This is a genomic window from Variovorax paradoxus (assembly GCF_009755665.1).
Taxonomy (GTDB): domain Bacteria; phylum Pseudomonadota; class Gammaproteobacteria; order Burkholderiales; family Burkholderiaceae_C; genus Variovorax; species Variovorax paradoxus_G.
In genome coordinates this window covers 4,886,631-4,996,752 of sequence record NZ_CP046622.1, presented here as the reverse complement: position 1 = coordinate 4,996,752, position 110,122 = coordinate 4,886,631, and the positions used below count along the sequence as shown (strand labels likewise).

Annotated in this window: 106 protein-coding genes, 1 tRNA gene and 2 riboswitches (2 of these 109 only partly in view); of the genes, 64 read left to right on the top strand and 43 right to left on the bottom strand. The window is 66.5% G+C overall.

The window, feature by feature from the left end; translation table 11 throughout:
- On the bottom strand, positions 1–1,039 hold the 5' portion of the coding sequence (locus GOQ09_RS23345; RefSeq protein ID WP_157616086.1) for an MFS transporter. Its footprint begins 185 nt before the window's first position; 1,039 of the gene's 1,224 nt are visible here — the first part of the coding sequence; its start codon is at positions 1,037–1,039; the stop codon falls past the left edge of the window.
- A gap of 110 nt (positions 1,040–1,149) precedes the next feature.
- On the opposite strand from GOQ09_RS23345, the gene GOQ09_RS23340 reads away from it, so the two are divergent.
- Positions 1,150–2,091 (top strand): LysR family transcriptional regulator, encoded by a 942-nt coding sequence (locus tag GOQ09_RS23340; protein WP_157616085.1) that lies wholly within the window; start codon positions 1,150–1,152, stop codon positions 2,089–2,091.
- A gap of 8 nt (positions 2,092–2,099) precedes the next feature.
- On the opposite strand, the gene GOQ09_RS23335 is transcribed toward GOQ09_RS23340, so the two are convergent.
- On the bottom strand, positions 2,100–2,747 hold the full coding sequence (locus tag GOQ09_RS23335; protein WP_157616084.1) for a TetR/AcrR family transcriptional regulator: 648 nt from the start codon (positions 2,745–2,747) through the stop codon (positions 2,100–2,102).
- 193 nt (positions 2,748–2,940) lie between these two features.
- On the opposite strand from GOQ09_RS23335, the gene GOQ09_RS23330 reads away from it, so the two are divergent.
- Entirely contained in the window at positions 2,941–4,011 is a 1,071-nt protein-coding gene (locus GOQ09_RS23330) for an asparaginase (protein WP_157616083.1), read from the top strand.
- A 6-nt stretch (positions 4,012–4,017) separates the two neighbouring features.
- Here GOQ09_RS23330 and GOQ09_RS23325 read toward each other — a convergent pair whose 3' ends face one another.
- Genes GOQ09_RS23325 through GOQ09_RS23315 form a run of 3 tightly spaced genes read right to left on the bottom strand, consistent with a single transcriptional unit; the run spans position 4,018 to position 6,633 of the window.
- Complete coding sequence (locus GOQ09_RS23325) at positions 4,018–4,836, bottom strand: phosphatase PAP2 family protein (protein WP_157616082.1); 819 nt, start codon at positions 4,834–4,836, stop codon at positions 4,018–4,020.
- Positions 4,837–4,846: 10 nt separating this feature from the next.
- Complete coding sequence (locus tag GOQ09_RS23320; protein WP_157616081.1) at positions 4,847–5,671, bottom strand: metallophosphoesterase family protein; 825 nt, start codon at positions 5,669–5,671, stop codon at positions 4,847–4,849.
- A complete protein-coding gene (locus GOQ09_RS23315; protein ID WP_157616080.1) occupies positions 5,668–6,633 on the bottom strand; it encodes a diacylglycerol/lipid kinase family protein in 966 nt (321 codons plus the stop codon). Before GOQ09_RS23315 ends, GOQ09_RS23320 begins: the two co-directional genes overlap by 4 nt.
- 222 nt (positions 6,634–6,855) lie before the next feature.
- Here GOQ09_RS23315 and glyQ point away from each other — a divergent pair, with 222 nt between their 5' ends.
- Genes glyQ through GOQ09_RS23290 form a run of 5 tightly spaced genes read left to right on the top strand, consistent with a single transcriptional unit; the run spans position 6,856 to position 12,303 of the window.
- Positions 6,856–7,761: a glycine--tRNA ligase subunit alpha gene (gene glyQ, locus GOQ09_RS23310; protein WP_055808465.1), complete on the top strand. Its 906-nt coding sequence runs from the start codon at positions 6,856–6,858 to the stop codon at positions 7,759–7,761.
- Between the two features lie 3 nt (positions 7,762–7,764).
- Complete coding sequence (glyS, locus tag GOQ09_RS23305) at positions 7,765–9,921, top strand: glycine--tRNA ligase subunit beta (RefSeq protein WP_157616079.1); 2,157 nt, start codon at positions 7,765–7,767, stop codon at positions 9,919–9,921.
- A 32-nt stretch (positions 9,922–9,953) separates the two neighbouring features.
- Positions 9,954–10,532: a D-glycero-beta-D-manno-heptose 1,7-bisphosphate 7-phosphatase gene (gene gmhB / locus GOQ09_RS23300; RefSeq protein ID WP_157616078.1), complete on the top strand. Its 579-nt coding sequence runs from the start codon at positions 9,954–9,956 to the stop codon at positions 10,530–10,532.
- A complete protein-coding gene (locus GOQ09_RS23295; RefSeq protein WP_157616077.1) occupies positions 10,532–11,302 on the top strand; it encodes a lysophospholipid acyltransferase family protein in 771 nt (256 codons plus the stop codon). Before gmhB ends, GOQ09_RS23295 begins: the two co-directional genes overlap by 1 nt.
- A 17-nt stretch (positions 11,303–11,319) precedes the next feature.
- Positions 11,320–12,303: a M48 family metallopeptidase gene (locus GOQ09_RS23290; RefSeq protein WP_242630924.1), complete on the top strand. Its 984-nt coding sequence runs from the start codon at positions 11,320–11,322 to the stop codon at positions 12,301–12,303.
- A gap of 616 nt (positions 12,304–12,919) precedes the next feature.
- Here the strand turns inward: GOQ09_RS23290 and GOQ09_RS23285 are convergent.
- From GOQ09_RS23285 to GOQ09_RS23270, 4 genes are all read right to left on the bottom strand, one after another.
- Entirely contained in the window at positions 12,920–13,690 is a 771-nt protein-coding gene (locus GOQ09_RS23285) for an SDR family oxidoreductase (protein ID WP_157616076.1), read from the bottom strand.
- A 67-nt stretch (positions 13,691–13,757) separates the two neighbouring features.
- Complete coding sequence (locus GOQ09_RS23280) at positions 13,758–14,669, bottom strand: pseudouridine synthase (protein WP_157616075.1); 912 nt, start codon at positions 14,667–14,669, stop codon at positions 13,758–13,760.
- The gene (locus GOQ09_RS23275) at positions 14,666–15,976 is read right to left on the bottom strand and encodes a leucine-rich repeat-containing protein kinase family protein (protein WP_157616074.1); all 1,311 of its coding nucleotides are present in this window, start codon (positions 15,974–15,976) and stop codon (positions 14,666–14,668) included. The genes GOQ09_RS23280 and GOQ09_RS23275 overlap by 4 nt, the downstream gene beginning before the upstream one ends.
- A gap of 17 nt (positions 15,977–15,993) precedes the next feature.
- Positions 15,994–17,064 carry an MBL fold metallo-hydrolase gene (locus GOQ09_RS23270; protein ID WP_157616073.1) on the bottom strand — a complete coding sequence of 357 codons (1,071 nt, stop codon included), beginning with the start codon at positions 17,062–17,064 and terminating at the stop codon, positions 15,994–15,996.
- Positions 17,065–17,186: 122 nt separating this feature from the next.
- Here GOQ09_RS23270 and GOQ09_RS23265 point away from each other — a divergent pair, with 122 nt between their 5' ends.
- From GOQ09_RS23265 to iaaH, 8 genes are all read left to right on the top strand, one after another.
- Positions 17,187–17,585, top strand: coding sequence for a MerR family transcriptional regulator (locus tag GOQ09_RS23265; protein WP_157616072.1), 399 nt, complete (start codon positions 17,187–17,189; stop codon positions 17,583–17,585).
- A gap of 54 nt (positions 17,586–17,639) precedes the next feature.
- On the top strand, positions 17,640–18,404 hold the full coding sequence (can, locus tag GOQ09_RS23260) for a carbonate dehydratase (protein WP_157616071.1): 765 nt from the start codon (positions 17,640–17,642) through the stop codon (positions 18,402–18,404).
- Positions 18,405–18,408: 4 nt separating this feature from the next.
- The gene (gene aceK, locus GOQ09_RS23255; RefSeq protein WP_157616070.1) at positions 18,409–20,229 is read left to right on the top strand and encodes a bifunctional isocitrate dehydrogenase kinase/phosphatase; all 1,821 of its coding nucleotides are present in this window, start codon (positions 18,409–18,411) and stop codon (positions 20,227–20,229) included.
- 50 nt (positions 20,230–20,279) lie between these two features.
- Positions 20,280–21,464, top strand: coding sequence for an acetyl-CoA C-acyltransferase (locus GOQ09_RS23250; protein WP_157616069.1), 1,185 nt, complete (start codon positions 20,280–20,282; stop codon positions 21,462–21,464).
- Positions 21,465–21,546: 82 nt separating this feature from the next.
- Positions 21,547–22,797, top strand: coding sequence for a glutamate carboxypeptidase (locus tag GOQ09_RS23245; RefSeq protein ID WP_157616068.1), 1,251 nt, complete (start codon positions 21,547–21,549; stop codon positions 22,795–22,797).
- Positions 22,798–22,829: 32 nt separating this feature from the next.
- On the top strand, positions 22,830–23,960 hold the full coding sequence (locus GOQ09_RS23240) for an acyl-CoA dehydrogenase family protein (RefSeq protein WP_157616067.1): 1,131 nt from the start codon (positions 22,830–22,832) through the stop codon (positions 23,958–23,960).
- Positions 23,957–24,796 carry a metallophosphoesterase gene (locus GOQ09_RS23235; RefSeq protein ID WP_157616066.1) on the top strand — a complete coding sequence of 280 codons (840 nt, stop codon included), beginning with the start codon at positions 23,957–23,959 and terminating at the stop codon, positions 24,794–24,796. The genes GOQ09_RS23240 and GOQ09_RS23235 overlap by 4 nt, the downstream gene beginning before the upstream one ends.
- Before the next feature lie 88 nt (positions 24,797–24,884).
- Complete coding sequence (gene iaaH, locus GOQ09_RS23230; protein WP_207309892.1) at positions 24,885–26,393, top strand: indoleacetamide hydrolase; 1,509 nt, start codon at positions 24,885–24,887, stop codon at positions 26,391–26,393.
- A gap of 16 nt (positions 26,394–26,409) precedes the next feature.
- Here the strand turns inward: iaaH and GOQ09_RS23225 are convergent, their stop codons facing one another.
- Complete coding sequence (locus GOQ09_RS23225) at positions 26,410–27,144, bottom strand: helix-turn-helix transcriptional regulator (protein ID WP_157616065.1); 735 nt, start codon at positions 27,142–27,144, stop codon at positions 26,410–26,412.
- A 134-nt stretch (positions 27,145–27,278) separates the two neighbouring features.
- On the opposite strand from GOQ09_RS23225, the gene GOQ09_RS23220 reads away from it, so the two are divergent.
- From GOQ09_RS23220 to GOQ09_RS23205, 4 genes are all read left to right on the top strand, one after another.
- Positions 27,279–27,707 carry a YchJ family protein gene (locus GOQ09_RS23220; protein ID WP_157616064.1) on the top strand — a complete coding sequence of 143 codons (429 nt, stop codon included), beginning with the start codon at positions 27,279–27,281 and terminating at the stop codon, positions 27,705–27,707.
- Positions 27,708–27,733: 26 nt separating this feature from the next.
- A riboswitch (TPP riboswitch) is annotated at positions 27,734–27,839 on the top strand.
- 90 nt (positions 27,840–27,929) lie between these two features.
- Positions 27,930–29,813 (top strand): phosphomethylpyrimidine synthase ThiC, encoded by a 1,884-nt coding sequence (gene thiC / locus GOQ09_RS23215; protein ID WP_157616063.1) that lies wholly within the window; start codon positions 27,930–27,932, stop codon positions 29,811–29,813.
- Between the two features lie 55 nt (positions 29,814–29,868).
- Complete coding sequence (locus GOQ09_RS23210; RefSeq protein WP_157616062.1) at positions 29,869–30,561, top strand: HAD family hydrolase; 693 nt, start codon at positions 29,869–29,871, stop codon at positions 30,559–30,561.
- Between the two features lie 93 nt (positions 30,562–30,654).
- Positions 30,655–30,981, top strand: coding sequence for a thioredoxin family protein (locus GOQ09_RS23205; RefSeq protein ID WP_126748240.1), 327 nt, complete (start codon positions 30,655–30,657; stop codon positions 30,979–30,981).
- A 312-nt stretch (positions 30,982–31,293) separates the two neighbouring features.
- Here the strand turns inward: GOQ09_RS23205 and GOQ09_RS23200 are convergent, their stop codons facing one another.
- Entirely contained in the window at positions 31,294–32,322 is a 1,029-nt protein-coding gene (locus GOQ09_RS23200) for an AraC family transcriptional regulator (protein WP_157616061.1), read from the bottom strand.
- 140 nt (positions 32,323–32,462) lie between these two features.
- Between GOQ09_RS23200 and GOQ09_RS23195 the strand changes: the two genes are divergently transcribed.
- From GOQ09_RS23195 to GOQ09_RS23170, 6 genes are all read left to right on the top strand, one after another.
- Complete coding sequence (locus GOQ09_RS23195; protein WP_157616060.1) at positions 32,463–33,635, top strand: isovaleryl-CoA dehydrogenase; 1,173 nt, start codon at positions 32,463–32,465, stop codon at positions 33,633–33,635.
- A gap of 150 nt (positions 33,636–33,785) precedes the next feature.
- Positions 33,786–35,468, top strand: coding sequence for an AMP-binding protein (locus GOQ09_RS23190; RefSeq protein ID WP_157616059.1), 1,683 nt, complete (start codon positions 33,786–33,788; stop codon positions 35,466–35,468).
- Entirely contained in the window at positions 35,465–37,090 is a 1,626-nt protein-coding gene (locus GOQ09_RS23185) for a carboxyl transferase domain-containing protein (protein ID WP_157616058.1), read from the top strand. The genes GOQ09_RS23190 and GOQ09_RS23185 overlap by 4 nt, the downstream gene beginning before the upstream one ends.
- 345 nt (positions 37,091–37,435) lie before the next feature.
- Complete coding sequence (locus GOQ09_RS23180) at positions 37,436–38,227, top strand: enoyl-CoA hydratase/isomerase family protein (protein WP_157616057.1); 792 nt, start codon at positions 37,436–37,438, stop codon at positions 38,225–38,227.
- 9 nt (positions 38,228–38,236) lie between these two features.
- A complete protein-coding gene (locus GOQ09_RS23175; RefSeq protein ID WP_157616056.1) occupies positions 38,237–38,908 on the top strand; it encodes a DUF4126 domain-containing protein in 672 nt (223 codons plus the stop codon).
- Entirely contained in the window at positions 38,901–40,904 is a 2,004-nt protein-coding gene (locus GOQ09_RS23170; protein ID WP_157616055.1) for an acetyl/propionyl/methylcrotonyl-CoA carboxylase subunit alpha, read from the top strand. The genes GOQ09_RS23175 and GOQ09_RS23170 overlap by 8 nt, the downstream gene beginning before the upstream one ends.
- A 1-nt stretch (position 40,905) precedes the next feature.
- On the opposite strand, the gene GOQ09_RS23165 is transcribed toward GOQ09_RS23170, so the two are convergent.
- On the bottom strand, positions 40,906–41,220 hold the full coding sequence (locus GOQ09_RS23165; protein WP_126748232.1) for an EthD family reductase: 315 nt from the start codon (positions 41,218–41,220) through the stop codon (positions 40,906–40,908).
- 159 nt (positions 41,221–41,379) lie between these two features.
- On the opposite strand from GOQ09_RS23165, the gene GOQ09_RS23160 reads away from it, so the two are divergent.
- The 12 genes from GOQ09_RS23160 (at position 41,380) to GOQ09_RS26150 (ending at position 51,696) form a co-directional block, all read left to right on the top strand.
- Entirely contained in the window at positions 41,380–42,300 is a 921-nt protein-coding gene (locus GOQ09_RS23160; RefSeq protein ID WP_157616054.1) for a 2-hydroxyacid dehydrogenase, read from the top strand.
- A gap of 98 nt (positions 42,301–42,398) precedes the next feature.
- On the top strand, positions 42,399–43,136 hold the full coding sequence (locus GOQ09_RS23155) for an IclR family transcriptional regulator (RefSeq protein WP_157616053.1): 738 nt from the start codon (positions 42,399–42,401) through the stop codon (positions 43,134–43,136).
- A 6-nt stretch (positions 43,137–43,142) separates the two neighbouring features.
- Positions 43,143–43,526 (top strand): cupin domain-containing protein, encoded by a 384-nt coding sequence (locus GOQ09_RS23150; protein ID WP_028259574.1) that lies wholly within the window; start codon positions 43,143–43,145, stop codon positions 43,524–43,526.
- A 27-nt stretch (positions 43,527–43,553) separates the two neighbouring features.
- Positions 43,554–44,567, top strand: coding sequence for a Bug family tripartite tricarboxylate transporter substrate binding protein (locus tag GOQ09_RS23145; protein ID WP_157616052.1), 1,014 nt, complete (start codon positions 43,554–43,556; stop codon positions 44,565–44,567).
- Positions 44,568–44,688: 121 nt separating this feature from the next.
- On the top strand, positions 44,689–45,912 hold the full coding sequence (locus GOQ09_RS23140; RefSeq protein ID WP_157616051.1) for a CaiB/BaiF CoA transferase family protein: 1,224 nt from the start codon (positions 44,689–44,691) through the stop codon (positions 45,910–45,912).
- A complete protein-coding gene (locus GOQ09_RS23135) occupies positions 45,909–47,078 on the top strand; it encodes an acyl-CoA dehydrogenase family protein (RefSeq protein ID WP_157616050.1) in 1,170 nt (389 codons plus the stop codon). The genes GOQ09_RS23140 and GOQ09_RS23135 overlap by 4 nt, the downstream gene beginning before the upstream one ends.
- A 149-nt stretch (positions 47,079–47,227) precedes the next feature.
- The gene (locus tag GOQ09_RS23130; protein WP_157616049.1) at positions 47,228–48,148 is read left to right on the top strand and encodes a hydroxymethylglutaryl-CoA lyase; all 921 of its coding nucleotides are present in this window, start codon (positions 47,228–47,230) and stop codon (positions 48,146–48,148) included.
- Complete coding sequence (locus tag GOQ09_RS23125) at positions 48,148–48,636, top strand: YbaK/EbsC family protein (protein WP_157616048.1); 489 nt, start codon at positions 48,148–48,150, stop codon at positions 48,634–48,636. Before GOQ09_RS23130 ends, GOQ09_RS23125 begins: the two co-directional genes overlap by 1 nt.
- On the top strand, positions 48,633–48,899 hold the full coding sequence (locus tag GOQ09_RS23120) for a DUF1289 domain-containing protein (protein ID WP_157616047.1): 267 nt from the start codon (positions 48,633–48,635) through the stop codon (positions 48,897–48,899). Before GOQ09_RS23125 ends, GOQ09_RS23120 begins: the two co-directional genes overlap by 4 nt.
- Positions 48,896–49,540, top strand: a complete 645-nt coding sequence (locus GOQ09_RS23115; protein WP_157616046.1) for a 2-hydroxychromene-2-carboxylate isomerase — start codon at positions 48,896–48,898, stop codon at positions 49,538–49,540. Before GOQ09_RS23120 ends, GOQ09_RS23115 begins: the two co-directional genes overlap by 4 nt.
- 169 nt (positions 49,541–49,709) lie before the next feature.
- Positions 49,710–51,404, top strand: coding sequence for an MFS transporter (locus GOQ09_RS23110; RefSeq protein WP_157616045.1), 1,695 nt, complete (start codon positions 49,710–49,712; stop codon positions 51,402–51,404).
- 118 nt (positions 51,405–51,522) lie between these two features.
- Complete coding sequence (locus GOQ09_RS26150) at positions 51,523–51,696, top strand: hypothetical protein (RefSeq protein WP_165442116.1); 174 nt, start codon at positions 51,523–51,525, stop codon at positions 51,694–51,696.
- A 4-nt stretch (positions 51,697–51,700) separates the two neighbouring features.
- On the opposite strand, the gene GOQ09_RS23105 is transcribed toward GOQ09_RS26150, so the two are convergent.
- Positions 51,701–52,816, bottom strand: a complete 1,116-nt coding sequence (locus GOQ09_RS23105) for an ABC transporter substrate-binding protein (protein ID WP_157616823.1) — start codon at positions 52,814–52,816, stop codon at positions 51,701–51,703.
- Positions 52,817–52,979: 163 nt separating this feature from the next.
- Positions 52,980–54,086 carry an ABC transporter substrate-binding protein gene (locus tag GOQ09_RS23100; RefSeq protein WP_157616044.1) on the bottom strand — a complete coding sequence of 369 codons (1,107 nt, stop codon included), beginning with the start codon at positions 54,084–54,086 and terminating at the stop codon, positions 52,980–52,982.
- 174 nt (positions 54,087–54,260) lie between these two features.
- Here GOQ09_RS23100 and uvrA point away from each other — a divergent pair, with 174 nt between their 5' ends.
- From uvrA to GOQ09_RS23080, 4 genes are all read left to right on the top strand, one after another.
- Positions 54,261–60,014, top strand: a complete 5,754-nt coding sequence (uvrA, locus tag GOQ09_RS23095) for an excinuclease ABC subunit UvrA (protein ID WP_157616043.1) — start codon at positions 54,261–54,263, stop codon at positions 60,012–60,014.
- Positions 60,015–60,187: 173 nt separating this feature from the next.
- Positions 60,188–61,237, top strand: a complete 1,050-nt coding sequence (locus GOQ09_RS23090; protein WP_157616042.1) for an ornithine cyclodeaminase — start codon at positions 60,188–60,190, stop codon at positions 61,235–61,237.
- Between the two features lie 7 nt (positions 61,238–61,244).
- Complete coding sequence (locus GOQ09_RS23085) at positions 61,245–62,291, top strand: histone deacetylase family protein (RefSeq protein WP_157616041.1); 1,047 nt, start codon at positions 61,245–61,247, stop codon at positions 62,289–62,291.
- 97 nt (positions 62,292–62,388) lie between these two features.
- Positions 62,389–63,369 carry a tripartite tricarboxylate transporter substrate binding protein gene (locus tag GOQ09_RS23080; protein WP_157616040.1) on the top strand — a complete coding sequence of 327 codons (981 nt, stop codon included), beginning with the start codon at positions 62,389–62,391 and terminating at the stop codon, positions 63,367–63,369.
- Here the strand turns inward: GOQ09_RS23080 and GOQ09_RS23075 are convergent.
- A complete protein-coding gene (locus tag GOQ09_RS23075) occupies positions 63,323–63,925 on the bottom strand; it encodes a TetR/AcrR family transcriptional regulator (protein WP_157616039.1) in 603 nt (200 codons plus the stop codon). The genes GOQ09_RS23080 and GOQ09_RS23075 overlap by 47 nt on opposite strands.
- Before the next feature lie 88 nt (positions 63,926–64,013).
- Between GOQ09_RS23075 and GOQ09_RS23070 the strand changes: the two genes are divergently transcribed.
- Positions 64,014–65,279, top strand: coding sequence for an MFS transporter (locus GOQ09_RS23070; protein ID WP_157616038.1), 1,266 nt, complete (start codon positions 64,014–64,016; stop codon positions 65,277–65,279).
- Here the strand turns inward: GOQ09_RS23070 and GOQ09_RS23065 are convergent.
- The 3 genes from GOQ09_RS23065 to phaP form a co-directional block, all read right to left on the bottom strand.
- Positions 65,269–66,105: an HAD-IIB family hydrolase gene (locus GOQ09_RS23065; RefSeq protein ID WP_157616037.1), complete on the bottom strand. Its 837-nt coding sequence runs from the start codon at positions 66,103–66,105 to the stop codon at positions 65,269–65,271. The two genes, GOQ09_RS23070 and GOQ09_RS23065, sit on opposite strands and share 11 nt — an antisense overlap.
- Before the next feature lie 7 nt (positions 66,106–66,112).
- Complete coding sequence (locus GOQ09_RS23060; RefSeq protein ID WP_157616036.1) at positions 66,113–67,741, bottom strand: peptide chain release factor 3; 1,629 nt, start codon at positions 67,739–67,741, stop codon at positions 66,113–66,115.
- Positions 67,742–67,827: 86 nt separating this feature from the next.
- Positions 67,828–68,340, bottom strand: coding sequence for a TIGR01841 family phasin (phaP, locus tag GOQ09_RS23055; RefSeq protein ID WP_157616035.1), 513 nt, complete (start codon positions 68,338–68,340; stop codon positions 67,828–67,830).
- Positions 68,341–68,578: 238 nt separating this feature from the next.
- Positions 68,579–68,647, top strand: a riboswitch (S-adenosyl-L-homocysteine riboswitch).
- Between the two features lie 66 nt (positions 68,648–68,713).
- Between phaP and ahcY the strand changes: the two genes are divergently transcribed.
- From ahcY to GOQ09_RS23035, 4 genes are all read left to right on the top strand, one after another.
- Positions 68,714–70,153 carry an adenosylhomocysteinase gene (ahcY, locus tag GOQ09_RS23050; RefSeq protein ID WP_157616034.1) on the top strand — a complete coding sequence of 480 codons (1,440 nt, stop codon included), beginning with the start codon at positions 68,714–68,716 and terminating at the stop codon, positions 70,151–70,153.
- Positions 70,154–70,942 (top strand): TlyA family RNA methyltransferase, encoded by a 789-nt coding sequence (locus GOQ09_RS23045; RefSeq protein WP_157616033.1) that lies wholly within the window; start codon positions 70,154–70,156, stop codon positions 70,940–70,942.
- Between the two features lie 10 nt (positions 70,943–70,952).
- A complete protein-coding gene (gene metF, locus GOQ09_RS23040; protein WP_157616032.1) occupies positions 70,953–71,777 on the top strand; it encodes a methylenetetrahydrofolate reductase [NAD(P)H] in 825 nt (274 codons plus the stop codon).
- Between the two features lie 86 nt (positions 71,778–71,863).
- The gene (locus GOQ09_RS23035; RefSeq protein ID WP_157616031.1) at positions 71,864–72,460 is read left to right on the top strand and encodes a septal ring lytic transglycosylase RlpA family protein; all 597 of its coding nucleotides are present in this window, start codon (positions 71,864–71,866) and stop codon (positions 72,458–72,460) included.
- A 30-nt stretch (positions 72,461–72,490) separates the two neighbouring features.
- Here the strand turns inward: GOQ09_RS23035 and GOQ09_RS23030 are convergent, their stop codons facing one another.
- Entirely contained in the window at positions 72,491–73,450 is a 960-nt protein-coding gene (locus GOQ09_RS23030; RefSeq protein ID WP_157616030.1) for a 23S rRNA (adenine(2030)-N(6))-methyltransferase RlmJ, read from the bottom strand.
- A gap of 186 nt (positions 73,451–73,636) precedes the next feature.
- Here GOQ09_RS23030 and GOQ09_RS26225 point away from each other — a divergent pair, with 186 nt between their 5' ends.
- The 5 genes from GOQ09_RS26225 (at position 73,637) to erpA (ending at position 77,013) form a co-directional block, all read left to right on the top strand.
- Positions 73,637–74,200, top strand: a complete 564-nt coding sequence (locus GOQ09_RS26225) for a hypothetical protein (RefSeq protein WP_207309889.1) — start codon at positions 73,637–73,639, stop codon at positions 74,198–74,200.
- A gap of 5 nt (positions 74,201–74,205) precedes the next feature.
- Entirely contained in the window at positions 74,206–75,447 is a 1,242-nt protein-coding gene (locus GOQ09_RS23020) for a S1C family serine protease (protein ID WP_157616029.1), read from the top strand.
- A gap of 186 nt (positions 75,448–75,633) precedes the next feature.
- A complete protein-coding gene (rplM, locus tag GOQ09_RS23015) occupies positions 75,634–76,065 on the top strand; it encodes a 50S ribosomal protein L13 (protein WP_028259766.1) in 432 nt (143 codons plus the stop codon).
- Positions 76,066–76,077: 12 nt separating this feature from the next.
- On the top strand, positions 76,078–76,470 hold the full coding sequence (gene rpsI, locus GOQ09_RS23010) for a 30S ribosomal protein S9 (protein WP_126749434.1): 393 nt from the start codon (positions 76,078–76,080) through the stop codon (positions 76,468–76,470).
- Positions 76,471–76,647: 177 nt separating this feature from the next.
- Positions 76,648–77,013 carry an iron-sulfur cluster insertion protein ErpA gene (gene erpA, locus GOQ09_RS23005; RefSeq protein WP_126749433.1) on the top strand — a complete coding sequence of 122 codons (366 nt, stop codon included), beginning with the start codon at positions 76,648–76,650 and terminating at the stop codon, positions 77,011–77,013.
- 100 nt (positions 77,014–77,113) lie between these two features.
- Here erpA and GOQ09_RS23000 read toward each other — a convergent pair whose 3' ends face one another.
- Positions 77,114–78,241: an anhydro-N-acetylmuramic acid kinase gene (locus tag GOQ09_RS23000; protein ID WP_157616028.1), complete on the bottom strand. Its 1,128-nt coding sequence runs from the start codon at positions 78,239–78,241 to the stop codon at positions 77,114–77,116.
- Positions 78,242–78,294: 53 nt separating this feature from the next.
- A complete protein-coding gene (locus GOQ09_RS22995; RefSeq protein WP_157616027.1) occupies positions 78,295–79,635 on the bottom strand; it encodes a peptidoglycan DD-metalloendopeptidase family protein in 1,341 nt (446 codons plus the stop codon).
- A 157-nt stretch (positions 79,636–79,792) separates the two neighbouring features.
- On the opposite strand from GOQ09_RS22995, the gene tyrS reads away from it, so the two are divergent.
- Positions 79,793–81,025: a tyrosine--tRNA ligase gene (gene tyrS / locus GOQ09_RS22990; protein ID WP_157616026.1), complete on the top strand. Its 1,233-nt coding sequence runs from the start codon at positions 79,793–79,795 to the stop codon at positions 81,023–81,025.
- A gap of 36 nt (positions 81,026–81,061) precedes the next feature.
- On the opposite strand, the gene GOQ09_RS22985 is transcribed toward tyrS, so the two are convergent.
- Positions 81,062–81,673, bottom strand: coding sequence for an OmpA family protein (locus GOQ09_RS22985; protein WP_157616822.1), 612 nt, complete (start codon positions 81,671–81,673; stop codon positions 81,062–81,064).
- 2 nt (positions 81,674–81,675) lie between these two features.
- Positions 81,676–82,170 (bottom strand): FecR family protein, encoded by a 495-nt coding sequence (locus tag GOQ09_RS22980; protein ID WP_157616025.1) that lies wholly within the window; start codon positions 82,168–82,170, stop codon positions 81,676–81,678.
- 142 nt (positions 82,171–82,312) lie between these two features.
- Between GOQ09_RS22980 and GOQ09_RS22975 the strand changes: the two genes are divergently transcribed.
- Positions 82,313–83,224: a cation diffusion facilitator family transporter gene (locus GOQ09_RS22975; protein ID WP_157616024.1), complete on the top strand. Its 912-nt coding sequence runs from the start codon at positions 82,313–82,315 to the stop codon at positions 83,222–83,224.
- Positions 83,221–83,664 carry a D-aminoacyl-tRNA deacylase gene (dtd, locus tag GOQ09_RS22970; protein ID WP_157616023.1) on the top strand — a complete coding sequence of 148 codons (444 nt, stop codon included), beginning with the start codon at positions 83,221–83,223 and terminating at the stop codon, positions 83,662–83,664. The genes GOQ09_RS22975 and dtd overlap by 4 nt, the downstream gene beginning before the upstream one ends.
- 10 nt (positions 83,665–83,674) lie before the next feature.
- On the opposite strand, the gene GOQ09_RS22965 is transcribed toward dtd, so the two are convergent.
- Genes GOQ09_RS22965 through GOQ09_RS22955 form a run of 3 tightly spaced genes read right to left on the bottom strand, consistent with a single transcriptional unit; the run spans position 83,675 to position 85,696 of the window.
- The gene (locus GOQ09_RS22965; protein ID WP_157616022.1) at positions 83,675–84,274 is read right to left on the bottom strand and encodes a class I SAM-dependent methyltransferase; all 600 of its coding nucleotides are present in this window, start codon (positions 84,272–84,274) and stop codon (positions 83,675–83,677) included.
- Between the two features lie 2 nt (positions 84,275–84,276).
- Entirely contained in the window at positions 84,277–84,738 is a 462-nt protein-coding gene (ybeY, locus tag GOQ09_RS22960) for an rRNA maturation RNase YbeY (RefSeq protein WP_157616021.1), read from the bottom strand.
- A 1-nt stretch (position 84,739) separates the two neighbouring features.
- Complete coding sequence (locus GOQ09_RS22955; RefSeq protein ID WP_207309888.1) at positions 84,740–85,696, bottom strand: PhoH family protein; 957 nt, start codon at positions 85,694–85,696, stop codon at positions 84,740–84,742.
- 20 nt (positions 85,697–85,716) lie between these two features.
- Here GOQ09_RS22955 and ruvA point away from each other — a divergent pair, with 20 nt between their 5' ends.
- Together ruvA and GOQ09_RS22945 are read left to right on the top strand one after the other, a co-directional pair.
- Positions 85,717–86,289, top strand: a complete 573-nt coding sequence (ruvA, locus tag GOQ09_RS22950; RefSeq protein ID WP_126749423.1) for a Holliday junction branch migration protein RuvA — start codon at positions 85,717–85,719, stop codon at positions 86,287–86,289.
- A 21-nt stretch (positions 86,290–86,310) separates the two neighbouring features.
- Complete coding sequence (locus GOQ09_RS22945; RefSeq protein ID WP_157616020.1) at positions 86,311–86,931, top strand: hypothetical protein; 621 nt, start codon at positions 86,311–86,313, stop codon at positions 86,929–86,931.
- A gap of 15 nt (positions 86,932–86,946) precedes the next feature.
- Here GOQ09_RS22945 and GOQ09_RS22940 read toward each other — a convergent pair whose 3' ends face one another.
- Genes GOQ09_RS22940 through GOQ09_RS22910 form a run of 7 tightly spaced genes read right to left on the bottom strand, consistent with a single transcriptional unit; the run spans position 86,947 to position 93,444 of the window.
- On the bottom strand, positions 86,947–87,561 hold the full coding sequence (locus GOQ09_RS22940; RefSeq protein WP_242630922.1) for a YdeI/OmpD-associated family protein: 615 nt from the start codon (positions 87,559–87,561) through the stop codon (positions 86,947–86,949).
- A complete protein-coding gene (locus tag GOQ09_RS22935; protein ID WP_157616016.1) occupies positions 87,558–88,511 on the bottom strand; it encodes a phosphatidate cytidylyltransferase in 954 nt (317 codons plus the stop codon). The genes GOQ09_RS22940 and GOQ09_RS22935 overlap by 4 nt, the downstream gene beginning before the upstream one ends.
- Positions 88,508–89,182: a lysophospholipid acyltransferase family protein gene (locus GOQ09_RS22930; RefSeq protein ID WP_157616820.1), complete on the bottom strand. Its 675-nt coding sequence runs from the start codon at positions 89,180–89,182 to the stop codon at positions 88,508–88,510. Before GOQ09_RS22930 ends, GOQ09_RS22935 begins: the two co-directional genes overlap by 4 nt.
- A 47-nt stretch (positions 89,183–89,229) precedes the next feature.
- Positions 89,230–89,670: a hypothetical protein gene (locus GOQ09_RS22925; RefSeq protein ID WP_157616014.1), complete on the bottom strand. Its 441-nt coding sequence runs from the start codon at positions 89,668–89,670 to the stop codon at positions 89,230–89,232.
- Positions 89,663–91,012: a phosphatase PAP2/dual specificity phosphatase family protein gene (locus tag GOQ09_RS22920; protein WP_157616012.1), complete on the bottom strand. Its 1,350-nt coding sequence runs from the start codon at positions 91,010–91,012 to the stop codon at positions 89,663–89,665. Before GOQ09_RS22920 ends, GOQ09_RS22925 begins: the two co-directional genes overlap by 8 nt.
- Positions 91,013–91,031: 19 nt before the next feature.
- Positions 91,032–92,801, bottom strand: a complete 1,770-nt coding sequence (locus GOQ09_RS22915) for a bifunctional alpha/beta hydrolase/class I SAM-dependent methyltransferase (protein WP_157616010.1) — start codon at positions 92,799–92,801, stop codon at positions 91,032–91,034.
- A 40-nt stretch (positions 92,802–92,841) separates the two neighbouring features.
- The gene (locus GOQ09_RS22910) at positions 92,842–93,444 is read right to left on the bottom strand and encodes a CDP-alcohol phosphatidyltransferase family protein (RefSeq protein ID WP_157616008.1); all 603 of its coding nucleotides are present in this window, start codon (positions 93,442–93,444) and stop codon (positions 92,842–92,844) included.
- Between the two features lie 178 nt (positions 93,445–93,622).
- On the opposite strand from GOQ09_RS22910, the gene ruvB reads away from it, so the two are divergent.
- The 3 genes from ruvB (at position 93,623) to GOQ09_RS22895 (ending at position 96,607) form a co-directional block, all read left to right on the top strand.
- Positions 93,623–94,687 carry a Holliday junction branch migration DNA helicase RuvB gene (ruvB, locus tag GOQ09_RS22905; RefSeq protein WP_157616007.1) on the top strand — a complete coding sequence of 355 codons (1,065 nt, stop codon included), beginning with the start codon at positions 93,623–93,625 and terminating at the stop codon, positions 94,685–94,687.
- Between the two features lie 11 nt (positions 94,688–94,698).
- Positions 94,699–95,640: a CDF family Co(II)/Ni(II) efflux transporter DmeF gene (gene dmeF / locus GOQ09_RS22900; protein ID WP_157616005.1), complete on the top strand. Its 942-nt coding sequence runs from the start codon at positions 94,699–94,701 to the stop codon at positions 95,638–95,640.
- 94 nt (positions 95,641–95,734) lie between these two features.
- Positions 95,735–96,607: a UDP-2,3-diacylglucosamine diphosphatase gene (locus GOQ09_RS22895; protein ID WP_157616003.1), complete on the top strand. Its 873-nt coding sequence runs from the start codon at positions 95,735–95,737 to the stop codon at positions 96,605–96,607.
- Positions 96,608–96,621: 14 nt separating this feature from the next.
- On the opposite strand, the gene GOQ09_RS22890 is transcribed toward GOQ09_RS22895, so the two are convergent.
- From GOQ09_RS22890 to GOQ09_RS22875, 4 genes are all read right to left on the bottom strand, one after another.
- Complete coding sequence (locus GOQ09_RS22890; protein WP_157616001.1) at positions 96,622–96,885, bottom strand: hypothetical protein; 264 nt, start codon at positions 96,883–96,885, stop codon at positions 96,622–96,624.
- 181 nt (positions 96,886–97,066) lie between these two features.
- Complete coding sequence (locus GOQ09_RS22885) at positions 97,067–98,350, bottom strand: c-type cytochrome (RefSeq protein WP_157616819.1); 1,284 nt, start codon at positions 98,348–98,350, stop codon at positions 97,067–97,069.
- Positions 98,351–98,366: 16 nt separating this feature from the next.
- Entirely contained in the window at positions 98,367–99,074 is a 708-nt protein-coding gene (locus tag GOQ09_RS22880; protein WP_157616000.1) for a c-type cytochrome, read from the bottom strand.
- Complete coding sequence (locus GOQ09_RS22875) at positions 99,074–99,262, bottom strand: DUF2970 domain-containing protein (RefSeq protein ID WP_157615998.1); 189 nt, start codon at positions 99,260–99,262, stop codon at positions 99,074–99,076. Before GOQ09_RS22875 ends, GOQ09_RS22880 begins: the two co-directional genes overlap by 1 nt.
- Before the next feature lie 97 nt (positions 99,263–99,359).
- On the opposite strand from GOQ09_RS22875, the gene GOQ09_RS22870 reads away from it, so the two are divergent.
- Positions 99,360–100,811: a PLP-dependent aminotransferase family protein gene (locus GOQ09_RS22870; RefSeq protein ID WP_157615996.1), complete on the top strand. Its 1,452-nt coding sequence runs from the start codon at positions 99,360–99,362 to the stop codon at positions 100,809–100,811.
- Positions 100,808–101,467, top strand: a complete 660-nt coding sequence (gene alkB / locus GOQ09_RS22865) for a DNA oxidative demethylase AlkB (protein ID WP_157615994.1) — start codon at positions 100,808–100,810, stop codon at positions 101,465–101,467. Before GOQ09_RS22870 ends, alkB begins: the two co-directional genes overlap by 4 nt.
- Positions 101,468–101,486: 19 nt before the next feature.
- Here alkB and GOQ09_RS22860 read toward each other — a convergent pair whose 3' ends face one another.
- On the bottom strand, positions 101,487–102,398 hold the full coding sequence (locus GOQ09_RS22860) for a c-type cytochrome (protein WP_157615992.1): 912 nt from the start codon (positions 102,396–102,398) through the stop codon (positions 101,487–101,489).
- Between the two features lie 127 nt (positions 102,399–102,525).
- Between GOQ09_RS22860 and GOQ09_RS22855 the strand changes: the two genes are divergently transcribed.
- Positions 102,526–103,281 (top strand): TetR/AcrR family transcriptional regulator, encoded by a 756-nt coding sequence (locus GOQ09_RS22855; protein ID WP_157615990.1) that lies wholly within the window; start codon positions 102,526–102,528, stop codon positions 103,279–103,281.
- 210 nt (positions 103,282–103,491) lie between these two features.
- On the opposite strand, the gene GOQ09_RS22850 is transcribed toward GOQ09_RS22855, so the two are convergent.
- Positions 103,492–103,568 (bottom strand) — tRNA-Met (locus GOQ09_RS22850).
- 149 nt (positions 103,569–103,717) lie between these two features.
- Here GOQ09_RS22850 and GOQ09_RS22845 point away from each other — a divergent pair.
- Positions 103,718–104,383 carry a sigma-70 family RNA polymerase sigma factor gene (locus GOQ09_RS22845; RefSeq protein ID WP_157615988.1) on the top strand — a complete coding sequence of 222 codons (666 nt, stop codon included), beginning with the start codon at positions 103,718–103,720 and terminating at the stop codon, positions 104,381–104,383.
- The gene (locus GOQ09_RS26425; protein WP_242630921.1) at positions 104,380–105,684 is read left to right on the top strand and encodes a hypothetical protein; all 1,305 of its coding nucleotides are present in this window, start codon (positions 104,380–104,382) and stop codon (positions 105,682–105,684) included. The genes GOQ09_RS22845 and GOQ09_RS26425 overlap by 4 nt, the downstream gene beginning before the upstream one ends.
- 25 nt (positions 105,685–105,709) lie before the next feature.
- Here GOQ09_RS26425 and GOQ09_RS22835 read toward each other — a convergent pair whose 3' ends face one another.
- The 4 genes from GOQ09_RS22835 to GOQ09_RS22820 all read right to left on the bottom strand — a co-directional run.
- A complete protein-coding gene (locus tag GOQ09_RS22835) occupies positions 105,710–106,489 on the bottom strand; it encodes an enoyl-CoA hydratase (RefSeq protein ID WP_157615987.1) in 780 nt (259 codons plus the stop codon).
- Positions 106,490–106,600: 111 nt separating this feature from the next.
- Positions 106,601–108,454, bottom strand: a complete 1,854-nt coding sequence (locus GOQ09_RS22830; protein WP_157615986.1) for a M61 family metallopeptidase — start codon at positions 108,452–108,454, stop codon at positions 106,601–106,603.
- Positions 108,454–109,176 (bottom strand): DsbC family protein, encoded by a 723-nt coding sequence (locus GOQ09_RS22825; protein ID WP_157615984.1) that lies wholly within the window; start codon positions 109,174–109,176, stop codon positions 108,454–108,456. Before GOQ09_RS22825 ends, GOQ09_RS22830 begins: the two co-directional genes overlap by 1 nt.
- A 20-nt stretch (positions 109,177–109,196) precedes the next feature.
- Positions 109,197–110,122 carry the 3' portion of an FAD-dependent monooxygenase gene (locus tag GOQ09_RS22820; protein ID WP_157615982.1) on the bottom strand. It continues 226 nt past the right edge of the window, so 926 of the gene's 1,152 nt are visible here — the last part of the coding sequence; the start codon falls outside the window, past its right edge; the stop codon is at positions 109,197–109,199.

The following is a 110,122-nucleotide window of genomic DNA, read 5'->3' as shown; positions in this document are numbered from 1 at the left end:
CGATGCCGTAGACGATGGTCTGGTGCGCAATCAGCGCCGCCTGCATGCCCAGGTCGAAACCGATTGCGGCAAGCGCCAAGAGCCAGAGTTGCGCATGCGGCGGCAGCAGCGGCGCAAACCCCATGGCCGCGAACGACACCACCACCAGCCCCGCGCCGAGCCGCGTCACCAGTTCGGGCCCGCGGCGGTCGGCCAGCCTTCCGGCCAGCGGCGCCGCAAGCGCGCCGGCCGCACCGGCCAGGCCGAAGGCACCCGCAGCCGCGCTGCCCAGGTGGAACGGCTCGCCGTGCAGCATGACCGCCAGCGTCGACCAGAAGGCGCTGAAGCCCACTGCCAGCAGTGCCTGTGCCAGCGCAGCGCGGCGCAGGGCGCCGTGGCGCGACCACAGCGTGCCCAGCGATCCGAGCAGCGCACCGTAGCCCAGGTGCGTGGTTGGCCTGAAGCGCGGCAGGCCGCACCAGGCGGCCGCGCCAATGAGCGCGATGCTGGCTGCCGCCGCAATGAACATCGCGCGCCAGCCGAAGTGCTCCGCCACGAAGCCGCTCACCACCCGCGACAGCAAGATGCCGAGCAGCAGCCCCGTCATCACCGTGCCCACGGTCTTGCCGCGCGTGGCTTCGGGCGCCAGCGTGGCGGCGGCGGGCACGATGTCCTGCGCCATCGTGGCCGCGAGGCCGATGGCAAGGCTGGCCGCGAGCAGCATGCCGATCGACGGTGCGGCCCCGGCCACCAGCAGTGCGGCGCACAGCGCGGCCGCCTTGGCCAGCACGATGCGGCGCCGGTCGTAGCGGTCGCCCAGCGGTGCCAGCAGCAGGATGCCGAGCGCGTAGCCAAGCTGAGTAAGTGTGGGAATGAACCCAACCGACCGCGCGGAGGCGCCGATGTCCGCGCCCAGCACGCCGAGCATCGGCTGGGCGTAGTAGAGCGAGGCCACGGACAGCCCGGCGCCCGTGGCGAGCAGCAGCACCAGCGAGGCCGGCAGGTCGCGTGTCGCCGGTGCAGCGGCATCCGAGGCATGCGTTTGTTGAATGGAAGACATGGCGTTAACCCTTGAATACTGAGCGAGGGTTGAAATGTGCGCCTATGAGGCGTAACTTGGTAGCCCTGAAGACCGCACAATGTCTATACGCCACACGCATAAGACAGTCCATGTCGACCTCTTCCCCCGCCGCCGACCGCATCGAACTGATGCAGACCTTCATTCACATCGTCGAAGCGGGCAGCCTCTCGGCCGCCGCCCAGCAGATGGGCGCCACCCAGCCCACCGTGAGCCGGCGGCTGCAGGCGCTGGAACGCTCGCTCGGTGTGCGGCTGCTGCGCCGTTCCACCCACGCCATGAAGCTCACGGAAGACGGTGAGCGTTGCTACGAGCGGGCCCGGGAGCTGATCGCCGACTGGCACGCCTTCGAGGCCGACCTCCGCGGCGTGGGCGACGAGCCCGAGGGCACGCTGCGCGTGGTGGCGCCGCATGCGCTGGGGCAATTGCTGCTGGTCGGGCCGCTGGCCGACTACCTGCGCGCGTACCCGCGGGTGTCCGTCGAATGGCTGCTGAACGACCGCCGGCCCGACTTCATCGCCGAAGGCGTCGATTGCGCCATCCAGGTGGGCGAAGTGACGGACACGATGGCCGTGGCCATCAAGCTTTCGGAGGTGCCGCGCGTGGTGGTGGCCGCCCCTTCGGTGCTGGTCGGGCGCAAGCCGCCCACGCATGCATCGGAGCTGGCCGAACTGCCGTGGATCGCGCTGCGCACCTTCTATCGAAACGAGGTGGTGCTCACCCACAGTCCGTCCGGCGAGATTGCGCATGTGCCCATCCGGCCGCGCATGAGCACCGACAGCCTCTATGCGCTGCAAAGCGCGGCGCGCATGGGTCTTGGCGCCTGCATGGGTTCGGCCTGGCTCATGAATGACGACATTGCCACTGGCCGCATGGTGCAGCTTGTGCCGCAGTGGCATGTGGCGGCGCTACCTGTCTATCTGACTTATCCGCATGCGCGGTTCCAGCCGGCGCGGCTGCGCCGCTTCATCGAGATGATGCGGCTCGCGCTGGCCGACCCGACGGGCCGCGCCTGGGAAGCTGGGGCGTCGTAGTCGGCGCCTCAGGAGCGGCGCGGCTGGGCCTTGATGCCGCAGCCGCCCAGCACAAAAGCCACCAGCTCGCGCGCAATCGGTTCGCGGTCGATGGGCGCGTCGGGCGGCAGGCCGAGCATCACGCGCGTCTGTATCGCGTAGTCGGCATAGCTCTGGGTCATGGCCCAGATGTGCATCAGCAGCAGCCGCGCGTCGAGCGGGCGCATCTGCCCGCGCGCGATCCAGCCGTTGATCACGTCGACTTTTTTCTGCGTCCATGCCCTTGCGTTGGGCCAATAGCGGTCGAGGTTGCGGCCGCCGTCGAGCACCTCGCGCGTGAAGATGCGCGAGATCTCGGGGTTGTCGAAGGCATGGTCGAGCTTCTTGCGGATGTAGTCGCCCAGCACTGTGGCCGGGTCGCTCGCGTCCTCGAACGAGAACACCACCTTCCAGGCATGCAGCACTTGCATCAGCAGCTCTTCGTAGAGCTCTTCCTTGCCGGCGATGTAGTAGTGCAGCTGGGGCTTGGTAAGACCGGCGCGCGCGGCAATGGCCTGAGTGGAGGTGCCCTTCAGCCCATGCAGGCTGAACTCGGTCACGGCCGCGGTGCGGATCGCCGCCATGATGCGCTCGCGCCCCGGCCGCGCACGCGACAGCGGGCCCTCTGGGGCGGGCATTTCCTGGGCAGTGGTCGGGGAAGGGCGGCGGGGTCGGCGTTCATTGGCATGTATTTGCGCGGTGCGCCCGGCGATGGTAATCCTTGGCGCATGGCCGCATGCCATGCCGGCATGGAAGCGGAGAGCATGCGGGCACGGTTCATGTATCTTCTCGCCGCTTCCAGAAATTCATCCAAGACAAAGGAGTTCCCTCATGTACCTTTCTCCCCGTTTCAGGGCCTTCGCGGCCGGCGCCGCATTGCTTGCGGCCAGTGCGCTCGCGCAAGCCCAGCAGGCGCTGCCCAATGTGGTGATCCTCGCCACCGGCGGCACCATTGCGGGGGCCGGCGCCTCGGCCGTGAACAGCGCCACCTATGCGGCCGCCAAGGTCGGTGTCGACAAGCTGATCGCCGGCCTGCCCGAACTTTCGAAAATCGCCAACGTCCGCGGCGAGCAAGTGTTCCAGGTCGCCTCCGAAAGCTTGACCAACGACAACCTGCTGACGCTCGCCAAGCGCGTGTCGGCGCTGTCCAAGCAGGCCGACGTGGACGGCATCGTCATCACCCACGGCACCGACACGCTGGAAGAAACCGCCTATTTCCTCACGCTCACCGTGCGCACCAACAAGCCGATCGTGGTGGTCGGCTCGATGCGCCCGGGCACGGCGCTCTCGGCCGACGGCGCGCTCAACCTGTATGACGCGGTCAGCGTGGCCGGCAGCAAGGACGCAGCGGGCAAGGGCGTGCTGGTGACGATGAACGACAACATCGACAGCGGCCGCGACGTGAGCAAGAACGTCAACATCAAGACCAGCGCCTTCTCCAGCCAGTGGGGCCCGCTCGGCATGGTGGTCGAGGGCAAGAACTACTGGTTCCGTGCACCGGTCAAGCGCCACACCATGAATTCGGAATTCGACATCGACAGCATCAACACGCTGCCGGCGGTCGAGATTGCGATGGGCTATGAGGGTGTTTCGTCGATCGCCATCGACGCGTTCGCCAAGAGCGGCGTGAAGGCGATCGTGCATGGCGGCACGGGCAACGGCTCGGTCGCCAACCGCATCGTGCCGAATCTGCAGAAGGCGCGCACCGACGGCGCCATCATCATTCGCAGCTCGCGCGTGCCCGACGGCTTCGTGATCCGCAATGCCGAGCAGCCCGACGACAAGTACGACTGGGTGGTGGCGCACGACCTGCGTCCGCAGAAGGCCCGCATCCTGGCGATGGTCGCCTTGACGAAGACCAGCGACACGAAAGAACTGCAGCGCATCTTCTGGGAGTACTGATCCCGTTCAGCGCGCGGCCCGCCGCTTGCGGTGCCGCGCGTATTCGAGGCTGCTCACGCACACGAGCAGCCAGCCCAGGCCGGTCAGCAGGCCGGCCACCACGTCGCTTGCGAAATGCACCTGCAAAAAGACGCGGCTGCACGCAATGGTGACGATGGCTGCGGCGGCCGCCATGGCCGCCGGCACATGCCAGCGCGCCGGCAACAGGCGCAGCGCCAAATACATCAGCATGCCGTAGCTCACGATCGCGCCCGCGCTGTGGCCGCTCGGAAAGCTGAAGCTCGTCTCCAGCGCCAGCCCATGGTCGTGCAGCGGCCTTGCCCGCGCGAAGATGCGCTTGAGCGCGGGGTTCAGCAGCACGATGCCGCCGAGCGCCATTACCCAGCCCAGGGCCAGCCCGCGGTGCGCGTTGCGCCACAGCACAAGAGCCAGCACCACGCAAACAGGCGCCAGCAATTCGGCGTCGCCCAGGTGCGTGAGCCAGCTGAAGACCACGAGGGCCGCCCACGGCACATGCTCGCCGATGGCGTCGGCCAGCGCCTGGTCGGCCAGGCCGAGCAGGCGCCCGTCGCCCAGCATCGATGCGATGTAGGCCACCAGGCTCGCCGCCGCAAGGATCAGCACGAAGCCCAGGGCCAGCCCGGCGGCCACGCGCGGCTCGTCAGGCTCGTCGCTCGACGAAATCCTGGCGCGGCGGCGCTGCAGCAACCGGCAGGCCAGGCCGGCGCCCAGCACCGACACCGCGAAAACACACAGGAACCAGGCAAGGGCATGCTCGCCGAGCTGGCGCGCGAGAAGAACGAGGGCAGGGGCTTCCGTTGGCATGCGGGGCACCCTAAGGGAGCGCCGCGCCGGTGGCAAGCCGAAGCCGCAATACTTTGCCGCACACAAAGGCCTTGTGAACCGCCGAATGGTCCCACCGCTCCACTTGGCAAACGCGAGTACCACCAATGTTCTCCATACGCAGCACGTTCACCGAATTGGGATGCCCCGCCCGCACGCGCGACGACACGGCCGTGCCGGCCTGCACCGCCCAGGTCGTGCGCGGGCAACCCGCATAGGCGTCGTGCAGCGAGCGCACAAAGGGCAGGTGGATGTGGCCCCCAAGAATCAGGTCTGCGCCCGCGTGGCTCCATCGCGCCACAGCCGTTTCGCGGCCGCGCAGCCGGTTGTGCATGTCTTCCTGGCGCGTGACCATCACCGGCTGGTGCGTCACCACTACGCGCAACTGCGAAGGCGAAGCGGACGCCAGCCGGGCCGCGACCCGCTCGATCTGCTCGGGCGAGACCTCGCCGTCCTCGTGCCGGTACCAGCGCGTGGTGTTGACCGCAAGCACCAGCCATTCGGCGGATTCGAACATCGGTTCCAGATCGGTGCCGAAGGCTTCGGTATACCTTTCATAAGGCGAGAACAGCCGCGCCGCCATGTGAAAGAGAGGAATGTCGTGGTTGCCGGGAATAGCCACCAACGCGGGCGGCGCGAGCCGGTCGACGAAGGCCTTGGCCGCCGCAAACTGCGCGCGCGTGGCCCGCTGGGTAATGTCGCCGGAGAGCACCACCACCTGCGGCGACAGGGAGTGCGCAAGCCGCTCCAGCGCCTCCATCACGTGGGCTTGCTCGGTGCCGAAATGCGTATCTGAAATCTGGAGCAGGCAGCTCATTGCTTCGCGGCCTCCAGTTCGGGCGCGGAATCGGGCCGCACCAGCCACAGCGGCTCGGGCGACACCCGGAACAGCAGCGGCATCTCGGTCCAGGCGATCTCGCCGTCGGTGGCCACCTTCACGCGGCGCGGGGAATGCAGCCGGCCGGTCTTCACCGTCATCGACTCGAACGGAAAGCTCAGCACCTCGTCGGCGCTCCCGAGGCGGCCCAGCGCGCCGCGCACCAGCAGGCCGGGCATTGCCAGCACCCCCGTCGGCTTCAGCACCACGGCCGCCAGCTGCCCGTTTTCGGGCGCGTCGGCATGTTCGATGCCCACCTGCAGCAGCTGCAAGGGGTTGTTGCCGACAAAAAGCGTCGGGGTCCGGACGTCGCGTTCCTGGCCTCGCCAGGCCATGCGCAGGTTCCAGAGCCGGTGCCCGCGCATCACGGTCAGAAGCCCCGCGAAAAACGCGATCCACCGATGGCGGCCGTAGCGCGCCTTGTAGCTTTCGCGCTCTTCCAGCAGCTCGGCGTACAGCCCCATGCTTGCGTTGACCAGGAACACGCGGTCGTTCACCAGCCCCACCTGCGCGGGTTGCGGCTGCCCGGTGAGCAGCAGCTGGAGCGCCTCGGTCGTATCGCCTGGAATGCCATGCGCGCGGCTGAAGTAGTTGAAGGTGCCTTGCGGCAGCACGCCAAAGGGCAGGCCGCTGCCGAGCGTGGCCTGCGCCACCGCGTTGATGGTGCCGTCGCCGCCCGCGGCCACCACCACGCCGCCGACGGCGCGGGCCCGCTCCACGGCTTCACGCGCGAGCGCCTGCACCGTGGCACGCTCGTCCACAAGAAAGATGCGGTGCTTGCGGCCGGCCGCGGTGCAGCCCTCCTCGATGATCCGGCGGGTTTCGGCGGTGTCCGCGCTGCCTGAACCGGCGTTGAGAACGATGAACAGAGGCGAATTCGGACCGATTTGGGGCGGCAGCATGTCGGTGGAGGCAGGGGGAAGGACGCGCGGAGGGCGAAAAAAGACCGATAAAAGGCGATTGCATGCAACCGGCCCGCCTTTGTCGCACCGCCCCGGGCGCCGTGCCGGCAGCCGGCATCCCGGCTTGCTGTGGGAGAGTTGCCCTCCGACCGTAAAATCGTCCGCTTTCGCGGCGCATTGCCGCGCTACCGTCCAAATGTCCGGCCCACGCCGGCCAGCTTCATGTTGACCTTCCAGCAAATCATTCTCAAACTGCAGTCGTACTGGGCCGACAAGGGCTGCGCGCTGCTGCAACCGTACGACATGGAAGTGGGCGCGGGCACCTCGCACACCGCCACCTTCCTGCGGGCCCTCGGCCCCGAACCCTGGAAGGCCGCCTACGTGCAGCCCAGCCGCCGCCCCAAGGACGGCCGCTACGGCGAGAACCCCAACCGCCTGCAGCACTACTACCAGTACCAGGTGGTGCTCAAGCCGGCGCCCAGCAACATCCTCGAGCTGTACCTCGGCAGCCTGGAAGCGCTGGGCTTCGACCTGAAGAAGAACGACATCCGCTTTGTGGAAGACGACTGGGAGAACCCCACGCTCGGCGCCTGGGGCCTGGGCTGGGAGGTGTGGCTCAACGGCATGGAAGTGACGCAGTTCACCTATTTCCAGCAGGTGGGCGGCATCGACTGCAAGCCGATTACCGGCGAAATCACCTACGGCCTGGAGCGCCTGGCCATGTACCTGCAGGGCGTGGACAACGTCTACAACCTGACCTGGACCGAAGGCCTGAGCTACGGCGACGTGTACAAGCAGAACGAGGTCGAGCAGTCGACCTACAACTTCGAGCACAGCGACGCCGAATTCCTGTTCACCGCATTCAACGCGCACGAAAAGCAGGCCAAGCACCTCATGACGGAGCAGCTCGCGCTGCCGGCCTACGAGCAGGTGCTCAAGGCCGCCCACAGCTTCAACCTGCTCGACGCGCGCGGTGCCATCAGCGTGACGGAGCGCGCGGCCTACATCGGCCGCATCCGCAACCTCGCGCGCAGCGTGGCGCAGAGCTACTACGAGAGCCGCGAGCGGCTCGGTTTCCCGATGGCGCCGCGCGAGTGGGTTGCACAAATCACGAAGAAGGCGGCTTGAGCGATGACGAGCGTGCAAAAGAATCTGTTGGTCGAACTCTTCGTTGAAGAGCTGCCTCCCAAGGCGTTGAAGAAACTCGGCGATGCCTTCGCCAACGGCCTGCGCGACCAGCTCGTGGCGCAGGGGCTCGCCGAGCCGGGCTCGGTGCTCACTGCCTACGCATCGCCGCGCCGCCTGGCCGCGCACCTCACGCACGTGGCCGAGCGCGCCGCCGACAAGGCCGTGTCGCAAAAGCTCATGCCGGTGGCCGTGGGGCTCGACGCGTCGGGCCAGCCCACGCCCGCGCTGCTCAAGCGGCTGGCCGCACTCGGCGCCGATGCCTCGGCCGTGCCCGGCCTGAAGCGCGCGATGGACGGCAAGGCCGAAGCCCTGTTCTACGAAAGCACCGCCAAGGGCGCCACGCTGGCCGAAGGCCTGCAGAAGGCGCTGGCCGAAGCCATCGCCAAGCTGCCGATTCCCAAGGTGATGAGCTACCAGCTGGAAAGCGGCTGCGAGCTGCCCGGCTGGAGCAGCGTGAGCTTCGTGCGCCCCGCCCACGGGCTGGTGGCGCTGCATGGCGACACCGTGGTACCCGTCGAGGCGCTGGGCCTGCATGCGGGCCGCGAAACGCACGGCCACCGCTTCGAGGCGGCGGTCGACCCCGTGGTGCTGCGCGATGCCAACAGCTACGCGCTGCAGATGCAGGACGACGGCGCGGTCATCGCCAGTTTCGAAGCCCGCCGCACCGAAATTGCGCGCCAGCTTGCGGCTGCGGCCGTGCGGGTGGGCGGCGGCACGGTGCCCATCCATGACGACGCGCTGCTCGACGAAGTCACGGCGCTGGTCGAGCGGCCCAATGTGCTGGTCTGCAGCTTCGAGCGCGAGTTTCTCGAAGTGCCGCAGGAGTGCCTCATCCTCACGATGAAGGCCAACCAGAAGTACTTTCCGCTGCTCGACGCCTCGAACAAGCTCACCAACAAGTTCCTGGTGGTCAGCAACATCAGCCCAGAGGACGCGAGCGCGGTGGTCGGCGGCAACGAGCGCGTGGTGCGCCCGCGCCTGGCCGACGCCAAGTTCTTCTTCGACCAGGACCGCAAGAAATCGCTGGCCTCGCGCGTCGAATCGCTCGGCAAGGTGGTCTATCACAACAAGCTGGGCACCCAGGGCGAGCGCGTGCAGCGGGTGATGCGCATTGCGCGCGGCATTGCGGCGCAGCTGGCGCAACCGGGGCAATCGGCAGATGCCACGCTCACCGCGCAGGCGGTGCAGGCGGCCCAGCTCGCCAAGGCCGACCTCGTGACCGACATGGTCGGCGAGTTCCCGGAACTGCAGGGCACCATGGGCCGCTACTACGCGCTGCACGACGGCTTGTCCGCCGCGGTGGCCGACGCCATCGAAGACCACTACAAGCCGCGCTTCGCCGGCGACGAACTGCCGCGCAACACCGTCGGCCTCGTGGTCGCGCTGGCCGACAAGCTCGAGACGCTGGTGGGCATGTTCGGCATCGGCAACCTGCCCACGGGCGACCGCGACCCGTTCGCGCTTCGCCGCCATGCGCTGGGCGTGATCCGCATGCTGATCGAGAAAGACCTGCCGCTGGGGCTCGACGCGCTGCTGCAGGACGCCGCCGCGCAGTTCAAGGACATCGAGGGTTTCGACAGCGGCAAGGCCACGGTCGAGCTGCAAGACTTCATTCTGGACCGCCTGGCCGGCAGCCTGCGCGAGCAGGGCGCCAGTGCGCAAGAGGTCGATGCCGTGCTGGCGCCGCGCCCGCAGCGCCTGGGCGAAGTGCCCAAGCTGCTGGCGGCAGTGCGCGCCTTTGCCGCATTGCCGGCGGCCGCCGCGCTGGCCGCTGCCAACAAGCGCATCGGCAACATCCTCAAGAAGGCGCCCGAGGCCGACGCCCACGTCAGCGAGCTGCTCCTGCAGGAGCCCGCCGAGAAGGCGCTGCACGCCGCCATGGCCGAAGTGGTGCCCGCGGCCAATGCGCAGTTCGACGCCGGCGACTACACCGCGTCGCTGCAGACCCTGGCTGCGCTGCGCGAGCCCGTCGATGCCTTCTTCGATGGCGTGATGGTCAATGCCGAGCAGGCCGACCTGCGCCTCAACCGTCTGGGCTTGCTGATGTCGCTGCACGCCGCAATGAACCGCGTGGCGCAGCTCGAGCGGCTGGCAGTCTGAAGCGCAGCAGCACGGGCTTTTTTGCCAACGCCATGAAACTCGTCATCCTCGACCGCAACGGCACGATCAACGTGCACCGCGAAGATTTCGTCAAGAGCGACATCGAGTGGACGCCGCTGCCCGGCGCGCTCGAAGCGGTGGCCAAGCTCAACCATGCGGGCTGGCACGTGGTGGTCGCATCCAACCAGTCGGGCCTGGGCCGTGGCCTGTTCGACATGGCGTCGCTCAACGCCATGCACGCCAAGATGCACAAGATGCTCGCGGCCGTGGGTGGCAAGGTCGATGCCGTGTTCTATTGCCCGCACAGCCCCGACGAGGACTGCGATTGCCGCAAGCCGAAGCCGGGCCTGTTCCTGCAGATCGGCGACCGCTACGGCATCGATCTGCAGGGCGTGCCGACTGCGGGCGACAGCCTGCGCGACCTGCAGGCGGGTGCCGCCGCGGGTTGCGAGCCGCACCTCTTGCTCACGGGCATGGGCGCCGCCTGTATCGGCGTCGACCCGCTGCCCCCCGAATACCCGGCGAACACCATGGTTCACGAGAACCTCGCCGCCTTTGTCGATTTCTTGCTTGCGCGCGAAGCGCAGGCCGCACTGCAGGTGGCTGTCTGATGGCGTTTCTCCGTTCCGTTGTCCATGCACTGTGGATGCTCGTCACCGTGGTGCCCTGGGGCATCATCATGTGCGTCAGTTCGCTCTGGAAGCGCGGCATTCCGCTCTACTGGATGGCGGTGCAGTGGCTCAGCTGGGCCATTGGCGGCGCGCGCGTGCTGCTGGGCATCAAGACTCGCGTCACCGGCATGGAACACCTGCCGACCGACAAGCTCGCCGGCGCGATCCTGCTGGTGAAGCACCAGTCCACGTTCGAGACCTTCCTCATGCCCACGCTGATGCCGCATCCGCTGGCGTTCGTGTTCAAGAAAGAGCTGATCTACGTGCCTTTCTTCGGCTGGGCCATGGCCCGGCTCGACATGATCCACATCGACCGCAGCCAGCGCGCGCAGGCGTTCAACAAGGTGGTGAACCAGGGCCGCAAGCTGCTTGCGCAGGGCATCTGGATCATCATGTTTCCCGAAGGCACCCGCATTCCGCGCGGCCAGAAGGGCACCTACAAGAGCGGCGGCACGCGGCTCGCATGCGAAACCGGCGTGCCGGTGATTCCCGTGGCCGTTACCTCCGCCAAGGTGTGGCCGCGCAAGGCCTTCATCAAGCGCCCCGGCGTGGTCGACGTGTCGATCGGCCCGGCTATTCCCAGTGTCGGCCGCAAGCCCGATGAGCTGATGCGCGAGGTCGAGGCCTGGATCGAATCGGAGATGCGCCGGCTCGATCCCGAGGCTTATCGCGACAGCCCGCCGCTGCAGGCGGCGCCAGAAGTGCACTGAAGAAGAGAAAGCCCGAGATGCGGGGACTGCTTCAGTTCACCATGGATCTGTTCGAAGGGCTGGGCAACGAGTTTGCGCCGCCCAAGCCGCCCGTACCTCGGCCGTCAAAAAAGGTCAAGAAAAAGGCGCCGCCGCCTGCCGCGGCGCCCGTGGCCGACGCGCCGCCCCCACAAGACACGGCCGATCATCCAGGCCCGGCACTGCCCACCATTGCGCTGCGCGATACGCTGACGCTTGCGAGCTTCGTGCATCCGCAGGCCATGCGCGAAACGGTGCTGGGCTCGGCCCGTGTGGCCTATGAGTTCAAGCGCGGCAAGCGCAAGACCATCGGCTTCGTGGTCGGGCCGGAAGGTTTGTCTGTGCGTGCGCCGCGCTGGGTCACGCTGCGCGACGTGGACGCCGCCATCCAGGAGAAGGCCGACTGGATCATCCGCAAGCTGCTCGAAACGCGGCAACGCCACGCACGCGTCGAGGCCACGCGCATCGAGTGGAAAGACGGCGCGGAGTTTCCTTTCATGGGCGAACCGGTCGTGATTCGCCTGGACCCGAAGCACGGGTTTGCAAGCGTCGGCGGCACGCTCGATGATGCAGGCGGCGATGGCACCGGGCCGCGCATCTTGCGCCTGGCCGTGGCGCAGAACGCGGAGCCCTCGCAGATTCGCGATGCCGCCCAAGCCTGGCTCATGCGGCAGGCGCGGCGGCTGTTCATCGAAAGGCTCGACCACTTTGCGCCGAGGCTTGGGGTGCGGTGGCAGAAGCTGTCGTTGTCGAATGCTGCTACTCGTTGGGGGAGTGCGAGTGCGGACGGGTCGATCCGGCTGAACTGGCGCTTGATCCACTTTCGCCTGCCGGTGATCGACTATGTGGTTGCGCACGAACTGGCGCATCTGCGGGTGATGGATCACTCGCATCGGTTCTGGGAGACGGTGGAGAGTGTGGTGCCGGACTATGACTTGCTGCGGCAGCAGTTGAAGGATGAGGCTGTGCCTCGGTGGGGCTGATTTCTGGGATGTTTGCTTCCCGAGGCCGGGATTCCGCCCGGCGGCGGACTCACTTTCTTTTGCTTCGCCAAAAGAAAGTAAGCAAAGAAAAGGCGACCCCACTGTCTGCGACCCTCCGCTTTGCTGCGGGCAACCTGCGGGGCTCAGGTTTCGCGGGGTCTCGCAGAACTCGCTTCGCTCAAACAGCTGCGAGCCCTGATCCGCGAAACCCTCCGCTCCTCGGCGCATACAGAGGGGAGTGCAACCCATCCGGGCCTTTGCTTTGCTCGGCCACCAAGCCACCGCGGCGCTGCGCGCCGCAGTGGTTGGAATTGAGTTGAATGTTGGCAGTTGGGGTTGGCTGTTGGAGCCGAGCGAGAGCGAAGGCTGCCCGCTCCCACCCCTTCTGTATGCGCCGAGGAGCGCAGATGGAGGCGGGATCAGGGCCGCAGCTGTTTGAGCGAAGCGAGTTCTGCGGACCCCCGCCGGAGTCGAGCACCGCAGGTTGCCCGTAGCGCAGCGCAGGGACGCAGACAGTAGGGGTCGCCTTTCTTTGCTTACTTTCTTTGGCGAAGCAAAGAAAGTGAGTCGCCCGCCGGGGCGACACCCGGCCTCGGGAAAAAACGAAGCTAAAGACTCAACGCGCGTGCGTAACCCCCCCATCCACCACCAACGTAGACCCCATCACATAGTCCCCCGCCCGAGAGGCAAGATAAATAGCCGCCCCAGCCATATCCTCCGGCACCCCGATCCGCCCCGCAGGAATCCGCTCCTTCACCTCATCGCCATGATCCCGCGCCAGCTTGTTCATGTCCGAAGCAAACGCCCCAGGCGCAATCGCACTCACCACAATCCGCTCTTGCGCCAGCCGCAGCGCCATGCGCCGAGTCAGCTGAATCAGCCCGGCCTTGCTCGCCGCATACGAATAAGTCTCCTGCGGATTCACTGAAATTCCGTCGATGGACGCAATGTTGATCACCTTCGCAAGGTGATCGGTCGCCGCCTTCTTGAGCATCGGCGTCAGCGCCTTGGTCAAGAAGAAGGGCGTCTTCAGGTTCAGGTCCACCACCTTGTCCCAGCCGCTCTCTGGAAACTCGTCGTACGGCGCTCCCCATGCCGCGCCGGCGTTGTTGACCAGGATGTCGAGCGAGTCTTCATGCTTGGCATAGGCATCGACCAGCGCCTGCGCGCCTTCCAGCGTCGACACGTCGGCCGGCAGAGACACGCAATGGCCGAAGGCCGAAAGCTCCTTGGCGGTCTGGTCGCATGCGGCTGCCTTGCGGGCAGAGATGTACACGCGCGCGCCCTGCGCCAGAAAGCCCTCGGCGATCATGCGGCCGATGCCGCGCGAGCCGCCTGTGATCAGGGCGCTGCGGCCCTTCAGCGAGAAGAGTTGGGTGGTGTCCATGGTGCAGGTGTCTCCTGAATGAAAGATTTCAGGAAACGAGCTTAGTGCGCCGCGTGCGCGCAGCGCGTCACCTTGGCGGCAGCGCCAGGCTCCGGGGGCTCGTGAAGCTGCGCAGCTCGCCGCTCACGGGGTCTTGAAACGCTACCGACTTGGCCAGCAGCTGCAAGGGCTTGTCGAAGTCGTCGCTGTCGGGCGGCAGCAGGGTGGGATAGATCGGGTCGTTGACGATCGGCATGCCCAGCGCCATGCAATGCACCCGCAGCTGGTGCTTGCGGCCGGTCACCGGCGAAAGCTTCAGCAGCGCGTAGCCGTTGGCCGCCTGCTGCACGGCGATGCGCGTTTCCGAATTGGGCTCGCCGGCTTCTTCTTTCACGCGCATGAAATGCTCGTCGTCGACCAGCCGGCTGCGGTAGGTGCCGGGCACCGACGACACGCCGGGTTGCCAAGGCACCACGGCTTCGTAGTGCTTGGCGATGCGGCGCTCGGGAAACATGGCCTGGTAGGCGCCACGCGTTTCGGGACGCACCGAAAACAGCACCAGCCCGGCCGTGCTGCGGTCGATGCGGTGCAGCGGCACCAGGTCGTCGAGCTTCAGCTTGCGCTTGAGCCGCACCAGCAGGCTTTCCTGCAGGTACTTGCCGGTGGGCGTCACGGGCAGGAAGGGCGGCTTGTCGACCACCACGAGATGGCCGTCCTGGAACAGCACCTGCTCGTCGAACGGAATGCGCACCTCGGCGTCGAGCGTGCGGTAGTAGTACACGCGCAGCGGTGCCTGGTAGCGGCGCTGCGCGGTCACCGGTACGCCGTGCTCGTCGATCACGTCACCGGCCACGATGCGGGCCATCCATGCGTCGGGAGTGATCGCCGGAAAGCGTTCGATCAAGAACTCGACGATGGTGGGCCAGCGGCCTTGCGGCAATCCGACGCAGCTCGGGCCGACCCCGTCGCGCGTGGGCAGCGGCAAGCGCGGCCCTGTCATTGCGAGAGCTCGCCGTGGAGCAGGGTCGATGCCTCTGCAAACGACGGCCGTGCGGCCACATCGGGCTGCATGCAGCGGTCTTTCAACACGGCCACGGCGTCTGGCGGCGCATCGCTGCAGCGGTCGAGCAGTTCTTCCAGCAGGCAGCCGAAAGCGCGCATCTCCAGCCGTTGCAATGCCCCGATTTGCGCCGGGTCGAGCGCGCCGGTCATCCAGGCTGCGCCGAAGTCGCCGAGCAGTCCGTCGCCCTGTGCACTCCACAGGATGTTGTGCGCATACAGGTCGCCGTGAAGAATGCCGCGCGCATGCAGATGCTGCATGGCGGAGGCGATGTCGCGCGCAATGCGCAACGCCACGCCGGAAGTCCATTGCGCATCGGCCGCATAGACGTCGCGCGTGCACGACGCCAGGCTCGGCGGGCCCGCCAGCGTGCGAAAAGATGGGTCGACCAGCGCCATGACCAGGCCTTCGATGCCTTCGGGATGCCCGTCGATCCGGCTCTGGGCAGCAATCAACGTCGGGTGTGCGCCGGCTGCAATGCACGCGGCCATTTCGCTGTGCGGCCAGCCGTCGCTCGTCACCGCGCCCTTGAACAGCTTGACGGCGACCGGCTGCGATGCTGCACCTAGCGTCGCCTGGTAGATCACGCCCGAAGCGCCTTCACCGAGCTTTTCGCCCAGCGCCAGCTCGCGCCAGTCGACGCGCGGCACCGATTGCGCGGCAATGGCGGCATCTTCGGCTTGCGCATCGAAAGGATTGCCTGCGCCGGCAAGCCACGAAAGTCGCGGCAGCGAGAGCAGCCACTGGGGCAGCGCCTCGAAGCGGTTGGCCGAGATGCGCAGCAGCTCGATCTGGTTGCAGGCCACCAGCGATTCCGGCAGCGCGCGCAGCTGATTGCCGGCGAGCATGACCTTCTGCATTCGCGTGCACTGGCCGATAGCGTCGGGCAACTTCTCGATCTGGTTGTCCGTCAGGATCAGCCAACGCAAAGACGGCAATTGCAGCGCCGCAGCGGGCACGGTGCGGATACGGTTGGCCTTGAAGCCGACCATCTCCAGGCCCTGGCACCGGCCGATGGATTCTGGCAGCTGCGTAAAGCGGTTGTCGGAGCAGAACAGCACGCGCAGGCGGTGCAGCCGGTCCAGATCGTCGGGCAGCGCATCGAGCGCGTTGCCCGAAAGGTTCAAGACCTCGAGCGAATCCGCCAAGTCATAAATCTCGCGCGGAAACTCCGTGAGTCCGCACGAGAGATCGATTCGTTTGGCGCCAGCCAGCCGGCCGGCGCGCAGCTCAGCCAGCGTGTCCATCCGGTGAGTCTAAATCCCTACGCCGCGGCGCTGCGGGCTCCGAAGCGATAGATGCCGTCCGGCCCCAGTTCGCGCCTGAGCTGGCCCGAGAACCACAGCAGGTGCAGGTGCGCCACGGTCTCGCCCATGGCAAAGGTCATCTGGTGCAGGTCGAGCTCGCGCTTGAACAGGATCGGCAGGCCCTCGGCCGCGGTCAGCGGGCGCGCGGTGCAGGCTTCGAGCAGCTCGGCAAGTCGGTCGCGGTGGTGCTCCTGCAGCTGGTCGACGCGGCGGTGAATGCCGGTGAACGGCTTGCCGTGCGAAGGCAGGCCCAGCGTGTCGGCGGGCAGCGCCTTGAACTTGTCGATGCTGTCCAGGAAGAGCCGCAGCGAGTTGGCCTCGGGCTCGCCCGAATGCACGCTCACGTTGGTCGAAATACGCGGCAGCATCATGTCGCCGCCCAGCAGCAGCTTCAGTTCGTCGCAGTAAAGCGCGATGTGCTCGGGCGCATGGCCGTAGCCGCTGATGCAGCGCCAGGCGTGGCCGTTGATGGTGACAGTGTCGCCGTCCATCATGCGCGTGAAGCGCTCGGGCACCGAAGGCACCATGTTGGCGTAGTAGTTGGTGCGGGCGCGAATCTTGGCCACTGCGTCTGGATCGGTCAGGCCGTGCGACGCAAAGAAGCTGGCGGCCTGATCGCCGCCGGCCAGCGTGTCGCCGGCGGAGGTCAGCACGCGGGCCACGTGGTAATCGGTCGAGCTGATCCACAGCGGCGCGTTCCATCGCTTGCACAGCCAGTCGGCCAGGCCGATGTGGTCGGGGTGCATGTGCGTGACGATCACTCGCAGGATCGGCAGGCCCTGCAGCTGCGTTTCGAACACCTGCTCCCATTGCGCGCGGGCCTCGTCGTGCGCAATGCAGCAGTCGACCACCGTCCAGCCCTCGACACCGTCGATGCTGTCGCGCAGCAGCCAGAGGTTGATATGGTCGAGCGCAAACGGCAGCCGCATGCGGATCCATCGCACGCCCGGCGCGACTTCCAGTGCTTCGCCGGGCGCGGGCAGGGTGTCGCCCAGTGGGTAGTGGAGTTCGCGTTCGAGGAGGTTCATGTAAGATTGACGTTTACGTAAACGTCATGGGTTAAGGACATCATTGTAGGGAGACCGGGGCAAACCTGCTGTCACCACTGCAACGCCCCTCCTGACGGCTCTTCGACCGATTTCAGACATACATGTCCGCGCAAACCTTCACCATCAGCCAGCTCGCGAAGGAGTTCGACCTGACGACGCGCGCCATTCGCTTCTATGAAGACATGGGGCTGCTGACGCCTGAGCGGGCCGGCATGCAGCGCGTTTACAGCGCGCGCGACCGGGCGCGGCTCACGCTCACGCTGCGCGCCAAGCGGCTGGGCCTGAGCCTGACGGAGGCCAAGGAAATCCTCGACATGTACGACAGCCCGCGCGACACCGTGGCGCAGCTGCAGAAATTTCTCGGCGTGCTGGGCGCTCACCGCGCCCAGCTGGAAGAACAGCTTGCCGAACTGCAGGCCAACCTGGCCGAAGTGCGCGAGCACGAGAAAAAAGGCCGCGCGGCACTGGCCAAGGCCCAGCGGTCGGCCAAGGCGGCCTGACAGGGCAGCATCAGACACACCGCATCCGAATCACGACTCATCGACAATCACGCCATGTCCGACAATCTTGATGACCTCTTCGCCCACAACCGTGCCTGGTCCGCACAAATGGAACGCGACCGGCCTGGCTTCTTCACCAGCCTGGTGAAGCAGCAGACGCCGCGCTACATGTGGATCGGCTGTTCCGACAGCCGCGTGCCCGCCAACCAGATCACCGGGCTGGAGCCTGGCGAGGTGTTCGTGCACCGCAACGTCGCCAACATCGTGGTGCATTCCGACTTGAACGCGCTCTCGGCCATTCAATTCGCGGTCGAGCACCTGAAGGTCGAGCACATCATGGTGGTCGGCCACTACGGCTGCGCCGGCGTCAAGGCGGCGCTCAGCGGCAAGCGCATCGGCCTGGCCGACAACTGGATCCGCCACATCCAGGACGTGCGCGACCGCCACGCCGTGATGCTCGACAGCCTGCCCGAAGACGTGCGCGTCGACGCACTGTGCGAGCTCAACGTGGCCGAGCAGGTGGTCAACGTGGCCGTCAGCACCGTCATGGTCGATGCCTGGGGACGCGGCCAGAAGGTCAAGATCCACGGCTGGACCTTCGGCGTGCACGACGGCCTGCTGCAGGACCTGGGCCTGGACGTCGACGGCGCCAAGCCGCTCGACGCGGTGTACAAGGCCGCGGTGCAACGCATCCGCTACAAGTGGAGCAAGCCGCTGGGCATCTCGCCGTCCGCCCAGGCCGGTGCCGACGGAACCGAAACCGTCGAAGCCGTCCCGGTCGTCCAGCCCGCTGCAGGCAACGAAACGAAAACCGGCTGAGCCTATGTTCCCGCAGCGCCTCGATTCGCCGCTGGCTTACGACATTGCCAAGGCGATGATCGATGGTTTCAATCGCCATTACAGCCTCTTCCGGGCCGAATCGGCGCGCGCCAAGCATCGCTTCGAAACGGCCGACTGGCATGGCCAGCAGCGCGCGCAGCGCGAGCGCATCGAGTTCTATGACCTGCGGGTGAACGAGGCCGTGGCCCGGCTCGAGAAGGAGTTCAAGGCCGGCGACCAGCCCATGGAGGTGTGGCACCAGGTCAAGCTGCACTTCATCGGCCTGTTGGTGGACCACCACCAGCCCGAGCTGGCCGAGAGTTTCTTCAACTCGGTGACGACGAAGATCCTGCACCGCGCCTACTTCCAGAACGACTTCATCTTCGTTCGGCCGGCCATCAGCACCGAATACATCGAGCCGCGCGGCGCGCCCACGTACAGGCCCTACTACCCCTCGCACGGCACGCTGGCCGACACCATCGAGCAGATGCTGGACGACTACGGCCTGCAGGGCACTTTTGCCAACAAGCGCCGCGATGCCGAGCGCGTGGCGCACGCCATCATGGGGCGCTTTCACCAGGTGAAGCTGCGCGCCAACTTCCAGATCCAGGTGCTCTCGGGGCTGTTCTACCGCAACAAGGGCGCCTACGTGGTCGGCAAGATCATGAACGGTTTTGTCGAGCTGCCGTTCTCGCTGCCCATACTGCACGACAGGCATGGGAAGTTCTACGTGGATGCGGCACTCTTCGGCGAAGACGACCTGCAGATGCTCTTCAGCTTTGCCCGCGCCTACTTCATGGTCGACATGGAAGTGCCCTCGGCTTGCGTGCAGTTTTTGCGCTCGCTCATGCCGCGCAAGCCGCGCGCCGAGATCTACAACGCGCTGGGTCTTGCAAAGCAGGGCAAGACGCTGTTCTACCGAGACTTTCTTTCCCACCTCAACTATTCGAGCGACCGCTTCCGCATTGCGCCCGGCATCAAGGGCATGGTCATGCTGGTGTTCGACCTGCCTTCGTTCCCTTTCGTCTTCAAGGTCATCAAGGACTTCTATCCGCCGCAGAAAGACACCACGCGCGAGCAGATCAAGGGCAAGTACCTGCTGGTGAAGCAGCACGACCGCGTCGGCCGCATGGCCGACACGCTGGAGTACAGCGACGTGGGTTTTCCGCTCGACCGCTTCGAGCCCGAGCTGATCGACGAAATCCGGAAGTTCGCGCCCAGCCAGCTCGAAATTGCCGACCGCGACGGCAACGGGGAGATGGAGCTGGTGCTCAAGCACGTCTACATCGAGCGCCGCATGATCCCGCTCAACATCTTTCTGCAGGAAGCCTTCGACACGCTGGCCAACCCCGAAAGCCCGGCGCACGCCAAGCGCGCGCAAGAGCAGCTGGAGCACGCGGTCGTCGAATACGGCAACGCCATCAAGGACATGGTGGCCGCCAACATCTTTCCCGGCGACATGCTGTGGAAGAACTTCGGCGTCACGCGCGGCGGCAAGGTCGTGTTCTACGACTACGACGAAATCGAATACATCACCGACTGTCAGTTCCGCAAGGTGCCCGCGGCGCGCAACGAGGAAGACGAGATGAGCGGCGAGGTCTGGTACTCAGTGGGCCCGAAGGACGTGTTTCCCGAAACCTTCGGCCCTTTCTTGCTGGGCAACGACGCGGTGCGCGAAGCCTTCATGGCGCACCACGCCGACCTGCTCGACGCCGCCTTCTGGCAGCACCACAAGGAACGCATCCAGGCCGGGCAGATGCTCGATGTGTTCCCGTACGAAGAAGCGCAGCGCTTTCCGCACGACGGGCACGCGACGCATTTTTGATAGAGCCACTGTCTACCGTCACCCCATTCACTTTTTCGAAGGAGACCCCCATGTCCGAATCCATCGTCATCGTCGGCGCCGCCCGCACCCCCATGGGTAGCTTTCAGGGCGACTTTTCTTCCCTCTCCGCGCACGACCTTGGCGGCGCTGCGATCAAGGCCGCCGTGGAGCGCGCCGGCATTGCGCCTGACAGCGTCGGCGAAGTGCTGTTCGGCAACTGCCTCATGGCAGGCCAGGGCCAGGCGCCGGCGCGCCAGGCGGCCTACAAGGGCGGCCTGCCCGACAGCGCGGGCGCCGTCACGCTCAGCAAGATGTGCGGCTCGGCCATGAAGGCCGCCATGCTCGCGCACGACCTGCTGCTGGCGGGTACGCACGAGGTGATGGTGGCTGGCGGCATGGAAAGCATGACCAACGCGCCCTACCTCATGCTCAAGGGCCGAGGCGGCTACCGCATGGGCCACGACAAGATCTATGACCACATGATGCTCGACGGCCTCGAAGACGCCTACCAGCCGGGCCGCTCGATGGGCACCTTCGGCGAAGACTGCGCCGCCAAGTACAAGTTCACGCGCGAGCAGCAAGATGCCTTTGCAATTGCCAGCGTGCAGCGCGCCAAGGCGGCCACCGAGTCCGGAGCGTTCAAGGACGAGATCACGCCCGTCACCGTGAAGGGCCGCGGCGGCGACACCGTCATTTCCATCGACGAAGGCCCGGGCAAGGTCAAGCTCGACAAGATCGCCACGCTCAAGCCCGCGTTCAAGAAAGAGAACGGCACCATCACCGCTGCATCGAGCTCGTCGATCAACGATGGCGCCGCGGCGCTGGTGATGATGACCGAGTCGCATGCGACGAAGATCGGCGCCAAGCCCATCGCACGCATCGTCGGCCATGCCACGCACGCGCAGCAGCCCGAGTGGTTTTCCACCGCGCCGGTCGGCGCCGTCGCCAAGCTGTTCAAGAAGACCGGCTGGAGCGTGAAAGACGTCGACCTGTGGGAAGTGAATGAGGCCTTCGCGGTGGTGCCCATGGCGCTGATGCATGAACTCGACGTGTCGCACGAGATCGTCAACGTGAACGGCGGCGCCTGCGCGCTGGGCCACCCCATCGGCGCCAGCGGCGCGCGCATCATGGTCACGCTCATCCATGCGCTGAAGGCACGCGGCAAGAAGCGCGGCGTGGCCACGCTGTGCATCGGCGGCGGCGAAGGCACCGCCGTGGCACTCGAATTGCTCTGATAAAAACGACCGCCGCAAGCGCCCGCTGCCCGGGTGCTTCGCGGCTTTTTTCATGAATACAGCAGACGCCAGGAGGTTCTTCATGCGCCCATCCATTCAACGTACCGTCATGACGGCCTTGCTCGCCGGCGCCTTTCTTGCGCCCGCCGCCGGCTGGGCGCAGAAACGCGACAACGTGCTCTTCCAGGCCGCGACCGATGCGCAGCCCGCGGTGCTCAAGACCCTGGAACAGCTCGTCAACATCGAAACCGGCACGGGCGATGCCGAAGGCATTGCGGCCGCGGGCAACTACCTCGAGGCCGAACTCAAGAACCTCGGCTTCACGGTCACGCGCAGCAAGTCGGCCGGCCTCGTGGTGGGCGACAACATCGTCGGCAAGATCAAGGGCCGGGGCGGCAAGAACCTGCTTCTGATGTCGCACATGGACACCGTGTACCTCAAAGGCACGCTTGCGAAGGCGCCTTTCCGAATCGAAGGCAACAAGGCCTACGGCCCCGGCATTGCCGACGACAAGGGCGGCAACGCCGTCATCCTGCACACGCTGAAGCTGCTCAAGGACTACGGCGTACGCGACTACGGCACCATCACCGTGCTGTTCAACACCGACGAGGAAAAAGGCTCCTTCGGCTCGCGCGACCTGATCCAGGAAGAAGCCAAGCAGGCCGACTACGTGCTTTCCTTCGAACCCACGGCCGCCGGCGACGAGAAGCTTTCGCTCGGCACTTCGGGCATCGCCTACGTGCAGGTCAACATCACCGGCAAGGCCTCGCACGCCGGCGCCGCGCCCGACCTGGGCGTGAACGCGCTCGTGGAAGCGTCCGACCTGGTGCTGCGCACCATGAGCATCGACGACAAGGCCAAGCACCTGCGCTTCAACTGGACCATTGCCAAGGCCGGCAGCGTGTCGAACATCATTCCCGCCAGTGCCACGCTGAACGCCGACGTGCGCTATGCACAGAACGAAGACTTCGAAGCCGCCATGAAGACGCTGGAAGAAAAGGCGCAGCAGAAGAAGCTGCCAGAATCCGACGTCAAGGTGCTGATCACGCGCGGCCGCCCCGCCTTCAATGCGGGCGAAGGCGGCAAGAAGCTGGTCGAAAAGGCCGTGGCGTTCTACAAGGAAGCCGGCGGCACGCTGGGCGTTGAAGAACGCACCGGCGGCGGCACCGACGCGGCCTACGCGGCGCTCTCTGGCAAGCCGGTGATCGAAAGCCTGGGCCTGCCGGGCTTCGGCTATCACAGCGACAAGGCCGAATACGTCGACATCAGCGCGATCCCGCGGCGCCTGTACATGGCCGCGCGGCTCATCATGGATCTGGGCGCCGGCAAGTAGGCGCACAAGAATAAAAAGACAGGAGACACACCATGCTGCTCAGTGCCGACCAGGAAGCCATCCGCGACGCGGTGCGCGATTTTTCGCAGGCCGAACTCTGGCCCAACGCCCCCAAGTGGGACCGCGAGCACAGCTTTCCGAAGGAAGCGCACCAGGGCCTTGCCGCGCTGGGCGCCTACGGCATCTGCGTGCCGGAAGAGCATGGCGGCGCGGGGCTCGACTACCTCACGCTCGCGCTGGTGCTCGAAGAAATCGCGGCCGGCGACGGCGGCACCAGCACGGCCATCAGCGTGACCAACTGCCCGGTCAACGCCATCCTCATGCGCTACGGCAACGCGCAGCAGAAGAAGCAATGGCTCGAGCCTTTGGCGCAAGGGCAGATGCTCGGCGCCTTCTGCCTGACCGAGCCGCAGGCCGGCAGCGATGCGTCGAGCCTGCGCACCACGGCGCGAAAAGATGGAGACGGCTACGTGATCGACGGCGTGAAGCAGTTCATCACCAGCGGCAAGAACGGCCAGGTTGCCATCGTGATTGCGGTGACCGACAAGGGCGCGGGCAAGCGCGGCATGAGCGCGTTCATCGTGCCCACCGATGCGCCCGGCTACAGCGTCGCGCGTCTCGAGGACAAGCTCGGCCAGCACAGCAGCGACACCGCGCAGATCAATTTCGACGGCTGCCGCATTCCGGCGGAGAATCTCATCGGTGCGGAGGGCGAGGGCTACAAGATCGCGCTGGGTGCGCTCGAAGGTGGTCGCATCGGCATTGCGGCGCAGAGCGTGGGCATGGCGCGCAGCGCGTTCGACGTGGCTCTGGCCTATGCCAAGGAGCGACAAGCCTTCGGTGGTTCGATATTCGAACAGCAGGCCGTGGGTTTTCGCCTGGCCGAATGCGCCACGCAGCTTGAAGCCGCCCGCCAGCTCATCTGGCATGCCGCGAGCCTGCGCGACGCCGGCCGCCCGTGCCTGAAGGAAGCCGCCATGGCTAAGCTGTTCGCGAGCGAGATGGCCGAGCGCGTGTGCAGCGCCGCCATCCAGACGCTGGGCGGCTACGGCTATGTGAACGACTTTCCGCTCGAACGCATTTACCGCGACGTGCGGGTGTGCCAGATCTACGAAGGCACGTCCGACATCCAGAAGCTGCTGATTCAACGCGCGCTGGCGTGAACCCCGGCACGCGCCGCCGGCCGCCGGTGCTCCGGATCGCGGTAGCGGTCCTGCTGCTGGCGCTGGCCGTCTGGACGGTTGCCATCGAACCGCGCTGGGTTGCGGCACGCGTCGAGCCGCTGAGTTCGGCGCAGTGGCAGGCGCCCGCCGGACTCAAGGTGGCTGTCGCGGGCGATTGGCATCTCACCACGCGCTCGGCCTGGCGCATTACCAGCGTGGAGCGCGCTGCACGCAGCGTCGACCAGATCAACGCCGCGCAGCCCGACGTGATCCTGCTGCCCGGCGACTTTCTTGCGGGCTCGGGCGGCGACGAAGACCTGTCCATCGAAGAGATGGCTGCCGTGCTGGGACGCCTGAAAGCGCCGCGGGGCGTGTACGCTGTGCTCGGCAACCACGACTGGTGGCATGACGGCGAACGCACGGCGCGCGCCTTGTCCGCAGCGGGCATCCGCGTGCTCGAGAACGCCTCGGCTCGCCTGCCGGACCATGACATCTGGGTGGTCGGCATCGGCGACGACTCGACCGGCCACTCGCAGCCGGACAAGGCGTTGGCCGGCGTGCCGAAGGACGCCGCCACGCTGGTCATGATGCACGACCCCTTCAGCTTTGCGACCATGCTGCCCACCCGCGGGCTGGTGGTGGCCGCGCACACGCACGGAGGGCAGGTCAGCGTGCCGGGTTACGGCGCACTGGTGGTGCCGGGGCGCGCGCCGCGCGAGTGGGCCTATGGCTGGGTAGCGCACAAGGGCAAGCGCATGTACGTGACCAGCGGGTTGGGCGTGAGCATTCTCCCGGTGCGTTTCAACATGCGGCCCGAGTGGGTGATGTTCCAGTAGGGCCTGGATGCGGTGTCATCGGTTTTGATGACAGACAGGGCGGCGCGCTTGGCGCAGCATGGCGGTCTCTTCGTCGAAGGTCGTTGCCATGTCCAATTCCAAACCCTTCTTCTTCGCCGCGAGCCTGCTGTGCCTCGGTGCATCCGCGCAGGCGCAGCCAGCCGCCGTTGACATCGGCACGCTGACCGCGGGCGATGCCGTGCAGCAGCTCTGCGCCGGCACCCTCACCAGCGAGCAGCTCGTAACGGTCTACGTCGCGCAGGCCAAGCAAAATGCAAACCTCAACGCCTTCATCACGCTTGACGAGGCCGGCGCGCTGAAGGCGGCGCGCGCCGCCGATGCCACGCGCAAGCGCGGCGGCGCCTGCAAGCCGCTGGCCGGGCTGCCGGTGGTCATCAAGGACAACATCCAGGTGCAGGGCCTGCCCGCCACGGCCGGCTCCCCGGCGCTCAAGGGCTTTGTGCCCGCAGCCGATGCGCCGGTGGTCGCGAAGCTGCGCGGGGCAGGTGCCATCATTCTCGGCAAGACGAACATGCACGAACTGGCCTTCGGCGTATCGGGCTACAACCCCGCATTCCAGACCGGCGCCGAGGTGGGCGTGCGCAATGCCTACAACGCCAGCCGCGTGGCGGGCGGTTCGTCGTCGGGAAATGGCGCGGCACTCGGCGCGCGCATGGCGCCGGCGGCACTGGGCACCGACACGGGCGGCTCGGTGCGCATTCCGTGCGCATTCAACGGCTGCGCTTCGCTGCGCCCCAGCATGGGCCGCTACTCGCAGCGCGGCATTGCACCGATCTCCCACACCCGCGACACCGCCGGGCCGATGGCGCAGTCGATCGCCGACGTTGCGCTGCTCGACCGCGTGATTGCAGGCGGCGCCCCGCTGAAGCCTGCCGATCTGAAGCGCGTGCGGCTCGGCGTGGTGCCGGCTTTCTACGCCAACCTCGACGCCGACACGCGCGGCGCGACCGATGCAGCGCTGGCCAAGCTGCGCGAGGCAGGCGTCACGCTGGTCGACGTGGAGATGCCCAAGCTCATGGAACTCAATGGCGCCATCGGCTTTCCGGTCGCGCTCTATGAGGCGCACGACGACATGGTCGCGTACCTCGCGAAATACCGCACCGGCATCGACATCGCGCAGCTGACGGCCGGCATTGCGAGCCCGGACGTCAAGGGCACCTTCGAGGCCTTCGTGGTCCCACGCAAGCTGCCCGCGCCGAATGGCACGGTCGACGCCAAGCCGGCCTACGACAACGCGATGCATGCCGCGCGGCCCGCATTGCAGAAGCTCTATCGCGACACCTTCGCGCAGCACCGTCTCGACGCGTTGGTGTTCGCTACCGTGCCGCGCGTGGCGCCGCTGGCTGCACCTGAAGCCAGCAGCCCCGAGAACTTCGGCGCGCTGATCCAGAACACCGATCCGGGCAGCAACGCCGGCATTCCGGGCGTGCAGCTGCCATCGGGTCTTGGCGCGGAGAGCGGCCTGCCTGTTGGGTTGGAACTCGACGGACCCGCCGGCAGCGATCGCAAGCTGCTTGCCGTGGGCCTTGCGGTGGAAAACGTGCTGGGCCGCCTGCCGGCTTCGAAGACGAAGTAGGGCGCTTTCCGCCGTATCAGCGCTGGACCCAACCGGCCAGCGCCGAGCGGCGCTCGATGCCGAGCTTGTCGAAGATGCGCCGCAGGTAGGTGCGCACCGTCGGCACGCTCACCGCCATCCGGCGTGCGATCTCCTTGTCGGTCAGGCCTTCGCAGACGGCCCGCGCGACCTCCTGCTCTCGCGCACTCAGGGCATTCCACGGCGCTTCGGCGGGCATTTGCGCGGCAGCCGCTTTGCGCTGCGCACGCTGCAGCGCACCGATGAATGCGGGCTCGATCAGGTCGAGCAGCGCCTTTTCATGATCGCCGAAATCGCCGCGGCCCTTGCGCCGCCAGATGCGCAGGTCGCCCAGCGCCCGGTTGCCCTCGAACGCATGCAGGTTCATGCCCCAGTGCAATCCGTCGCGCGAGAGAAAGTCGGTGAAGAATTCCGTGCGCATCAGTTTTCGCTGCGGCATCACGTCGGTCACGCGCGTGGCGCGGCGATGCGACTGCAGCACGAAGGTGATCGGGTCGTGGTGCTGGTGCCATTCGCCGTAGCGGTCCAGGTTGGCGGGGTCCATGTTCAGGGCCACGCGGCTGTCGAATCGGCCGCTTTCGGCATTCCAGACGAAGGATGCGAACTGGTCCGCATGCAGCAAGTCGAGCAGCGCCCGGCCGAGGCGCTCGCGAATGTCGCCTTCGCCTCGGTCTTCCGCCAGCAGCGTGAAAACGCCACGCAGCGCCTGCTGTTCGGAGCCTGTCAGGTACATCGCCGCCTCGCTCTTTTCGTGTGCAGAAGTAAGGCTAACGTCTAGCAAGCACTGAGCCAAGGGTGGATCTCCGGAGACGCCCCGGGGTTGCCCCATCGGGAGCGGGGCCGCGAGGTGTTCCAATAGAGGCCTTCATGAGCGCCACTGTTCCCACCACCGGACCCTGCCCCTGCGGCCGCACGGACCGTCGAGACAAGCCCATCGGCTATGCCCTGTGCTGCGGCCGCTACCTCGAGGACTTCGAGGGCGCGCCCGCGCCCGACGCCGAATCGCTGATGCGGTCGCGCTATACCGCCTTCGTACTGGAACGCGGGCCTTACCTGCTTGCCACCTGGCATGCATCGAAGCGGCCGGCCTCGATCGAGTTCGAGCCCGGCGTGAAATGGCTGGGGCTGGACATCCGCTCGCGCTCGGTGCTCGACGCCGACCATGCCGAGGTCGAATTCGTCGCCCGGCAGCGCAGCAGCACCGGCACTGCCACGCGGCTGCACGAGCGCAGCCGCTTCGTGCGTGAGGACGATCGCTGGTTCTACCTCGAAGGCGACTTGCAGACTCCTGGTTGACTCGGCGGGCCGAGGCTCGCACAATCGGCCTCGCTCCGGGGTGCACGCATGTGGCGTGCTGAGATGGCAAAGCTGCCGACCCGCGAACTTGATCCGGGTCATACCGGCGTAAGAAGAGCTGCACTCCCTGACTCCGGTCCCGCCACACGTCCAACCACCGTGGCGCCCAAAGTCCACCGAGCGATTGCGGAGCACCCTTTCCCTCAACAAGGAGTGCCCCGCATGAATGCCCCCGACAAGTTCACCTCCCTGCTTTCGCTCACGCGCGAGCCGTTTCCCGCTTCGCACAAGTGCCTGATTCCGGGCAGCCGGCCCGACCTGAATGTGCCGGTGCGCGACGTGCTGCTGACCAACGGCGAGACCGTGTCGCTCTACGACACCTCGGGGCCCTACACCGACGCCAAGGTCGAGATCGACGTGCGCCGGGGCCTGCCCGACGTGCGCGGTGCGTGGGTGCTGGAGCGCAACGACACCGAAAGCTACGAGGGCCGCACCCACCACGCGCTGGACGACGGCGCCAAGAACGAAGACCGCGACGCCCAGCGCCTGGCCGAACTGCGCGCCGGCGCCTCGGCCCTGCAGCGCACGCCGCGCCGCGCCAGGTCGGGTGCCAACGTGACGCAAATGCACTATGCCCGCCGCGGCATCGTCACCCCCGAGATGGAGTACGTGGCGCTTCGCGAGAACGGCAAGCGCGAGTGGATGACCGAGTACCTGGCCAACGAGGAGCGCGCCAAGCGCGTGGCCGGCAACCCCATGGGCGCGAGCATTCCGCGCATCATCACGCCCGAGTTCGTGCGCGACGAAGTGGCGCGCGGCCGCGCGATCATTCCGGCCAACATCAACCACCCTGAGGTCGAGCCGATGGCCATCGGCCGCAACTTCAAGGTGAAGATCAACGCCAACATCGGCAACTCGGCCGTGACTTCGAGCATCGAGGAAGAGGTCGAAAAGCTGGTGTGGGCGATCCGCTGGGGCGCCGACAACGTGATGGATCTTTCAACCGGCAAGAACATCCACACCACGCGCGACTGGATCGTGCGCAACTCGCCGGTGCCCATCGGCACGGTGCCGATCTACCAGGCACTCGAAAAGGTGGGCGGCGTGGCCGAAGACCTCACGTGGGAGATCTACCGCGACACGCTGATCGAGCAGGCCGAGCAGGGGGTGGACTACTTCACCATTCATGCGGGGCTGCGGCTGCCGTTCATTCACCTGACCGCTAACCGAATGACGGGCATCGTCTCGCGCGGCGGCTCGATCATGGCCAAGTGGTGCATTGCGCACCACAAGGAGAGCTTTCTCTACGAGCACTTCGAAGACATCTGCGACATCATGAAGGCGTACGACGTGAGCTTTTCGCTCGGCGACGGCCTGCGCCCGGGCTCGGGCGCCGATGCCAACGACGAGGCGCAGTTTGCCGAACTGCGCACGCTGGGCGAGCTCACGCAGATCGCGTGGAAGCACGATGTGCAGACGATGATCGAAGGGCCGGGGCACGTGCCGATGCACATGATCCAGTCGAACATGGACGAGCAGCTCAAGCACTGCCACGAGGCGCCGTTCTACACGCTCGGGCCGCTGACCATCGACATTGCGCCGGGCTATGACCACATCGCAAGCGCCATCGGCGCGGCGATGATCGGCTGGGCCGGCACCGCGATGCTCTGCTACGTGACGCCGAAGGAGCACCTGGGCCTGCCGGACCGCGACGACGTGAAGCAGGGAATCATTGCGTACAAGATCGCCGCACACGCGGCGGACGTGGCCAAGGGGCACCCGGGCGCGCGTTCGCGCGACGATGCGCTCAGCAAGGCGCGCTTCGAGTTCCGTTGGCAGGACCAGTTCAACCTGGGTCTCGATCCCGATACGGCGCGTGAATTTCACGACGAAACGCTGCCCAAGGATTCGAGCAAGGTGGCGCATTTCTGTTCGATGTGCGGGCCGAAGTTCTGCTCGATGAAGATCACGCAGGAAGTGCGCGAGTACGCCGCCAAGAAAGGCGTGGCCGAGGCCGAAGCGATGGCCGAGGGCATGGAAGAAAAGTCGAAGGAGTTCATGGCGGGCGGCGGGGAGATCTACATCCCGATACGGCCGGTGGCCTGAGCGCGCCCGGGGTCGTTGCTACCATGGGGGCTCTCCCCGAAACCCCTTCAGCGCAATGACCCCATTTCCCTTCGCCGCAGTCCTCTTCGACTGCGACGGCGTTCTCGTCGACTCCGAACCCATCACCAATCGCGTGCTTGCCGAAATGCTCGGCGAACTCGGTTGGCATCTCACCACCGAAGAGTCGATGAACACCTTCACCGGCAAGGCCGTGAAGGACGAGACCGATCTCATCGAATCCAAGACCGGCGTCAGGATCACCGAGGAGTGGCTCAGGGCATTCAGGGCCCGCCGCAACGAAGCCCTCGAACGCGAACTGACGGCCATTCCCCACGCCCCCGCCGCCATCCGTGAAATTCATGGAAGGCTCAAGGGCCGCATCGCCTGCGCGTCGGGTGCCGACCGCCACAAGGTCGAGCTCCAACTGGCGAAGGTGGGCCTGCTGGATTGCTTCCAGGGCCGCATCTTCAGCGGCCACGAGACGCCGCGCTCCAAGCCGCACCCCGATGTGTACCTTGCCGCCGCCGAGGCTCTGGGCGTCGATCCGAAACGCTGCGCAGTGGTCGAAGACACCGTGACGGGCGCCATGGCCGGTGTGGCCGCAGGCGCCACGGTGTTCGGCTACAGCACCGGCGAATCAGGCCACAGCGGGCCCGAGGCGCTGCGCAGTGTGGGCGCGCTGCAGGTGTTCAGCGACATGCGGGAACTGCCGGCGCTGCTTGCGGCGCATGGCATGCAGCCTGCCTGAAAACCAGCCGGCTAACCCAAGCCCCTGCCGCAAACAAGCCCGAAAAATTTTGGTGCAATGGACCAAGCAAGCCAAGAAAGGAGCCAGATCGTCATGACTTCCGAATACAAGACCGAGCAACCGGCCCGCGCCGAAATCGATGCCCTGAAAGGCCCCGCGGTGGTCGAGTTCGGTACCAATTGGTGCGGCATCTGCAAGGCCGCGCAGCCCAATATCGCAGAGGCTTTTGCCAAGTACCCCGACATCCCGCGCATCAAGGTCGAAGATGGCAGCGGTCGTCCCTTGGGGCGCTCGTTCAACGTGCGGCTGTGGCCCACGCTGGTGTTCATGCGGGACGGCAAGGAAGTCGCGAAGCTGGTGCGGCCGGAAGACAGCCAGTCGATTTCGGATGCGCTGGCTTTGATTGCTCAGCCGGGGTGATTGCTCGGGGTTTTTTAGCGCTGGTTCTTTCAGGGCGGCGCACCCGCCGACGGGGTACCTTGCTCCGCGAATGTCCCCCGGGGCTGCGCCCCTCCTCCTTTATTTCGCTGCGCAAGGCACCCCATCGACGGGCGCGTTGCAAAGAGCGGTGGTTGATCAGCGGTACACCAGCAGCGTGCCCCGGTGCACAGGGCATCGGGTGCTCCCCGCAGCGAAATAAAGGAGGAGCCGAAGGCGGGGGACATTCGCGGAGGGGAGTACCCGGTGGCCTTTGCACAAGCCCTGAAAAGTCCCCGACAGCGGCAAGAAAACCTACAACCCCAGCGCCCGAAAGTCACGCGGCGCGTGCCCGGTCCACTGCAGGAACGCACGCGAAAAACTCTTCTCGTTGCGAAACCCCACCGACAGCGCCACTTGCTTGATAGGCCGATTGGTCCGGCGCAACTGCTCCACCGCCATCTCGTGGCGTACTTCGTTCTTCAGCACCTGCAGCGATGTCCCTTCTTCGTGCAGCTGCCGGTGCAGCGTGCGGCCCGATACGTTCAGCAGCGTGGCCAGCGCCTCCGCCGTGGTGGCTTCGCCAGCGCGCGAACGCAGCAGCTCGCGCACCCGCTGCCCCAGCAGGCGGTCGCGGCGGTACTGAAGGATGGTGAGCGGCAGCGCACGCTTGAGCATGGCGCGCAGTGCCCGCTCGTCACGCTGCAGGGGCAGGGCGAGATAGCGCTCGTCGAAGCTGATGGTGGCCTGCGGTGCTTCGAAGCGTACCTCTGGCGTGAACATCGGCGCGTAGGCGTCTCGGTGCGGCGGCGCCGCGAACGGAAAGGTGGCGCTCCGCAGTGAAATGCGCGAGTCGATGGCCCAGCACATGTAGCCGTGCATGAAGCGCAGGCTGGTCACCAGGCAGAACTCGCGAAACGCCTCGTCGAGCGGGCGGTTCTCGGCAATGCGCAGCGTGGCCACGCCACCCGTCACCTCGAGCGCAAGACCGATGTCCTCGGTCAGCAGCCGGTGGTGGCGGCACCAGCGCTTGATGGCCACGCCCAGGTCGGGAGAGCTCAGCGACGCGCGGCACAGCATGCCGTAGCTGCCCCAGGGCAGGCGCCGCGAGAACCAGCCCAGCGCCTCGTCGTCCAGCTCCTGCATGGCATGTTCCGACAACGCCTCGAACTGCGCCGCCGTGACCCGCGCGCCCGGCCGCGCCAGTTCGCGCGGCGTGATCTGTGCCGCTTTCAGGGCCTCCGCCGGGTCGATGCCGTAGCGCTCATAGCCCTTCACGATGGCTCTCACAAAGGCCATGGGCGTGACCGCTCGGGCGGGTTTCAGGAAGGCGGGCGAGGTCATGGTCGGGCGAGGGGTACGTGGCGCAATTTGCAACCATTGTGGCGCCAATTGCGGCGCGGCGAGGCGTAAGCTGCGTTCTTCCAAGCGCCAATCCGCGTGGGACCGCCTGCGCGCCGACCCCCTCAGAGGAGACAAGACACATGCACGATCCCGGCCTGAACTTCGACCTGGGCGAGGACATCGACTCGCTGCGCAGCGCCATCCAGGACTTTGCCGCGAACGAAATCGCGCCCCGCGCCGCCGACATCGACCGCGACAACCTGTTTCCGCACGACCTGTGGCAAAAGCTCGGCGAACTCGGCCTGCACGGCATGACCGTGAAAGAAGAATTCGGCGGCACCGAGCTGGGCTACCTGGCGCACATCGTGGCCATGGAAGAAGTCTCGCGTGCCTCGGCCTCTGTGGGCCTCTCCTACGGCGCGCACTCCAACCTGTGCGTGAACCAGATCCACCGCAACGGCAGCGACGCGCAGAAGAAGAAGTACCTGCCCAAGCTCGTGAGCGGCGAGCATGTGGGTGCGCTGGCCATGAGCGAGCCCAACGCCGGCTCCGACGTGGTGAGCATGAAGCTCAAGGCCGAGAAGAAGAACGGCTACTACGTGCTGAACGGCGGCAAGATGTGGATCACCAATGGCGGCGACGCCGACACGCTGGTGATCTACGCCAAGACCGAACCCGAGATGGGCGCACGCGGCATGACGGCCTTCATCGTCGAGAAGAGCTTCAAGGGCTTTTCGGCCGGCAGCAAGCTCGACAAGCTCGGCATGCGCGGCTCCAACACCTATCCGCTGTTCTTCGACAACTGCGAAGTGCCGGAAGAGAACGTGCTCGGCGGCGAAGGCATGGGCGCCAAGGTGCTGATGAGCGGGCTCGACTACGAGCGCGCGGTGCTCTCGGGCGGCCCGCTGGGCATCATGGCCGCGTGCATGGATGCGGTGCTGCCCTTCATTCACGAGCGCAAGCAGTTCGGCCAGAGCATCGGCGAGTTCCAGCTCATGCAGGGCAAGCTCGCGGACATGTATTCGACCTGGCAGGCCACGCGCGCCTATGTGTACGCGGTGGGCAAGGCCTGCGACCGCAACGACCATGCGCGCACCTTCCGCAAGGACGCGGCCGGCGCCATTCTTTACTCGGCCGAAAAGGCGACATGGATGGCCGGCGAGGCAATCCAGGCGCTGGGCGGCGTGGGCTACACCAAGGAATTTCCGGTCGAGCGGCTGTGGCGCGATGCCAAGCTGTATGAGATTGGCGCGGGGACGAGCGAGATCCGAAGGATGTTGATTGGGCGCGAGTTGTTTGCGGAAACTGCCTGAACTGCATTTCTCCCTCCCCTCCCGGGGGAGGGCAGGGGTGGGGGCCGGCGGCCTTCGATGAAGCACTGCGCCGAACAAGCGCCGCTTGCCCCCATCCCAACCTTCCCCCGGTAGGGGAAGGAGCAAGACCAGACGGAGACAAGGAAGGACATGAGCATGACTGCTGCGTTGACCGAGAGCTACGGCAAGGGCGCCACCGACGTTCCCCTCATCGAACAAACCATCGGCGACTTCTTCGACGACATGGTCGCAAGGCAACCCGACCGTGAAGCCCTCATCAGCCGCCACGAAGGCAAGCGCTTCACCTACCGCGAGCTGCAAGCTGAATCCGACAAGCTGGCGAGCGCGCTGCTGAACCTGGGCCTCGCCGCAGGCGACCGGGTGGGCATCTGGTCGCACAACAATGCACCCTGGGTGCTGATGCAGATCGCCACCGCAAAGGCCGGCCTGATCCTCGTCAACATCAACCCGGCCTACCGCACTTCAGAGCTCGAGTACGCGCTCAACAAGGTCGGCTGCAAGGTGCTGGTGACCATGGCGCGGTTCAAGACCAGCGACTACCTCGGCATGCTGCGTGAGCTGGGCCCCAAGCGCCTGCCGCAGCTGCAGCACACCTTCTGGATCGACGGCAACGCGGCAGCCGATGCCGAAGCGCCCGGCATGCAGCGCTTCAGCAAGTTGCTGGCAGGCGGCAATGCAGCCGACCCGCGCGTGGCCGAGGTGCAGAAGACGCTGAAAGCTACCGACCCGATCAACATCCAGTTCACCAGCGGCACCACGGGCTTTCCCAAGGGCGCAACGCTCACGCACCGCAACATCCTGAACAACGGCTTTTTCATCGGCGAGTGCATGAAGCTCTCGCCTGCCGACAAGCTGTGCATCCCGGTGCCGCTGTATCACTGCTTTGGCATGGTGCTCGGCAACCTGGCCTGCCTCACGCACGGCTCGGCCATCGTGTATCCGAACGACGGCTTCGATCCGCTCACGGTGCTCGAGACCGTGCAGGCCGAGAAGTGCACCGGGCTGCACGGCGTGCCCACGATGTTCATTGCCGAGCTCGACCATCCGCGCTTCAAGGAGTTCGACCTTTCCACGCTGCGCACCGGCATCATGGCCGGCTCGCCGTGCCCCATCGAGGTGATGAAGCGCGTGGTGAACGAAATGCACCTGAGCGAAATCACCATCGCCTACGGCATGACCGAAACCAGCCCGGTGAGCTGCCAGAGCAGCACCGACACGCCGCTGGACAAGCGCGTGTCGACCGTGGGCACCGTGCAGCCGCACATCGAAGTGAAGATCGTCGACCCCGAAACCGGCACCATCGTGCCGACCGGCCAATCGGGCGAGCTGTGCACGCGCGGCTACTCGGTGATGCACGGCTACTGGGAAGACGAGCCCAAGACCCGCGAGGCCATCGACGCCGAGCACTGGATGCACACCGGCGACCTGGCCACCATGGACGCCGAGGGCTACGTCAACATCGTCGGCCGCATCAAGGACCTGGTGATCCGCGGCGGCGAGAACATCTACCCGCGCGAGATCGAGGAGTTTCTGTACCGCCACCCGAAGGTGCAGGACGTGCAGGTGGTCGGGCTGCCCGACAAGAAGTACGGCGAAGAACTCTGCGCCTGGATCATCGTCAAGCCCGGCCAGAGCGCAACCGACACCGAGATCCGAGAGTTCTGCAAGGGACAGATCGCGCACTACAAGGTGCCGAAGTACATCCAGTTCGTCACCGAGTTTCCGATGACGGTGACCGGCAAGATCCAGAAATTCAAGATCCGCGAAGCCATGACCGAGCAGCTCGGTCTCACGCAAGAAAAGACAGCATGAGCAAACTCGAAACGAAATTGAATGCGCGCTCGGCCGACTTCCAGGCCAACGCCGCGGCGATGCGCGCATTGGTGGATGACCTGCACAAGCAGTTCGCAAAAGTGGAGCAGGGCGGCGGCGAGGCCGCGCGCGCCAAGCACACCGCACGCGGCAAGCTGCTGCCGCGCGACCGCGTCGCCGAGCTGCTCGACCCCGGCACCCCGTTCCTGGAAATCGCACCGCTCGCGGCGCATGCGATGTACCTAGACGCCAAGGGGACTGAATCGGCTCCCGGTGCCGGCCTTATCGCAGGCATCGGCCGCGTGAACGGCGTCGACTGCATGATCGTCTGCAACGACGCGACGGTGAAGGGCGGCACCTACTACCCGATGACGGTGAAGAAGCACTTGCGTGCGCAGGAAATCGCCGAACAGAACCGTCTGCCCTGCATCTACCTGGTCGATTCGGGCGGCGCCAACCTGCCGAACCAGGATGAGGTGTTTCCCGACCGCGACCACTTCGGCCGCATCTTCTACAACCAGGCCAACATGAGCGCCCAGGGCATTCCGCAGATTGCGGTGGTCATGGGCTCATGCACGGCGGGCGGGGCCTACGTGCCGGCGATGAGCGACGAGTCGATCATCGTGAAGAACCAGGGCACCATCTTCCTGGGCGGCCCGCCGCTCGTGAAGGCAGCCACGGGCGAGGTTGTCACGGCCGAAGACCTGGGCGGCGGCGACGTGCACACGCGGCTGTCGGGCGTGGTCGACCACCTGGCGCAGAACGACCTGCACGCGCTGGCGCTTGCGCGCTCGGCGGTGGCCAACCTCAACGCGAAAACGGCCACTGAAGGCGACGAGAAGGCCGCCGTACGCGAACCCGCATTTCCGCGCGAAGAGCTCTACGGCGTGATTCCCACCGATACCCGCAAGCCCTTCGACGTGCGCGAGATCATCGCGCGCATCGTGGACGGCAGCGAGTTCCACGAGTTCAAGGCCCGCTTCGGCGCCACGCTGGTGTGCGGGTTTGCCGAGATCGAGGGCATGCCTGTCGGCATCGTCGCCAACAACGGCATTCTGTTCAGCGAGTCGGCGCAAAAGGGCGCGCACTTCATCGAGCTGTGCTGCCAGCGCAAGATTCCGCTGGTGTTTTTGCAGAACATCACGGGCTTCATGGTGGGGCGCAAATACGAGAACGAAGGCATAGCGCGCCATGGCGCCAAGATGGTGACGGCAGTGGCCACGGCCAACGTGCCCAAGTTCACCATCATCATCGGCGGCAGCTTCGGCGCCGGCAACTACGGCATGTGCGGCCGCGCCTACAGCCCGCGCTTTCTCTGGATGTGGCCCAACGCGCGCATCAGCGTGATGGGCGGCGAGCAGGCCGCGAGCGTGCTGGCCACGGTGAAGCGCGACGGCATCGAGTTGAAGGGCGGCAGCTGGAGCAAGGAAGAGGAAGAAGCCTTCAAGGCGCCGATTCGCCAGCAGTACGAAGACCAGGGCCACCCGTATTACGCAACAGCGCGGCTGTGGGACGACGGAATCATCGATCCGGCGGATACGCGGCGGGTGCTGGCGCTGGGGCTTGCTGCTGCGCGCAATGCTCCGATTCCGGAGCCGAAGTTCGGCATTTTCCGGATGTAGTCATGGCACAGCTTTCTTGCGCTTCGGGTCGATGTGGGCGTTGCCTTTCAGGGCGCGCCCCCGCCGACGGGGTACCTTTCTCCGCGAATGTCCCCCGGCCTGCGGCCTCCTCCTTTATTTCGCTGCGCAAGGCACCCCATCGACGTGTGCGTGATGAACGGCGGTCGTTGATCGGCTGTACACCAGCAGCGTGCCCCGGTGCACAGGGCATCGGGTGCTCCGCGCAGCGAAATAAAGGAGGAGGGGCGCAGCCCCGGGGGACATTCGCGGAGGGGAGTGCCCGGTGGCCTTTGCACACGCCCCGAAAGCACTGCGAACCACGCATCAGCACTACGGACGAATGACATGACCTTCACTAAACTGAAACTGGCAGTCCAGGACGCAGTCGCACGCATCTGGCTAGACCAGCCCGACGCACGCAACGCCTTCGACGACATCGTCATCGCCGAACTGACGCAGGCCTTCACCGAAGCCGGCGCCCAGCCGCAGGTCAAGGCCATCGTGCTCGGCGCCAATGGCCCTGCCTTCTGCGCCGGAGCGAATCTCAACTGGATGCGCCGCATGGCCGACTACATGCGCGACGAGAACATCGCCGATGCGGGCAAGCTGGCCACCATGCTGCACACCATTGCCGAATGCCCCAAGCCCACCATCGCGCGCGTGCAGGGCGATGTGTATGCGGGCGGCATGGGGCTGGTCGCAGCCTGCGACATGGCGGTGAGTGTCGACACGGCTTGGTACTGCCTGAGCGAAGTGAAGATCGGCCTCGTGCCCGCGACCATCAGCCCGTATGTGCTGCGCGCCATGGGCACGCGCGCATCGCAGCGCTACTTTCTGACGGCCGAGCGCTTCACCGCCGCCGAGGCACATCGCATCGGCTTTGTGCACGAAGTGGTTGCGGGCGCCGACGCGCTCGATTCCAAGGTCGACGAGCTCGTGAAGGCGCTCACCGGTGCCAGCCCTGCCGCGGTACGGGCCTGCAAGCAGCTGATCGCCGACGTGGACGGGCGCGAGATCGACGACGCGCTGATTGCCAAGACGGTGGAGGGCATTGCCGACATCCGCGCAAGCGACGAAGGCCGCGAAGGCGTGCAGGCCTTCCTGCAGAAACGCAAGCCGTCCTGGCTCGGCCGCTGAGCGCACGCCATGAACGCGCTCGACATGCCCCAACTGCTTGCCCTGGCCGCCGCTATCGGCTGGGCCAGCGGCGTGCGGCTGTACCTGGTCGTGCTGCTCACCGGGCTGGCCGGCTACTTCGGCTGGGTGCCGCTGCCCGGCGGGCTGCAGATGCTCGCGCATCCGGTCGTCATTGCGGCGAGCGGCTTCATGGTGTTCATCGAGTTCTTCGCCGACAAGATTCCCGGCCTCGACTCGCTCTGGGACGTGGTGCACACCGCCATTCGCATTCCGGCCGGCGCGGCACTCGCGGCCAGCGTGTTCGGCGCCGACCATGGGGCCATGGCGGTTGTTGCGGCGCTGCTTGGCGGCGGCTTTGCGGCCACCGCACATGCAGCCAAGGCCACCACGCGCGCGGCCATCAATACATCGCCCGAGCCTTTCTCGAATGTGGGCGCGTCGCTGGTCGAAGACAGCATGGTGCCGGCCGGCCTGTGGCTGGCGGTGGCGCATCCGCTGGTCTTCCTGGTGCTTTTTGTGCTGGTGCTTGTGCTCAGCGTGTGGCTCATCCGCAAGAGCTGGCGCTTTCTGAAGGCATTGTTCAGCCGCGTGGCCCGCATCTTCAGCGGCCGACCCGATCCGGGCGTCACGCCTGCATTTCAACTGAAAAAGAATCCTCCGGGAGACACTCCGAATGTTTAAGAAGATCCTGATCGCCAACCGTGGCGAGATCGCGTGCCGCGTGGCCGCTACTGCCCGTCGCATGGCGATCCGTACCGTGGCCGTGTACTCCGATGCCGACGCGCATGCCAACCACGTGCGCGCCTGCGATGAGTCGGTGCACCTGGGCGGCAGCGCGCCGAAAGACAGCTACCTGCGCTGGCAGAAGATCCTCGAGGCCGCCAAGGCCACGGGCGCCGAAGCGGTGCACCCCGGCTACGGCTTCCTGAGCGAGAACGAAGAATTCGCGCAGGCCTGCGCTGATGCAGGGCTTGTCTTCATCGGCCCGCCGCCCTCGGCAATCAAGGCGATGGGACTGAAGGCGGAGTCGAAGCAGCTGATGGAAAAAGCCGGCGTGCCGCTCGTGCCCGGCTATCACGGTCATGACCAGGAGCCGGCTCTGCTGCAGCGCGAGGCCGACCGCATCGGCTATCCGGTGCTCATCAAGGCCAGCGCGGGCGGCGGCGGCAAGGGCATGCGCGCGGTCGACAAGGCCGAAGACTTTGCTGCGGCGCTCGCTTCATGCCAGCGCGAGGCAATCAACAGCTTCGGCGACGACGCGGTGCTCATCGAAAAGTACGTGCAGCGCCCGCGCCACATCGAGATCCAGGTGTTCGGCGACACGCACGGCAACTATGTCTACCTGTTCGAGCGTGATTGCTCGGTGCAGCGCCGGCACCAGAAGGTGCTCGAGGAAGCGCCCGCACCCGGCATGACCGAGGCGATGCGCAAGCAGATGGGCGAAGCCGCTGTGGCAGCGGCGCGTGCCGTCGATTACGTGGGCGCTGGCACGGTGGAATTCATCGTGGAGCAGCGAGAAGGCGGCGAGATGAACTTCTTCTTCATGGAGATGAACACACGCCTGCAAGTCGAACACCCGGTGACCGAAGCCATCACCGGCCTCGACCTGGTGGAGTGGCAGCTGCGCGTGGCCTCGGGCGAGCCGCTACCGGCCAAGCAGGCCGAGCTGCAGATTCATGGCCATGCCATCGAAGCGCGCATTTGCGCCGAGAACCCCGACAACAACTTTCTGCCGGCCACCGGCACGCTGCGCGTGTACCGCAAACCGCAGGCCACGGCTTTCCAGCGCAGCCGCGTGCGCATCGACGACGGCGTGCGCGAGGGCGGCGAAATCTCGCCGTTCTACGACTCGATGATCGCCAAGCTCATCGTGCACGGCAGCACGCGCGACGAGGCGCTGGCGCGGCTCGATGCGGCGCTGGCGCAGGTGCAGATCGTGGGCGTTTCGACCAACGTGCAGTTTCTGCGCGGCATCCTCGCGACCGAGTCGTTCTCGAAGGCGAACCTCGACACCGCGCTGATCGAGCGCGAACGCACCGTGCTGTTCGACCGCGAGGCACTGGGCCTGCCGCTGGCCGCCGCGGCGGCCATCACCCGCACGCTGATCACCGAACGGCCGGCCGGCGCACCCGACCCGTTCGAGCGTCGCGACGGCTGGCGCGCCATGGGCGAGTACCGGCGCCACTTCGACTTCGAGTTTCGCGGTGCCGAGGAGACGGCCCTGGTGACGTACAAGCGCGACGGCAGCCTCTGGCTCGAAGCCGGTGGCGTGCAAGGCCTGCTGGCCGTGGGCCAGTTCCCGTCGGGCGAGTTCGAAGTCGAGTTCGCGGGCACGCGGCAGACGCTCGACGTGCATCTGGACGGCGCGACCGCCCACGTGTTCGCGTCGAAGGGCGCGACCAAAATCACGGCCATCGATCGGCTGGCCCATGCCGGCGACACCCACGCCGAAGGCGGCCGGCTCACTGCGCCGATGCCCGGCAAGGTCGTGTCTTTCGCGGTCAAGGCTGGCGACAAGGTCAGCCGAGGCCAGCCGCTTGCGGTGATGGAAGCGATGAAGATGGAGCACACCATCGCCGCGCCGGCCGACGGCACCGTGGAAGAACTGATGTTCTCGCCCGGCGAGCAGGTGGCCGAAGGCGACGAATTGTTGCGGATGGCCGCTGCAGCAGCTTGAATCAGCCCACCACCACTTCGCTGATCTGCATTACAGGCGCGATGTCGGTGTAGTTCCTGATGTCGCCGAGGATCTCCTTGGCATGCGGGCCGAAGGCCGCCTGAAAAGCTTCGGTCGATTCGCAGAACACATGGCACATGCCGACATAGGTCGGCGGCGTGCCGGGTGCGCCGCCGGCCAGGCCCTTGTCGATCGTGTACGACTTGCAGGCGTCTCCCATGCGTGCCTTCAGAAGCGGCATGTGCGTGTCGCGGTAGTAGGCGTGGTCGAATCGGGCGCCCTCGGTGTAGGGGTACATCACGCTGACTTTGATCATTGCTTCGGTCTCCTGGTGTTTCGATGTCTTCGGCGGTCGCGCACCAGCATAGAAGAAGGCTCGGGGCGCTACAAGCGGCCATTGGTCATGGGCCCGGGCAGGCCGCGGCGTGGCCGGCCCCTGCAGCAGCCCGTCTAACGGCCCCTCTAAGATTGAGCCATGAAAATCATCGTCTCTCTCACCGACAACCGCCCCGAACCGTGGATCGAAGGCCTCAAGGCCGAGTTGCCTGAAGCGCAGATCGAGACCTGGCAGCCGGGTGCCGCCCAGGCCGACCATGCCGTGGTGTGGGTGCCGCCGCAGCAGTTGCTCGACGAACAGCCGGGGCTGCGTGGCCTGTTCAACATCGGCGCGGGCGTCGACGCGCTGCTCAAGCTGAAGGTGCCGCCGCAGACGCGCATCGTGCGGCTCGACGATGCCGGCATGTCGGTGCAGATGGCCGAGTACGTGTGCCATACGCTGATCCGGCACTTCCGCGAATTCGACGTCTACGAGGCCGACGCGCGCGAAGGGCGCTGGAGCTACCGCAAGCCGCGGCTGCGGCGCGACTTTCCGGTCGGCATCATGGGCCTGGGCGTGCTGGGCGAGAGGGTTGCCAAGGCCGTGGCGCAGTTCGAGTTTCCGGTGCTGGGTTGGAGCCGTTCGCCCAAGGCCATCGACGGCGTGAAGGTGTTCAGTGGCGAAGCGCAGTTCGACGAGTTCCTGTCGTCCACGCGTGTGCTGGTCAACCTGCTGCCGTTGACCGATGCCACGCGCGGGATTCTCAACCGCCAAACGCTGGGCAAGCTGCGGCCGGGTGGCTATCTCATCAGCATTGCGCGCGGCGCGCACCTGGTCGAAGACGACCTGATCCCCATGCTCGACGCGGACCAGCTGGCGGGCGCCACGCTCGACGTGTTCCAGGTCGAGCCGCTGCCCGCCGACCACGCCTTCTGGCGCCATCCGAAGATCACGGTCACGCCGCACGGTTCGGCGCGCACGCTGCGCGAGGAATCCATTGCCCAGATCGCCGGAAAGATCCGCGCCATGGAGCAGGGCCTGCCGGTCAGCGGCGTGGTCGATCCGGTCCGGGGCTACTGACAACGAACGGCCTGCGTTACCGACGATTACGCTGAAAGGAGGCGCAGCCAGGGGCAAACCCTGACGCTTTTGTTTTTCACATACGCGAAAATTCCTTCATGGTTGTGAAAACTGCTTTTCGCGTAATCGAGATCGTCGAGCTCTTCGCCCGGGAGAAGCAGCCACTGGCGCTGTCCGAAATGGCGCGCCTGCTCGAAATGCCCGTGTCCAGCTGCCTCGGGCTGATTCGTACGCTCGAAGAGCAGGGCTACATGTACGAAACCGGCCGCCGTCAGGGCTACTACCCCACCGGCCGGCTGCTCGCCATGGCGCAGATCATTGCGGCGCACGACCCGGTGCTCGACCGCGTGCGGCCCGCGCTCGAAGAACTGCGCGACGGCACGCGCGAAACCGTGCTGTTCGGCAAGTTCCGCGACCCGAACACTGTCGTCTACCTCGAAGTGCTGAGCGCGCCGCAGAGCATTCGCTACTCCGCCGAGTCGGGCGAAACCCGCCCGGCCTATGCCAACTCGATGGGCCGCGCGCTGCTTTCCACGCTCACGCCCGAGGCGCGCCGCAAGCTGCTCGAAGCCACCCGGCTGGTGCCGCTGACCGACGCCACGCTGACCACCGCCGAAGCCATCGAACAAGAGCTCGAGCGCTCACCGGCTCGCGGCTGGTACGGCAACCTCGGCGAAAGCATTCCCGATCTGGTCGGCCTTGCATGGCCGCTGCGCATCGGGGGCGAGGCCTACGCCATCTCTGTGGCGGGCCCGCGCTACCGGCTGGAGCCCCGCATCGACGACGTGGCCGCCATGCTGCGCTCGGCCTGCCTGGCCATCGAACACAAAGGCTGAAAAACAATGACCTCCCCACGCTACTTCGTCCGCGAAAGCGAGATTGCCGGCTATCACCCGGCCAACCACACCGGCACGCTCAACAAGCGGCTCATCGGCCCCGAGACCGTGGGCGCGAAACAACTCGAGGTGCTGGTCGGCCACATCCAGAAGGGCAAGGGCGCGTTGCCCCATGCCCACCCTGGCATCGAGCAGGTCTGCTACATGCTCGAAGGCCGGGCGGTGGCAGAGGTGGGCGGGCAGCGGCAAGAGCTGCACCCGGGCGACAGCTGCTTTTTTCCGGCCGACGCAATGCACACCTTCACGGTGGTGAGCGACGAGCCGGTGCGCGTGCTGGTCATCTACAGCCCGCCGTACGAGGAACTGCCGGAGCGCGTGATCCGGCCCTGACCGACAACAACCCCGGAGACAGACAACATGCAGACGACGAAGAACGCGACAGAAACAGTCGCGGTGGCAAGCCGCCGCCGTTTCATTTCCATCGGAGCCGCGGCAGGCCTGGCAGGCGCGGCGCCGTGGGCCTTTGCGCAAGAGGGCTATCCGAAGCAGCCCATCAAGCTCATCGTGCCCTTTGCTGCCGGCAGCGGCACCGATGCGGTGGCGCGCATCACTGCGCAGATGCTGGGCGAGGCACTGAAGACCTCGGTCATCGTCGACAACCGCGCGGGCGCCAACGGCGTGATTGCCGCCGAGTTCGTGGCCAAGGCGCCGCCCGACGGCTACACGCTCTTCATGACGACCAACACCACGCACTCGGCCAACCCGAGCCTGATGAAGTCGCTGCCCTACGACCCGGTGAAAGATTTTGCGCCCGTGAGCCGCATGGGCAACCTGCCGTTCATGCTGGTGGTGAACAACGACCTGCCGGTAAAGAGCGTGGCCGAGCTGCTGGCCTGGGGCCGCGCCCACCCGGGCAAGCTCACTTATGCAAGCGGCAACAGCACCGGCATCGTGAGCGGCGCCACGCTGTCGCGCATGAGCGGCGTGCCGATGCTGCACGTGCCCTACAAGAGCACGCCGCCGGCCATCGCCGACCTGATCGGCGGCCAGGTGTCGATGATGGTGGTCGACCTTGCCGCGGGGCTCGCGACGGTGAAGGCCGGCAAGATGCGCGCGATTGCCGTCACCACGCAAGAGCGCACCAAGCTCTTTCCAGAACTGCCGCCGCTGGCCGACACGCCCGAGCTCAAGGGCTTCGACATCACCTCCTGGAACGGCGTGTTCGCACCGGCCGGAACGCCACGCGACGTTGTGCTGAAGCTCAACAAGGCGCTGTCGGAAATGGCGAGCGGGGCGGTGTTCCGCGAACGCGTGGCGAAGCTGGGCTTCGATGCGTTCGGCAGCACGCCTGAAGAGTTGGGTGCGTTCACTGTGGCGGAGCTGGCCAAGTGGAAGAAGCTGATCCAGGCTGCGGGCATTCAACCGGAATGAGCAATCTGTATTTCTCCCTCCCCTCCCGGGGGAGGGCAGGGGTGGGGGCAAGCGGCGTTCCCGTCGACCGCTCTGCCTGCCCCCATCCCAACCTTCCCCCGGAAGGGGAAGGAGCAAAGAAATGAACACCACGGGACCACTCCGCGGCATTCGCATCCTCGACCTCACGGCGGTGGTGATGGGCCCCTACGCCACGCAGACGCTCGGCGACCTGGGCGCGGACATCGTCAAGGTCGAGCCTCCCTCAGGCGACAACCTGCGCGCGGTCGGTCCGATGCGCAATGCCGGCATGGGGGCGATGGCGCTGCACCTCAACCGCAACAAGCGCTCGATCGTGCTCGACCTGAAGCACCCCGAAGGCCGCGAGGCCTGCCTGCGGCTCGCGGCCGGCTGCGATGCGCTCATCTACAACACGCGGCCGCAGGCGATGGCGCGGCTCGGGCTGGGCTACGAAGCGGTGGCTGCGGCCAACCCGAAGATCGTCTACCTCGGCGCGTTCGGCTACGGCGAAGAAGGCCCGTATGCCGGCAAGCCCGCGTACGACGACCTGATCCAAGGCGCGGCCGGCGTCGCCTCGCTCTTTGCGCAGCAAAGCGGCGATGCGCCGCGCTACGCCCCGGTCACGCTGGCCGACCGCGCCGTGGGCCTGCAGGCCGCCATCGCGCTGTTGGCTGCCGTGCTGCATGCGCAGCGCACCGGCAAGGGCCAGGCGGTGGAAGTGCCGATGTTCGAGGCGCTTTCGCAGTTCGTGATGGGCGACCACCTCGGTGGCCACAGCTTCGAGCCGCCGCTCGGCCCCACCGGCTATGCGCGCCTGCTCGCGCCGCACCGCAAGCCCTACGCCACGGCCGATGGCTACCTGAGCGTGCTGATCTACAACGACAAGCACTGGCAGGCCTTCTTCGACGTGATCGGCCGGCCCGAGCTGCGCGATTCGCCGATGTTCGGTACGCACACGGCGCGCGCCGCGAACATTGGTGCGGTCTACGCATTCGTGGCCGAGGTGATGGCCACGCGCGGCAGCGATGAATGGATGGCGGTGCTCGAAGCAGCCGACATCCCGGTCGCGCGCCTGCACAGCACCGACAGCCTGCTGGACGACCCGCACCTGCGCGCAGTCGGTTTCTTTCCGGAACTCGACCATCCGAGCGAGGGCCGCATCCGCACGCTGGCGCCGGTCGGCCGCTACAGCGCCACTCCCGCGGCCATTCGCCGGCCCGCGCCGCGTATTGGCGAACAGAGCGTCGAGCTGCTGCGCGAAGCGGGCTATGCAAGCGAAGAGATCGACCGGATGCTCGCGCGCGGCGTCACGCTGCAGCCGGAACCCACGAAGGACAGCGAATGAACTTTTCCCTGAATGAAGACCAGCGCTCGCTGGTGGCGGCCATCGAGCGCCTCTGCGAAGACTTTCCCGCCGACTACTGGCGCGACCACGACGACCGCGCCGCGTTCCCGCACGAGTTCCACCGCGCCGTGGCGGAAAGCGGCTGGCTCGGCATCGCGATGCCCGAGGCGCAGGGCGGTGCGGGCCTGGGCATTACCGAAGCGGCGCTGATGATGCGCGCCATCAGCGCATCGGGGGCGGGCATGTCGGGTGCTTCTGCGGTGCACATGAACATCTTCGGGCTCAACCCGGTGGTGGTGTTCGGCAGCGAGGCGCAGCGCCAGCGCTTCTTGCCGCCGCTGATTGCCGGCACCGAGAAGGCCTGCTTCGCCGTGACCGAGCCCGACGCAGGGCTCGACACCACGAGCCTCAAGACGCAGGCGGTGCGCCAGCCCAACGGCAGCTATCTGCTGCATGGCCGCAAGATATGGATCTCGACCGCACAGGTGGCCGACCGCATGCTGATCCTCACACGCACCACGCCCCTCGACCAGGTGAAGAAGCCCACGCAGGGCCTCACGCTGTTCTACACGCCGCTGGACCGAAGCAAGGTCGAGGTGCGCGAGATCCACAAGCTGGGGCGCGCGGCGGTCGACTCGAACATGCTCTTCATCGACGGGCTCCAGGTGCCCGAGGAAGACCGCATCGGCGACGAAGGCCGCGGTTTCGAGTACATCCTGCACGGGCTCAACCCCGAGCGCATCCTGATTGCGGCCGAGGCCATCGGCATCGGCCGCGCCGCATTGCGCATCGCCTCGCAGTACGCGCAGGAGCGCGTCGTGTTCGGCCGGCCCATCGGCCAGAACCAGGGCGTGGCGCATCCGCTCGCACGCGCCTGGGCCAACCTCGAGGCCGCCGACCTGATGGTGTTCAAGGCCGCCACGCTGTACGACGCGGGCGAGCCCTGCGGCATCGAGGCCAATGCAGCCAAGTACCTGGCGGCCGAAGCGGCGCATGACGCCTGCCAGAACGCCGTGCTCACGCTTGGCGGCATGGGCTATGCGAAGGAATACCATGTCGAGCGGCTGCTGCGCGAGAGCTACATTCCGCGCATTGCGCCGGTGAGCCCGCAGATGATCCTGAACTTCATCGCGGAAAAAGCGCTCGGCCTGCCCAAGTCGTATTGAGCGATGTTGCTGCGCTGGCGCGATTTGCAACGCCAGTGGCGGGCATTGCAACCCCCGCGCAACAGCCCGGCCGAGCACGGCGGACGCAGGTGGCCGACAATCGAAGGACGGCCTATTTTTCTTCTTCCTGCGAACTCCAGAGACACGCCATGAAACTCCCCGCCAAGGTCAAGATCGTTGACGTCGGTCCGCGCGACGGACTGCAGAACGAGAAGCAGCCGGTCTCGGCTGAAGTCAAGATCGGGCTGGTGCATCGCCTGCAGGACGCCGGCCTGAAGGAGATCGAGGTCACCAGCTTCGTGAGCCCCAAGTGGGTGCCGCAGATGGCCGACAACGCCGAGGTGATGCACGGCATAAAGCGCAAGCCCGGCGTGCGCTACTCGGTGCTCACGCCCAACATGAAGGGCTTCGAGGCCTCGATTGCCGCGCCGCGCGAAGAGTGGCCCGACGAGATTGTTGTGTTCGGCGCCGCGAGCGAGGCCTTCAGCCAGAAGAACATCAACTGCTCCATTGCCGAGAGCATCGAGCGCTTTGCGCCGGTGGTGGCCGCGGCTCGCGAGAAGGGTATCGACGTGCGCGGCGCCATGTCGTGCACCGTCGGCTGCCCCTACGAAGGCGAGGTTGCATCCGAGCGCGTGGGCATGCTGGCGAAGCTGATGAAGGACATCGGCGTGCAGCGCGTGGATGTGGCCGACACCATCGGCGTGGGCACGCCGGGCAAGGTGCGGGCCGCCATCGAGGCCACGCTGGCGCACTTCGGCGTGGACCACATCTCGGGCCACTTCCACGACACCTACGGCCAGGCGCTGGTCAACACGCTGGCTTCGCTGGAGCTGGGGGTCTGGAACTTCCAGTCGTCCTCCGCCGGCCTTGGCGGCTGCCCTTACGCCAAGGGCGCCACGGGCAACGTGGCGACCGAAGACGTGGTGTACATGCTGCACGGCATGGGCATCGAGACCGGCATCGACCTGGACAAGCTGATCGACGCGGGCGTGTATATCAGCGGGGCGCTGGGGCGCGAGCCGAATTCGCGGGCGTCGAAGGCAATCCGTACGAAAAGGGAAGCTTGATGTGCGGCGCTGAACTTCATTCGCTGCCAGAAGGCGTGCAGCGCGTTTCGCGTGTGCTGCAGGACGCGGGCCATCCCCATTCGCCGCGCATGCTCGACGATGCCTGCCGCACCGCGCAGCAGGCGGCCGATGCACTCGGCATCCTGGTCGGGCAGATCGCCAAAAGCATCATCTTTCGGCGCAAGAGCGACGACGCGGCGGTGCTGGTCATCACCTCGGGCGACAAGCGTGTCGACGAGAAGAAGGTCGACGCACTCATCGGCAAGACCGGCCGCGCCGACGCCGAGTTTGTGAAGGCCCGCACCGGCTTCACCATCGGCGGCGTGTCGCCGGTAGGGCACACCACTGAGCCGGTGGTTCTGATCGACCGCGAGCTGTTCCGGTTCGAGGAGATTTGGGCCGCGGCCGGGCATCCGCATGCGGTGTTCCAGCTGCGCCCGCAAGACCTCGAGAAGCTCACCGGCGCGCCGGTGGCGGACGTGGTGTGAACTTCGACGCTGCGGAACTGCTGGCCGAGCGCGCCAACGCCGTACAGCGCTCGGCCGGCGATGCGCCTTCGCCCTGCACCTCCGTCTGCCGCATGGACCGCCAGAGCGGCTTTTGCGAAGGGTGCCTGCGCACCATTCCCGAGATTGCGGCCTGGGGCAAGATGGACGACGCAGCGCGGCGCGGCGTGTGGCGTGCCATAGAGTTGCGGGCGCGAGCCGGCATCTGGCGGCTCCCCGAGGCATCTGGAGACAACCACGCATGAAGCACATCGACTTTTACCTGGACTTCATCTCGCCCTACGCACACCTTGCGTTCGAGCACCTGCCAGAGGCGCTCGAAGGCCTGAGCTACAGCGTGGCCTACAAGCCCGTGCTGCTCGGCGCATTGCTCAAGCACCACGGCCAGCTCGGCCCAGCGGAGATTCCAGCCAAGCGCGCCTGGACCTACCGGCATGTGCTCTGGCTTGGCCATGCGAACGGCATTCACATCGAGATGCCCGCATCGCATCCGTACAACCCGCTGCCGCACCTGCGGCTTGCGGTCTCGACTTCGGACGACGGCCGCATCAGCCGCCTGGCGGCCGAGACGATTTTTCGCAACGTGTGGCGCGGCGGAGAAGAGGCCGGCGACGCCGCGCGCCTGGCCGCGCTGGCTGCGCAACTGCAGCTCAAGCGCGACATGAACAGCGACGAGAGCAAGGCCCTGCTCAAGCGCAACACCGACGAGGCCGTGCAAGCCGGCGTGTTCGGCACCCCCGCCTATGTGGTGGACGGCCGCCAGTTCTGGGGCTTCGACGGGCTTGCGATGCTGCGCGCCTATATGGGCGGCGACACATGGTTCGACGGGCCGCACTGGGCCGGCGCCGACCAGCGGCCTTCGATGCTGCGCAGCAGCAAAAACTGACTAGTGGTTTCCCGATTTCTTACAACCTGAAACGAACCCTGCGGGTTTCACCTTAATCCGTAAGCGTCGGTTCAGTTTCGCGAAAGGCTCGGGTCAGTCGCGCCTCCAAGAATGCGCCACGGTCCCGATTGCCGGGGCTGAACGAACGCATACACAGGAGACGACGCAAATGGCAGCAACACTGGATTCGAGGGGGATGCCGCACCCGGCCCCCCGGCCCATGTCCGCGGAGGAAAAGAAGGTCATCTTCGCTTCCTCCCTTGGCACGGTGTTCGAGTGGTACGACTTCTATCTTTACGGCTCGCTGGCCGCGATCATCGCGAAGCAGTTCTTCAGCGGACTCGATGCGGGCGCGGCCTTCATCTTTGCGCTGCTGGCATTCGCAGCGGGCTTCCTGGTACGGCCGTTCGGCGCCATCGTGTTCGGCCGCCTGGGCGACATGATCGGACGCAAGTACACCTTCCTGGTCACCATCCTGATCATGGGCCTGTCGACCTTCATCGTCGGCCTGCTGCCCAGCTACGCGACCATCGGCGTTGCCGCGCCGGTGATCCTGATTGCGCTGCGCATGCTGCAGGGCCTTGCGCTCGGCGGTGAGTACGGCGGTGCCGCTACCTATGTGGCCGAGCACTCGCCGCACGGCAAGCGCGGCGCCTACACCTCGTGGATCCAGACCACTGCAACGCTCGGCCTGTTCCTGAGCCTGCTGGTCATCCTGGGCGTGCGCACCTGGCTCGGCGAACAGGCGTTCGGCGACTGGGGCTGGCGCATTCCCTTCCTGGTGTCGATCGCACTGCTCGGCATCTCGGTGTGGATCCGCCTGTCGCTTTCCGAGTCGCCCGCCTTCCAGAAGATGAAGGCCGAGGGCAAGACCTCGAAGGCGCCGCTGTCCGAATCGTTCGGCCAGTGGAAGAACCTCAAGATCGTGATCCTGGCGCTCATCGGTCTGACCGCCGGCCAGGCCGTGGTCTGGTACACGGGCCAGTTCTACGCACTGTTCTTCCTGACGCAACAGCTCAAGGTCGATCCCACGACCGCCAATCTGATGATCGCGGCCTCGCTGCTCATCGGCACACCGTTCTTCGTGGTCTTCGGCACGCTGTCCGACAAGATCGGCCGCAAGCCGATCATCATGGCGGGCTGCCTGCTGGCCGTGGTGACCTACTTCCCGGTCTTCAAGATGATCACGGAATATGCCAACCCCGACCTGGCCCGCGCGCAAGCGACCGCCGGCGTCACGGTGACGGCCGATCCGAAGTCGTGTTCGTTCCAGGGCAACCCGGTGGCACGCGAGATCGACTTCAGGAGTTCTTGCGACATCGCCAAGCGCTACCTGGTGCAGAACTCGGTGAGCTATGACAACGTCGAAGGCGCCCCCGGCTCCAAGGCCATCGTCAAGATCGGCACCAAGACCATCGAGGCGCCGGTCGGCAACGTGGTCAACCTGAAGTTCGACGAATCGTCCGCCAAGGAAATCGCAGCCTTCAAGAAGGCCGTGGCCGACGACCTGAAGGTGGCGGGCTATCCAGCCAAGGCCGACCCGGCCAAGATGAACAAGCTGATGGTCGTGGCGCTGCTGTTCTGGCTGGTGCTGCTGGTCACCATGGTGTACGGCCCCATTGCCGCCATGCTGGTCGAGCTGTTCCCAACGCGCATCCGCTACACCTCGATGAGCTTGCCGTACCACATCGGCAACGGCTGGTTCGGCGGCCTGCTGCCAACCACCGCCTTCGCTATCGTGGCGACCACCGGCAACATGTACAACGGCCTCTGGTACCCGATCATCATCGCCGGGGTGACGCTGGTCGTCGGCATGCTCTTCATCCGCGAGACGAAGGACGTGGACATCTACGCGAACGACTGACGCGAGGCATGTTCGAGAGGAGGGCGCAAGCCGGCCCTCCGTTCAACAAAGGGGCTTCATGCCGTCGGCATGAGGCCTTTTTCTTGAACCCATTGAACCCCATCAGGAGATAGAACCCATGTGGAAACTCGTTGTCGGCTTCGTCATCTTTGCCGCTGTGGCCCTTTACGTGATTTCGAAGGGCGGCGACAAGATCGACATGTCCGGCGAGAAGCACGGCGGCGATGTGACGCATGAGCCCGCGCCCGCTACCCCGGCGGCGCCCGCAGCGCCCGCAGCGCCGGCCAAGTAAGCCGCTATCGCTTGAAGCGGCCTTCGCTGACGATCGACAGGTCGACGTAGTCGATGCCTGTGTGGTCCTGCGGCGAGTAGTTCACGTCGAGCTTGCCGCCCACGTCGTAGCGAAAGCGGTTGAGCGCGGCGATCAGCCTGGCGCGGGTCGGCCTGGGGCCGGTGCGGCGCAGGGCCTCCACCAGCACCTTGGTGGCTACAAAGCCTTCGAGGAATGCCGGCGACAGCTCGGTCTGACCCCGGGCCTGCGCGAGTGCCATCGCTTCCTTGACCAGCGGATGGCCGAGCGCGCGCTCGTAGGGCAGCACCTGCGTCACGATCACGCCGGTGCTGGCGGAGCCGAGCTCCTTGATGAAGCCTGACGCCGCATTGTTCGACAGCGTGACGATCTGCGCCGCCGAGCCCGCGGCGCGCAGTGCCTTCACGCCGTCGGTCACTGCCGTGCCGGAGCCTATCCACAGCACCGCCTGCGCGTTGGCCTTGACGAGCTGCGGCACGATCGCCGCGTAGTCGGGCTTGCTGCGGTCGGCCAACGCAAGCACGGCCGGCGCCAGCCCGGCCCGCTCGAAGCCTCGGCTCGCGCCTTCCATCGCGTCTCTTCCGAAGGAATCATCGGCCTGCACCACCGCAATGCGCTGGATGCCGGTGGTGTACAGGTGCTGCACCGCCGTTTCGGCCTCACGCTGGTAGGTCGAGCGCACGTTGAATACGTTTTTCTGCAGCGGCTTGTGCAGCGCCATGGCGCCGGTCGAAGGGCCAACCAGCGCCACGCCGTGTTGGTCGAGCAGGGGAATGACGGCAAGGGTGTTGGGCGTGCCCCGGTTGAGCAGCAGCGCCAGCACCTTCTTGTCCTCGATGAGGATGCGGCTGTTCTCGAGCGAGCGCTTGGGGTCCAGGCCGTCGTCCAGCCGGATCACCTCGATCTGCAGGCCGTGGACACCGCCCTGGGCATTCACATGGTCGATGACCAGCTGCGAGCCCATGATCGTTTCCTTCACACCCACCGCCGCCGGGCCCGACAGGTCGGCCGACTGGCCGATGACGATCTGCGCCGATGCGCCGGAGACCGCCGCGGCCAAGGTCACGGCCAGGAAAAGCGCGCCGGCGTGGAACCTGTACATCTTCATCGAACGAGCCTTTACGCGAAGCGGATGCTTCCGTCGGAAGATGCGCAAATGTGTTGCAGCGAGTGGCGTTCACTCGCTCGTGGAAACCCTGTCAAACCATAGTTTCCTATGGAATCGACAAGGAGCCCCGCAACAACGTGGCTCGCGCGGGCGCCGTTTACCGCTTGAAGCGGCCGTCGCTGATGATGGCCAGGTCGGCGAAGTCGATGCCCGAATGGTCTTGCGGCGAATAGCTCACTTCCAGGCCGCCGAGATCATAGGCGCGCAGGGTTTCAAGCGCCGCAAGCACCTTGGCGCGCGTGGGCTTGGGCCCGGCGCGGCGCAGCGCCTCCACCAGCACCTTGGCCGAGGCAAAGCCCTCCAGCGCCGCGGGCGAGAGTTCGGCCTGGCCCTTGGCCTGCGCAAGCGCCATGGCTTCCTTGACCATCGGGTAGCTGATGGAACGTTCGTTCGGGAACACCTGGGTCACGATCACCCCTTTGCTCGCATCGCCCAATTGCTTGATGAAGCCCGACGAGGCGTTGTTCGACAAGGTGACCACCTGCGCGAATGAGCCCCCCGCGCGCAGCGCCTTGATGCCGTCGACCACGGCGACGCCCGAGCCGATCCAGAGCACCGCCTGCGCATTGGCGTCCTTGATGGCCGGCACGATGGACTTGTAGTCGGGCTTCTCGCGGTCGGCCGGCACGGTGACGATGGGCTTGGCTTGGGCCTTCGCAAAGCCGGTCATTGCGCCTTCGAGCGCGTCCTGGCCGAAGGAGTCGGTCACGTAGACCACCGCAATGCGGGCAATGCCGGTGGTGAGCAGGTGCTGGATCGCCTTTTCCGCTTCGCGCTGGTAGGTGGCGCGCACGTTGAACACGTGCTTGAGAACCGGCTTGTGCAGCGCCATGGCGCCGGTGGAAGGCGCGATGAGCGGAACGCCGTGCTTGTCGAGCCACGGCACGATGGCCTGCGAATGCGGCGTGCCGCGGCTCAGGAACAGCGCCAGCACTTTCTTGTCTTCGATCAGCACGCGGGCGTTCTCGCCGGCCCGCTTCACGTCGAAAGCGTCGTCCATGCGGAGGATCTCGATCTTCTCGCCGTGAATGCCGCCCTGGGCATTGGCGGCATCGATCACCAGCTGGGCACCGCCCAGGGCTTCGTTCACGCTGGCGGCTACCGAGCCGGTCACGCCGGTCGTCTGGCCAATCAGGATCTGGGCCGAAGCGGCCGTAGCGGCCATCGTCAGGAGGGCGGCGCAAAGCGCGTGCAGCGTCTTCATGGGTGGTCGTCCGGAGGTGTTCGGATAAACGTAAATAAAATCGTCTATTTGTTACTCAAAGTGTCTTTGGCTGAATCCGTATAAACCCCTGCACGGGCACAGTCCATGTGACGGAGTGCGCAAATTCGTCACCAGCCACTCCCTAGAATGTTTGCCCCACCCCCCAAGGCACTCATGACACAGGGCTCCATCCGGATTCGCGGCGCGCGCCAGCACAACCTCCAGAACCTCGACCTCGACATCCGCACAGGCGAGATGACCGTGGTCACCGGGCCCAGCGGCTCGGGCAAGTCGAGCCTCGTGTTCGACACCCTCTATGCCGAAGGCCAGCGGCGCTATGTGGAGACCTTCTCCGCCTATGCGCGCCAGTTCCTGGACCGCATGGACAAGCCGGCCGTCGACAAGGTGGAAGGCGTGCCGCCCGCCATTGCCATCGACCAGACCAACCCGGTGCGCTCGTCGCGTTCCACGGTCGGCACGATGACCGAACTCAACGACCACCTGAAGCTGCTCTACGCGCGCGCAGCCCAGCTGTTCGACCGCGAAACCGCGTTGCCTGTGCGCCACGATTCCCCCGACAGCATCTATGCGCAGATTGCCGAGCGGGCGGCCGCGGCGGGCGATCCTCGGCTGGTGGTCACCTTTCCGGTCGAGCTGCCCGCGGGTACTTCTGCGGAAGAAGTCACGCAGTGGCTGTCAGCCAGCGGCTTCACGCGCGTGCAGGCGGAGCGCGAGGTGGCAACGCCCACCGGGCCGCGCAAGATGCTCGACGTGGTGGCCGACCGCTTCCGCATTTCGAGTGCCGAGCGTTCGCGCGTCGTCGAAGCCATCGAAGTGGCGCTCAAGCGAGGCAGCGGGCGGGTCACGGTGCATGCAACAGGCGCTGAAGAAAACGCATCGACCGATGTGTGGAAGTTCTCGACCGGCCTGCACTGCCCCGAGAGCGACATCCGCTACACCGACCCGATCCCGTCGATGTTCTCGTTCAACTCGGCGGTGGGCGCCTGCGACACCTGCCGCGGCTTCGGCCGGGTGATCGGCGTCGACCTGGGCCTGGTGATTCCGAACGACAAGCTCACGCTCCGCGCCGGCGCGATCAAGACCATCCAGACCCCCGCCTGGAAAGAAGCGCAGGACGACCTCATGCGCCACGCCGAGGCGGCCGGCATCCCGCGCGACACGCCCTGGAACAAGCTCACCGACGAGCAGAAGCACTGGGTGATCGAGGGCACGCCCAACTACAAGGAAGGCAACTGGAACAAGCAGTGGTACGGCGTGCGCCGCTTCTTCGGCTACCTGGAGAGCAAGGCCTACAAGATGCACATCCGCGTGCTCTTGTCCAAGTACCGCAGCTACACGCCATGCCCCGTGTGCAGCGGCGCGCGGCTCAAGCTCGACAGCCTGCTGTGGCGCATCGGCAGCAAGGAAGACGCCGACGCGGTGCTGGAGCCCGCCAAGCGCTTCATGCCGACCGGCGCCAAGTGGACGCGCGCGCAGCTCGAGGCGCTGCCGGGGCTGTGCCTGCACGACCTGATGCTGCTGCCGATCGAGCGGTTGCGGCGCTTCTTCGACCGTGTGGAGCGGCACGGCAACGGCAACACCGCGAGCGAGGGCGAGGCGCAGGCGCTGAAGCTGCTGTTCGAAGAAATCACCACACGCCTGCGCTACCTGCACGACGTGGGCATCGGCTACCTCACGCTCGACCGCCAGAGCCGCACGCTGTCGGGCGGCGAGGTGCAGCGCATCAATCTCACCACGGCGCTCGGCACCTCGCTGGTCAATACGCTCTTCGTGCTCGACGAGCCCAGCATCGGCCTGCATCCGCGCGACATGAACCGCATCACCGAGGCCATGCTGCGCCTGCGCGACGCCGGCAACACGCTGGTGGTGGTCGAGCACGACCCGGCCGTGATGCTGGCGGCCGACCGCGTGATCGACATGGGCCCCGGCCCCGGCGTGCGCGGCGGGCAGATCGTGTTCGACGGCAGCACCGACCAGCTGCGCGATGCCGACACGCTCACCGGCCAATACCTGGGCGGACGCAAGAAGATCGGCATGGGCTTCAAGCGGCTCGTGAGCGAGAACACGCATCGCCTCATTCTTGAAGGTGCGCGCGAGCACAACCTGCAGAACGTGACGGTCGAGTTTCCGCTCGCGCGCCTGGTGTGCGTGACCGGGGTCAGCGGCTCGGGCAAGTCGACGCTGATCCAGGACGTGCTGGCGCCAGCGCTCATGCGCCACTTTGGCAAGGCCACCGAAACGCCCGGTGCGCACGACCGCCTGCTGGGCGCCGATCACCTGGGCGACGTGGTCTTTGTCGACCAGTCGCCCATCGGCAAGACGGCACGCTCCAACCCGGCGAGCTACGTGGGCGCTTGGGACGCGATTCGCGAGATCTTCGCCACCGCCGCGCTTTCGCGCCAGCGCGGCTACACCGCGAGCAAGTTCAGCTTCAACTCGGGCGACGGGCGCTGCCCGACCTGCGGCGGCTCGGGCTTCGAGCACGTCGAGATGCAGTTCCTGTCGGACGTGTACCTGCGCTGCCCCGATTGCGACGGCAAGCGCTACCGCCCCGAAATCCTGGAAGTGAAGGTCGAGCGCAAGGGCAAGAGCTACAACGTGGCCGACGTGCTCGAGCTCACGGTAGCCGAAGCTGCCGCCGTGTTCGAGGCCGACCGCGACGTGCTGCGCGTGCTGCAGCCCATTTCAGACGTGGGGCTCGACTACGTGAAGCTCGGCCAGCCGGTGCCCACGCTGAGCGGCGGCGAGGCGCAGCGCCTGAAGCTCGCAGGCTTTTTGGCGGAAGCGGCAAAGAACGGCACGGCCAGCAAGCAATCGGTGGCGCGCAAGGGCACGCTGTTTCTCTTCGACGAGCCGACCACCGGACTGCACTTCGACGACATTGCGCGCCTGATGCGCGCGCTGCGCAAGCTGCTGGACGCAGGGCATTCGCTGATCGTGATCGAGCACAACCTCGACGTGATCCGCGCGAGCGACTGGTGCATCGACCTCGGGCCCGAAGGCGGCGAAGGCGGTGGACAGGTGGTGGCCGAGGGCACGCCCGAGCAGCTTCGCGAGAACCGCTCTTCGCTCACCGGCGCGGCGCTGGCCGACTACGAACTGGCCATCGGCCCTGAGGCCTACAAGGTGGCCGAACGCGCAGCACGGCGTTATGTGGCCAATGCCAAGACGGCGCCGGGCGGCAAGGCGATCGAGATCGTCAATGCGCGCGAGCACAACCTGAAGAACCTCAGCGTCAATATTCCGCGAGGCAAGTTCAGCGTGGTGACGGGCGTCAGCGGTTCGGGCAAGTCGACGCTGGCCTTCGACATCCTGTTCAACGAAGGGCAGCGGCGGTATCTCGAATCGCTCAACGCCTATGCGCGCAGCATCGTGCAGCCCGCGGGCCGGCCCGAAGTGGATGCGGTGTACGGCATTCCGCCCACGGTGGCCATCGAGCAGCGCCTGTCGCGCGGCGGCCGCAAGAGCACGGTGGGCACCACCACCGAGGTGTGGCACTTCCTGCGCCTCTTGTACGTCAAGCTGGGCATTCAGCATTGCACGCACGACGGCGCGGCCGTGCAGCCGCAAACGCCCGACAGCATCGCGGCCCAGCTGATGCGCAACTTCAAGGGCCAACACATCGGTCTGCTGGCCCCGCTGGTGAGCAACCGCAAGGGCGTGTACACCGAGCTGGCAGACTGGGCGCGCCCGCGCGGCTTTACGCACCTGCGCGTGGACGGGGAGTTTCTTCCGACCACGGGCTTTCCGCGCATCGACCGCTTCAAGGAACACAGCATCGAACTGCCGGTGGCCAGCCTCGACGTGCTGCCGTCGAAGGAAACCGAGTTGCGCGAGGCACTGACCAAGGCACTCGAGCATGGCAAGGGCGTGGTGCATGTGCTGAGCGAGCTCGACGGCCTGAAGGCGGCGATGATGGCGGGCGTTTCGGCCTCCGGCATTGGCCGCGTCAACGTGTTTTCGACGCTGCGTGCGTGCCCGATCTGCAGCACCAGCTATGCCGAACTCGATCCGCGCCTGTTCAGCTACAACAGCAAGCACGGCTGGTGCCCCGATTGCGTGGGCACGGGCGTCAAGCTCAGCAAGGACCAGCGCAAGGTCTTCGACGATTCGATTCGCGATGACGACAACAAGGGCCGCGAGCAGACCTTTGCAGAGCCCGAAGTGGAAGATCTGGCCGACGTGGTGTGCCCCACCTGCGAAGGCACGCGGCTCAATGCCACGGCGCGCGCGGTGAGCTTCGGCGCATCGTTGGCGGACGGCATGGGCGGCATCGGCATTACCGAACTTGCGCGCATGAGCGTGACCGAGGTGCGGCAATGGTTCGAAGGACTTGCATTGACCGGCCGCGAAGCCGAGATCGCGCGCGACCTGGTGCCCGAGATCAAGAGCCGGCTCGAGTTTCTCGAAGAGGTGGGCCTGGGCTACCTCACGCTCGACCGCGGCGCGCCCACGCTGAGCGGCGGCGAGGCGCAGCGCATTCGACTTGCGGCGCAGCTCGGCAGCAACCTGCAGGGCGTGTGCTACGTGCTCGACGAGCCGACCATCGGCCTGCATGCGCGCGATAACCAGATATTGCTCGACGCGCTGCACAAGCTCGGCGACAAGGGCAACACGCTGGTGGTGGTGGAGCACGACGAAGACACCATTCGCCGTGCCGACCACATCATCGACATCGGCCCCAGTGCCGGCAAGCGCGGCGGCCGCTTGGTGGCGGAGGGATCGGTGGCCGACATCCAGTCGGCGGGCGATTCGCAAACCGGCCGCTATTTGCGCGACGCCATCAAGCATCCGCTGCAGGCACGCCGGTTGATTCCCTCGCCGGACCCGAAGGCGGAGGACAGCGGCAACTGGCTCACGGTGCACGGCGCCGACCTGCACAACCTGCAGGACGTGACCGCTACGCTGCCGCTGCACCGCCTGGTGGTGGTCACCGGTGTGAGCGGCTCGGGCAAGTCGACGCTTGCGCGCGACGTGCTGCTGGCCAGCGTACAGGCCGTGGTGGTGCAGCGCATGACCAAGGCCGGCCGCGACGCGGACGCCGCGGGCAAGCGCCCGGCATGGTCCGGCTGCGATCGCGTGGAGGGCTACGAAACCATCGATCGCGTGCTGGAGGTCGACCAGACCCCCATCGGCAAGACGCCGCGCAGCTGCCCGGCCACCTACATCGGCTTCTGGGACACCATCCGCAAGCTGTTTGCCGACACGCTCGAGGCCAAGGCGCGCGGCTACGGCCCCGCGCGCTTCAGCTTCAACACCGGCGAAGGCCGCTGCCCCGGCTGCGAAGGCGCGGGCGTGCGCACCATCGAGATGAGCTTTCTGCCCGACGTGAAGGTGCCCTGCGAGGTGTGCCACGGCGCGCGCTTCAACCCCGAAACGCTGGCCGTGAGCTGGCGCGGCAAGAGCATCGGCGACGTGCTGCAGATGGAAGTGGACGAGGCGGTGGAGTTCTTTGCCGCCATGCCCAACATCAGCCATCCGCTGCAACTGCTGAAGGACGTGGGCCTGGGGTACCTCACGCTGGGGCAGCCCTCGCCCACGCTCTCGGGCGGCGAGGCGCAGCGCATCAAGCTGGTGACCGAGCTCAGCAAGGTGCGCGACGACATCACGCGCCGCGGCCAGAAGGCGCCGCACACGCTCTACGTGCTCGACGAGCCGACCGTGGGCCTGCACATGGCCGACGTCGAAAAGCTGATCCGCGTGCTGCACCGGCTGGTGAACGGCGGCCACAGCGTGGTGGTGATCGAGCACGATCTCGACCTGATCGCCGAGGCCGACTGGATCATCGACCTGGGCCCGGAAGGCGGCAATGCCGGCGGGCGCATCGTTGCCGCGGCACCGCCGGAAGAGGTGGTTCGGCTGGGTACCCATACGGGCGTGGCGCTGGCGCCGGTGCTCACCAGATAGCGCAGCACTGCGGGCCGGCCAACGCCGGTCCGCGGGGGCTCGCAAAGCGCCGGAAGCGGGCGCACAATGGCTTCAATCCTTGGCGCAGGCGCATCCTGAATCAGCCATGGGGGATCGATCGAGTCGGGTGACAGGATGAAGCGCCGTGCCGGGGCTACGCAAGGAGCCATGTCATGACCCGCTTCATCGATGTTCACAGCCTGGTTCGCCTGGTGGATGAAACCGGCGTTCCGCAATTCCTCACGGCGTTGGCCGACGCGCTGCGCGACGACTTCCTGCGCTGGCGCGAGTTCGACAAGAAAGCGCGCGTGGCGAGCCATTCGCACCTTGGCGTGATCGAGCTGATGCCGGTGGCCGACGACGGCGCCTATGCCTTCAAGTACGTCAACGGCCATCCGCACAACACGCAGGTCGGCCTGCCCACCGTCATGGCATTCGGCGTGCTGGCCGAGGTCGACACCGGCTACCCGGTGCTGTTGTCTGAACTTACGCTCACCACCGCGCTGCGCACCGCCGCCACTTCGGCGATGGCGGGGCAGGCATTGGCGCGGCCCGGCTCGCGCAGCATGGCGCTTATCGGCAACGGCTCGCAAAGCGAGTTCCAGGCGCTGGCTTTTCATGCGCTGCTGGGCATCGAGGAAGTGCGCGTGTTCGACATCGACCCCCAGGCAACCGACAAGCTGGTGCGCCACTTGTCCGCGTGCACGCCAATGGACGTGGTGCGCGCCCGGTCCGTTGCCGAGGCAGTGCGAGGTGCGGACATCGTCACCACCATCACCGCTTTTCAGGGGCAGGCCACCGTTCTCACGCCCGACATGATCGAGCCCGGCATGCACATCAACGCCGTGGGCGGCGATTCGCCCGGCAAGACCGAGCTGCACCCCGATGTGCTGCGCCTGGCGCGCGTGTTCGTCGAATACGAAGCCCAGACCCGCGTGGAGGGCGAGATCCAGCAGCTGCCGGCCGGCTTTCCGGTGCACGAACTCTGGACGGTGCTTGTCGGCGACGTGCCGGGCCGCGAAACCGCCGACCAGGTCACGGTATTCGATTCGGTCGGCTTCGCGCTCGAGGACTACACCGCGCTGCGCTACATCCACCAGCTGGCCATCGAGCGGGGCGTGGGCCAGCAGATTGCGCTGGTGCCCGAGCTGGACGACCCGAAGGATCTGTTCGGCCTGACTGCATCGGGCCGGCGCCGCGCGGTGCTGCGGCGTGCGGCATGATCGAGGCATGCTCACCATCTACAACGACCAGCACGCGCTGCACCAAGGCAAAGTCGAGATGTTCCGCGGCGAGCTGGTGCCGTGCTTCGAGGTGCCCGATCGCGTCGACCACGTGAAGCATGAGTTGGAGCGCCGGGGCCTGGGCCCGCTGCAGGCGCCCGATGATTTCGACGAAGCCCTGCTGGCCAAGGTGCATGCGCCGCGCTACCTGGACTTCATTGCGCATGCCTGGGAAGAGTGGGTGGCGCTCGACGCGGCCAATGCCTCACGCGATGCGCTGCCTTCTTACTGGCCCGCGCGCGGCATGCGCACCGATGTGCTGCCCCAAAGCTTTCCCGCCCGCCTGGGCCTGTTCTCGTTCGACGCGGGCACTCCGCTCACGGCCGGCAGCTGGGCCGCTGCGCGGCATGGCGCCGCCTGTGCATGGACTGCGGCGCAGCGCGTCATTGGGGGCCGGCGCGCCGCCTTTGCGCTCACTCGGCCACCGGGCCATCATGCGGGTGCCGATTTCTTCGGCGGCTATTGCTTCGTCAACAACGCTGCGATTGCTGCAGAGGCGCTGCGCAACGCCGGCGTGGAGCGCGTTGCCGTGCTCGATGTGGACTACCACCATGGCAACGGCACCCAGGCCATCTTCTATGAGCGAAGCGATGTCCACTTTGCAAGCCTGCACGGCGACCCGCTCACCGACTACCCGTATTACCTCGGCCATGCCGACGAGTGCGGTGCCGGCCAAGGAGAAGGCTTCAACCACAACCTGCCGCTCGCGCGCGGCACCGGCTTTACCGCATGGCGCGCGGCGCTCGAGTCGGCGCTCGACGGCATCGCGAAAGTGCAGGCCGGTGCCCTCGTGGTGTCGCTCGGCGTCGACACCTTCGAGGGCGATCCGATCTCCGGCTTCAAGCTGAAAAGCGACGACTACCTGCGTATGGGGGAAGACCTGGCGTGCGCCGGGCTGCCCACGGTGTTCGTGTTCGAGGGCGGCTACGCCGTCGCGGAAGTGGGCGTCAACACCGTGAATGTGCTCGAGGGTTTCGACCAGCGGGCCGGCTGAGGAACTTCGGCGACAGCAGTCGGGTGAGCCCCGATTGCGAGGGGCGACGGAGCAAGGCCCAATGCGCGGTTCATTTCAGTTTCAGGAGTCTTCCGCCATGTCCCGCCGTTCCCTTCTCTGTGCCGCCACGCTTGCCGCGTGCGGTCTTGCTCTTCCGCTGGCGGCGCTTGCCCAGGCTTTTCCCAGCAAGCCGATCAAGCTGGTCATCGCCTTCCCGGCGGGCGGCCCGACGGACATCACCATGCGCCAGTTGGCCGACAACGCGAGCAAGATCCTCGGCCAACCCGTCATCGTCGATAACAAGCCCGGTGCCGGCGGCACGTTGCCCGCGCAGGCGCTGCAAACCTCGCAGCCCGACGGCTACACGGTCGCGCAGATTCCGCTCGGCGTGTTCCGCCTCGGCTACACCACCAAGATCAACTGGGACCCGCTCAAGGACATCAGCTACGTCATCAACGTGACGGGTTACGCCTTCGGCATCGTGGTGCCGGCCGGCAGCCCCTTCAAGACCTGGGCCGACTTCGTCGCCTACGCCAAGGCCAACCCCGGCAAGCTCACCTACGGCTCTACCGGCAACCTGACGAGCCCGCACCTCACGACCGAAATCATTGCGCAGAAGGCCGGCATCGAGTTGCAGCACGTGCCCTACAAGGGCAGCGCCGACCTGATGCTCGCCGTGGTCAGCGGCCAGCTGATGGCTGCCGCCGACAGCACCGGCTTTGCGCCGCAGGTCGAAGCCGGCAAGCTGCGCGTGCTGAACACCTGGGGCGAAAAGCGCCTGGCCAAGTTCCCCGATGCGCCGACGCTGAAGGAACTGGGCTACGACGTGGTGCAGAACTCACCCTTCGGCATCGGCGCCCCCAAGGGCACGCCGCCCGAGGTGGTGAAGAAGCTGCACGATGCGTTCAAGCAGGCGATGGAAGAGCCGAGCTACGTGGCGTCGCTCGGCCGCTACGACATGCTGCCTAACTACATGAGCTCGGCCACCTACACCAAGTTTGCGCAGGAGACCGTGGTGAAGGAGAAGGCCGTCATCGAGAAGCTGGGCCTGGCGAAGGAACAGCCGAAGACGAACTGATTGCGAACAGCTCGCCCACCAGCCGCTGGGCGAGCTCGGGCTTTACCGGCTCGGCGCCAAACACCAGCCGGAAGACGATGGGCGCGATCAGGTGATCGATCACCTGCTGTGTTTCGGGCGCATGCTCGCCGCGGGCGCGCGCCTGCTCGACCAGCGTGGCCGCCTCCTTGCGGCGGTTGCGCAGGCAGTCGGTGTCTGCGCCGTCGTTGGCCAGCGCGGCTGCGGCCTTCAACAAGGACTTGCTGCAGGGCTGCGCCAGATGGGTGATGAGTTCCTGCGCCCAAGCCACCAGGTCTTGCCGCAGCGAACCCGTATCGGGCAGGGGCCGGTTCGGGTCGAGCCGGTGGGTCGCGGTTTCGGCCAGGAGGCCTGACAGGTCGCCCCACCGCCGGTAGATGCTCGAGGCGCTGACGCCCGCGCGTTCGGCCACGGCCGGCACGGTCACGCGCTCGCGGCCCTGTTCGGCCACCAGTTCCTCGAGGGCGGTGCGCACCAGCGCCTGCACTTGTGCGCTGCGGCCACCGGGACGTTTGCTGGGAAGGACGACATCATTCATGGCAACACTTTAACGCAAAGATATTTGCTTTAGAGGATATGGAGGTCTAGAATCGCAAAAGCCAAAAAAGTTGCGTTAAGGATCTGCCATGTCGTCCTCCTGCCCTGAACTCGCGGTTGCCACAGCCGCCGCGGCCCGCTCGAACCCCCGGCGCCTGCCGGCGCCGCTCAGCTTCGCCTTGCTGGGGGCGGTGCTCTTTGCGTTCTTCTTTGCGGCCGCCGCGCCATCACCCCTGTTCGTGGTGTTCCAGCATGCCTGGGGTTTTTCGGCGTCGATGCTCACGGTGGCCTTTGCGGTCTATGCGATCGCGCTCCTGATCTCGCTGCTGGTGGCGGGGTCGCTGTCGGACTACATCGGGCGCCGGCCGGTGGTGCTGGCGGCGCTGGTGCTCCAGGCTGGGGCCATGGGGCTCTTCTTGTGGGCGCATGACATCACGGGGCTGATTGCCGCGCGCATCGTGCAAGGCGTGGCCACGGGCGTGGCGAGCGGCGCACTGAGCGCCGCAGTGGTCGAGGCGGCGCCCGCGTCGCGCAAGCGGCTGGGGGCGTTGATCACGAGCGTGTCGCCGCTTGCCGGGCTTGCGGTGGGGGCGCTGCTGACGGGCATGGCGGTGAAGTTCACCGGCGTGCCGGTGGCGCTGGTCTTCGGTGTGCTGGTTGCGGTGTTTGCGCTGGGCGCAGTTGCCGTGCTGTGGCTGCCGGAAACCGTGACGCCGCGTGCCGGCGCGTTGGCCTCGCTGGTGCCGCGCGTGTCGATTCCCGCGCGGGCGCGGCGCGAGTTTGCACGCGGCCTGCCGGTGTTCGTCGTGGTGTGGGCACTCGGCGGGCTGCAACTGTCGCTCGCGCCCACGCTGATGCATTACGTGTTCGGCATCGACAACGGCGTGGTCAACGGCCTCACGATTGCGGTGCTGTCGGGCTTTGGCGCGGTTGCCCCCACGCTGCTGGGCCGCTTGGGCGCGCCTCGTTCGGTCGTCTTTGGCACAGTCAGCATCGCGGCGGGGCTGGTGTTGCTGCTGGCTTCGCTGGCCACGCGGTCGCTCGCGCTTTTCTTCATCGGTACGGCGGTCGCGGGAATCGGCTTCGGCGGCGCGTTCTCGGCGCTGATTCAAATTCTCGCCCCGCTTGCCGGTGCGCACGAGCGCGGCGAGTTGTTCGCGGCCATCTTCGTGGTCTCGTACCTTGCGTTCAGCCTGCCCGCAATGCTCGCGGGCTTTTTGGTGGCGCCGCTGGGGCTGCTGCGCGTGGCGGAAGGCTATGCGGCGGTGCTGCTGGTTATCGCAGCTTTCGGCGCCTGGCGCCAATGGGCGGCACTGCGGGGCGCTTCGGTGCGCAGCCTGCCGGTCAGCGAGTAGCGCGCGCCGAAAGCACGGCGCGCGCCGCCTCGGCAAAGCCCGTGCCGCGCTCCCCGTTCGTCACGTAGCGCGGCAAGTGCTCCAGCTGCGGCACAAATCGCGCAACGTTGGCCACGCCGATGCTGCTTGCGAAGGTGCGGAACATCAGCTGGTCGTTGGTGGAGTCGCCCACGTAGGCCCAGCGATCGAGCTCGTCCTCCAGCGTGCGTCCCCAGAGCTCGTGCACGATCCAGCGCGCGCCTTCCAGCTTGTCGTTGTCGCCGTACCAGCCGTTGATGTGGATGCTGCTCACCGTGGCGTGCATGCCCTCGCTTCGCATCAGTTCCACCACATGGGCGATGGTCTGGTCGCTCAGCTGCACGAACTCGCTGTGGTCGACGGCAATGTCGGTCTCGCGGCCCGGTGAATCGGTGGCGCGGCTGGCGCCTGGAATGTCGCGCTCGATGCGAGCCAGCACGGCCTGCATGCGCTCGAAGTTGGCGGCGCGCGTGGGGGCGTCTTGCTGGTAGCGCTTTTCGATCTTGCCACCGGCGGCCGGCAGCAATGCCACCGCGCCGTTCTCGGCCACGATGGCGTCGACCGGCCAGGTGTTGACGAAGGGCAGGCTCCAGCCTACAGGCCGTCCGGTGATTGCCACGATGGAGAGCCCGGCTGCCTTGAGGTCGCCGAGCGCCTGCAGTGCATCGGCCGTGATCGCGCCCTCGCTGGTGAGCGTGTCGTCGATGTCGGTGAACACGCCGATGAGCGCACTGCGCGCCGCCGCCGGCCATTGCGCCAGCGGCAGCAGGTGGGTGGGGGAGGGCGGCAGGGAGGACGGCTGGCGCATGCCCGGCTCAGCCCGCGCTCTGCAGCGCCAGGCCCGCGTGCTCCCGCAGCGGATGGAAATGAATCTTCGGAAAGCGCTCCTGCGCCAGCCGCACGTCGTAAGGCGAAGTGCACAGGAAGGCCAGCGTATCGGCGGCGTCCCTTGCCATGCGTTGCGGGTAGGCGTTGACGAACTCGCGCAGTTCGGCCGGCGAGTCGGCCGTGATCCAGCGTGCGCCGGTGTACTGGCAACCTTCGAGCCGCACATCCGCGTCGTACTCGGCCTTCAGCCGGTGCTGCACCACTTCGAACTGCAGTTGGCCGACCGCGCCCAGCAGCATCGGGCCGCCGATTTCGGGGCGGAACACCTGGATGGCACCTTCCTCACCGAGCTGGGCGAGGCCCTGCTGCAATTGCTTGGTGCGCAGCGGGTTCTTCAGGATCACGGTCATGAAGAGTTCAGGCGCGAAGAAGGGCAAGCCGGTGAACTGCAGGCTCGCACCGTCGGTGATGGTGTCGCCCAGCTGCACGCCGCCATGCGTGGTAAAGCCCACGATGTCGCCCGCGTAGGCCTCTTCGACCGCCTCGCGGCGCTGGCTCATGAAGGTGACGACGCTGGTGGGACGCAGCTCCTTGGCGGTGCGCTGCACCTTGAGTTTCATGCCCGGCGTGTACTTGCCCGAGGCCATGCGCACGAAGGCGATGCGGTCGCGGTGGTTGGCGTCCATGTTGGCCTGCACCTTGAAGACCACGCCCGCGAAGTCCTTGTCCTCGGGCTGGATCTCCTTCACTACCGGCTGGCGATTGACCATGGTGGTGCTGGTGCGCGACTGCGGCGAAGGCGCAAGGTCGACCAGTGCGTCGAGCACTTCCATCACGCCGAAGTTGTTCACGCCGGAGCCGAAGAACACGGGCGTCTGCTTGCCGGCCAGGAAGGCCTCGCGGTCCCAGGTGGGCGAGGCTCCGGTCGCCAGCTCCATGCTGTCCATGGCGGATTCGAAATCAGCGCCGAAGCGCTGGGTGAGCGTGTCGCGCTCCGATAGCGGACTGGTCTCGAAGTCTTGCGGCAGCCGCTCGCTGCCCGACTCGAACACCGTCATCGTCTGTGTGCGCAGGTTCATGATCCCGCGGAAGCTCTTGCCCTGGCCCACCGGCCAGGTCATCGGCACGCAGGGCATGCCGAGCTCGCGCTCCACTTCGTCCAGGATGTCGAGAGGCTCGCGCACTTCGCGGTCCATCTTGTTGACGAAGGTGATGATGGGCGTGTCGCGCTGGCGGCAAACCTCGATCAGCCGCCGCGTCTGCGCTTCCACGCCGTTGGCCGCGTCGATCACCATCAGGGCCGAGTCGACGGCAGTGAGCACGCGGTAGGTGTCTTCGGAGAAGTCCTTGTGGCCCGGCGTGTCGAGCAGGTTGATCACGTGGTCGCGGTACAGCATCTGCATGACCGACGAGGCCACCGAAATGCCGCGCTGCTTTTCGATTTCCATCCAGTCGGACGTGGCGTGGCGCGAAGCCTTGCGCGCCTTCACCGAGCCGGCAATCTGGATCGCGCCGGAGAAAAGCAGCAGCTTCTCGGTCAGCGTGGTCTTGCCGGCGTCAGGGTGGGAAATGATCGCGAAGGTGCGACGGCGGCGGGTTTCGGCAACAAAAGACAAGGTGGGCAATCTGCAGGGGGATTGCCCGATTTTAGAAGGCCGGCCGGGAACCCTCCGGCCTGGACCCGAACGCCCCCGTGGCCGCCTTACTTCCGCTTGAGCATCTTTGTCACTTCGTCCACATTGGCCTGGATGCGCTGGCGCACCAGCTCGAACGCATCGGCCTGCGACTTGGCGGCCAGGTTGGCCAGTTCCTTGATGTCGTCGATGGCGCGCTGGAAGGACTGGCGGCCGAGTTCGTCGAGCTTGGCGAAGTTGGCCTTCGGGTCCTTGCCGGGCATTTCCTTGGCGGCCGTCTGCCATTCGGTGATGGCGTTCTTGATCATCTCCGTCTGCCGCTGCACCACGGTCTGCAGGCCCTGGTAGGACTTTTCGTTGGCCTGCATCAGCGCCTGCAGATCCTTCTGGCCGCTTTCGAGCAGCTTGCTCGCCCCGCCGGTCAGGTTGAGTTCCTGCAGGCGATCTGTCATGGCCTTGAGATTCTTCAGCGGATTCAGCATGTCGGCGGCATCGGGGGCGGATGCCCTGGTGCTGCCGTTGCTGTTGTCGCTGCTGCTGGCCGTGGTTTTCTTCGCGGCGGCTTTCTTGGCTGTGGCCATGGTGCGGTATCTCCTGTGTCGGGGTGAACGGGTGAATGGCAAGGACCGGCCGGACGGCGAAGTCCCTCGGCACGATACGCCGGGCCGGCCTCGCGGGCGATGGGTCCGGCAACAAATTTGCCTGCGGGATTTCCCTTGGTCTTGCCTGGTAACCCAAAAGAGGCGTGCACGCCCTTACATTCCGGCATGTGGGATGCCCGGGCGATTGGCTCGCCTCCCCACCCCGTTTACAATCCCCCGTTCCGAGGAGCGTTGCAGCGCCATCAGGCGTGAGGCTCGGACTACATCGCAACCACGCTCACCCGCTGTTCTCGCGGTGAGTCTTTTCCCCGAACGCAGTGGCACCTTTCAAACTTGCTTTGTTGGAGTTCTCATGAGCGCTGTTCTCAAGCCCACCCCCGTTTCCTCCGCCGACCAGGCGATTGCCGACCTGTCGCTGGCCGCCTGGGGCCGCAAGGAAATCCGCATCGCGGAAACCGAAATGCCTGGCCTGATGGCCATCCGCGAAGAGTTCTCGAAGGCGCAGCCGCTCAATGGCGCGCGCATCACGGGTTCGCTGCACATGACGATCCAGACCGCCGTGCTCATCGAGACGCTGCAGGCGCTCGGCGCCACCGTTCGCTGGGCCTCGTGCAACATCTTCTCGACGCAGGACCATGCTGCCGCCGCCATTGCCGCCGCCGGCACGCCGGTGTTCGCAATCAAGGGCGAGTCGCTGAAGGACTACTGGGACTACACCCACGCCATCTTCGACTTCGGACCCAAGGGTTCGAAGGGCGAAGGCCCGAACATGATCCTGGACGACGGCGGCGATGCCACGCTGCTGATGCACCTGGGCCAGCGCGCCGAAAAGGACCTGGGCGTGCTCGCCAACCCGACCAGCGAGGAAGAGCGCATCCTCTACGCGGCCATCAAGGCCAAGCTGGCCGTCGATTCGACCTGGTACACGCGCAAGTCGGCCGAGATCATCGGCGTGACCGAAGAAACGACGACCGGCGTGCACCGCCTGAACGAGATGAGCGCCAAGGGCACGCTGCTGTTTCGCGCCATCAACGTGAACGATTCGGTCACCAAGAGCAAGTTCGACAACCTGTACGGCTGCCGCGAATCGCTCGTGGATGGCATCAAGCGCGCCACCGACGTGATGATTGCCGGCAAGGTGGCTTGCGTGGCCGGCTACGGCGACGTGGGCAAGGGCTCGGCCCAGGCGCTGCGCGCACTGAGCGCCCAGGTGTGGGTGACCGAGATCGACCCCATCAACGCACTGCAGGCCGCAATGGAAGGCTACAAGGTCGTCACCATGGAATACGCCGCCGACAAGGCCGACATCTTCGTGACCACCACGGGCAACAAGGACGTGATCCGCCATGAGCACATGGCTGCGATGAAGGACCAGGCCATCGTCTGCAACATCGGCCACTTCGACAACGAAATCGACGTGGCGTCGATCGAGAAGTACGAGTGGGAAGAGATCAAGCCGCAGGTCGACCACATCACCTTCCCGGACGGCAAGAAGATCATCCTGCTGGCCAAGGGCCGTCTCGTGAACCTGGGTTGCGGCACGGGCCACCCGAGCTTCGTGATGTCGTCGTCGTTCGCGAACCAGACCATCGCCCAGATCGAGCTCTTCACCAAGCCCGATGCCTACCAGGCCGGCAAGGTCTACGTGCTGCCCAAGCACCTGGACGAAAAGGTCGCGCGCCTGCACCTGAAGAAGGTTGGCGCCATGCTCACCGAGCTGACCGACGAACAGGCCGCCTACATTGGCGTGAACAAGGCGGGTCCGTACAAGGCGGACACGTACCGGTACTGAATGCGCGCTGATCAATTGCTGGTCGAACGCGGCTTTGCCGCGTCGCGCTCGCAGGCCGTGCGGCTGATTGCCGGCGGCATGCGCTGGCGAGACGCGGGTGCGGGCGACGCATGGCGCTCCGTCGTGAAGAACCGCGACGAAGTGCCCGAGTCGGCCGAGGTCGAACTCGACAATGCGGCGGAGGCCCGCTACGTGTCGCGCGGCGGGCTCAAGCTCGAAGGTGCGCTGGCCGCAAGCGGCCTGGACCCATCGGGCAAGCTGTGCCTCGACGTCGGCCAATCGACCGGCGGGTTTACCGATTGCCTGCTGCAGCGCGGCGCCGCAAAGGTAGTGGGCGTCGACGTGGGCCACGGGCAGTTGCATGCGCGGTTGCGCGAGGATGAGCGGGTTGTCGCCGTCGAAGGCGTCAATGCGCGTGCGTTGTCGGCGGACGATCTGCAAGAGGAGGGCGAGGAGCCTTCCGATCTGCGCTTCGACCTCATCGTCGGCGACCTGTCGTTCATTTCGCAGACGTTGGTGCTGCCGGCGCTGATGCCGTTCCTGGCCGACGACGGCCACCTGCTGATGCTGGTCAAGCCGCAGTTCGAGCTGCAGCCGGGGCAGGTCGGCAAGGGCGGCATTGTGCGCGACGAGTCGATGTACGCCGTGGTCGAAAAGCGCCTTCGCGATGCCTGCGAAGCCCTCGAGCTTCGCGTGTTGCAGTGGTTCGACAGCCCGATCGCCGGTGGCGACGGCAACCGCGAGTTTTTCATTCACGCCGTGCGCGCTGTTCAAGCGGACGGCTCTTAAGGAGACGCAGGTGCGCCTTCCGCTGAGCTTCGAATTCTTTCCGACCAAGACGCCTGAAGGCGCGGTCAAGCTGCGTGCGGTGCGCCAGCAGCTGTATGCGCGCAAGCCCGAGTTCTGCTCGGTCACCTACGGTGCGGGCGGCTCCACGCACCAGGGCACTTTTGGCGCGGTGCAGGAGATATTGTCCGAAGGCGTGGATGCCGCCAGCCATTTCTCGTGCATCGGCGCGACGCGCGCCACCGTGCGCGAGCAGTTGGCCGAACTCAAGGCCATGGGCGTGAAGCGTCTGGTGGCCCTGCGCGGCGACCTGCCGAGCGGCTACGGCATCGGCGGCGAATTTCTATACGCGAGCGATCTCGTGGCCTTCATTCGCGAAGAAACCGGCCGCGACTTCCACATCGAGGTTGCCTGCTACCCCGAGGTGCATCCGCAGGCGCGTTCGCCGGAAGCCGACATGCAGGCCTTTGCCGCCAAGGTGAAGGCCGGCGCCGATTCGGCGATCACGCAGTACTTCTTCAGCCCCGAGGCGTATTTCCGTTTTGTCGACGACGCCCGCAAGCTGGGGCTCGACACGCCGATCGTCCCGGGCGTCATGCCGATCATCAGCTCGACGCAGCTCATGCGCTTCTCCGACGCCTGCGGCGCCGAGATTCCGCGCTGGATTCGCCTGCGGCTGCAGGGCTTCGGCGACGACACGGCATCCATCAAGGCCTTTGGCCTCGACGTGGTGGCCGACCTCTGCGCGCGCCTGCGCGATGGCGGCGCGCCGGCGCTGCATTTCTACACAATGAACCAGTCGGCGCCGACGCTGGCTGTGCTGGAGCGTCTCGATTGAGAGGGCGCGCGGAAGCAGGACGCTCGCTGCGCGGGGCCTTGCGCGTGGTCCTTGTCGCAGCAACCTGCGCGGTGGCAGGCTGTGCCATGCCCCCGGCCACCGAAGGTGCAGCGGCTGACACGAAAGATGCAAAGCTTTCGCCCTTGCCGCGCCAGCTGGCGGTGCCTGCAGGCGCACCGGCCCGGTCGAGCGTGCCTTCGGTCCGCTACGACCTTGCGGCGCCAAGCTCTGGCGACCTGGGGCCGGACGATGGCGTGCCGGGCGACGGTGGCCCTCGCGAGATCTACGAACGCGGTGGAGCGTCCTGGTATGGCATCCAGTTTCACCAGCGCAAGACTGCGAGCGGCGAACGCTTCGACATGATGGCCATGACGGCGGCCCACAAGACCTTGCCGTTCAATACACGCGTGTGCGTGCGCAGCCTGGTCACCGGGAGCGAAGTGCTGGTGCGCATTACCGACCGCGGTCCCTATGCGCAGGGCCGCATCATCGACCTGAGCCGTGCCGCGGCCGAGCGTATCGGCATGATCGGTCTCGGTATCAAGCAGGTGGCGCTGACGATCATCGACCGCGAGGGCATGCGCTGCGGTGGTGCCGATGTGGAGGCGGCCGAGCCAGCGCTGGCGTCCGCACCAGCGGCTCCGCGCCGCAAGGTGAATGTGCCGGCACGCCGCCGACGCTGAAAACGTCGGGCGAAGAAGAACCGGAAAGGGCTAGCCGCCCGAATCGAGCGAAAACGCGGCGTGCTTGTCCTGGGCCAGCCGCTCCACCAGCTGCGGCAAGGCGGCTGCCAGCAGCGGCTTCAGCGTATAGGGCGGGTTGATCAGGAACATGCCGCTGGCGGGCAGCCCCGGGCGCTGGGTTTCACCGGTGGTCGTGGTGATCAGCTTGCTCGACTTGACCGTGAGCGTGGCATGCAGCCACGACTTGCCGGCCTTGGTCGCCAGCGTCTTGAGGCGTCGGGGCAGATCGTGCGCCTCGGGGCGGGGAATGATCGGATACCAGACCGCATAGGTGCCGGTCGCAAAGCGCTTGAGCGCCTCGGCCGCGAAGTCGAGCACGCGGCCGTAATCGCTCTTGATTTCGTAGCTCGGGTCCATCAGCACCAGCGCGCGCCGCGATGGCGGCGGCAGGAACTTGGTGGCGCTGCCGAAGCCGTCTTCGCGCAGCACGGCGATCTGGCGACCGGCTTCGAGTTGCGCAATGTTGGCGTCCAGCGTGCGGGCGTCGGTGGGGTGCAGTTCGAACAGCTTGAGCTTGTCGTGGTCGCGCAGCAGGTGCTGCACGATGAAGGGTGAGCCGGGGTAGATGCGCGCGCCGCCCTTGGGGTTGAAGTCGTGAATCACGCTGAGGTAGCGTGCAATCGCGTCAGCCAGCGGCGCTTCGGCTTCGGGCGCGACCTTTTTAGTAGCAGACTTTGCCGCCGGAGCTGGTTGCGCCGTGGGAGCAGCAGCTTTCTTGTCCGAAAGCAGGCGCAATATGCCTTCGGCCGCTTCGCCGCTGGTGCCGGCGTAGTCCCCGTCGAGGCGGTACAGGCCGGCGCCGGCATGGGTGTCGATGACGGTCAGGGCTGCTTCTTTTTCAAGCAGGTGGTCGAGCGTGGCAATCAGCACCGTGTGCTTGAGCACGTCGGCGTGGTTGCCGGCATGGAAGGCGTGGCGGTAACTGAACATGGAATGAGGCCTGAAAAAAGTGGAAGGTGAGCGCTAGACTCGCGCGGCGCTACATTGATTTACAAAACACAACGAGGGGCAGCAATGCGAGGAGCCGAATGGCGATTTTGGGGCCTGTGCGTCGGCGCGGGCGTTTTGTCTATTTTGACGGGCTGCGCCTCGGTAACCCACGGGACGACGCAGAACGTGAAGATAGAGACCCTGTCGCCCGAGGGCAAGGTCGTCGACGGCGCCCGCTGCCGGGTCTCCAATGACCGCAATGATGCTGTCGTGCCCTCCGGCCTGACCCTGCCGGTGAGGCGCTCGGGCGAGAACCTGAGCATCGAATGCACCCAGGCCGGCCTGCCGCCGGCACGCGGCCAGGCGATCTCGCGCGCCAACGTCGGGCTGGTTGGCAACGTGATGATCGGCGGCCTGATCGGTGTGGCGATCGACGCCGGCACCGGGGCGGGCTTCAACTACCCCAGCTGGATCCGATTGATCTTCGGCGAGGTGCGCAGTTTCGACCGCACCGCGCAGACCGGCGACGAGGCGACGGTCGGAATGAAGATCGGCACAACCGAGGTGGCGGCGCCGAAGACGGCCGCTGCGGCTGTGCCGGCGCCCGCCGTCGTGGCTCCGCCTCCTCCTCCTCCTCCCGTGGCCGTCGCGCCGGCGCGCCCGGCGCCTCCTGCCGCCTCGCCATCCGTGGCGCCCGACGCCCGGGTCTCGATGGACGACCTGCGCGGCCTGTTGCCTGCCAAGCCGTGAAGCCGATGTGGACGAACTACGCGCCGTGGCTGTGTGCCGCAGGCGTGTTGCTGGCCGCCGGCCACGCCGCCGCGCTGGAGCCCGACGCACTGTTTGCCAAGTTGTCGGGCAGCGTCTGGGCCGTGCGCACCTTCGACGCGCAGGAGCGCCCGCTGCGCGCCGGCAGCGCCGTGGTGATCGCTCCCGGCCGATTGGTCACCAACTGCCACGTGCTCGCCAAGGCCAGCAACTTCGTCGTCAAGCGCGACAACGTCACGTACGGGGCCACTCTCGAGTACCCGGACCCGGGGCGCGACCTCTGCCAGATCAAGGTTGCCAACTTCACGGCGCCGCCGGTGGCAATGGCGCCCACCGGCAGTGCGCGCGTCGGCCAGCGGGTCTATGCCATTGGCAATCCGCGCGGACTCGAAAACACGTTGAGCGAAGGGCTGCTGTCGGGCCTGCGCGGCGGCGACGGCGAGGCGCGGCTGCTGCAGACGACCGCCGCTATCGCACCCGGATCGAGTGGCGGCGGGCTGTTCGACAGCGACGGCCGGCTGCTGGGCATCACCACCTTCGCCGCCCGTGACGGCGGCAACCTGAATTTCGCGATGCCGGCCGAGTTCCTGGCGGAACTGCCGGCCCGCGCCCAGGCGCAGTTGGCTGCGCGGGCCAGCGAACCCGAAGGCGCTGCCCGCCGCCGTGTCGGCGTGGCGCTGGCGGACCCGCTGCGCGCCGGCGACGCGCTGGAGTACGTGCGCACCGATCGTCTCACGGGCAACCGCACGCCGGTGATCTACCGCGTGGACCGGGTCAGCGGCGACGAGGTGTCGTTCAATGCCGGCAGCCGGATCGAGAAGGCCGATGGGCAGGTGGTATCGCTCACCTCGCCGGTCGGCGGCCTGTTCGACAGCGCATCGCCGCCGGGCGGCTGGATGCCGAAGGACGATGTCCAGCCGGGCATGCGCTGGCATCTGGACTATGTGACGACCACCGGCGACCGGCTGCGGCATGAGCTCAATGCCACGGTGGGCGCCGAACACACGGCCACTGTGGACGGCGTGGAGCTTACGGTGATGCGCATCAGCTACGAAGGCTGGATCTACGCCTCCGCCGGCACGGGCGCTGCGCTGACCGGCACGCCGTTCAAGGTGGGCGTCTCGTACAGTCCCGCACTGAGACGAATCGTCAAATTCGAGGCCACGCACCGACGCGCTTATGCCAGCGTGACCAACGAGAGCCTGGAACTGGTCCGGATCCAGCGCTGAGGACGCCGGAAGTTGGCCGTTTGGCCATTTCTTCATATAATCGCGGGCTTCGCAGCGTTTTTGTAGCCCCGCGGCGAAGGCACTCACCCGTCATGCGGGCGCGTGAAACCCACCTAAGAGATTCCCGTCAGAGGAACGCCGACCGTGGAAAAGGGCTCGCCAAACCCTCTTTTTAAGAGAAAACTCATGACCAAAACGTTCAGCGCCAAGCCCGCTGACGTGACGCACGAGTGGTTTGTGATTGACGCGACCGACAAGGTCCTCGGACGAGTAGCCAGCGAAGTTGCTCTCCGTTTGCGCGGCAAACACAAGGCCATTTACACGCCTCACGTCGATACCGGTGACTTCATCGTCATCATCAACGCAGCCCAGCTGCGCGTCACCGGCGCCAAGTCGATCGACAAGGTGTACTACCGTCACTCGGGCTACCCGGGCGGTATCACGGCGACCAACTTCCGCGACATGCAATCCAAGCACCCGGGCCGCGCCCTGGAAAAGGCTGTCAAGGGCATGCTGCCCAAGGGCCCGCTCGGCTACGCGATGATCAAGAAACTCAAGGTGTACGGTGGCGCTGAGCACCCGCATACCGCCCAACAGCCCAAAGTGCTGGAACTGTAAGGAGCCTTGAGAATGATTGGTGAATGGAACAATGGCACCGGCCGTCGCAAATCGAGCGTCGCCCGCGTGTTTCTGAAAAAGGGCTCGGGCAAGATCACGGTCAACGGCAAGGACATTCAAGAGTTCTTCGGCCGCGAAACCTCGATCATGATCGCGAAGCAACCCCTCGTGCTGACCAACAACCTCGAAGCTTTCGACGTGATGGTCAACGTGAACGGCGGCGGTGAATCGGGCCAGGCCGGCGCAACGCGCCACGGCATCACCCGTGCGCTGATCGACTACGACGCGAGCCTGAAGCCGGTGCTGAGCCAAGCTGGCTTCGTGACCCGCGACGCGCGTGAAGTCGAGCGTAAGAAGGTCGGTTTGCACTCTGCACGCCGCCGCAAGCAGTTCAGCAAGCGCTGATACTGTCTGCTGCAAGCAAGAGCCGCCTTCGGGCGGCTTTTTCATTGCGGCTCTTGGCCGGGGCGGTTTCGACCCCACTTGTGTTGGGTGCTCGCCGATGCCGCCCTGCCGAGAATGCCGCATTGCAGTAGCATTGGTTCATTGGCCGCCTGTTCGGCCCTCAAGGAGTTATCCCACATGAGCGTTGTTGCCGAAAACATCCAGACCCAGATGCCCGAACCGATCGTCTTCACGGACAGTGCGGCCGCCAAGGTAGCCGACCTGATCGCCGAGGAAGGCAATCCCGACCTCAAGCTGCGCGTGTTCGTGCAGGGCGGTGGCTGCTCGGGCTTTCAGTACGGCTTCACTTTCGACGAAATCACGAATGAAGACGATACGACCATGACCAAGAACGGCGTGTCGCTGCTGATCGATGCCATGAGCTACCAGTACTTGGTCGGCGCTGAAATCGACTACAAGGAAGACCTGCAGGGCGCGCAGTTCGTGATCAAGAATCCGAACGCCACCAGCACCTGCGGCTGCGGATCCAGCTTTTCGGCTTGATTTCGTTCTGCTGCTGATAAAAGCCGCCTTCGGGCGGCTTTTTGCTGCCTGGGGCTTCTATTCTGGCCCCCAAAGAGGGGCGCGCCCCGCGTGCGGAGTTTCAGGCCGGATAAACCGCGCCCAGCACGCGCGGCCCGCGCGCTCCCGTCACACTGGCAAGGTTGCCCGCCTCGCGCCGCACGGTGCTGCGCGCCAGCCATGCAAAGGCCGCAGCTTCGACCTGCAGCGGCGGCAGGCCGTGCTTCGTGGACGCGTCCACCTCCACGCCCGGCAGCAACGCGCGCAAGCGCGCGAGCAAGTGGTCGTTCATGGCGCCGCCGCCGCAAACGATCAGCAGCTTGCTACCGTTTCCATAGCGCTGCACGTCGGTCGCACAAACGCTGGCGGTAAATTCGGTCAGGGTCGCTTGCACGTCGGCAGGCGCGGCGCCCTCAACCCCGGCGAGGCGCGCTGAAAGCCAGGGTGGATTGAACAGATCGCGACCCGTGCTCTTGGGCGGTGCCTTTGCGAAATAGGGCTCGGCCTGCACCGTTGCAAGCAGCTCAGGCAGCACCTGCCCACTCGCGGCCCATTGCCCGCCGCGATCGAACGGCCGGCCGGTTTGAAGCTGGCACCAGTAATCCATCAGGGCATTGCCCGGCCCGCAGTCGAAACCCAGCACGGCGGGGCTGCCCGGCGCGTCGGCGGCGGGCAGCAGGCTCAGATTGGATATGCCGCCGATGTTCAGCACCGCCACCGGTTCGCTGGCACGCCCGAACAGCGCATGGTGAAATGCCGGCACCAGTGGCGCGCCCTGGCCGCCTGCCGCGAGGTCGCGGCTGCGAAAATCCGCGACCACGTCGATGCCGGTCAGTTCGGCCACCAAAGAAGGGTTGTTGATCTGTAGCGTGTAGCCCACGGCATCGAACTCGGTGGGGCGATGGCGAACCGTCTGGCCATGAGCGCCAAGCGCCGTGACGGCGCCTGCAGGAGTCCCGCTGCCTGCGAGGAGCTGGCCGACCACGTCTGCATAGACGCGGGCCAGGCCATTGCCCGCAAGCGCGGCGCGGTGCAGCTCGTTATCGCCGGGCGTGTTGAGCGCCATCAGCTCTGCCCGCAGTTCGGAGGGGAAAGGGGCCGTGGCGTAGGCCCGCACCGCGATACGGCCTTCGGAAAAGTCCGCCAGAACGCCATCGACGCCGTCGAGCGACGTGCCGGACATCAAGCCGATGAACAGTTCGGCGGCCATTGCTGAACGGGGCGGCGGCGTTTGTTGCGCTGCCGCTATTGCCCTGCGGTTGCTCAGTCGGCGCTGGCCTGGATGACCGAGAACGCCGCAGCCAGTTCGGTGCGCGCGCCAACGGCGATGCGCTCGAACGCCGGGCGCATGGCTGCGGTGATCGGGGCGCCGCCTTCCTGGGCGATCGAGGCCGGATCCTGGTATTCGCCGTTCACGCGGAACTCGAAATGCAGGTGAGGGCCGGTGGCCCAGCCGGTGGAGCCCACGGCGCCGATCGTCTGGCCCTGGCTGATGCTTTCGCCGGCCTTGACGTCAACGCGGCTCAGATGGGCGTAGGCCGTTTGCTGATTGTTGCGGTGCTTGATGATGACGATGTTGCCGTAGCCGCTTTGCGTGCCGGCGAAATCGACCGTACCGTCGCCGACGCTGCGCACCGCCGTGCCCGTGGGCGCGGCAAAGTCGATGCCGTTGTGCTGGCGCCAGCTGTTCAGAATCGGGTGCATGCGCATCGCGAAGCCGCTCGACACGCGCGAAAACTCAACGGGCGAGCTCAGGTACGCCTTGCGCAGGCTGTCGCCGTTCGGGCGGTAGTAGCTGCCCTTCTGTCCGGGGGGCTGGAACCACACGGCTTGGTGCACCTTGCCGCCGCTCTCGAATTCGGCCGAGAGCACGCGGCCGCTGCGCAGCGCCTGACCGTCGGCCTCGAAGGTTTCGTACACCACGGCAAAGCGGTCGCCCTTGCGCAGCGCGCGCACGTCGACGTCGCCCGCGAAGATGTCGGCCAGCTGGCTCGCGACAGAATCGGGAACGCGGGAGTCGTCAGTGGCTGCGAACAGCGAGGTGCGGATGGTGCCGCTGGCCAGGCGCGTGCCGGGCGTGAGCGTGTCGCGTTCGGTGAGCGCGACGAAGCCGACTGCCGTGCGCTCGATCACAAAGCGCTTGAAGCCGCCGTCGCCGTCGGGAATCCAGCGGGCGCTCAGCTTCTTGAGTTGGTTTTCCTGGGTGGCTTCAGCCGTGATGGTGCGGCCCGCGCGCGCGAACAGCGCATTGCGGGCTTCGCCGCTCGCGCGCACGAAGGCGGTGGCGGCAGGGTCGGAAATACCCAGGCGCTTCAGCAGGGCCTCGGCCGTGTCGCTGGAGCGGGTGATATCGGTGCGAAACAGCGTAAAGCTGAAGTTCTCGAGCGATTCGCTCTGTTCTGCAAAAGACAGGGGCGCGGTCGCTTCAAGCACCTGCTGGACCGGGAGGTCGGAGGCGTCGGGGCCCAGGGAGGCCACCGCCAGTGTTCCGGCGCTCAGCAAGGCAGCCGCGATGGCCGCGGTAATCTGCTTGGGATACGTGCGGAATGTATAGGCCACGCGAGAAGCCAAGAGCTCCTCGGCGGCGAGAATGCCGTTGATCAAACTTTGAATTCCAGCTCAGGTTCTGCAAATCCGCGCTGCAAAGCCCAGAACGGACAGGGCGGCAGGACGGTGCGGAAAAAGCGCCGCTTAGAATCCGGCGCTTGAAAAGTCGGGCTGAGTATAGCTTCGGCAACCTGAAAAATCAGCCAAAAAGCCTATGAATGCCGAATCTGTTACATCCAATGGCCTGTCTGATGGTGTAAGACGAGCGCTTGAGATATCCCTCCGGGGGACCGACGAACTGCTGCCCCGGGACGAGTGGGTGCGCAAGCTGCAGCGTTCGGAGGCCGGCGGAACGCCGTTGCGCATCAAATTGGGGCTCGATCCAACCGCCCCAGATATCCACATCGGCCATACGGTTGTACTCAACAAGATGCGTCAGCTCCAGGACCTGGGGCATCGGGTGATTTTCCTGATCGGCGACTTCACGACCACCATTGGCGACCCTTCGGGCCGCAACAGCACCCGGCCGCCGCTCACGCGGGAGCAGATCGAGGCCAACGCCCAGACCTACTATCGGCAGGCCAGTCTGGTACTGGACCCTGAAAAAACCGAGATTCGCTACAACTCCGAATGGAGCGACCCGCTGGGCGCGCGCGGCATGATCCAGCTGGCCGCCAAATACACGGTCGCCCGCATGATGGAACGCGACGACTTCAACAAGCGCTTCAAGGCCGGGCAATCGATCTCCGTGCACGAGTTCCTCTACCCGCTGATGCAGGGCTATGACTCGGTGGCGCTCAAGAGCGACCTCGAATTGGGCGGCACCGACCAGAAGTTCAATTTGCTGGTTGGTCGCCATCTTCAGCAAGAATACGGGCAAGAGCCGCAGTGCATACTCACTATGCCCCTGCTGGAAGGTCTCGACGGCGTCGAAAAGATGTCCAAGAGCAAGAACAATTACATCGGCATCAGCGAAGACGCCAACACCATGTTCGCCAAGGTGCTGTCGATTTCCGACGATTTGATGTGGCGCTGGTACACCTTGCTGAGCTTCCAGTCGCTGGAGCAGATCGAGGCGCTCAGGGCCGAAATTGCGGCCGGCCGTAATCCGAAGGATGCGAAGGTGGCGCTGGCCAAGGAAATCACCGCGCGCTTCCACAGCATGGCGGCGGCCGAGGCGGCGGAGCAGGATTTCATCAACCGCAGCAAGGGTGGCGTGCCGGACGACATTCCCGAAGTGACGCTTGGCGGTGCGCCGCTGGGCATTGCGCAGCTGCTCAAGCAGGCCGGCCTGGCGCCCTCGACCTCCGAAGGTAACCGGCTGGTCGACGGCGGTGGCGTGCGCGTCGATTCGGTCGTGATCAGCGACAAGGCACTGAAACTGCCGGCGGGCAGCTACGTGGTGCAGGTCGGCAAGCGCAAGTTTGCGCGCGTGACCGTCAGCTGACAGAAGAGCTGCGGCGGCGCTGGCCGCCAGCCGCCTTTACCGGACTTCGATGGTGACGCGCCGGTTGCGCGGCTCGTCCACCTCATCGGCCGTGGAAACGGCGAGCTCGCGTTCGCCGCGGCCTACGGCCTCGATGCGCTTGGCCGGAAACTGCCGGTCGATGAAGAGTTGCGCCACTTCCTGCGCCCGGCGCTGCGAAAGCATGTCGTTCTGCTCCAGCGCGCCTTTGGTGTCGGTGTGCCCCGTCACAACGATGTCGCTGCCGCTGCGGGTTTGAGCCGCAACCAGCGCCTCGTTCATGACCTGCTGCGACGCGGGCGTGAGCGTGGTGCCCCCCGCGTCGAAAAACACCGTGTACCGCTGCGGCGGAGGCGGGCGCATGTCGAACAGTGCCTTGTTTTCGGCGCGCACCTTGGCCGGATCTGCCTGGTCGACCACGGGTGCGCCCGAAGCGCCGACCGCCGCGGTTGCGCGCTGATAGGGCCTGGAAAGAACTTCTTCGCCGTCCTTCGCGCGCACCACCACCGCAGAGGGCTTGTCGTCCGCCTGGGGCAGCAGCACCACGCGGGTGCCCGGTGAGCTGCAGGCGGCAAGCAGCGCAGTGGTCAGGGCGGCAAGAAGGAAGGAGGCATGGGGCCGCAACTTCATCGTCATGGCTGGCCGTCGGTCTGCACGATGAAGTCGGTTCCGCGGATTCCGATCGTGGCCGTTTGCGTTTCCACGCGGATCGCGTCGGGGTTGGCCTTGCCGATGAGGCCCGTGATCATGCGCATGGAGCCGCGCAGCAGCGACACGAGTACGCCGCCTTCATGCGTGGTGGCGTTGAAGTGGAATTCCTTCAAGTCCAGCCGCGACGAGGGGCCGACCACGAGGGTCGTGTCGTCGCGCAAGACCACGGCAGCGGAAGAGTCCGGGCCCGTCACGATACGGTCCACGGCGGTGAGCGCGTCGCCTGCGCTCGCGGCGCGCGGCGTACCGGCCGAACTGAGCAGTTGCACGTTGCCGCGCACCGATTTGACGAAACCCGCCTGGAGTTCGGCGACCGGCGCGGCTGCGGGTGCGGTGGGAGTTGCTTGTGCGTGGACCAGCGCCACTGCGCCCGAAAAGGCGAAGCCTCCCAGGGCGATCAGGAATTTTTTCATCATCACTCTCTGCGAATGTCTCGCGGTGACACAAATATTAAATTGAACCTGTTAGAAGCGGAGGCCTCATTTGATGACTCGGCTACAAAGATTCGGTCTTTTGCCGCATTTCCGTCGTTTTTATAGCCCGACGCCTCTCGCTCGCATGACCTTCACGCCCAAGACGCTGCTCCGCATTTCCGTTCTCGTCGCGCTGATCACAATTCTGCTCAAAGGATTGGCGGGCTACGTGACGAACTCGATGGGCCTGATCTCCGACGCCATGGAGTCTTTCGTCAATCTTGCCAGCGCGATGTTCGCCCTGGCGATGGTGACGGTGGCGGCACGGCCAGCCGACGAGGACCATCCCTACGGCCACCACAAGGCCGAGTACTTTTCGTCGGGCTTCGAAGGCATCCTGATCGTTGGTGCAGCGGCTGCCATTCTCTGGGTTTCCCTGCAGCGGCTGCTTTCTCCCCAGCCGCTCGAGCAACTGGGCTGGGGGCTCGCGCTTTCGGTGCTCAGTTCCGCCTTCAACGCCGGCTTGGCCTATGCGCTGTTTCGCGCGGCGCGTACCCACCGGTCGATCGCGCTGGAGGCCGATGCGCGGCATCTCATGACCGACGTCTGGACCTCGGCCGCCGTAGTCATCGGCATTGTGGCCGTGCACTTCAGCGGATGGCTCTGGCTCGATCCGCTGCTGGCCATCGGCGTGGCGCTCAACATCGTGCGGGAAGGCGTGAAGCTCGTGTGGCGCTCGTCGCAGGGGCTGATGGACGAGGCGCTCGAGCCCGAAACCATTACCATGCTGCGCACCACGCTCGACGAGTTCGCCGCACGCCTGCCCGAAGGCGCGCGGCTGCGCTTCGACGACATGGTCACCCGGCGCGCGGGCCAGCGCCGGTTTGCCGACCTGCACATGCACGTGCCGGGCGACTGGACGCTGCAGCACGCGGCCGCCATGCGCGACGAACTGGAGCAGGCCCTCATGGATGCCGTGCCCGGCCTGCGGGTGACCATCCAGCTGCTGCCGCTGGGCATGGAAGCGCGCTCCACCCGGATGAAGGACGAGGCATGAAGGCCGTGATTCAACGCGTGGCAAGCGCGCGCGTCGATATTGCCGGGCAGACCGTGGGCGCCATCGAGGCCGGCCTGTTCGTGCTGCTTTGTGCGGAGCGCGGCGATGTGGATGCGCTGGCCGACCGCATGCTTGCAAAGATACTGAAGCTGCGCATCTTTTCAGATGAAGCGGGCAAGATGAACCGCAGCCTGCAGGACATCGGCGGCGGCCTGCTCGTGGTGAGCCAGTTCACGCTTGCGGCCGACGTGAGCGGCGGCAATCGCCCGAGCTTCACGCAGGCGGCGGCGCCCGACGAAGGGCGGCGGCTTTATGACTATTTCGTGGCGCAGGCGCGCGCCGCGCATCCGGTCGTTGCCACGGGCGAGTTCGGCGCCGACATGCAGGTGCACCTGGTCAACGACGGGCCAGTCACCATTCCGCTGCAGATGACGGCCTAGCGCGCCGTCTTCACTCGCGTTCGAGCACGGCTTCCCAAAGCACCTTCGGCTGTTCGTAGCGCTCGACCATGAGCTCTTCCAGCTGCAGCATGCGCCAGCCCTCGGTGAAGAGCCGCTCCACCGCTTCGCGGTCGAAAAAGCGCTTGGGCACGCCGTCCACCAGGTAGAAAGAATCTTCGCCTCTCGGTGGCGGGCCGCTCGCGCCGTGGTGAAAGTCGTTCACCGAGTTCAACCGGCACAGCAGCACGCCGCCTGGTCGCAGCACGCGGTGAATGCGCCGTGCCAGCGTCAGCGTTTCATCCCAGGCAAAGTAGTGCAGCGAAAGACTCGCGAGCACCACGCCGACACTTCCGTCGGCCACTGGAAAGGGCGCACGGAAATCGCTGCAGTGAAACTCCGCGCCTTGCGGCACGCGCTCCCGCGCCGCCGCAACCGATTCAGTCGAGAGCTCGATGCCCACCACGCGCTGCCCCGCATTCACCAGCACAGCGCTGTCCCGGCCCATTCCGCAGCCGAGTTCGAGCACCGGGGCAGCGCCTGCGCGCTCGGCGACCAGACCCAGCCAGCGGTCCAGCCACGGATCGGTGGTAATCGCCCCATGCGCCGCCATCGCTACCTGCCGTACGGATTCCGGATGCCGAGGCCCGCCAGGATCTCGATCTCGCGCGCTTCCATTTCCTCTGCATCGGCCTCACCGGTCTCGTGGTCCCACCCCTGCGCGTGCAGCGTGCCGTGAACCAGCAGGTGCGCGTAGTGCGCCGCCAATGTCTTGCGCTGCTCCTTGGCCTCGGCGGCAACCACCGGCGCGCACAGCACCAGGTCGGCCATCACCATCGGGCTTTGCGCATAGTCGAACGTCAGCACGTTGGTCGCGTAGTCCTTGCCGCGAAATCCGCGGTTCAGGCGCTGCCCTTCCTCGGCATCGACGATGCGCACCGTGATCTCGCCGTCCGCGTCGAGCGCATGGCGGATCCAGCGGGCCACGCTATGCCGCGGCAATGCGGCGCGATGCCGCTCGATATCCTTGAAGCGCGGTGCGAACTGCAGCGAAAGCGAAAGCTGAGCCAGTGCCATGTCAGTGCGACCCCGCACGCTTGCGCTGGCCGTCGTAGGCATCGACGATTTTGGCGACCAGCGGATGCCGCACCACGTCGGAACTGGTGAAGTGCGTGATCGCGATGCCGCTCACGCGCCGCAGCACGCGCTCGGCGTCGATCAGGCCGCTCAGCTGCTGCTTGGGCAAGTCGATCTGGCTCACGTCGCCCGTCACCACCGCCTTGGCGCCGAAGCCGATGCGCGTGAGAAACATCTTCATCTGCTCGACCGTGGTGTTCTGCGCCTCGTCCAGGATCACGAAGGCGTTGTTCAGCGTGCGCCCGCGCATGAAGGCCAGCGGCGCAATTTCCAGTGCATTGCGCTCAAACGCCTTCTGCACCTTCTCGTAGCCCATCAGGTCATAGAGCGCGTCGTACAGCGGGCGCAGGTAAGGGTCGACCTTCTGCGTCAAGTCGCCCGGCAAGAAGCCGAGCCGCTCGCCGGCTTCCACCGCCGGGCGCGTGAGCACGATGCGCTGCACCGCGGCGCGCTCCAGCGCATCGACCGCGCAGGCCACGGCCAGGTAGGTCTTGCCGGTGCCGGCCGGACCGATGCCGAAGGTGATGTCGTGCTTGGCGATGTTGTCGAGGTACAGCGCCTGTGTGGGCGTGCGCGCGCGCAGGTCGGCCCGGCGGGTGACGAGCATGGCCGCGTCCTCGTCGCCGTCGATCATGGAACCGTCGCCCGCCAGCGTGAGCTGCACCACGGCCGGGTCGATCGGGCGCTGGGCAATTTCGTACAGCGCCTGCAGCACGTCCATCGCCCGCTGCGCGGAGGCCTTGGGCCCGTCGACCTTGAACTGCTCGTGGCGATGCGCGATCTTCACGCCCAGCACCTCTTCGATACGGCGCAGGTGCGCATCCAGCGGTCCGCACAGGTGGCCGAGGCGCGAGTTGTTGGGGGGAGCAAAGGTGTGTCGCAGAATCACGCCGGACATTTCAAGGAAAAAGGGCACCCATGATAGGCAAACTCACCGGCATCCTTGCCGAGCGCAACCCACCGCAAGTGGTGGTGGACTGCAACGGCGTCGGTTACGAGGTCGATGTGCCGATGAGCACGTTCTACAACCTGCCCGGCACCGGAGAGCGCGTCTCGCTGCTCACGCACTTCGTGGTGCGCGAGGACGCGCAGATTCTCTACGGTTTCGGCACCGCTGAGGAGCGTGCGGCTTTTCGGCAACTCATCAAGATCACCGGCGTGGGCCCGCGCACGGCGCTCGGCCTGCTGTCGGGCATGAGCGTGGGCGAGCTGTCGCAGGCCATCACCACGCAGGAACTCGGCCGGTTGGTCAAGATTCCGGGCATCGGCAAGAAGACCGCCGAGCGGCTGCTGCTGGAACTCAAGGGCAAGCTGGGCGCCGACATCGGCCTGCCCGCGCATGCGGCCTCCGACGCGCAGGCCGACATCCTGCAGGCGCTCATCGCGCTGGGCTACAGCGACAAGGAAGCCGCGCTGGCGCTGAAGGCCTTGCCCAAGGATGCGACAGTGAGCGAGGGCATCAAGCTCGCGCTGAAGGCGCTGGCCAAGTAGCGCAAGACACGGGAATCGGCCATGCCCAACTGCGACTTTTATGCAACGAAGGAAGATCACGAGGGCCTGCTCACGTGGCTCTTCGCGGAAGAGAGCTGCGACGTGTATGAACTTGCGTCCGACTTCGAGCAGCCGCTGAAGTGCTTCCGCTCCGCGGCGGAGGTGCTGGCGCAGTTCGAGCGCAGCTATCCCAATGGCAAGAAGTGGCGCTCCGTACATCTGCAGCTGTATGTGCGCGGCGCGGGTCCTGCGTTCGAACCTCGCCGCGTGGAACTGGACCCTGTAGCCTGCGGCGGCGCCACCTTCCGCTACGACGCGGACGGATGGGGCCTGGTGCAGCTCTACCTCGGCTCGGCTTCCGCGGGCGACGAGCGGCTGGAAGACTCGCACACCAACCACAACTCGCTCAAGCGTGCGCAATCGTGGTCGGACACAGTGGAGGAGATGGGCGATGTCGGGGCGTGGGACTTCGCAAAGATCACATCTTTCTCATCCAGGCTCAATCGCGAGATCCGAAAACGCGGTGTCGCCAAGGTCGGTAGCCGGGCCGTGTTGCCGGGCGCGCTGAAGCTGTGGGACATCGGCGTGGCCATGGGGCCTTACAAGCCCGGCGAGTACACGCTCCAGCGATTGGATACGTAGCGCCCGCGGCGGTGCTCAGGGGTGGATCTTCTCGCCCTTGGCCAACATTTCCACGAACTGCGCAATACGCCGCGCCCGTGTCTCGGGTTTCTTCGCTCCCTGCGTTCGGAACAGCACCGCGTAGCGGTTGCGCGAATCGAGCTTGGCGAAGAAGGCGGCGGCTTTGGGGTTCGCGTCCAGCGCGGCCCGCAGGTCGGGCGGCACGGTGGCGACGCTCTGGGCGTCGTAGGCCGCATCCCAGCGGCCGTCGGCGCGGGCGCGGTCGACCTCGGCCAGGCCGGCAGGCTGCATGCGGCCTTCCTCGATCAGCTTCAGTGCCTTGTCGCGGTTGATCTTCGACCAGGTGCTGCGCGGCGTGCGTGGGGTGAAGCGCTGCAGAAAGTGCTTGTCGTCTTCCGCCTTGCGCTGTCCGTCGATCCAGCCGTAGCACAGCGCCACTTCGAGCGCCTCGGCGTGGTTGACCGACGCAATGCCGCTGTCCTTCTTGGCCATTCGCAGCCACACGCCGGCCGCGGCGGCATGGTGTCGCTTGAGCCAGCGCTCCCATGAGGCGGCGGTGGTGCATTCGACGGGCGTGTCATGCGGAACGCGCTCGGCAACTGCCGCTTTCTTTGTGCTTGCCGTACTCACGGTACCCACCAGTAGCGCAGCGCGTGAAAGTAGATCGGCGCCGCGAAGATCACCGAGTCGAGCCGGTCGAGCATGCCGCCGTGGCCCTCGATCATCGAGCCCCAGTCTTTCACGCCGCGGTCGCGCTTGATGGCGGACATCACGAGCCCGCCGAAGAAGCCCATGAGGCAGATGGTGAGCGCCATCAGCGCCGCCTGCCAAGGGTTGAACGGCGTCGCCCAATAGAGCGCCGCGCCCAGGGCGGTGGCGCTGGCGACGCCGCCGACCAGGCCTTCCCAGGTTTTGGAAGGAGAGAGCTCGGGCGCTACCTTGCGCTTGCCGAAGAGCTTACCCCAGACGTACTGCAGCACGTCGCTGCCCTGCACCACAATCACGAGAAAAGCGATCAGCAGCAGGTTGCGGCCTTCGAAGCCGGGAATCTGCAGCGTAAGCAGCGCGGGCACGTGGCTGATGCAGAACACGCAGATCATCAGGCCCCACTGAATCTTGGAGGTGCGTTCCAGAAAGCGCTGCGTGTCGCCGCCCACGGCCGCAAGAATCGGCAGCACAAGAAAGGCGTAGACCGGAATGAAGATCGAATAGAGCCCGTACCACTCGATCCACACTAGGAAGTACTGCACCGGCAGCCCGATGTAGAACGCCGCCGCAATTGCATGATGGTCGCCGCGCCGGGTGTAGGCCAGGCTGATGAACTCACGCAGCGCGTAGAACGAGATCAGATAGAACAGCACGATCACGCCGCCCTTGCCGAATGCAAAAGCGAGGCCGATCACCGCCACCATCAGCCACCACGCATTGACGCGTGCGTTGAGGTTGTCGATGACCGAATGGGGCCTGCCTTGCGCCACGCGCCACTTGAGCGTTGCGCCGATGGCCGAGGCAAGGATCAGCACGCCGGCCACGCCTCCGAACAATTGCAGCGTGGTCTGTGTAAAAGGCGAGATGTTCATGGCGTCGTTGCGGCTGCTTTTTCTTGTTCGGGCACGCGGTCGTATTCGGGGCGCAGGTCGAGCATGGCGGCACGCGCGCGGGCGAGAAAGCCGGTCTTGTCTTCGCCTTCGGCCAGCTGGATCGGCGTGCCGAAGCGGACCGTGCAGGCGAGAGGAATCGGCACCAGCGTGCCCTTGGGCAGCACGCGCTTCAGGTTCTCGATCCACACCGGCACCAGCCGCACGGTGGGGCAGGCACGCGCCAGGTGATAGAGGCCGCTCTTGAGCGGCAGCAGGATCTCGTCGCCGGTGTTGCGCGTGCCCTCGGGAAACATGATGAGCGAGTCCCCGCCTTCCAGCGCTTCCTTCATCTGGTCGACCGGGTTGCCGCCCTGGCCCGAGCCGTCGCGGCGGATCATCAGCGCGTTGAACACATCCGCGCCGATGAACTGCCGCACCTTCGACGCCATCCAGTAGTCCTGCCCGGCTACAGGCCGCGTCAGCGCTCGAAGATCGGGCGGCAGCGTGGCCCACAGCAGCACGAAATCGCCGTGGCTCGTGTGGTTGGCGAAGTACAGCGTCTGCTCGGCCTTGGGCGTGGTGCCGCTCCAGATGGCGCGTACGCCCGTCAAGAGGCCGGCCGCGCCGATGATCAGCTTGCCCGCAACGACGGCAAGCGCACGGCGCAGCACCGTGCTTTCTGGGCGGCGGTCTTTTTCATTGTTGTTTTCTTCTTCGGTCACGACAGGTCCTGTGTCATCAAGGCAAGGAGAAACATGGCGCTCTGGCATGCGACCACGATGGCATGGCGCTGCATGAGCTGCCGGGTGCCCTGCACGCGGTCATCGAGCGGCCGCAGGGCCGCGGGCGGCTGCGCGCTCCGCAGGCCGAGCCGGTCGAGCGCGCCGTCGAGCGCACTGAGCGATGCGATGGTGCCGCGCGCCAAGTCGGCGAACAGCGCCTGGTCGAGCCGCAGCCTGAATGCGAAGTAGCGATCGAGCGTGCCCAGCACCACCACTGCGCCAAAGCCCATGGCGGCCGTGGTCGAGAGCGAGCGCATGGTGAGCGCGAGCACCAGCGCCGCAATGCACATGAGCGCGAAGCCCCAGGCCGCCAGCACCGCTGCGGCGCGCAGCAACCCGGCCAGGGCCGCGCAGGTGGCGCGCTCGTTCTCAGTCATGGGGCGGCACTCCAGGTGCAGCGGCACCTAATGGTTCGAGCGAGGTCCGCCAGGCAGCACGCAGAACGATCTGCGGGCGCGCGAGGCGCACAGCGTCTTCCGCCTGCGCCAGGCCGCCCGATGCGCCGTAGCGCCCCAGCCATGCAATGGCAGCCGCGGCGCTGCGCGAGAAGCCCAACGCACAGCAGACCCACACGGGAGCGCCTTCGGCATGGAGGCGCTGGCCTTCGATCACCACGGCGGCGCGCTGCAGCCGCACGGTGGGCGGCACGGTCAGGTCGAGCATCGGCACGCAACGCGCATGCGGAACGCCGGCCGGCGCCTGCAGCTCGGCGCACAGGCTCACGAGCCGCGGCCGCCCGGCGTCGATCCATTCGGCCTTCGTCGGCAAGCGTCCGAGGCGCAGCCCCGGCACTACTTCGACCGACGCCGGCAGCGTGCGCGTCCAGAGCCATGCATTGATGGCGGCTCCAAGCCGATAGGGTGCAAACAGCCAGCGCGCGGCCCAACTCATGCGACCCACGCCGTTCATCTGGAAGCCGCGCGCGCCAAAGCCGATGTAGTTGAGCGCCACCAGCGCCAGCGAAACCGCGGGCCAGGCGAGCCACAGCCACATGCCACCGCCATACAACGCGGCTGCAAGAAACAAGGCTGCGCCCACTGCGTAGAAGCCCCCGAGCTTCCAGCGCTGCGCATCGCGCGCGCATTGCCAGGCGTGCGGCATCGATACCGTGCGCTCCAGCGGCCACAGCCAGACGCAGAAGATTCCGAGCAGCGCACCCGTGGGAATGTCGATGAAGTGGTGCTGCCAGGTGGTGAGCACCGACGCGCAGATGGCGAACGCCCACACATGCAGTACCAGCCTTGCCCATGTTGCACGCAGAAACTGCCGGTACCAGTCCCACAGGATCACCGCCAGCGCAATGTGCAGAGAAGGCGCCTGGTTATAGGGCTGATCGAAGCCGCGCAGCGCATTGAACAAGAAGGCCGGCGCGCCTTCGACTGCCGGCTGCCCAAAGCTGAAATGCAGCGGCCAGACGACGAAGCAGGTGCAGGCGATGAGCGTTGCGCTCATCAGCCGCAGCGCGTGCCTGTCGAGCGTGTGCTTGCTGCGCGCCAGAAAGAGCGAGAGCGCGTAGAAGACGTTGATCGTCCAGTACGGAAAAATCGTCCAGGCCCAGAACGGCACCTGCCGTTCCCACTCGAAGGCCATCGAAGGCACCTGCGCGCGCGTGGTGGCCCACCAGTTGGCAAGGCCGTAGGTCGCATAGAACAGCGGCCCCAAAAACACCAGCCATGCAGCGGCCCGCTTCCAAGGACGCCGTGCCAGCCAGCGCTTCATTTCGCGCCAAGCTCCGAGGTCATGCCACCCTCACCGCGAGCGAGACGGTGAAGATGCCCCACTCGTCGATGCGCTGGTCGATTTTGCGGAAGCCCGCTTCTTCCACCAGTTGGTCCATCTCGGCCTGCGTGCGGCGGCGCATCACCCACGCCTCGCCCTGGCGATGGCTGGTGAGCGCGCGCGCAATCATCTCGAGCTGCGGGTGCCAGGGCTGGCCGGTGTAGACCAGGTAGCCGCGGTCTTCCACCGCGTCGCCCACGCCCGCAAGAGAGCGGCGCACCATTTCGTTGTCGGGAAAGAGTTCGTACAGGCCCGACACCACGGCCAGCGTGGGGCGCGGCGTTACGGTGGCCAGGCTGATGCGGTCGAAGGCGTCGGCCTGAACGAACTGCGCGACGTCTTCCAGGCCTTTTTCGGCAATGAGCGCGCGCCCGTCGCGCACGTTGATGTCGCTGTAGTCGCGCAGCAGGATCGAGCTGGCCTTGACGGGACTCGCGGTCACGGCGTCGAGCACGTAGCGGCCATGGCCCGCCGCAATGTCCATGACGCGCACCTCGCGGTGCATTTCGGCCAGGCGTTCCATCGCGATGCGGATCAGCTCCTCGACATGGATCTTGCGCTGCCGGATGCCGCGCCAGCCGATCGAGTTCAGGTAGGTCTTGTCCACGGAGCGGCCGAGCGGGCCCTTGCCCTGCGGCTCGTTGCGGTAGACGTAGTCGAGCGTGCTGCCCGAATCGAAGCCGGTGTCGTGCCCCAGCTTCACGCCGCGCGAAAGGGTGCCGCCAAAGCGCAGCCCGGCACGTGTCATCCCCCAGTAGGCGCCACGCGGAGACAGCGGCGCCAACGGCTCGGCCAGCGCGCGCGACTCGTCGGCGGTGTTGCCGTTCAGGTGCGCCGCGCGCAAGTCGACCGGTGCCGGCGGCTCCTCGAACAGCTGCAGCACGAACTCGCGGATGGCCTGCACCGCCGGTGCGCGGTCCTTCTCGCCCAGCGTGTCGTGAAAGAAGCCCGGCAGTTCCAACTTGGTCTTGATGGCGCTGCCCAGCCGCTCGAAGAACTGGTGCTGCGGCTTGTGGTGCACCACCCAGTCGGCGCCCGAGATCAGCAGCTGAACCGGCTGCGTGATGGCATTGGCGTCGGCCACCACGCGGTCGGCAGCTTCGTAGAGCCCCAGCAGGATGTTCACCGCAATGGGCCGCGAGATCAGCGGGTCGTTTTCGTAGCTGGCAATGCGCTCGGGGTCATGCGTAAGGAACTTCGCCTTCACGTAGCTGTTGACGAAGAACAGGCCGCGCAGCTTGTGCATCAGCCCCAGCCCGGCGCGCGCAAACGGCACGTACAGCTTGACCTTGAAAGCCGGCGAGGCCAGCGTGAGCCCGCGCACCTTGGGGGCGTAGTCGTGCGCCCAGGTGGAGACCAGCACGGCGCCCACGCTCTGCGCAATCACGTGGATGTCCTGCTCGGCCACGCCGTGCGCGCTGCCGATGTGCTGCACGAAGGTCTGCACGTCGCGCACCGACGTGGCAAAGCTCGGGCTGTAGCCGCGCTGCCCCGGCGAGCGGCCGTGGCCGCGCGCGTCCCAGGCAAAAAAGTCGAAATCGGGCAGGTTGAGCTCGTCGACCAGGTGCGCCATGCGCGCGCCGTGCTCGTGCCCGCGATGAAACAGCACGATGGCGCCCCGGCGCGCCGCGCCCGCGGCCGGCCAGTGCCGGTAGAAGAGCGATTCGCCGTCGTGCGTGCGGAACTGGCGCTCTTGCGCCATGCGTTGGTGAGTGTTGGTATCGGTCATTGAATCCAGATCGCTGTTCTTTTGTTTGTTGTGCATGGGTTCATGCGGCTTCGGCCAGCGCACGCCGCACGCGGTTGGCCACCGTCCAGGCGACCAGCGCGGCGAGAAGCGGCATCAGCCAGGCCGTCCAGCCCGGCAGCGGCCAGCCCAGCGCCACATAAAGGCCGAGCGCGCCGAACGCGAAGGCGCGGTCACTCTTGCCGAGCGGCCCGTCGTAGCGGCGAGAGGCGCCCACCGTGGGGCCGAGTGCGCCGGCAAACTCGCTCAGGCCAGCGAGCATGATCACCGTGCCGACCCAGAACGGGCTGAACGGCTGCACCAGCGCAAACGGCAGGTACAGCGCGGCGTCGGAGACCACGTCGGTCAGTTCGTTGAGGAAGGCGCCGAGCTTGCTCTGCTGCCCGTGCTCTCGCGCCAGCATGCCGTCGATGGCGTTGAACGCCATGCGCACGAACATCCAGGCCGGTATGAGCGCAAAGGCCGCGAGCGATGGCGCCGCAAAGAAAAGCCACAGCCCGATGCCGACCGAAACCACGCACGCTGCCAGCGTAACCTGGTTGGCGGTGACGCCAACGGCGTGCAGGCGTGCCACCAGTGGCCGCAACAGCGCCTGGAACCGCGGTTTCAGTTCGTAGATGGACACGTGCTGGCTTCCCCTGGTTGTTATATGGCCTGAGACGGCCGGAGCATTCTGCCAGTGTGGGGATTGGCCCCCACGCTCGGCACTTCATGTCCTCGCTGCCCCCCGAGGGGGCCACTCGCTTGCTTGGGGCGGCCCGACGCGCGCTCGGACTAAACTTGCCGCCGAAGCCCCTCATTTCATGACCATCCAGACCGACGATTTCGCCCCCGCACCGCCCCGCGTGGTGTCCGCCGCCCCGGCTTCGCCCCAGGAAGAGGCGATCGAGCGGGCGCTACGCCCCAAGCTGCTCGATGAATACGTCGGCCAGGCCAAGGTGCGCGAGCAGCTCGAAATCTTCATCGGCGCGGCGCGCAAGCGCAAGGAAGCGCTCGACCACGTGCTGCTGTTCGGCCCGCCCGGCCTCGGCAAGACCACGCTGTCGCACATCATCGCGGCCGAGCTGGGCGTGAACCTGCGCCAGACCTCCGGCCCCGTGCTCGAAAAGCCCAAGGACCTGGCGGCGCTGCTGACCAACCTGGAGCCCAACGATGTGCTCTTCATCGACGAGATCCACCGCCTGAGCCCCGTGGTCGAGGAAATCCTCTACCCGGCCCTGGAGGACTACCAGATCGACATCATGATCGGCGAAGGCCCCGCGGCGCGCAGCATCAAGCTCGACCTGCAGCCCTTCACGCTGGTGGGCGCCACCACGCGTGCCGGCATGCTCACCAACCCGCTGCGCGACCGCTTCGGCATCGTGGCCCGGCTGGAGTTCTACACGCCTGAAGAACTGGCGCTCATCGTGCGGCGCAGCGCCGGGCTGCTCAAGGTCGAGACCGATGAAGCCGGCGGTTTCGAGATTGCGCGCCGTTCGCGCGGCACGCCCCGCATTGCCAATCGCCTGCTGCGCCGCGTGCGCGACTACGCCGAGGTGAAGGGCACCGGCCGCATCACCGAAGAGATTGCGCACAAGGCGCTCGCCATGCTGGACGTCGATCCGCAGGGCTTCGACCTGATGGACCGCAAGCTGCTCGAAGCCGTCATCCACCGTTTCGACGGCGGGCCGGTGGGGCTGGACAACGTGGCGGCCAGCATCGGCGAAGAGCCGGGCACCATCGAGGACGTGATCGAGCCGTACCTCATTCAGCAGGGCTACCTGCAGCGCACCCCGCGCGGGCGCATCGCCACGCTGGCGGCCTACCGCCACCTGGGCGTGACGCCGCCTTCGAGCCGCTCCGACGGACAAGACCTTTTCGGAATCTGAGTTTTACCCCAATGCATACCCATGACCTGAGTGCCTGGCAGCACGACCACCACTTTGGCGCGGGCAACGAATCGGCCGAGCGCAGCACCCGCCTCGTGATGTGGATCACCGTCGCCGCCATGGTGGTCGAGATCGGCGCCGGCTGGTGGTTCAACTCCATGGCTTTGCTGGCCGACGGCTGGCACATGAGTTCGCATGCGCTGGCGATCGGCCTGAGCGCCTTTGCCTATGCGGCGGCACGGCGCTACGCGCATGATCCGCGCTTTGCGTTCGGCACCTGGAAGATCGAGGTGCTGGGCGGCTTTGCGAGCGCGCTGATGCTGCTCGGGGTTGCGGCGCTGATGGTGGTGGGCTCCATCGAACGGCTGCTCTCGCCTTCGGCCATCCACTACCGCGAAGCCGTGGCCGTGGCCGTGCTGGGGCTGGTGGTCAACCTTGTGTGTGCGCGGCTGCTCGGATCGGCGCACCACCACGGGCACGGGCACGACCATGGCCATGCACACGGCCCTCACGGTCACGACCTGAATTTGCGTTCCGCCTACCTTCACGTGGTGGCCGACGCCGCCACCTCGGTGCTCGCCATTGCGGCGCTGCTGGGCGGCTGGTTCTTCGGCTGGGCCTGGCTCGACCCCATGATGGGCATCGTCGGTGCGGTGCTGGTGTCTGTGTGGGCCAAGGGGCTGCTCAAGGAAACCGGCCGCGTGTTGCTCGACCGCGAAATGGATCATCCCGTCACGGCCGAAATCCGCGAAGGCGTGGAGACCATGCTGGCCGATTCCGAGACGCGCGTGGTCGACCTGCACGTGTGGCGCGTGGGCCGAGAGGCCTATGCCTGTGCGCTCACCGTGGTGACGCATTCCCCCACGCTCTCGGCCGACGAGGTGCGCGCTTGCTTCTCGATGCACGAGGAAATCCGCCACTCGACCGTGGAAATCCAGCGCTGCACAACTTGAGTTGACTGCGGCGCGTGGCGTCCTGGCCACGCGTCACCGGAGTGTCATGGGAAAGCCATCGCGCCGTCACGCGGCGGTGGGAGCCTACCCGTCCATGCAACGCGACGATGCTTTCCTCCGCGCATGGCGCGACACCGCGACCCGGGCCCCCGAGCCGGAGGACGACGATCTTGCGCGCCCGCCGCTGCGCTATCGCACCCTCTGGATCTCCGATTTGCACCTGGGCACGCCCGGTTGCCAGGCCCGCGCCCTGCTCGACTTTCTGAAGCACACGGAGTGCGAAACCCTGTTCCTGGTCGGCGACATCATCGACGGCTGGCAGCTCAAGCGCCACTGGTACTGGCCGCAGGCGCACAACGACGTGATCCAGAAGCTGTTGCGCAAGGCGCGCAAGGGCACCCGCGTGATCTTCATTCCGGGCAACCACGACGAATTTGCCCGCAAGTACCTGCACCACAACTTCGGCGGTATCGACGTGGCGGAGGAATGGATCCATGAGACGGCAGACGGCCGCAAGCTCTGGATCATTCATGGCGACCTGTTCGACGGCGTGATCCAGTGCGCCAAGTGGCTCGCGCACGTGGGCGATTCGCTCTACGAGTTCACGCTCAAGCTCAATCGGCACCTCAACTCGCTGCGCGCGCGCCTGGGGCTGCCGTACTGGTCGCTTTCCAAGTACCTCAAGGGCAAGGTCAAGCGTGCCGTGAGCTACGTGGGCGACTTCGAGAACGCCGTGGCGCGCGAAGCCCGCAAGCGCGGCGTGCAGGGCGTGGTCTGCGGCCACATCCACCATGCCGAAATGCGCGACATCGACGGCATCCTCTATTGCAACGACGGCGACTGGGTCGAAAGCCTCACGGCCTTGGCCGAGCATGCCGACGGCACGCTGGAGATCATCGACTGGGCGCAGCACATGCCGGTGCCCGCCAAGGCCGGCGCACAGCGGGGCGAAGCGGTCGCAGCCTGAACAGCAGGGGCGGCTCAGTGGCCTCGCGGCGGGCTCTTGGCCGGATGATCGCCGAGGTGTTGTTGCCGCCAGGTGTCGTAGTGCCGCAGCATGGTCTTGCCCACTTCGTCCATCCACAGCCACCAGGCCAGCGCAACGTTCTCTGCGCCGTTGGGTTCAGCAAGCGGGTCGGCCGGCGGTGCGGCCGGCGGTGCGGCATGTGCCAGCGGGTCTGGCAGTTCGTAGTCGCACAGCCGCTCGACGCTGGCGTGCGAGAAATTCGTAGCGACAAGGCTCAAGGTTGCTCTCCTTCGAGTGGCGCGTTCTGGGGCGCCTAAGAACAACTCCCGTAACGAATTGGAACAGCAAACAAGGGATGCGGCGCCTCGGGCAATCCCGGATGAAAACAAAAGAGTTCAAAAAATCGAGGTTGAGCAGCCGCGGTATCGACAGCTCTCCAGTGCGCCTTGCGCCGTCCGCTCAGCGCCGCATGGTGTCGAGTTGCGTCACTGGCGGGCTGTCGTTGCCCCATGAGCCGCGGATGAAGGTGAGCACCGCGGCCACGTCGGCCGCGTCCAGCAGATGCCCGAACGGCGGCATGCCGTAAGGCCGCGGGTTGCCTTCGGTGGAGGGCAGGTAGCCTCCGTGCGCGATCACCTGGATCAGGTTTGCCGTCTGCGCCATGTTCACGGCGCGGTTGCCCGCCAACGGCGGAAACGCCCCCGGCACTCCCTGGCCCTGGTCGCCATGGCAATAGGCACAACGCTGGTCGTAGATCTTTGCGCCGCGCACCATGGTGCCGGCGTCCCTGCGCACGGCGATGGCAGGACGCACGGACGCGCCAGACGCCGGAGCCGGCGCGCCGGGCAGGTCTTTCAAATAGCTTGCCATCGCGGCCAGGTCGGCTTCGCTCAGGTACTGCGTGCTGCGAAACACCACGTCGGCCATCGGCCCCATGACAGAGCCGCGCGGTGCGATGCCGCTCTTGAGCAGCGCGACCACTTCGGCCGTGGGCCAGTCGGCCACGCCCGCCTCGTGCGGATCGGCAAGCGAAGGCGCATACCAGTTCTCAACTGCGATCAACCCGCCCGAAAGGCCGAGTTGGGTCTGCGTTGCGCCCAGCGAATCGCGAGGGCCATGGCAGGCGATGCAATGGCCCAGCCCGCCGACCAGATACGCGCCGCGATTCCATTCGGCGGGCTTGCCGGCGTTCGCGACGAAGCTCTCGGGCTTGAAGGAAAGGGCCCGCCACACCGCCAGCGCGGCCTGCGTGTCGTAGGGAAAGCGCAGCCGGTGCGCCAAGTTGGGCACCTGGGCGGGCGGCACGCTGCGCAGGAACGCGTAGATGGCGTCCGAATCTTCACGCGTGACCTGCGTGAAGTTGGGATACGGGAACGCGGGATACAAAAGCCGGCCGTCCTTGCTGCGGCCGTTGTGCATGGCCCGCCAGAAATGCGCGCTGCTCCAGCCGCCGATGCCGGATTTGTCATCGGGCGTCAGGTTGCTCGAATACACGGTGCCAAATGGCGTCTCGATCGGCAGGCCGCCGGCATAGGGCTGGCCGCCCCGCGTGGTGTGGCAGCCGGCGCAGTTGCCGGCCAGCGCAAGATAGCGCCCGTGCTCGACCTGCTGGGGCGTGGCGTTGAAGGTTTCGGCGTGTTCGGGCAGCGGGTCTTCGCCGCGCAGGTTCAGCGCCACGATACCGCCGGCCGCGCCGCCGAGCAGCAGCACCAGAACCAGCAGCGTCCAGCCGAGATATCGCATCTTCTTCATGGCCGCCTCACTTCGGCATGCCGCCGCACGCGATCGGCAGCGCTGCGGGCAAAGATGACACGGGCTTCGGGTCGGCCGGCATGGGCTGCACTGCAAGCCAGCTGGCCACGGCGTTGATGTCGGCGGTGGTCATGCGGCGGCCGATCTCGGCCATGCAGTCGGGTGCGAGCGCATGCCGCTCGCTGGTAAGCCACGCGCCGAGCTGCGAAGAAACGTAAAGGCGAGGCAACCCGAGCAGCCCCGGAATGGTCGGCTGCACGCCGGTGAGCGCAGCGCCGTGGCATTGCACGCAGGCCGGAATGCGGCGGGCCGCATCGCCTTCGAGCGCCAGTTGGCGGCCGCGCGCCATCTGCGCGGGCGTTGCATCGCTCGCGGCCGAGACGGGCGGGTAGGGCAGGTCCAGGCCCGCAAAGTATTCGGCCATTTCCATCAGGTACGCATCGGAGAGGTGCTGCACCATGTAGGTCATGTCGGCATTGAAGCGCCGGCCGTCGCGAAAGCTCCGCAGCTGGTTGAACAGATAACCCGCGGGTTTGCCGGACAGGCGCGGAAAGTAGCCGGCATTGGTGGTGGCGCCTTCGCGTCCGTGGCAGGCAATGCAGGCGGCCACGCGCTGCTCGATGCCACCCGCCGCCATGGCAGCCCCGTGGCCGCCGAGCAGCAACAGCAATGCGATTCCTGCAAGGCTTGCGAAAAAGTGGCGCACGGTCTTCATCACGTGCCGGCCGCAAAGTGCGCAAGCGCCAGCAGCCCCGCAATGAGCAGCAGCACCGTGACCAGCGCCACGCCGATCAGCGGCAGCACGCCGACCTGCTCGGTGCGCCGTTCGGCATCCGCGCGGCGGCCACCCAGCCCGATGAAACTCCAGAGAACAGCGCGTACCGCGCGCATGAGATTGACCATGCACCGACTGTGCCGCAATCGCACGCAAAAAAACAGATGCAGTTCTGGATCAAACCACCAGTGCAGATACAGTCCCCTAGATGAAAGCAGCCCCGCGATGAAGCGCTACGAAGCCCTTGCCGCCGATATCGAGACATCGATTCGCCAAGGCACGCTGAAGACCGGCGACCGCCTGCCTTCGGTGCGGCAGACCGGCGAGAGCCGGGGCGTGAGCGCGTCCACCGTGTTCCAGGCGTATTACCTGCTGGAAGCGCGCGGACTGGTGCGTGCGCGCGACCGCTCGGGCTACTACGTCACGGCCGGCGGGCTGCGCGATGCCCCGCCCGAGGCCAATCTCACTTCGCGCCCGGCCGAGGGGCCAAAGTCGCTCGACGTGAGCGGCCACGTGTTCGACATCCTCGAAGCCAGCATGTCGCGCAAGGTGGTTCCTTTCGGCTCGGCGTTTCCGAGCCCGCTGCTGTTTCCGCTCGCGCGGCTGGGCCAGTTCATGGCCGCCAGCGCCAAGTCGCTCGACCCGTGGAGCACGGTGGACGACCTGACGCCCGGCAGCGCGGCACTGCGCCGGCAGATCGCACTGCGCTACCTTGGCGACGCCATGCAGGTGCCGGCCGATGAAATCGTCGTCACCAACGGCGCGCTGGAGGCGCTCAACCTGTGCCTTGCGGCGGTTACGCGGCCTGGCGATTCGGTGATCGTCGAATCGCCCACCTTCTATGCGGCCCTGCAGGCGCTGGAGCGCATGGGCCTGCGCGCGATCGAGGTGCCGACGCATCCTGGCGAAGGCATCGATCTCGACGCGCTGGAGCTCGCCATTGCGGCCCACCGGCCCAAGGCCTGCTGGCTGATGACGACCTTCCAGAACCCGCTCGGCAGCCTGATGCCCGAGGCGAAGAAGAAGGCGCTGGTCGAACTGCTCGCGCGGCACGCGCTGCCGCTGATCGAAGACGACGTGTACGCAGAGCTCTATTTCGGCGACCGGCGCCCGCCTCCGGCCAAGGCCTTCGACACGCAGGGCCTCGTGCTGCATTGCTCTTCATTCTCGAAGTGCCTGGCACCGGGCTACCGCATCGGGTGGGTGTCGGCAGGGCGCTTTGCGCGCTCGGTGGCGCGGCTGAAGCTGACCACCACGCTCAGCACTTCGGTGCCTGCGCAGCTCGCGCTGGCCAGCTATCTGGAGAAGGGCGGCCTCGACAAGCACCTGCGCAAGCTCCGTCAGACTTTGGCCGTGCAACAGGCGAGCTTTGCGCAAGCTGTGGGCCACTACTTTCCGGCGGGCACGCGGGCCACGCGGCCGCTTGGCGGGTACTTCATGTGGGTCGAGTTGCCGGCGCACGTGAATGCGCTCGACATTCATAGCCAGGCGCTGGAGCTTGGCATCAGCGTGGCGCCGGGGCCGATCTTTTCGGCGACCCGCGGCTTTGCGCATTGCCTGCGCCTGAACTACGGCCATGCGTGGGACGCGCAGGCCGAAAAGGCGATGCAAACCTTGGGGCATTTGGTGGCCAAGGCAGCGGCCGAAGGCCCGGTGCGCGAGAAAATCGCGCCGTGACGCTCGATCTTTTTTCCGATGCTCCAGATGCCGACCTGCCGCGCGGCAGAGAGGCCATCGGCCCGGGCGCATTCGTGCTGCGTGGATTCGCGTTGCCCTTCGTGGACGAACTTCTGCCGGCATTGAACGAGGTCGAACAGCGCGCCGCATTCCGGCACCTCGTGACGCCGGGCGGCCTCACCATGTCCGTGGCGATGACCAACTGTGGCCGCCTCGGCTGGATCTCGGACCGGCGCGGCTACCGCTACGGCGAACTCGATCCCGAGACCGGCCGGCCCTGGCCACCGATGCCCGCCGTGTTCGAGCACCTGGCGCAAGCCGCCGCCGCCGAAGCGGGGTACGAAGGCTTCGCGCCGGACGCCTGCCTGGTCAACCGCTACGAGCCCGGCACGCGGCTGTCGCTGCACCAGGACAAGGACGAGCGCGACTATGGCGCGCCCATCGTCTCGGTTTCGCTCGGCATGCCCGCCACGTTTCTTTTCGGCGGGCTCGCGCGCGGCGACAAGGCCGCTCGCATTCCACTCGGGCACGGCGATGTCGTCGTCTGGGGCGGGCCGGACCGGCTGCGCTACCACGGCGTGCTGCCGCTCGCAGACCGGCCGCATGCGCTGCTCGGCAGCCGGCGCATCAACCTCACTTTCCGCAAGGCGGGCTGAGCGGGGGTAAGGAGGGCCGCTAGCTTTTGGGACCTGCCGGCAGGCTTTTCAGGTACAGGTGCAGCGCGCGCACGTCGGTGTCGTTCATCTCGCGGAGCGATTCGAAGGGCATGACCTTCACCGCCGACCCGTCGGGCCGCTTGCCGGTCTTGAACAGCGCCAGCATCGCGTCCGCATCCGGATAGCGCACCATGGCGCTTCCTTCGCCCGGCGTCAGGTTGGAGGCTGCAGGCCATTCCGGCGGACCTCCGGGAATCTTGCCGCCGCTGAGCTTCGCGCCGTGGCAGCCGATGCACATGTTGGCCACATACGCGCCGTGCTTCACGGTCACGCTTTCGGGCACGGGCTGTTCGGGCGGCCGGGTGTGGTCGATCTTTGCCGCGGCATCCTCCATCCAGCCAAATCCGTAGAGGGCCCGCACCGGCAGCGGCAGTTCGACCACTGCGCCTGCACCGCTCGCAGGTTCCTTGAAGCGCAGGTAGGCCACCAGCGACGCGAGGTCGTCGTCGGTCCAGCGGTTGTAGTCCTCGCTGGGCATCACCATGAGCGGCCGGCCGCTGCGCGAGACGCCATGCCGGATGGCACGCACCCAGTCCACCGGGGTGTAGCCCGCCACCACGCTGCCCGGCCCCGGGCTGATGTTCGGCCCCGCAATGCGCATCCCGTTGCCGTCGTCCAGGAACGTGCGGCCGTTGGCCGCTGCACCGTGGCAGTCGACGCAGCCGCGGGACGCATACAGGTAGCGCCCCCGCTCGAGCGCTGCGCTGTCGCTCGCACTGCGGAAGGCGACGGGCTGCACCGCGACTTCGACCGTACGCCGCATCTTGCGCGTTGCAAGCTCGTTTCCGACCCACAGCGCCGCGGCCGCAACGGCAACCAGAATGGCCACGAGCACTGCCGCGCGCCTTGCCCATTTGACGCCGGCACTCATGCGAGCCTCCGGAGCGGGTGTGCGGAACGGCGCAGTGCAAAGGCCTGCGGGCGAGGGCGGGGATCGGATTGCATGGCAAACTCTCGTTATTGCATGAGTGGATCAAAAATGAACATTGCGTTCAAAAATGGATAGTACGATCGGCTTCATGGCACCGTCCATACCACTTCCGGCCGCCCTGGCCGAAAGTCTTGTGGCGCCCCGGCCGGGCCTCTTGAAGCGCGAGCGCACGCGGCTGCAGCTGGTGCAGGCCGCCATCAAGGTATTCAGCGCACGCGGTTACGCGGCGGCCACCATGCTGGAGGTTGCGGCGGTGGCTGGCATGACGACCGGCACCGTCTACAACCACTTCAAAACCAAGGATGAGCTGGCCGGCGCCGTGGCGCTGTGGCTAGCGGAAACGCTGTGCCAACGCATCTCGGACAGCCAGGCCGGCGTGGCCGAGGGGGCGCAGCGCATGGCGATCGGTATCCAGCGCTACATCTGGCTCGCGCACGAAAGCCCCGCATGGGCGCTGCTGATGCTGGATGTCGCCGCGGCGGCGCCCTCGCTGCTGCTCGAGATCCAGCACTACGCGCTGGCCGACATGCGCCTTGGCATCAAGCAGAAGAGCTTTCGGGTGCCGAGCGAAGCGGCTGCCATGGACGTGTTGAACGGCGCCGTGACCCAGGCCATGCGCAGCGTGGCGATGGGGGGCTTGCCCGCCACTCATGGGCGAGAAGTGGCAACCTGCCTGCTGCGGGCATTCGGCATGGAACCAACCGCGGCCAAGCAGGTGGCCTATCGTCCCCTGCCGCCTTTTCCGGCGCTGGCCGATGCGCCAGTCAAGGCCCCGGTCAAGGCGCCGGGGCGCGCCAAGCAGCCGCGCAAGTCCAACGGATGACTTGTCCCGTTTTTCTGTGCACAACTCTGTGGGTTGTCTGAGGACCCGGGTCGCCGGAACAAGCACTGGCGCGGGTTTGCACCACATTGCCCGCTGAACGGGCACCGGGCCCGGCAGTGGAAAAAACGGGGGCGAAAAGGGCGGAACCGGCACGCCGCGGAAAACAAAAAAGCCTTGCAAGTCGTTGACCTGCAAGGCTTTTAATGATCTTGGTGGCTCTTCACGGATTCGAACCGCGGACCTGTGGATTATGATTCCATCGCTCTAACCGACTGAGCTAAAGAGCCGTTCGGCACAGTTTTGTGCCGAGCCCAAGATTATAGCGCAGGCTGCGGGCCTTCGATCAAGCTCCGGCAAGCCGAATGCGGTGTCTTTTTTGCGACGCCCAACCCCGAAGCCGGCTGCCGCCCGTACAAGCCCGGGTGAGAATCCTCCGATGTCCGCGCTCCCCCGCGCCCCTTCCGCCAAAGCCGCCACCGAACGCGACGCCATGCCCGACGACCAGTTGATGCTGGCCTACGCGCGCGGCGACGGCGCCGCGTTCGACGTGCTCTACGCGCGCCACGAGGGCGGGCTGTTCCGCTTCGTCAAGCGGCTGCTGGGCGCGCGGCTGGCGGCGCAGGCCGACGAGGTGTTCCAGGACACCTGGGTGCGCATCATTTCCGCGCGCGACAGCTTTTCGCCGCAAGGCGCCGCCTGGCGAACCTGGGCTTTCACCATCGCGCACAACCTGGCCATGGACCGGTTGCGCGTGAGCGGCCGAGAAGTGGCGCTCGACCCCCATCCGGACGACGGCGACGATGCCGTGCCCACGCTCGACCGTGGCGTGCGCGGCGCGGGCGATGCCGCGGCGCATCCTTCGGCCGAGGAGCTCGCGTTCTGGCGCGCCGCCGGCCGCCGATTGTTGGCCTGCCTTGACGAACTGCCGCCCGAGCAGCGCGCCGCATTCCTGCTGCACCATGAAGACGGGCTGACGGTCGAGGCGCTCGCGGCAAGCCTGGAAATCGGATTCGAAACCGTGCGCAGCCGGCTGCGCTACGGGCTGCAGAAACTGCGTGGCTGCATGGAGCGCTATCTGTCGGTGCTGGAGCAACGCGCATGAGCAGCGGCGGCAAGAACAGCAGCGGTTTCGAGAACGGCGGCGACGACGGCGCGTTGCATGACCCGGTGTTGCGCCGCGCCCTTGACCATGCGCCGGACAGCGGCGCGATGCCCGATCCACGCACCCGGGATGCAATCAGGAAGATGGCGCACAACCTGGCGCCCGTTTCCAAGCCGGGGCCGGCGTCCGAAGACAAGGGCGCCGCACCGTGGTGGCGGCGTTTGTTCGGCGCCGGAGAAGCGCATTCCGGCATGCCGTGGAATGCGGCCTTTGCAACCGTGCTCGTGGCCACCTTCGTGACCGTGCTCTGGTACCGCGAGCCGATTCCCGATGCGCGGCTCGATGGAGAGGCGCAGGTCGGCGGAGCCGCGGCGCCGGCGCCTGTGCAGCCTTCTGCGCCCAGTCCCGCAGTTGTCGCTCCGGAGCCGCAAGCACCGGCAGCACGGGAGGCCGCGCCCGTCCAGCCGGCCCCGCAGGCCATCGAACCTGCGCGCGATACCGCGAACGAGGAGTCGGCCAGGAGCAGGGCCGATGGGTTGCGTCGGCCCGCACCGGCGCCGTCCGCCAAGCAGGCCGCGGCCACGCCGGAGATGGGCAGGAAGACGTTGGAGGCGCCGCCGCCCGTGGCTGCCGCGGCGCCTCCAGCACCAGCACCAGCAGCACCACCGCCGTCCGTTGCGGAGCAATCCGCGACCGAGCCCCGGGCGTTCCCGCGCGCGGAGGACCGCCGTTCAACCGAATCGGAAAGCGACCGCCCGAGCGGCGCCATTGGTGGCGCGCCCGCGATTGCATCCGCTCCACCCGCCGCGCCCATGGCCCTGCCAGGCCCGCCATCAGTTCAGCGCGAATCTGCGGACAGCAGCGCGCCGGCGTTGTCCGCACAACGCAATGCCAATACCGAGTCTTCCCCCGCCATGCGCCAGGCACCCGCTCCGCGCGCAGCAGCCGCCGCCAAGGGTGCAAGCCCGCAAGGCGATACGTCGCAGTTCTCGGCGCTGGACGGCTGGACGTCCTTCAACTACGTGCGCGCCGGGCAAGCCGTGCGCCATGCACGCGGCGACGTCGAAGGACTGGCGGCATCGGTGAATTCGGTGGCGCGTTCGGCCACGGTTCCTGGCGGCGACCTGGCGGCGCCGGTCGAGGCGCGCCTGGAGCTCTATCGCGGCACGGCCCTGCTTGCCGTGCTCGAGATCGCGGGCGACCAGGTGCGATGGACGCCGCAAACGGGCGGCCGTCCATCGGTCGGCACGCCGCCAGCATCGGCGCTCGCTGCGCTGCGGGCGCTGCTCGCGCGGCAATAGCAGGCAAGCTGGCGCTGCAGCGCCGTCAGGCGTTCTTGAAGTCGGGCTGGCGCTTGTTGAGGAAGGCGTCCATGCCTTCCTTCTGGTCGGCCGTGGCAAACAGCGCGTGGAACAGCCGGCGCTCGAACATCACGCCGTCGGAGAGGCCGCTTTCGAAGGCGCGGTTGACCGACTCCTTGGCCGCCATCACGGCGATCTGCGAGTAGCCGGCAATGATCAGCGCGGCGCCCAGCGCCTCGTCGGCCAGCTTTTCGTAAGGCACCACGCGGCTTACGAGGCCCGCGCGCTCGGCTTCGGCCGCGTCCATCATGCGGGCGGTGAGCGCCATGTCCATCGCCTTGCTCTTGCCCACCGCGCGCGGCAGGCGCTGCGTGCCGCCGGCGCCGGGGATCACGCCGATCTTGATTTCGGGCTGGCCGAACTTGGCGTTGTCGGCCGCGATGATGAAGTCGCACATCATCGCGAGCTCGCAGCCGCCGCCCAGTGCAAAGCCGCTCACGGCCGCGATCACCGGCTTGCGGATCGAGCGGATCGTTTCCCAGTTGCGCGTGATGTAGTCGCCCTTGTAGGTGTCGATGAAGCTGTACTTGGCCATGGCCGCGATGTCGGCGCCGGCCGCAAAGGCGCGTTCGCTGCCCGTCAGGATGATGCAGCCGATGGCATCGTCGGCATCGAAGGCCTTGAGCGCCTGGCCCAACTCGGTCATCAGCGCGTCGTTCAGCGCATTCAGCGCCTTGGGGCGGTTGAGGGTGATGATGCCGACCTTGCCTGCTTCGGTCCGCACTTCGATGTTTTCGTAGCTCATGGTGTCTCCGGGAGAAAGAAAATGCCTCGCTTCACTATACCCAGCATCAGGCGCAGGCGCCTTTGCGGCCACGCTGGGCAAGACTTACTTGAGAATTCGAGCGTCTGTAGTTCAGCGCCGCGCGGGCGCGAGCCAGGCCGCCACTTTTGCCGTGTCGTGCAGGAACAGCCGCCACGTGGTGGCACCTTCCGGCCGCACCAGCGGGAGCCTCAGCAGCTTGCGGTCGCGCGCTACCAGCGCGGTGAAGCGCGTGGCATCGCCCAGGTACAGCGCCAGGTCGTCGAGCTTGGTGATGCGCCAGGCTTGCGCGGGACGTTGCTGCCCTTTCTTGCCGGCGGCCGGCATCTCGATACCGATCCACTCGTCGTTGGCCGAGAAGCCAGCTTTCTCCGCCGTGCCGCCGCGCAGCACCACCTTGACCTGAACGCTGCCGTTGGCTTCGGCCACGCGCATGCCCAATGCCTGTGCCGGCTGCGAGGGGTCTTCGAGTGCGGCCACGCCGTGCGCGCGCAGCAAGTCCGAAAGCGGCAGCTCGTCGGTGGAATGCACCCATTGCGCAATTTCGGCTGCATAAGAGCGGCCGCCCACGGCTTCGAGCGCCGAGGCCATGTCGGCTTCGCTGATCGGGCCGCCGCCGCTTTGCATCCACAGGTGGCGCATCACGTCGTCGAGCGTGCCCCTGCCTTCGCGCCGCAGCGTCAGGTCGAAGCACAGTGCCACGAGCGCGCCCTTGGTGTAGTAGCTGACGGTGCTGTTGGGCGTCTGCTCGTCCTGCCGGTAATACTTGATCCAGGCGTCGAAGCTTGCGTCGGCCACCGGCTGAACCAGCCGGCCGGGGGTCTGCAGCACCTGGTTGATGGTCTTGTTGAGCAGGCGCAAGTAGCCTGCGTCGTCGATGCGGCCGGCGCGGCGCAGCAGCAGGTCGTCGTAGTAGCTGGTAAAGCCCTCGAAGAACCAGAGCAGTTGCGTGTAGTTTTCGCGGCCATAGTCGTAGTGCGCAAACTCAGCCGGGCGCATGCGCTTGACGTTCCAGGTGTGGAAGTACTCGTGGCTGATCAGCCCCATCAGCGTGGTGTAGCCCTCGGGCTGCTTCTTGGCGTTGCGCTGCGGCAGGTCGCGCCGGTTGCAGATCAGCGCCGTGGAGTGCCGGTGCTCGAGGCCGCCATAGCCGTCGTCCACCGCGTTGAGCATGAACACGTAGCGGTCGATGGGCAGCTTGGGCCCGCCGCGCTTGCCGGCCTTGTCGCCATGCCAGAAGCGGATCTCGGCTTCGCAGATGGCCTGCGTGTCGGCAATCAGCCGCTCGCCGTCGAACGAGGCTGCGGCACCCGCAATGACGAAGCGGTGCGGCACGCCGCAGGCCTCGAACTCCGCGCTCCAGAAGGCGCCCATCTCGACCGGGCTGTCGGCCAGCTCGTCGTAGCCGGCGGCCAGGTAGCTGCCGAAGCCGTGCTTGTCGGTTTTCGTCGGAACGAGCGCAGTGGCGCACGACCAGGGCGCATCGTCTGGTGGCAGCGCGGGCGCAACGATGTCCAGCGCATGCGGCGCATCGGTCTGGCCCTCTACCCGCAGGCACAGGCTCGTGCCATTGAAGAAGCCTCGCTCGGCGTCGAGCCAGGCGGTGCGCACCGAGTTGTCGTAGGCGCACACCTGGTAGTGCAGCACCAGCGGTTGCCCCGGCACGCAATCGATCTGCCAGCTGCACTTGTCGAGCTGCGTCAGCACGGGCTTGCGGCGCCCTTGAACGGCGCGCAGGCCCTGCAGGTTCTTGGCGAACTCGCGCACCAGGTAGCTGCCCGGAATCCACACGGGCAGCGTCACGCGCTGCTGCGCGGAGGGCGCGTCGATGGTCAGCGTCACGCTGAAGAGGTGCGCGTGCAAGTCCGCGCATTCGATGCGATAGCGCACCGCGGCGGCCGGCGCAGCCGCTCGCGCGCGCCGAGAAGCGGTCGTCGGCGCGGCCATCAGTTGGTGGACGCGGTGAGTTGCTTTTCGACCTGCTCTGCCGGAATGGCGCCCGGCGTGCGGGTGCCGTCGGTGAAGATCAGAGTGGGCGTGCCGGTGATGTTGTACTTGCGACCGAACTCCACGTTGCGCTGCAGCGCTGTCACGTCACAGCTGCTTGCGGCGGCGGTGGGCTTGACGTTGGCTTCCATCCAGTCGGCCCAGGCCTTGCCCTTGTCCTTGCTGCACCAGATGTCGCGCGACTTGGTGGCCGAATCCGGGCCGAGCACCGGGTAGAGGAACAGGTAGACGGTCACGTTGTCGACAGTCTTCATGTCTTTCTCGAAGCGCTTGCAGTAGCCGCAGTTCGGGTCCTCGAACACCGCGAGCTTGCGCTTGCCGGTGCCGCGCACGATCTTGATCGCGTCCTTCACGGGCAGCTTGTCGAACGAGACCTGGCTGAGCTTCTCGATGCGCTCCTCGGTCAGGTTTTTGCGCGCATTCACGTCGATGAGGTTGCCCTGCAGCAGGTAGTTGCCCTGCTCGTCGGTGTAGTAGATCTGAAAGCCGTTCACGCGCACTTCATAAAGGCCCGGCAGCGGCGACTTGGTGACTTCGTCGATGGCCGGAAACTGCGGAATGCGGGCCTGCAGGTTCTTGCGGATCTCGGCTTCGCCGGCAAGGGCTGTGACGGCCGCACCCAAGGTGCAGGCGGCGAGAAGAAGGTGGCGTGCGAGTTTCATTGAAAGTCCGGTCGATGGATTCATGCCCTCAAGCCCATCGCCTGGTTGGCGATCCAGTGCTTGAGGAGGCGCGTGCGGTCGAAGCCGCGCATGCCCCAGTTGCGCAGCGCGGGCAGGGGCCCCATGCTGTGCGAAAAAAGTTGCTGCAGGCCGTCGGTGGCAAGGCTCATCTGCAGCACGTCGGCGCGGCGGGCGCGCTCGTAGCGGCGCAGCAGGCGCGCATCGCCCACGCTGCGCCAGTACTCGCGCTGCTTGATCACCTCGGCCAGCATGGCCGCATCGGCCAGGCCCAGGTTCAGGCCCTGGCCCGCGAGCGGATGCACCGTGTGGGCGGCGTCACCAGCCAATGCCCACGACTGCGCGGGTTGCAAAGAAGAAGCGCCCTGCGCCGGGTTGGGCATGGCGCCGGTCCAGCGGTCGGCAATGGCGCGCGCGAGCGGCCAGGCGGCGCGTTCGCTCGTGAGTTGCAGCGCGCCCAGGGCGCCTTGGCTGGCCTCGCTCACGGCGGCGTTGAATTCTTCAGTGCTCTGCGCCAGCAGCGCAGGCGCGCGAAGCTGGTCGACCGACCACACCAGCGCGACCGAGCGGCCGTGCACCCCGCCCATCGGCAGCAGCGCCAGCACCTCGCCCTTGTCGTTGAACCACTGGCGTGCCACGCCGTCATGCGACTGCGCCGCTTCGAGCCGCGCGGCAATCGCATGCTGCGGATAGCGCGTCACCGCGTAGCTCACGCCGAGCGCCTCGCGCGTGGTGCTGGCCTTGCCCTCGCACACCACGGTGAGCGGGGCCGGCACAGGGTCGGCCACCACTTCAACCTGGGGCTGGAATCGGACCGCGTCCGCCAGCTGCTTTTCGAGCGCGGGAACATCGACGATCCAGGCCAGCGCCTCGACCTTCTGGCGCACGGCGTTGAACTGCACGCGGCCGCCCTCGTCGCCGTTCACGA

Excerpts from the sequence above, each read along its gene's own strand:
- GOQ09_RS23340 (WP_157616085.1), top strand. The coding sequence starts at position 1,150 with ATGTCGACCTCTTCCCCCGCCGCCGACCGCATCGAACTGATGCAGACC.
- GOQ09_RS23335 (WP_157616084.1), bottom strand. The coding sequence starts at position 2,747 with ATGCCCGCCCCAGAGGGCCCGCTGTCGCGTGCGCGGCCGGGGCGCGAG.
- GOQ09_RS23330 (WP_157616083.1), top strand. The coding sequence starts at position 2,941 with ATGTACCTTTCTCCCCGTTTCAGGGCCTTCGCGGCCGGCGCCGCATTG.
- GOQ09_RS23325 (WP_157616082.1), bottom strand. The coding sequence starts at position 4,836 with ATGCCAACGGAAGCCCCTGCCCTCGTTCTTCTCGCGCGCCAGCTCGGC.
- GOQ09_RS23320 (WP_157616081.1), bottom strand. The coding sequence starts at position 5,671 with ATGAGCTGCCTGCTCCAGATTTCAGATACGCATTTCGGCACCGAGCAA.
- GOQ09_RS23315 (WP_157616080.1), bottom strand. The coding sequence starts at position 6,633 with ATGCTGCCGCCCCAAATCGGTCCGAATTCGCCTCTGTTCATCGTTCTC.
- glyQ (WP_055808465.1), top strand. The coding sequence starts at position 6,856 with ATGTTGACCTTCCAGCAAATCATTCTCAAACTGCAGTCGTACTGGGCC.
- glyS (WP_157616079.1), top strand. The coding sequence starts at position 7,765 with ATGACGAGCGTGCAAAAGAATCTGTTGGTCGAACTCTTCGTTGAAGAG.
- gmhB (WP_157616078.1), top strand. The coding sequence starts at position 9,954 with ATGAAACTCGTCATCCTCGACCGCAACGGCACGATCAACGTGCACCGC.
- GOQ09_RS23295 (WP_157616077.1), top strand. The coding sequence starts at position 10,532 with ATGGCGTTTCTCCGTTCCGTTGTCCATGCACTGTGGATGCTCGTCACC.
- GOQ09_RS23290 (WP_242630924.1), top strand. The coding sequence starts at position 11,320 with ATGCGGGGACTGCTTCAGTTCACCATGGATCTGTTCGAAGGGCTGGGC.
- GOQ09_RS23285 (WP_157616076.1), bottom strand. The coding sequence starts at position 13,690 with ATGGACACCACCCAACTCTTCTCGCTGAAGGGCCGCAGCGCCCTGATC.
- GOQ09_RS23280 (WP_157616075.1), bottom strand. The coding sequence starts at position 14,669 with ATGACAGGGCCGCGCTTGCCGCTGCCCACGCGCGACGGGGTCGGCCCG.
- GOQ09_RS23275 (WP_157616074.1), bottom strand. The coding sequence starts at position 15,976 with ATGGACACGCTGGCTGAGCTGCGCGCCGGCCGGCTGGCTGGCGCCAAA.
- GOQ09_RS23270 (WP_157616073.1), bottom strand. The coding sequence starts at position 17,064 with ATGAACCTCCTCGAACGCGAACTCCACTACCCACTGGGCGACACCCTG.
- GOQ09_RS23265 (WP_157616072.1), top strand. The coding sequence starts at position 17,187 with ATGTCCGCGCAAACCTTCACCATCAGCCAGCTCGCGAAGGAGTTCGAC.
- can (WP_157616071.1), top strand. The coding sequence starts at position 17,640 with ATGTCCGACAATCTTGATGACCTCTTCGCCCACAACCGTGCCTGGTCC.
- aceK (WP_157616070.1), top strand. The coding sequence starts at position 18,409 with ATGTTCCCGCAGCGCCTCGATTCGCCGCTGGCTTACGACATTGCCAAG.
- GOQ09_RS23250 (WP_157616069.1), top strand. The coding sequence starts at position 20,280 with ATGTCCGAATCCATCGTCATCGTCGGCGCCGCCCGCACCCCCATGGGT.
- GOQ09_RS23245 (WP_157616068.1), top strand. The coding sequence starts at position 21,547 with ATGCGCCCATCCATTCAACGTACCGTCATGACGGCCTTGCTCGCCGGC.
- GOQ09_RS23240 (WP_157616067.1), top strand. The coding sequence starts at position 22,830 with ATGCTGCTCAGTGCCGACCAGGAAGCCATCCGCGACGCGGTGCGCGAT.
- iaaH (WP_207309892.1), top strand. The coding sequence starts at position 24,885 with ATGTCCAATTCCAAACCCTTCTTCTTCGCCGCGAGCCTGCTGTGCCTC.
- GOQ09_RS23225 (WP_157616065.1), bottom strand. The coding sequence starts at position 27,144 with ATGTACCTGACAGGCTCCGAACAGCAGGCGCTGCGTGGCGTTTTCACG.
- GOQ09_RS23220 (WP_157616064.1), top strand. The coding sequence starts at position 27,279 with ATGAGCGCCACTGTTCCCACCACCGGACCCTGCCCCTGCGGCCGCACG.
- thiC (WP_157616063.1), top strand. The coding sequence starts at position 27,930 with ATGAATGCCCCCGACAAGTTCACCTCCCTGCTTTCGCTCACGCGCGAG.
- GOQ09_RS23210 (WP_157616062.1), top strand. The coding sequence starts at position 29,869 with ATGACCCCATTTCCCTTCGCCGCAGTCCTCTTCGACTGCGACGGCGTT.
- GOQ09_RS23205 (WP_126748240.1), top strand. The coding sequence starts at position 30,655 with ATGACTTCCGAATACAAGACCGAGCAACCGGCCCGCGCCGAAATCGAT.
- GOQ09_RS23200 (WP_157616061.1), bottom strand. The coding sequence starts at position 32,322 with ATGACCTCGCCCGCCTTCCTGAAACCCGCCCGAGCGGTCACGCCCATG.
- GOQ09_RS23195 (WP_157616060.1), top strand. The coding sequence starts at position 32,463 with ATGCACGATCCCGGCCTGAACTTCGACCTGGGCGAGGACATCGACTCG.
- GOQ09_RS23190 (WP_157616059.1), top strand. The coding sequence starts at position 33,786 with ATGAGCATGACTGCTGCGTTGACCGAGAGCTACGGCAAGGGCGCCACC.
- GOQ09_RS23185 (WP_157616058.1), top strand. The coding sequence starts at position 35,465 with ATGAGCAAACTCGAAACGAAATTGAATGCGCGCTCGGCCGACTTCCAG.
- GOQ09_RS23180 (WP_157616057.1), top strand. The coding sequence starts at position 37,436 with ATGACCTTCACTAAACTGAAACTGGCAGTCCAGGACGCAGTCGCACGC.
- GOQ09_RS23175 (WP_157616056.1), top strand. The coding sequence starts at position 38,237 with ATGAACGCGCTCGACATGCCCCAACTGCTTGCCCTGGCCGCCGCTATC.
- GOQ09_RS23170 (WP_157616055.1), top strand. The coding sequence starts at position 38,901 with ATGTTTAAGAAGATCCTGATCGCCAACCGTGGCGAGATCGCGTGCCGC.
- GOQ09_RS23165 (WP_126748232.1), bottom strand. The coding sequence starts at position 41,220 with ATGATCAAAGTCAGCGTGATGTACCCCTACACCGAGGGCGCCCGATTC.
- GOQ09_RS23160 (WP_157616054.1), top strand. The coding sequence starts at position 41,380 with ATGAAAATCATCGTCTCTCTCACCGACAACCGCCCCGAACCGTGGATC.
- GOQ09_RS23155 (WP_157616053.1), top strand. The coding sequence starts at position 42,399 with ATGGTTGTGAAAACTGCTTTTCGCGTAATCGAGATCGTCGAGCTCTTC.
- GOQ09_RS23150 (WP_028259574.1), top strand. The coding sequence starts at position 43,143 with ATGACCTCCCCACGCTACTTCGTCCGCGAAAGCGAGATTGCCGGCTAT.
- GOQ09_RS23145 (WP_157616052.1), top strand. The coding sequence starts at position 43,554 with ATGCAGACGACGAAGAACGCGACAGAAACAGTCGCGGTGGCAAGCCGC.
- GOQ09_RS23140 (WP_157616051.1), top strand. The coding sequence starts at position 44,689 with ATGAACACCACGGGACCACTCCGCGGCATTCGCATCCTCGACCTCACG.
- GOQ09_RS23135 (WP_157616050.1), top strand. The coding sequence starts at position 45,909 with ATGAACTTTTCCCTGAATGAAGACCAGCGCTCGCTGGTGGCGGCCATC.
- GOQ09_RS23130 (WP_157616049.1), top strand. The coding sequence starts at position 47,228 with ATGAAACTCCCCGCCAAGGTCAAGATCGTTGACGTCGGTCCGCGCGAC.
- GOQ09_RS23125 (WP_157616048.1), top strand. The coding sequence starts at position 48,148 with ATGTGCGGCGCTGAACTTCATTCGCTGCCAGAAGGCGTGCAGCGCGTT.
- GOQ09_RS23115 (WP_157616046.1), top strand. The coding sequence starts at position 48,896 with ATGAAGCACATCGACTTTTACCTGGACTTCATCTCGCCCTACGCACAC.
- GOQ09_RS23110 (WP_157616045.1), top strand. The coding sequence starts at position 49,710 with ATGGCAGCAACACTGGATTCGAGGGGGATGCCGCACCCGGCCCCCCGG.
- GOQ09_RS26150 (WP_165442116.1), top strand. The coding sequence starts at position 51,523 with ATGTGGAAACTCGTTGTCGGCTTCGTCATCTTTGCCGCTGTGGCCCTT.
- GOQ09_RS23105 (WP_157616823.1), bottom strand. The coding sequence starts at position 52,816 with ATGTACAGGTTCCACGCCGGCGCGCTTTTCCTGGCCGTGACCTTGGCC.
- GOQ09_RS23100 (WP_157616044.1), bottom strand. The coding sequence starts at position 54,086 with ATGAAGACGCTGCACGCGCTTTGCGCCGCCCTCCTGACGATGGCCGCT.
- uvrA (WP_157616043.1), top strand. The coding sequence starts at position 54,261 with ATGACACAGGGCTCCATCCGGATTCGCGGCGCGCGCCAGCACAACCTC.
- GOQ09_RS23090 (WP_157616042.1), top strand. The coding sequence starts at position 60,188 with ATGACCCGCTTCATCGATGTTCACAGCCTGGTTCGCCTGGTGGATGAA.
- GOQ09_RS23085 (WP_157616041.1), top strand. The coding sequence starts at position 61,245 with ATGCTCACCATCTACAACGACCAGCACGCGCTGCACCAAGGCAAAGTC.
- GOQ09_RS23080 (WP_157616040.1), top strand. The coding sequence starts at position 62,389 with ATGTCCCGCCGTTCCCTTCTCTGTGCCGCCACGCTTGCCGCGTGCGGT.
- GOQ09_RS23075 (WP_157616039.1), bottom strand. The coding sequence starts at position 63,925 with ATGAATGATGTCGTCCTTCCCAGCAAACGTCCCGGTGGCCGCAGCGCA.
- GOQ09_RS23070 (WP_157616038.1), top strand. The coding sequence starts at position 64,014 with ATGTCGTCCTCCTGCCCTGAACTCGCGGTTGCCACAGCCGCCGCGGCC.
- GOQ09_RS23065 (WP_157616037.1), bottom strand. The coding sequence starts at position 66,105 with ATGCGCCAGCCGTCCTCCCTGCCGCCCTCCCCCACCCACCTGCTGCCG.
- phaP (WP_157616035.1), bottom strand. The coding sequence starts at position 68,340 with ATGGCCACAGCCAAGAAAGCCGCCGCGAAGAAAACCACGGCCAGCAGC.
- ahcY (WP_157616034.1), top strand. The coding sequence starts at position 68,714 with ATGAGCGCTGTTCTCAAGCCCACCCCCGTTTCCTCCGCCGACCAGGCG.
- GOQ09_RS23045 (WP_157616033.1), top strand. The coding sequence starts at position 70,154 with ATGCGCGCTGATCAATTGCTGGTCGAACGCGGCTTTGCCGCGTCGCGC.
- GOQ09_RS23035 (WP_157616031.1), top strand. The coding sequence starts at position 71,864 with ATGCCCCCGGCCACCGAAGGTGCAGCGGCTGACACGAAAGATGCAAAG.
- GOQ09_RS23030 (WP_157616030.1), bottom strand. The coding sequence starts at position 73,450 with ATGTTCAGTTACCGCCACGCCTTCCATGCCGGCAACCACGCCGACGTG.
- GOQ09_RS23020 (WP_157616029.1), top strand. The coding sequence starts at position 74,206 with ATGTGGACGAACTACGCGCCGTGGCTGTGTGCCGCAGGCGTGTTGCTG.
- rplM (WP_028259766.1), top strand. The coding sequence starts at position 75,634 with ATGACCAAAACGTTCAGCGCCAAGCCCGCTGACGTGACGCACGAGTGG.
- rpsI (WP_126749434.1), top strand. The coding sequence starts at position 76,078 with ATGATTGGTGAATGGAACAATGGCACCGGCCGTCGCAAATCGAGCGTC.
- erpA (WP_126749433.1), top strand. The coding sequence starts at position 76,648 with ATGAGCGTTGTTGCCGAAAACATCCAGACCCAGATGCCCGAACCGATC.
- GOQ09_RS23000 (WP_157616028.1), bottom strand. The coding sequence starts at position 78,241 with ATGGCCGCCGAACTGTTCATCGGCTTGATGTCCGGCACGTCGCTCGAC.
- tyrS (WP_157616026.1), top strand. The coding sequence starts at position 79,793 with ATGAATGCCGAATCTGTTACATCCAATGGCCTGTCTGATGGTGTAAGA.
- GOQ09_RS22985 (WP_157616822.1), bottom strand. The coding sequence starts at position 81,673 with ATGAAGTTGCGGCCCCATGCCTCCTTCCTTCTTGCCGCCCTGACCACT.
- GOQ09_RS22980 (WP_157616025.1), bottom strand. The coding sequence starts at position 82,170 with ATGATGAAAAAATTCCTGATCGCCCTGGGAGGCTTCGCCTTTTCGGGC.
- GOQ09_RS22975 (WP_157616024.1), top strand. The coding sequence starts at position 82,313 with ATGACCTTCACGCCCAAGACGCTGCTCCGCATTTCCGTTCTCGTCGCG.
- dtd (WP_157616023.1), top strand. The coding sequence starts at position 83,221 with ATGAAGGCCGTGATTCAACGCGTGGCAAGCGCGCGCGTCGATATTGCC.
- GOQ09_RS22965 (WP_157616022.1), bottom strand. The coding sequence starts at position 84,274 with ATGGCGGCGCATGGGGCGATTACCACCGATCCGTGGCTGGACCGCTGG.
- ybeY (WP_157616021.1), bottom strand. The coding sequence starts at position 84,738 with ATGGCACTGGCTCAGCTTTCGCTTTCGCTGCAGTTCGCACCGCGCTTC.
- GOQ09_RS22955 (WP_207309888.1), bottom strand. The coding sequence starts at position 85,696 with ATGTCCGGCGTGATTCTGCGACACACCTTTGCTCCCCCCAACAACTCG.
- ruvA (WP_126749423.1), top strand. The coding sequence starts at position 85,717 with ATGATAGGCAAACTCACCGGCATCCTTGCCGAGCGCAACCCACCGCAA.
- GOQ09_RS22945 (WP_157616020.1), top strand. The coding sequence starts at position 86,311 with ATGCCCAACTGCGACTTTTATGCAACGAAGGAAGATCACGAGGGCCTG.
- GOQ09_RS22935 (WP_157616016.1), bottom strand. The coding sequence starts at position 88,511 with ATGAACATCTCGCCTTTTACACAGACCACGCTGCAATTGTTCGGAGGC.
- GOQ09_RS22925 (WP_157616014.1), bottom strand. The coding sequence starts at position 89,670 with ATGACTGAGAACGAGCGCGCCACCTGCGCGGCCCTGGCCGGGTTGCTG.
- GOQ09_RS22920 (WP_157616012.1), bottom strand. The coding sequence starts at position 91,012 with ATGAAGCGCTGGCTGGCACGGCGTCCTTGGAAGCGGGCCGCTGCATGG.
- GOQ09_RS22915 (WP_157616010.1), bottom strand. The coding sequence starts at position 92,801 with ATGACCGATACCAACACTCACCAACGCATGGCGCAAGAGCGCCAGTTC.
- ruvB (WP_157616007.1), top strand. The coding sequence starts at position 93,623 with ATGACCATCCAGACCGACGATTTCGCCCCCGCACCGCCCCGCGTGGTG.
- dmeF (WP_157616005.1), top strand. The coding sequence starts at position 94,699 with ATGCATACCCATGACCTGAGTGCCTGGCAGCACGACCACCACTTTGGC.
- GOQ09_RS22895 (WP_157616003.1), top strand. The coding sequence starts at position 95,735 with ATGCAACGCGACGATGCTTTCCTCCGCGCATGGCGCGACACCGCGACC.
- GOQ09_RS22885 (WP_157616819.1), bottom strand. The coding sequence starts at position 98,350 with ATGCGATATCTCGGCTGGACGCTGCTGGTTCTGGTGCTGCTGCTCGGC.
- GOQ09_RS22880 (WP_157616000.1), bottom strand. The coding sequence starts at position 99,074 with ATGAAGACCGTGCGCCACTTTTTCGCAAGCCTTGCAGGAATCGCATTG.
- GOQ09_RS22875 (WP_157615998.1), bottom strand. The coding sequence starts at position 99,262 with ATGGTCAATCTCATGCGCGCGGTACGCGCTGTTCTCTGGAGTTTCATC.
- GOQ09_RS22870 (WP_157615996.1), top strand. The coding sequence starts at position 99,360 with ATGAAGCGCTACGAAGCCCTTGCCGCCGATATCGAGACATCGATTCGC.
- GOQ09_RS22860 (WP_157615992.1), bottom strand. The coding sequence starts at position 102,398 with ATGAGTGCCGGCGTCAAATGGGCAAGGCGCGCGGCAGTGCTCGTGGCC.
- GOQ09_RS22855 (WP_157615990.1), top strand. The coding sequence starts at position 102,526 with ATGGATAGTACGATCGGCTTCATGGCACCGTCCATACCACTTCCGGCC.
- GOQ09_RS22845 (WP_157615988.1), top strand. The coding sequence starts at position 103,718 with ATGTCCGCGCTCCCCCGCGCCCCTTCCGCCAAAGCCGCCACCGAACGC.
- GOQ09_RS26425 (WP_242630921.1), top strand. The coding sequence starts at position 104,380 with ATGAGCAGCGGCGGCAAGAACAGCAGCGGTTTCGAGAACGGCGGCGAC.
- GOQ09_RS22835 (WP_157615987.1), bottom strand. The coding sequence starts at position 106,489 with ATGAGCTACGAAAACATCGAAGTGCGGACCGAAGCAGGCAAGGTCGGC.
- GOQ09_RS22830 (WP_157615986.1), bottom strand. The coding sequence starts at position 108,454 with ATGGCCGCGCCGACGACCGCTTCTCGGCGCGCGCGAGCGGCTGCGCCG.
- GOQ09_RS22825 (WP_157615984.1), bottom strand. The coding sequence starts at position 109,176 with ATGAAACTCGCACGCCACCTTCTTCTCGCCGCCTGCACCTTGGGTGCG.